Annotated in this window: 90 protein-coding genes and 2 tRNA genes; 55 read left to right on the top strand and 37 right to left on the bottom strand. The window is 71.9% G+C overall.

The features are described from left to right. Window positions 1-33: 33 nt before the first annotated feature. From ACFQUZ_RS21135 to ACFQUZ_RS21125, 3 genes are all read right to left on the bottom strand, one after another. A complete protein-coding gene (locus tag ACFQUZ_RS21135; protein ID WP_377444901.1) occupies window positions 34-468 on the bottom strand; it encodes a globin in 435 nt (144 codons plus the stop codon). Window positions 469-528: 60 nt separating this feature from the next. Further along, entirely contained in the window at window positions 529-1941 is a 1413-nt protein-coding gene (locus ACFQUZ_RS21130) for an MFS transporter (protein WP_377444898.1), read from the bottom strand. Between the two features lie 239 nt (window positions 1942-2180). Continuing rightward, window positions 2181-3371: a mechanosensitive ion channel family protein gene (locus ACFQUZ_RS21125; RefSeq protein ID WP_377444895.1), complete on the bottom strand. Its 1191-nt coding sequence runs from the start codon at window positions 3369-3371 to the stop codon at window positions 2181-2183. 191 nt (window positions 3372-3562) lie between these two features. On the opposite strand from ACFQUZ_RS21125, the gene ACFQUZ_RS21120 reads away from it, so the two are divergent. Further along, complete coding sequence (locus tag ACFQUZ_RS21120; RefSeq protein ID WP_377444892.1) at window positions 3563-4096, top strand: HNH endonuclease; 534 nt, start codon at window positions 3563-3565, stop codon at window positions 4094-4096. Between the two features lie 2 nt (window positions 4097-4098). On the opposite strand, the gene ACFQUZ_RS21115 is transcribed toward ACFQUZ_RS21120, so the two are convergent. From ACFQUZ_RS21115 to ACFQUZ_RS21105, 3 genes are all read right to left on the bottom strand, one after another. Next, complete coding sequence (locus ACFQUZ_RS21115) at window positions 4099-4956, bottom strand: class F sortase (protein WP_377444889.1); 858 nt, start codon at window positions 4954-4956, stop codon at window positions 4099-4101. A gap of 13 nt (window positions 4957-4969) precedes the next feature. Then, window positions 4970-5485 carry a hypothetical protein gene (locus ACFQUZ_RS21110; RefSeq protein ID WP_377444886.1) on the bottom strand — a complete coding sequence of 172 codons (516 nt, stop codon included), beginning with the start codon at window positions 5483-5485 and terminating at the stop codon, window positions 4970-4972. A 113-nt stretch (window positions 5486-5598) separates the two neighbouring features. Further along, on the bottom strand, window positions 5599-6042 hold the full coding sequence (locus ACFQUZ_RS21105) for an Lrp/AsnC family transcriptional regulator (protein ID WP_377444884.1): 444 nt from the start codon (window positions 6040-6042) through the stop codon (window positions 5599-5601). A gap of 145 nt (window positions 6043-6187) precedes the next feature. Between ACFQUZ_RS21105 and ACFQUZ_RS21100 the strand changes: the two genes are divergently transcribed. From ACFQUZ_RS21100 to ACFQUZ_RS21030, 15 genes are all read left to right on the top strand, one after another. Beyond that, window positions 6188-7087, top strand: a complete 900-nt coding sequence (locus tag ACFQUZ_RS21100) for a tryptophan 2,3-dioxygenase (protein WP_377445001.1) — start codon at window positions 6188-6190, stop codon at window positions 7085-7087. Window positions 7088-7107: 20 nt separating this feature from the next. After that, the gene (gene kynU / locus ACFQUZ_RS21095; protein ID WP_377444881.1) at window positions 7108-8412 is read left to right on the top strand and encodes a kynureninase; all 1305 of its coding nucleotides are present in this window, start codon (window positions 7108-7110) and stop codon (window positions 8410-8412) included. After that, the gene (locus ACFQUZ_RS21090; protein ID WP_377444878.1) at window positions 8409-9752 is read left to right on the top strand and encodes an FAD-dependent oxidoreductase; all 1344 of its coding nucleotides are present in this window, start codon (window positions 8409-8411) and stop codon (window positions 9750-9752) included. Before kynU ends, ACFQUZ_RS21090 begins: the two co-directional genes overlap by 4 nt. 23 nt (window positions 9753-9775) lie before the next feature. Beyond that, the gene (locus tag ACFQUZ_RS21085) at window positions 9776-11257 is read left to right on the top strand and encodes a 2-hydroxymuconic semialdehyde dehydrogenase (RefSeq protein ID WP_377444998.1); all 1482 of its coding nucleotides are present in this window, start codon (window positions 9776-9778) and stop codon (window positions 11255-11257) included. After that, a complete protein-coding gene (locus ACFQUZ_RS21080) occupies window positions 11254-12090 on the top strand; it encodes a 2-keto-4-pentenoate hydratase (protein ID WP_377444876.1) in 837 nt (278 codons plus the stop codon). Before ACFQUZ_RS21085 ends, ACFQUZ_RS21080 begins: the two co-directional genes overlap by 4 nt. Beyond that, window positions 12087-13031 (top strand): acetaldehyde dehydrogenase (acetylating), encoded by a 945-nt coding sequence (locus ACFQUZ_RS21075; protein ID WP_377444873.1) that lies wholly within the window; start codon window positions 12087-12089, stop codon window positions 13029-13031. Before ACFQUZ_RS21080 ends, ACFQUZ_RS21075 begins: the two co-directional genes overlap by 4 nt. After that, window positions 13028-14089, top strand: coding sequence for a 4-hydroxy-2-oxovalerate aldolase (gene dmpG / locus ACFQUZ_RS21070; protein WP_377444871.1), 1062 nt, complete (start codon window positions 13028-13030; stop codon window positions 14087-14089). Before ACFQUZ_RS21075 ends, dmpG begins: the two co-directional genes overlap by 4 nt. A gap of 47 nt (window positions 14090-14136) precedes the next feature. Beyond that, on the top strand, window positions 14137-14907 hold the full coding sequence (locus ACFQUZ_RS21065) for a 2-keto-4-pentenoate hydratase (RefSeq protein WP_377444995.1): 771 nt from the start codon (window positions 14137-14139) through the stop codon (window positions 14905-14907). Further along, window positions 14904-15326 carry a RidA family protein gene (locus ACFQUZ_RS21060; protein ID WP_377444869.1) on the top strand — a complete coding sequence of 141 codons (423 nt, stop codon included), beginning with the start codon at window positions 14904-14906 and terminating at the stop codon, window positions 15324-15326. The genes ACFQUZ_RS21065 and ACFQUZ_RS21060 overlap by 4 nt, the downstream gene beginning before the upstream one ends. Next, window positions 15323-15847, top strand: a complete 525-nt coding sequence (locus tag ACFQUZ_RS21055) for a 3-hydroxyanthranilate 3,4-dioxygenase (protein ID WP_377444865.1) — start codon at window positions 15323-15325, stop codon at window positions 15845-15847. Before ACFQUZ_RS21060 ends, ACFQUZ_RS21055 begins: the two co-directional genes overlap by 4 nt. Beyond that, window positions 15847-16875: an amidohydrolase family protein gene (locus ACFQUZ_RS21050; RefSeq protein WP_377444863.1), complete on the top strand. Its 1029-nt coding sequence runs from the start codon at window positions 15847-15849 to the stop codon at window positions 16873-16875. The genes ACFQUZ_RS21055 and ACFQUZ_RS21050 overlap by 1 nt, the downstream gene beginning before the upstream one ends. Before the next feature lie 29 nt (window positions 16876-16904). After that, on the top strand, window positions 16905-17123 hold the full coding sequence (locus tag ACFQUZ_RS21045) for a type II toxin-antitoxin system VapB family antitoxin (protein WP_377444861.1): 219 nt from the start codon (window positions 16905-16907) through the stop codon (window positions 17121-17123). Continuing rightward, window positions 17120-17548, top strand: coding sequence for a PIN domain-containing protein (locus ACFQUZ_RS21040; protein WP_377444859.1), 429 nt, complete (start codon window positions 17120-17122; stop codon window positions 17546-17548). The genes ACFQUZ_RS21045 and ACFQUZ_RS21040 overlap by 4 nt, the downstream gene beginning before the upstream one ends. A gap of 161 nt (window positions 17549-17709) precedes the next feature. Beyond that, on the top strand, window positions 17710-17991 hold the full coding sequence (locus tag ACFQUZ_RS21035; RefSeq protein ID WP_377444992.1) for a hypothetical protein: 282 nt from the start codon (window positions 17710-17712) through the stop codon (window positions 17989-17991). Beyond that, window positions 17978-18394, top strand: a complete 417-nt coding sequence (locus tag ACFQUZ_RS21030; protein WP_377444857.1) for a DUF5130 family protein — start codon at window positions 17978-17980, stop codon at window positions 18392-18394. Before ACFQUZ_RS21035 ends, ACFQUZ_RS21030 begins: the two co-directional genes overlap by 14 nt. A 115-nt stretch (window positions 18395-18509) precedes the next feature. On the opposite strand, the gene ACFQUZ_RS21025 is transcribed toward ACFQUZ_RS21030, so the two are convergent. The 4 genes from ACFQUZ_RS21025 to pepN form a co-directional block, all read right to left on the bottom strand. Next, window positions 18510-19076 (bottom strand): Uma2 family endonuclease, encoded by a 567-nt coding sequence (locus ACFQUZ_RS21025; RefSeq protein ID WP_377444855.1) that lies wholly within the window; start codon window positions 19074-19076, stop codon window positions 18510-18512. Window positions 19077-19126: 50 nt separating this feature from the next. Further along, window positions 19127-19696 carry a Uma2 family endonuclease gene (locus ACFQUZ_RS21020; RefSeq protein WP_377444852.1) on the bottom strand — a complete coding sequence of 190 codons (570 nt, stop codon included), beginning with the start codon at window positions 19694-19696 and terminating at the stop codon, window positions 19127-19129. Between the two features lie 2 nt (window positions 19697-19698). Further along, window positions 19699-20271: a Uma2 family endonuclease gene (locus ACFQUZ_RS21015; RefSeq protein ID WP_377444850.1), complete on the bottom strand. Its 573-nt coding sequence runs from the start codon at window positions 20269-20271 to the stop codon at window positions 19699-19701. Between the two features lie 89 nt (window positions 20272-20360). Then, entirely contained in the window at window positions 20361-22913 is a 2553-nt protein-coding gene (pepN, locus tag ACFQUZ_RS21010; RefSeq protein WP_377444990.1) for an aminopeptidase N, read from the bottom strand. 224 nt (window positions 22914-23137) lie between these two features. Between pepN and ACFQUZ_RS21005 the strand changes: the two genes are divergently transcribed. The 4 genes from ACFQUZ_RS21005 to ACFQUZ_RS20990 all read left to right on the top strand — a co-directional run bounded on the left by ACFQUZ_RS21005 (window position 23138) and on the right by ACFQUZ_RS20990 (window position 26194). Continuing rightward, window positions 23138-23761 carry a disulfide bond formation protein DsbA gene (locus tag ACFQUZ_RS21005; RefSeq protein WP_377444848.1) on the top strand — a complete coding sequence of 208 codons (624 nt, stop codon included), beginning with the start codon at window positions 23138-23140 and terminating at the stop codon, window positions 23759-23761. A gap of 158 nt (window positions 23762-23919) precedes the next feature. Further along, the gene (locus ACFQUZ_RS21000) at window positions 23920-24324 is read left to right on the top strand and encodes a hypothetical protein (RefSeq protein ID WP_377444846.1); all 405 of its coding nucleotides are present in this window, start codon (window positions 23920-23922) and stop codon (window positions 24322-24324) included. Between the two features lie 72 nt (window positions 24325-24396). Then, window positions 24397-25596: a DUF1015 family protein gene (locus tag ACFQUZ_RS20995; RefSeq protein ID WP_377444844.1), complete on the top strand. Its 1200-nt coding sequence runs from the start codon at window positions 24397-24399 to the stop codon at window positions 25594-25596. A gap of 130 nt (window positions 25597-25726) precedes the next feature. After that, complete coding sequence (locus ACFQUZ_RS20990) at window positions 25727-26194, top strand: ribose-5-phosphate isomerase (protein ID WP_377444841.1); 468 nt, start codon at window positions 25727-25729, stop codon at window positions 26192-26194. Between the two features lie 74 nt (window positions 26195-26268). On the opposite strand, the gene ACFQUZ_RS20985 is transcribed toward ACFQUZ_RS20990, so the two are convergent. Together ACFQUZ_RS20985 and ACFQUZ_RS20980 are read right to left on the bottom strand one after the other, a co-directional pair. After that, a complete protein-coding gene (locus ACFQUZ_RS20985) occupies window positions 26269-26751 on the bottom strand; it encodes a hypothetical protein (protein WP_377444839.1) in 483 nt (160 codons plus the stop codon). A 1-nt stretch (window position 26752) separates the two neighbouring features. Continuing rightward, window positions 26753-27973, bottom strand: coding sequence for a GNAT family N-acetyltransferase (locus ACFQUZ_RS20980; RefSeq protein ID WP_377444837.1), 1221 nt, complete (start codon window positions 27971-27973; stop codon window positions 26753-26755). 115 nt (window positions 27974-28088) lie between these two features. Here ACFQUZ_RS20980 and ACFQUZ_RS20975 point away from each other — a divergent pair, with 115 nt between their 5' ends. Continuing rightward, complete coding sequence (locus tag ACFQUZ_RS20975) at window positions 28089-28616, top strand: hypothetical protein (protein WP_377444835.1); 528 nt, start codon at window positions 28089-28091, stop codon at window positions 28614-28616. Window positions 28617-28647: 31 nt separating this feature from the next. Here ACFQUZ_RS20975 and ACFQUZ_RS20970 read toward each other — a convergent pair whose 3' ends face one another. Together ACFQUZ_RS20970 and ACFQUZ_RS20965 are read right to left on the bottom strand one after the other, a co-directional pair. Then, window positions 28648-29424: a polysaccharide deacetylase family protein gene (locus ACFQUZ_RS20970; RefSeq protein WP_377444833.1), complete on the bottom strand. Its 777-nt coding sequence runs from the start codon at window positions 29422-29424 to the stop codon at window positions 28648-28650. Continuing rightward, on the bottom strand, window positions 29424-30311 hold the full coding sequence (locus tag ACFQUZ_RS20965) for a universal stress protein (RefSeq protein WP_377444831.1): 888 nt from the start codon (window positions 30309-30311) through the stop codon (window positions 29424-29426). The genes ACFQUZ_RS20970 and ACFQUZ_RS20965 overlap by 1 nt, the downstream gene beginning before the upstream one ends. 277 nt (window positions 30312-30588) lie before the next feature. Between ACFQUZ_RS20965 and gndA the strand changes: the two genes are divergently transcribed. The 3 genes from gndA (at window position 30589) to ACFQUZ_RS20950 (ending at window position 32963) form a co-directional block, all read left to right on the top strand. Next, window positions 30589-32052 (top strand): NADP-dependent phosphogluconate dehydrogenase, encoded by a 1464-nt coding sequence (gndA, locus tag ACFQUZ_RS20960; protein WP_377444829.1) that lies wholly within the window; start codon window positions 30589-30591, stop codon window positions 32050-32052. A 218-nt stretch (window positions 32053-32270) separates the two neighbouring features. Continuing rightward, window positions 32271-32612 carry a WXG100 family type VII secretion target gene (locus tag ACFQUZ_RS20955; protein WP_377444827.1) on the top strand — a complete coding sequence of 114 codons (342 nt, stop codon included), beginning with the start codon at window positions 32271-32273 and terminating at the stop codon, window positions 32610-32612. A 33-nt stretch (window positions 32613-32645) separates the two neighbouring features. Beyond that, window positions 32646-32963: a WXG100 family type VII secretion target gene (locus ACFQUZ_RS20950; RefSeq protein WP_377444825.1), complete on the top strand. Its 318-nt coding sequence runs from the start codon at window positions 32646-32648 to the stop codon at window positions 32961-32963. Window positions 32964-33054: 91 nt separating this feature from the next. Here the strand turns inward: ACFQUZ_RS20950 and ACFQUZ_RS20945 are convergent, their stop codons facing one another. Next, window positions 33055-33246, bottom strand: coding sequence for a hypothetical protein (locus ACFQUZ_RS20945; RefSeq protein WP_377444824.1), 192 nt, complete (start codon window positions 33244-33246; stop codon window positions 33055-33057). 350 nt (window positions 33247-33596) lie between these two features. On the opposite strand from ACFQUZ_RS20945, the gene ACFQUZ_RS20940 reads away from it, so the two are divergent. The 4 genes from ACFQUZ_RS20940 to ACFQUZ_RS20925 all read left to right on the top strand — a co-directional run bounded on the left by ACFQUZ_RS20940 (window position 33597) and on the right by ACFQUZ_RS20925 (window position 36419). After that, entirely contained in the window at window positions 33597-34658 is a 1062-nt protein-coding gene (locus ACFQUZ_RS20940; protein WP_377444822.1) for an SMI1/KNR4 family protein, read from the top strand. Further along, a complete protein-coding gene (locus ACFQUZ_RS20935) occupies window positions 34655-35593 on the top strand; it encodes a hypothetical protein (RefSeq protein ID WP_377444821.1) in 939 nt (312 codons plus the stop codon). The genes ACFQUZ_RS20940 and ACFQUZ_RS20935 overlap by 4 nt, the downstream gene beginning before the upstream one ends. A gap of 78 nt (window positions 35594-35671) precedes the next feature. Continuing rightward, window positions 35672-36088 carry a YbaB/EbfC family nucleoid-associated protein gene (locus ACFQUZ_RS20930; protein WP_377444820.1) on the top strand — a complete coding sequence of 139 codons (417 nt, stop codon included), beginning with the start codon at window positions 35672-35674 and terminating at the stop codon, window positions 36086-36088. After that, on the top strand, window positions 36072-36419 hold the full coding sequence (locus ACFQUZ_RS20925; RefSeq protein ID WP_377444818.1) for a hypothetical protein: 348 nt from the start codon (window positions 36072-36074) through the stop codon (window positions 36417-36419). Before ACFQUZ_RS20930 ends, ACFQUZ_RS20925 begins: the two co-directional genes overlap by 17 nt. Before the next feature lie 12 nt (window positions 36420-36431). Here ACFQUZ_RS20925 and ACFQUZ_RS20920 read toward each other — a convergent pair whose 3' ends face one another. Next, window positions 36432-37334 carry an SUKH-3 domain-containing protein gene (locus ACFQUZ_RS20920; RefSeq protein WP_377444815.1) on the bottom strand — a complete coding sequence of 301 codons (903 nt, stop codon included), beginning with the start codon at window positions 37332-37334 and terminating at the stop codon, window positions 36432-36434. Window positions 37335-37616: 282 nt separating this feature from the next. Here ACFQUZ_RS20920 and ACFQUZ_RS20915 point away from each other — a divergent pair, with 282 nt between their 5' ends. From ACFQUZ_RS20915 to ACFQUZ_RS20895, 5 genes are read left to right on the top strand one after another with little or no spacing between them, the layout of a single operon-like run. Then, window positions 37617-66092: a toxin glutamine deamidase domain-containing protein gene (locus ACFQUZ_RS20915; protein ID WP_377444813.1), complete on the top strand. Its 28476-nt coding sequence runs from the start codon at window positions 37617-37619 to the stop codon at window positions 66090-66092. 24 nt (window positions 66093-66116) lie between these two features. Further along, window positions 66117-66950, top strand: a complete 834-nt coding sequence (locus ACFQUZ_RS20910) for a hypothetical protein (RefSeq protein ID WP_377444811.1) — start codon at window positions 66117-66119, stop codon at window positions 66948-66950. A gap of 1 nt (window position 66951) precedes the next feature. Continuing rightward, complete coding sequence (locus ACFQUZ_RS20905; protein WP_377444808.1) at window positions 66952-68133, top strand: hypothetical protein; 1182 nt, start codon at window positions 66952-66954, stop codon at window positions 68131-68133. A gap of 58 nt (window positions 68134-68191) precedes the next feature. After that, on the top strand, window positions 68192-68854 hold the full coding sequence (locus ACFQUZ_RS20900) for a hypothetical protein (protein WP_377444805.1): 663 nt from the start codon (window positions 68192-68194) through the stop codon (window positions 68852-68854). Between the two features lie 13 nt (window positions 68855-68867). After that, window positions 68868-69167, top strand: coding sequence for a DUF6406 domain-containing protein (locus tag ACFQUZ_RS20895; RefSeq protein WP_377444804.1), 300 nt, complete (start codon window positions 68868-68870; stop codon window positions 69165-69167). A 10-nt stretch (window positions 69168-69177) separates the two neighbouring features. Here ACFQUZ_RS20895 and ACFQUZ_RS20890 read toward each other — a convergent pair whose 3' ends face one another. From ACFQUZ_RS20890 to ACFQUZ_RS20880, 3 genes are all read right to left on the bottom strand, one after another. Next, window positions 69178-70344, bottom strand: coding sequence for an SUKH-3 domain-containing protein (locus ACFQUZ_RS20890; RefSeq protein ID WP_377444802.1), 1167 nt, complete (start codon window positions 70342-70344; stop codon window positions 69178-69180). Continuing rightward, window positions 70341-71069, bottom strand: a complete 729-nt coding sequence (locus ACFQUZ_RS20885) for a YwqJ-related putative deaminase (protein WP_377444801.1) — start codon at window positions 71067-71069, stop codon at window positions 70341-70343. Before ACFQUZ_RS20885 ends, ACFQUZ_RS20890 begins: the two co-directional genes overlap by 4 nt. 176 nt (window positions 71070-71245) lie before the next feature. After that, window positions 71246-71812 carry a hypothetical protein gene (locus ACFQUZ_RS20880; protein ID WP_377444800.1) on the bottom strand — a complete coding sequence of 189 codons (567 nt, stop codon included), beginning with the start codon at window positions 71810-71812 and terminating at the stop codon, window positions 71246-71248. Window positions 71813-71937: 125 nt separating this feature from the next. Here ACFQUZ_RS20880 and ACFQUZ_RS20875 point away from each other — a divergent pair, with 125 nt between their 5' ends. The 7 genes from ACFQUZ_RS20875 (at window position 71938) to ACFQUZ_RS20845 (ending at window position 78220) form a co-directional block, all read left to right on the top strand. Continuing rightward, window positions 71938-72486: a hypothetical protein gene (locus tag ACFQUZ_RS20875; RefSeq protein ID WP_377444797.1), complete on the top strand. Its 549-nt coding sequence runs from the start codon at window positions 71938-71940 to the stop codon at window positions 72484-72486. Between the two features lie 42 nt (window positions 72487-72528). After that, window positions 72529-73029: a DUF6301 family protein gene (locus tag ACFQUZ_RS20870; protein WP_377444795.1), complete on the top strand. Its 501-nt coding sequence runs from the start codon at window positions 72529-72531 to the stop codon at window positions 73027-73029. Continuing rightward, the gene (locus tag ACFQUZ_RS20865; RefSeq protein WP_377444794.1) at window positions 73026-74090 is read left to right on the top strand and encodes a hypothetical protein; all 1065 of its coding nucleotides are present in this window, start codon (window positions 73026-73028) and stop codon (window positions 74088-74090) included. The genes ACFQUZ_RS20870 and ACFQUZ_RS20865 overlap by 4 nt, the downstream gene beginning before the upstream one ends. A gap of 86 nt (window positions 74091-74176) precedes the next feature. Beyond that, on the top strand, window positions 74177-74401 hold the full coding sequence (locus ACFQUZ_RS20860) for a hypothetical protein (protein WP_377444791.1): 225 nt from the start codon (window positions 74177-74179) through the stop codon (window positions 74399-74401). A gap of 89 nt (window positions 74402-74490) precedes the next feature. Continuing rightward, window positions 74491-75822 (top strand): hypothetical protein, encoded by a 1332-nt coding sequence (locus tag ACFQUZ_RS20855; protein WP_377444788.1) that lies wholly within the window; start codon window positions 74491-74493, stop codon window positions 75820-75822. 4 nt (window positions 75823-75826) lie between these two features. Then, a complete protein-coding gene (locus ACFQUZ_RS20850) occupies window positions 75827-76729 on the top strand; it encodes a hypothetical protein (RefSeq protein WP_377444785.1) in 903 nt (300 codons plus the stop codon). 180 nt (window positions 76730-76909) lie between these two features. Further along, window positions 76910-78220, top strand: a complete 1311-nt coding sequence (locus tag ACFQUZ_RS20845; protein ID WP_377444782.1) for a S8 family serine peptidase — start codon at window positions 76910-76912, stop codon at window positions 78218-78220. 75 nt (window positions 78221-78295) lie between these two features. On the opposite strand, the gene eccB is transcribed toward ACFQUZ_RS20845, so the two are convergent. Both eccB and eccD read right to left on the bottom strand, forming a co-directional pair. Then, window positions 78296-79702: a type VII secretion protein EccB gene (eccB, locus tag ACFQUZ_RS20840; RefSeq protein ID WP_377444780.1), complete on the bottom strand. Its 1407-nt coding sequence runs from the start codon at window positions 79700-79702 to the stop codon at window positions 78296-78298. A 63-nt stretch (window positions 79703-79765) separates the two neighbouring features. Continuing rightward, window positions 79766-81175 carry a type VII secretion integral membrane protein EccD gene (eccD, locus tag ACFQUZ_RS20835; RefSeq protein ID WP_377444778.1) on the bottom strand — a complete coding sequence of 470 codons (1410 nt, stop codon included), beginning with the start codon at window positions 81173-81175 and terminating at the stop codon, window positions 79766-79768. A gap of 155 nt (window positions 81176-81330) precedes the next feature. Here eccD and eccCa point away from each other — a divergent pair, with 155 nt between their 5' ends. After that, the gene (gene eccCa, locus ACFQUZ_RS20830; RefSeq protein ID WP_377444776.1) at window positions 81331-85284 is read left to right on the top strand and encodes a type VII secretion protein EccCa; all 3954 of its coding nucleotides are present in this window, start codon (window positions 81331-81333) and stop codon (window positions 85282-85284) included. 51 nt (window positions 85285-85335) lie between these two features. Here eccCa and ACFQUZ_RS20825 read toward each other — a convergent pair whose 3' ends face one another. The 4 genes from ACFQUZ_RS20825 to ACFQUZ_RS20810 all read right to left on the bottom strand — a co-directional run bounded on the left by ACFQUZ_RS20825 (window position 85336) and on the right by ACFQUZ_RS20810 (window position 90467). Continuing rightward, window positions 85336-86313 (bottom strand): hypothetical protein, encoded by a 978-nt coding sequence (locus ACFQUZ_RS20825; RefSeq protein WP_377444774.1) that lies wholly within the window; start codon window positions 86311-86313, stop codon window positions 85336-85338. A 194-nt stretch (window positions 86314-86507) separates the two neighbouring features. Continuing rightward, on the bottom strand, window positions 86508-87758 hold the full coding sequence (locus tag ACFQUZ_RS20820) for a type VII secretion protein EccE (protein WP_377444771.1): 1251 nt from the start codon (window positions 87756-87758) through the stop codon (window positions 86508-86510). Between the two features lie 197 nt (window positions 87759-87955). Then, window positions 87956-89635, bottom strand: coding sequence for a right-handed parallel beta-helix repeat-containing protein (locus tag ACFQUZ_RS20815; protein ID WP_377444768.1), 1680 nt, complete (start codon window positions 89633-89635; stop codon window positions 87956-87958). A gap of 196 nt (window positions 89636-89831) precedes the next feature. Further along, window positions 89832-90467 carry a TetR/AcrR family transcriptional regulator gene (locus ACFQUZ_RS20810; protein ID WP_377444766.1) on the bottom strand — a complete coding sequence of 212 codons (636 nt, stop codon included), beginning with the start codon at window positions 90465-90467 and terminating at the stop codon, window positions 89832-89834. A 73-nt stretch (window positions 90468-90540) separates the two neighbouring features. Here ACFQUZ_RS20810 and ACFQUZ_RS20805 point away from each other — a divergent pair, with 73 nt between their 5' ends. After that, window positions 90541-91752, top strand: a complete 1212-nt coding sequence (locus ACFQUZ_RS20805) for an FAD-dependent monooxygenase (protein ID WP_377444764.1) — start codon at window positions 90541-90543, stop codon at window positions 91750-91752. Here ACFQUZ_RS20805 and ACFQUZ_RS20800 read toward each other — a convergent pair. Both ACFQUZ_RS20800 and ACFQUZ_RS20795 read right to left on the bottom strand, forming a co-directional pair. Continuing rightward, on the bottom strand, window positions 91725-93410 hold the full coding sequence (locus tag ACFQUZ_RS20800) for an MFS transporter (RefSeq protein ID WP_377444761.1): 1686 nt from the start codon (window positions 93408-93410) through the stop codon (window positions 91725-91727). The genes ACFQUZ_RS20805 and ACFQUZ_RS20800 overlap by 28 nt on opposite strands. A gap of 80 nt (window positions 93411-93490) precedes the next feature. Then, on the bottom strand, window positions 93491-94831 hold the full coding sequence (locus tag ACFQUZ_RS20795; protein WP_377444759.1) for a PLP-dependent aminotransferase family protein: 1341 nt from the start codon (window positions 94829-94831) through the stop codon (window positions 93491-93493). An 87-nt stretch (window positions 94832-94918) separates the two neighbouring features. Between ACFQUZ_RS20795 and ACFQUZ_RS20790 the strand changes: the two genes are divergently transcribed. Further along, window positions 94919-95722 carry an alpha/beta fold hydrolase gene (locus ACFQUZ_RS20790; protein WP_377444756.1) on the top strand — a complete coding sequence of 268 codons (804 nt, stop codon included), beginning with the start codon at window positions 94919-94921 and terminating at the stop codon, window positions 95720-95722. Between the two features lie 222 nt (window positions 95723-95944). Here the strand turns inward: ACFQUZ_RS20790 and ACFQUZ_RS20785 are convergent, their stop codons facing one another. The 4 genes from ACFQUZ_RS20785 to ACFQUZ_RS20770 all read right to left on the bottom strand — a co-directional run bounded on the left by ACFQUZ_RS20785 (window position 95945) and on the right by ACFQUZ_RS20770 (window position 100943). Next, entirely contained in the window at window positions 95945-97045 is a 1101-nt protein-coding gene (locus ACFQUZ_RS20785) for a calcium:proton antiporter (RefSeq protein WP_377444753.1), read from the bottom strand. A gap of 83 nt (window positions 97046-97128) precedes the next feature. Continuing rightward, window positions 97129-99942: an Hsp70 family protein gene (locus tag ACFQUZ_RS20780; protein WP_377444750.1), complete on the bottom strand. Its 2814-nt coding sequence runs from the start codon at window positions 99940-99942 to the stop codon at window positions 97129-97131. Between the two features lie 150 nt (window positions 99943-100092). Beyond that, complete coding sequence (locus ACFQUZ_RS20775; protein ID WP_377444749.1) at window positions 100093-100572, bottom strand: roadblock/LC7 domain-containing protein; 480 nt, start codon at window positions 100570-100572, stop codon at window positions 100093-100095. Window positions 100573-100574: 2 nt separating this feature from the next. Then, entirely contained in the window at window positions 100575-100943 is a 369-nt protein-coding gene (locus ACFQUZ_RS20770) for a hypothetical protein (protein WP_377444746.1), read from the bottom strand. A 300-nt stretch (window positions 100944-101243) separates the two neighbouring features. Between ACFQUZ_RS20770 and ACFQUZ_RS20765 the strand changes: the two genes are divergently transcribed. Next, entirely contained in the window at window positions 101244-101879 is a 636-nt protein-coding gene (locus tag ACFQUZ_RS20765) for a GAP family protein (RefSeq protein ID WP_377444743.1), read from the top strand. Between the two features lie 8 nt (window positions 101880-101887). On the opposite strand, the gene ACFQUZ_RS20760 is transcribed toward ACFQUZ_RS20765, so the two are convergent. The 3 genes from ACFQUZ_RS20760 to ACFQUZ_RS20750 all read right to left on the bottom strand — a co-directional run bounded on the left by ACFQUZ_RS20760 (window position 101888) and on the right by ACFQUZ_RS20750 (window position 104619). Beyond that, the gene (locus tag ACFQUZ_RS20760) at window positions 101888-103231 is read right to left on the bottom strand and encodes an amidase (protein WP_377444741.1); all 1344 of its coding nucleotides are present in this window, start codon (window positions 103229-103231) and stop codon (window positions 101888-101890) included. Window positions 103232-103245: 14 nt separating this feature from the next. Continuing rightward, a complete protein-coding gene (locus tag ACFQUZ_RS20755; RefSeq protein WP_377444739.1) occupies window positions 103246-104067 on the bottom strand; it encodes a MerR family transcriptional regulator in 822 nt (273 codons plus the stop codon). A 129-nt stretch (window positions 104068-104196) separates the two neighbouring features. Further along, window positions 104197-104619, bottom strand: coding sequence for a hypothetical protein (locus ACFQUZ_RS20750; protein WP_377444733.1), 423 nt, complete (start codon window positions 104617-104619; stop codon window positions 104197-104199). A 103-nt stretch (window positions 104620-104722) separates the two neighbouring features. Here ACFQUZ_RS20750 and ACFQUZ_RS20745 point away from each other — a divergent pair, with 103 nt between their 5' ends. Together ACFQUZ_RS20745 and ACFQUZ_RS20740 are read left to right on the top strand one after the other, a co-directional pair. Next, a complete protein-coding gene (locus tag ACFQUZ_RS20745; RefSeq protein WP_377444730.1) occupies window positions 104723-105145 on the top strand; it encodes an SgcJ/EcaC family oxidoreductase in 423 nt (140 codons plus the stop codon). Between the two features lie 7 nt (window positions 105146-105152). Then, complete coding sequence (locus tag ACFQUZ_RS20740) at window positions 105153-106142, top strand: hypothetical protein (RefSeq protein WP_377444728.1); 990 nt, start codon at window positions 105153-105155, stop codon at window positions 106140-106142. 21 nt (window positions 106143-106163) lie between these two features. Here ACFQUZ_RS20740 and ACFQUZ_RS20735 read toward each other — a convergent pair whose 3' ends face one another. Then, window positions 106164-106721, bottom strand: coding sequence for a hypothetical protein (locus tag ACFQUZ_RS20735; protein WP_377444726.1), 558 nt, complete (start codon window positions 106719-106721; stop codon window positions 106164-106166). Window positions 106722-106763: 42 nt separating this feature from the next. Here ACFQUZ_RS20735 and ACFQUZ_RS20730 point away from each other — a divergent pair, with 42 nt between their 5' ends. From ACFQUZ_RS20730 to ACFQUZ_RS20720, 3 genes are all read left to right on the top strand, one after another. Further along, window positions 106764-107468: a permease-like cell division protein FtsX gene (locus ACFQUZ_RS20730; RefSeq protein ID WP_377444725.1), complete on the top strand. Its 705-nt coding sequence runs from the start codon at window positions 106764-106766 to the stop codon at window positions 107466-107468. Window positions 107469-107629: 161 nt separating this feature from the next. Next, window positions 107630-107770 (top strand): hypothetical protein, encoded by a 141-nt coding sequence (locus tag ACFQUZ_RS20725; protein ID WP_377444723.1) that lies wholly within the window; start codon window positions 107630-107632, stop codon window positions 107768-107770. Between the two features lie 49 nt (window positions 107771-107819). Next, window positions 107820-108554, top strand: coding sequence for a VOC family protein (locus tag ACFQUZ_RS20720; RefSeq protein WP_377444721.1), 735 nt, complete (start codon window positions 107820-107822; stop codon window positions 108552-108554). Between the two features lie 88 nt (window positions 108555-108642). Here ACFQUZ_RS20720 and ACFQUZ_RS20715 read toward each other — a convergent pair. Then, window positions 108643-108716, bottom strand: a tRNA-Gly gene (locus tag ACFQUZ_RS20715). A gap of 272 nt (window positions 108717-108988) precedes the next feature. Between ACFQUZ_RS20715 and ACFQUZ_RS20710 the strand changes: the two genes are divergently transcribed. From ACFQUZ_RS20710 to ACFQUZ_RS20685, 6 genes are all read left to right on the top strand, one after another. Then, window positions 108989-109062: transfer RNA gene (locus tag ACFQUZ_RS20710), tRNA-Pro, on the top strand. A gap of 148 nt (window positions 109063-109210) precedes the next feature. Continuing rightward, on the top strand, window positions 109211-110560 hold the full coding sequence (tig, locus tag ACFQUZ_RS20705; protein ID WP_377444719.1) for a trigger factor: 1350 nt from the start codon (window positions 109211-109213) through the stop codon (window positions 110558-110560). 178 nt (window positions 110561-110738) lie between these two features. After that, window positions 110739-111380 carry an ATP-dependent Clp protease proteolytic subunit gene (locus tag ACFQUZ_RS20700; protein ID WP_377444716.1) on the top strand — a complete coding sequence of 214 codons (642 nt, stop codon included), beginning with the start codon at window positions 110739-110741 and terminating at the stop codon, window positions 111378-111380. Window positions 111381-111391: 11 nt separating this feature from the next. Further along, window positions 111392-112054, top strand: coding sequence for an ATP-dependent Clp protease proteolytic subunit (locus ACFQUZ_RS20695; RefSeq protein WP_377444713.1), 663 nt, complete (start codon window positions 111392-111394; stop codon window positions 112052-112054). Window positions 112055-112256: 202 nt separating this feature from the next. Then, on the top strand, window positions 112257-113546 hold the full coding sequence (clpX, locus tag ACFQUZ_RS20690) for an ATP-dependent Clp protease ATP-binding subunit ClpX (RefSeq protein ID WP_377444710.1): 1290 nt from the start codon (window positions 112257-112259) through the stop codon (window positions 113544-113546). Window positions 113547-113598: 52 nt separating this feature from the next. Next, window positions 113599-114393 carry a carbon-nitrogen hydrolase family protein gene (locus tag ACFQUZ_RS20685; RefSeq protein ID WP_377444707.1) on the top strand — a complete coding sequence of 265 codons (795 nt, stop codon included), beginning with the start codon at window positions 113599-113601 and terminating at the stop codon, window positions 114391-114393. Window positions 114394-114497: 104 nt separating this feature from the next. Here ACFQUZ_RS20685 and ACFQUZ_RS20680 read toward each other — a convergent pair whose 3' ends face one another. Next, window positions 114498-114716, bottom strand: a complete 219-nt coding sequence (locus ACFQUZ_RS20680; protein WP_377444704.1) for a hypothetical protein — start codon at window positions 114714-114716, stop codon at window positions 114498-114500. Between the last annotated feature and the right edge of the window lie 627 nt (window positions 114717-115343).

The raw sequence follows: 115343 nt of genomic DNA, 5'->3' as shown, positions 1-115343 counted from the left end.
GGTCGCGCGTCGGCACGGCGACGGATCCGCGCCTCAGTGGGCCATGCCCAGTTCGTCCTCGGGCCCGACGTTAACCATGAAGTACGCCGCCCGCTCCAGGTAGTCCCAGAGGGTCGCGGCCTGGTCCGCCGGTAGGTCGAGGCTGTCCACCGCCTGGCGCATGTGGTGCAGCCAGGCGTCCCGGGCGGCGGCATCGACCCGGAAGGGTGCGTGCCGCATCCGTAGCCGCGGATGGCCACGCTGGGCAGAGTAGGTGTTCGGACCACCCCAGTACTGCATCAGGAACAGCGTCAGCCGCTCCGCCGCCGGACCGAGATCGGCCTCCGGATACATCGGGCGGAGCAGCGGGTCGTGGGCCACGCCGGCGTAGAACTCGTCCACGAGCTTGCGGAAGGTCGGCTCGCCGCCCACCGCCTCGAAGAAGGTCGCGGTCTTCGGCGGCTGGGCATTCTCCCCGTACGGATTCACCGTTCCATCCTGCCAGGCGCCCGGCCCGGGCGACGGGGGCGTCGGTCCTCGCGGGACGGATCAGTGTGCCCTCGCGTCGGTCGTCGGGCCGGTCCGGGTCGCGTCCGGTCGCACCTCCCCGGCCGTACCCTGCGCCGGCAGGTGCTGGCCGTTGCTGCTCGACGGCGGGCCGTCCTGGGCGTGCGCAGGTTGGGTGGGGCGGGGCGCCCTGGCCGCCGCGATGGCCGCGTCGAACCGGGCGTCGCTGGGCCAGTACCTCGTGAGGACCACCATCAGCAGGACACCGGCGAGGCACCACCAGCCCACCACGTCGGCGATCCCGAACCAGCCGGCGAGAACGCCGGTGAGCAACACGGCGCCGCCCTGGATCACCTGCATCCCGGTGTTCATGACGCCGAAGGCCCGGGCCCGGTAGCCCTCCGGCAGGGCCTGGACAAACAGGCCGTTGGCCACCGGCAACATCCCGGCAACCGCGAACCCGCTCGCGGCGGAGAGCAACGCCACCACCACCGGGGACGGATTCAGCAGGGCCGGGACCAGCATGAGTGGGCCGAGGATGGCGAACGGCCGAACGATGGCCCGGCGCGTCGCCGGGCGCAGCAACCGGCCCACCACCAGGCTGCCGAGGATGAAGCCGACCGGGTTGCTGACCATGATGATCGCTTGAGCGGCGCCCCGGCCCGCCTCCGTGGTCGTCAGGTCATCCGCCCACGCCGCGGCCAGCCCCTCCGGCACGATCGAGAAGAGCATCGAGGCGAAGACGACCACCGCGATGGCGCGCAGCACCGGGGTGCCGAACACCATCCGGAAACCCTCGCCGGTCTCCCGGATGAGATGGCGGGGTTCACCGGTCGACACCGCCGCGCGCAGCCGCACACCGAACCGGATCAACAGCGCGGACACCGCGAAGGTCGCCGAGTTGATCAGCAGCGCCACGGCGGGATTGAAGGCGGCGATGGTGGCCCCGGCAGCGTAACCGATCACCTGGGCGACCTGCCCGCTGCTGCTGTTCACGGAGAGGGCGAGGACCAGCCGGTCGTCGGGGAAGATCTGCGGCAGGGTGGCCGACCGCGCCGCCTGGCTCGGCGGATTGGCCAGGGTGGTCAGGAAGAGCAATGCCAACATGCCCCAGACCGGCATGCCCGGAATGGCGATCAGGGCCACCAGAACCATCCGGATGATGTCGCACACGACCATCGTCGAGCGGTACGGATACCGCTCGGCCAGCGCGGAAAGCACCGGGCCGCCGACCAGCCAGGGCAGGTAGCTCACCGCGAAGGCGGCCGCGGACAGGGCCACCGATGAGGTCTGCTGGTATACCAGGATGGTGACCGCGGCCCGGGCGATGTAGTCGCCTACCCAGACGAGGGCTGATGCGGTGAAGAGGGCTCGGTACTCGGATTCGGCGAACACCTCGGTAAAGGTGGTCCGCCGCTCGGGACCGTGCTCTTCATCCGACACCGGAGCCTCCATCGTTCCCGACCGCTGACCACTCGTGCGGGAGCCGTCGAAAAACGCTGTCAGACGTACCGATCAGCGACTTATTCGTGACGCTCCGAAAGGAGCATGTCCCGGATTCTGCCCGATCGTCTGGCGAACGGCTAGTGCGAATGGGCGGTTCGTCGCATCGCCGACTGAACGAACGGACGATACCTGACCCACCGCGCAGTACGCGACCCCCTCCGTTCCGCGACGATCGAAGGATCAACGGGTCAGGTGGCGCCGCCCTGACCGGTGTCCGTGCCAGGCTCGCCGGGCGGTGTGGCCGGCCGGGGAAACATGCGGGACGCGGCGATCTGGGCGCTGATCCCCGACGTGTCCAGCGCCTCGGCGAGCCGGCGACGCAGTTCCCGGGCGACCGCGAACTGCCCGTCGGCGGTGGTCTTCACGATCGTCCGAATGGTCGCCCCGTCCACGGTTATCTGTTCGACGCCGAGCACCTCGGGCGGTTCCACGATCGACGGCGTCAATTCGGGGTCGACCGCCACCGTCGCGGCCGCGGCGGCCAGGATGCCGGTGGCCACCTCGGCCTTGGCGAAACCGATCGGCATATCGACGATGACCATGGCCCAGCCCTGGCTCTTGTTGCCGACCCGAATGATCTCCCCATTGCGGATGTACCAGAGCACACCACGGGCGTCCCGCACCGTGGTGACCCGCAGCCCGACCGACTCCACGATGCCGGTCGCCTCGCCCAGGTCGACCGTGTCACCCACCCCGTACTGGTCCTCCAGCAGCATGAACAGGCCGGCGATCAGGTCCTTGACCAGGGTCTGGGCGCCGAAGCCGATGGCCACCCCGGCGATCCCGGCACTGGCCAGCAGCGGACCCAGGTTGAAGTTCAGCTCGCTGAGGATGGTCAGCACCGCGATTGTGAAGACCACGGCCGTGATGCCGCTGCGCAGCACCGACCCGATGGCCTCCGCGCGCTGCCGCCGCCGCTCCGGCACGAACGCGCCCGGATCGTCCGCCGCCGGCTGCCGCTCGCGCAACGGACGCAGGATCGCCGGCGTCGCGGTGTGGCTGGTGGTCCGCACCAGCCGCTTGATCGAACGGTGCAGCAGGTACCGGACCAGGATCGCGCCGAGCAGGATCAGCAGGATGCGCAGCGGCTTGAGCAGGAGCCAGTAGCTGCTCTGGGCGAACCACTCCGACCCGGTCCAGTCCAGGATCTGCTGGCACCAGCTGTCGCTCCGGCAGTCGGCGCTCGGGCTCGGAAAGAGATCGCCGGACGGCGACGTCGGGGCGGGGGTCGGCACGGGACTCACCGCTTCTTCGTACCGCACGCGCCGGTCCCGGGGCCCACCGACCCGCCCGCACCGCCACCAACCTGCCGGCGGGCACCAACCGGACAGAAGCGGTGACTCCACCCGCCCGATCGGGCCGTCGAACCACCCGGTCATGAAACCTTCACCGCATCGTTGGGATTGATGGCCGGGATTAGTACGTGCAATCGCGGCACCTATCGGGGACGATGGGCGCACGGACGCCGGTGATCTGCCGGCGTCGGCCGCGGTCTGGACGGGGACCGGGCCGCGGTCGACGGGCAGCTGACGGGAGCGGACGAGGACACTGACCCGGGAGGGTGAGCGCGATGCCTGACATACGACCCATGGCGGGCTCCGGTGCGTTGGTGCTCAACGCGACCTACGAGCCGCTCTGTGTCGTGTCGGTGCGTCGAGCCGCGATCCTCGTCCTGTCCGCGAAGGCGATCTGCGTCTGCGACGGTGAGGGCATCCTGCACAGCGCGCGCAGCGCGCTGCCGGTCCCGTCGGTGGTCCGGCTGACCCGATTCGTCCGGGTGCCGTACCGCACCCACGTCGGTCTGTCCCGCCGGGCGATCTTCGCCCGGGACAGTTGGCGGTGCGCGTACTGCCGGGGACCGGCCGAGACCATCGACCACGTGTTCCCGCGCAGCCGGGGCGGGCGGCACGCCTGGGAGAACGTGGTCGCCGCGTGTGCCCGGTGCAACCACACAAAGGGCGACCGGACGCCTGCCGAGTTGGGGTGGCGGCTGCACACGGTGCCGGCGGCTCCGAAGGGGATGGCCTGGCGGGTGCTCGGTCACCGGGCGCCCGACCCACGCTGGGCGGACTGGCTGGACCTGCGGGAGCCGGAGGCGGCCTGACCTCAACGGGCGGCGACCAGGGTGGCGTAGACGACCACGTTGTCGGCGTAGCCGACCTGGCCGCCGACCCAGCGGCCGCCACAGGTGATCAGTCGCAACCCGGGCCGGTCGAAGTCGCCGAACACCTGGTCCGCCGGGAACCGCTCCTTGTCGTACCGCTTCGTGGACGTCACCTGGAAGATCGCCACCGTGCCGTCGACCCGGCCGATCTCCACCCGGTCACCCGTTCGCAGCCGGCCCAGCTGGTGGAACACCGCCGGTCCGGTCCGGGTGTCGACATGGCCGACGAGCACCGACGGGCCGTACTGACCGGGGGTCGGGCTCTGGTCGTACCAGCCGGCCACCTGGGGCTGGTCGTCCGGTGGCGCGGCGATGGTGCCGTCCGGGGCCAGGCCCACCGAGGTCAGCGGGGCGTCGAGGTCGATTGACCGGGCCGCGATCCGGGTGGGCTCGCTGGCCGCCAGCATCGGGAACCTGCGGGGCGGCTCACCCGGCTCCGGATACAGACCGGCGAGCAGCGACGTCCCGGTGACCTGCTGGTAGCCCACGATCGCCAGAACGATGCCGACAAGCACCAGCACGACGGCCATCGGGCGCCGCGGGCCGAGCCGGCGGCGCGGCCGGACCCGCCAGTTCAGCGATCCGTGCGCCACCGGCCCCCGGCCGAGCGCGAACGGGTTGGCGGGGCGCCGCCGCCCACCGACCGGTGCCGGTGGCGGGCGTACCGGCAGCGTCCCCGGCGGTACGTAGTCCGTCGGATCCTGGGTGGTGATGCTCGCCGCGCCGGACTGGAGCAGCACCTGCCGCACGGTCCGGGTCAGGACCGCGCGCCGGGGCGGTCGGGCAACCGGCGCCGTCATCCGCGCGTGGGGGTCAACCCGCGTGCGGACGGCGGCGCCGACCGAACAGCCCCAGGCCGAGCCCGAGCACGACGATGCCGAGCCCACCGGCGATCACCATCGGACCGGCCGCCCCGCCCGCCGTGCCGCCGCCGCCGGTCGCCGGACCCTGGGACGGCTTTGTCATGTTGACCACGGTGAGCGTGGTGGTCGCGGTGTTGCCGTTGGCGCAGGTGAGGTTGACCGGGTACTGACCCGGCGGCTTGTTGCCCGGAACGGTGGCCGACCCGGTCTGCACGTTGTTGTCCGGTTGCAGGAAGACCCGACCGAAGGCGTCGGACTCCACGGACGCCTGCCGGTTGTTGGCGTCGGCGCAGTTGGCCCGGATATTGACCCGGCCGCCCGGTTCGACGGCGTTGGGCGTCACATCGACCGTGGTGGTCTGTTGTGCCCGCGCCGGAGCGTTCGTCACGACGAGCAGCGCGCCGAGCAGCGCTACCGCCGCCGTCGCCGTGCGCAGCAGCCGGCACAGGAATTCGAGGCCCCGCATGATCCCCCCTCTCCGCGCCGGCCGGATGACCGGGCGGTGCGTGGGTGCCCTCATCGGCCGGCTGTGTTCCCCGTGGACCCGCCGGGACACCCGGGACGGGCTGGCAACCGGACCTATCCGGGGGCGAGGGGGGTGATCGGTCGCCAGGACAACGGCGTGGAAAGCACCACCGTGCTCGCCGGCTGACCGTACGGGGCCAACCGGTCGATGACCCCCTCGAACGCGTCCATGGTCGAGGCGGCCACCTTCAGCACGCTGCACGCGTCACCGGTGATCCGGTGGATCTCCAGGATCTCCGGCCAGCCGGCGACCTCCGGGTCGCGAAGCACGCAGCGCGGGCCGTAACAGAACATCCGGATCAGGGCGATCACGGTGCGCCCGGCCCGGGGCAGGTCGACATGCGCGTGGTAGCCGCTGATCACCCCGGACTCCTCCAGCCGGCGGACCCGCTCGGCCACGGCCGGGGGCGACAGGTGCACCCGGCGGGACAGTTCGCTGTACGACAGCCGCGCGTCGGCCTGCAACTCGCGCAGCAGCGCCCAGTCCATCTCGTCCACGCCGGCACTTTCCCTTCATTAAGCGATCCCGGCAAGCGGCCTCATGTTCAACGGTGGGGCGGCCCGAGCGCCGTTGATCCGGCATTCCATCCGCCGCTCCGACCGGGAGAACATGAACGCTACCCGGACGAGAAGGGACACGATGGTGGAGAGCACGGACCTGCGGGCGGCCGATCCGGCCCCGGTGCGACCGGCCACCGCGGCGGAACGCGAGGCCCGGGCGGCGGCGAACGGTGGCGACCCGACCCTGGAGTTCGACAACCTGGTGCCGTACGACGCGTACGTGCGGGCCAGCGACCTGCACCGGCTGCAACGGACGGTTACCTCCGACCCCGGCGAGATGTCGTTCCTCATGATCAGCCAGATCATGGAGTTGTACTTCAAGCTCACCTGCTTCGAGTTGCGGGAGACCCAGCGCCTGCTGCGGGCCGACGACGTGTGGGGCGCGCTGGCGCCGCTGCGCCGGGCCGCGCTGGATCTGGAGGGGCTGAACGCCGCCTGGCGCGGTCTGCGCTGGATGACCCCCATCGACTTCAACCGGTTTCGCGACCAGCTCGGCGAGGGTTCCGGCTTCCAGTCGGCGATGTACCGGCACCTGGAGTTCCTGCTCGGGCTGCGCAACGCGGCGCTGATCCGGCCGTTCCGGCGGACCAGCACCGAGTACGCCGAACTTGTCGACACCCTTGCGGCCCCCAGCGTGTGGGACGACGTGCTGGCGCTGCTCGCCCGGCGCGGCCACCACGTGCCGGACGAGGTGCTGCACCGGGACTACTCCCGGGAGCACGAGCCGAGTCAGGCCGTCGAACGGGCGTGGCTGGCGGTGTATGCCGACGAGGGCCCGGACAACCACCTGCGGCTGCTCGGGGAGGCGCTGGCCGAGGTGGCCGAGCAGTTCGGCGACTGGCGGTACCACCACGTCAAGGCCGTGCAGCGCACCATGGGCGCGAAGGTCGGCAGCGGCGGCTCGGCGGGACTGACCTGGTTGCAGCGCAGCATGGCCCGGGTGGTGTTCCCCGAGTTGTGGTCCGCTCGCACCGGCATGTGACCGGCGGGAGAATACGCGTCATGCCCAGCACCCCCGAGAGCGACGCCCACCGGCTGGACGAGGCCGAGGCCCGCCGGTTGGACGAGGCCGATCCCGGCCACCGGCACCTGTTCCACATCCCGCCGGCCGACGGCGGCCGGTATCCCGAGGTCGCCTACCTGGCCGGCAACTCGCTCGGCCTGCCACCCAGGGCGACCCGCGACGAACTGCTGGCCGATCTCGACGCCTGGCGGCTGCTGGGCGTGGAGGGCCACCTGGACGCGGACCGCCCCTGGATCGCGTACCACGATCTGCTCACCGAGCCGGCGGCGCGACTGGTCGGCGCCCGGCCCGCGGAGACCGTGGTGATGAATTCGCTGACGGTCAACCTGCACCTGTTGATGGTGTCGTTCTACCGGCCGGCCGGCGAACGTCACCGGATCCTGATCGAGGACACCGCGTTCCCGTCGGACAGCTACGCCGTGCGCAGCCAGGTTCGGTACCACGGCCTCGACCCGGACGAGGCGGTGGTGCGGTTGCGTCCCCGGCCGGGCGAGGAGACCCTGCGCACCGAGGACGTCTGCGACTACCTGGCCCGCGAGGGCCACCGGGTGGCGCTGGTCCTGTTCGGCGGGGTGAACTACCTGACCGGCGAGCTGATGGACATCCCGACGATCACGGCGGCGGCCCGGGCGGCCGGCGCGGTGGCCGGGTGGGACCTGGCGCACGCCGCCGGCAACGTGCCGCTGCGGCTGCACGACTGGGACGTCGACTTCGCGGCCTGGTGCTCGTATAAGTACCTCAACGCCGGCCCGGGCGCGCTGGCCGCCGCCTTCATCCACGAACGGCACCTGGACGATCCGAACCTGCCCCGGTTCGACGGTTGGTGGGGGACCGACGCGGCCACCCGATTCGAGATGGCGCCGGTGTCCCGGCCGCCGGCCACCGCCGAGGCGTGGCAGCTCTCCAACCCGCCCATCTTCGCGATGGGTCCGGTCCGGACCTCGCTGGAAGTCTTCGACACGGTAGGCATGGACGCGTTGCGGGCCCGCAGCCGCCGCCTCACCGGATTCCTGGAGCGGCTGCTCGACGAGGTCGTCCCCGCCCGGCCGCTGACGGTGGTCACCCCACGGGAACCCGAGCGGCGGGGTTGCCAACTGTCGGTGCGGCTGACCGGAGGCGGCACCGGGGAGCTGACCAGGCGGCTGCGGCACGAGCACGGCGTGATCGCCGACGCCCGGGAACCGGACATCATCCGGTTCGCTCCGGTGCCGCTCTATTCGACGTACCACGACTGCTGGCGGGTGGCCACGGCGCTCGCCGAAACGGTGGAGGGACGACTGTGACTGACACGCGACGCGACGACGAGGTCGCGATCGTCGGGGCCGGTCTGGCCGGCTGCCTGCTCGCCTGCTTCCTGGCCCGGCGGGGTTACCGGGTGGCGCTCTACGAGCGGCGGGGTGACCCGCGTACCGGTCAGGTCGAGCGGGGTCGTTCGATCAACCTGGCACTCTCCGAGCGGGGTCTGGACGCGCTGCGCCGGATCGGGCTGGCCGAGCAGGTCATGTCGGACGCGCTGCCGATGCGCGGTCGGATGATCCATCCGGTGACGGGGGAGACGACGTTCCAGCCATACAGCGCCACCGAGGATCGGGCGATCAACTCGATCAGCCGGGGGGCGCTGAACAACGCGCTGCTGGACGCCGCCGAGGCGGCGCCGGGCGTCCGGATCGCCTTCGACCACCGGCTGGTGGGCCTCGATCCGGCGACCGGCGACATGATGTTCGAGACACCGGCCGGCAAGGACCCGGCCGCCGCGGCGGTCGTCCTGGGCACCGACGGCGCCGGCTCCGCGGTGCGCGGGCAACTCCTCGGGTACGGGGCGCTTACCGAAAGCCTCGATTTCCTCGACTACGGCTACAAGGAGTTGACCATCCCCCCGATCGGCGGGGACTACGCGCTCGATCCCGAGGCGCTGCACATCTGGCCACGCGGCACCTCGATGATGATCGCCTTGCCGAATCCGGACCGGTCGTTCACCTGCACCCTGTTCTGGCCGACCCACGGCACGGCGAGCTTCGCCTCGTTGAGCAGTCCGGCGGCGATCGAGGCGCACTTCGCCGCCCACTATCCGGACCTGCCACCACTGGCCCCCAACCTGGTGGACGACTTCCAGCAGAACCCGGTCGGACTGCTCGGCACGGTGCGCTGCGGACCGTGGCAGGTTGGCGGCACGGTGGCGCTGCTCGGCGACGCGGCGCACGCCATCGTCCCGTTCTACGGCCAGGGCGCCAACTGCGCCTTCGAGGACGTGGTGGAGCTGGACCGGTGCCTGGACGACTGCGGCGACGACTGGACGGCGGCGCTGCCGCTGTTCGAGCGGCGGCGCCAGGAGAACGTGGAGGCCATCGCCCAGATGGCGCTTGACAACTTCGTCGAGATGCGGGACAAGGTCGCCTCGCCGATGTTCCAGCTCGGTCGCCGGGTGGAACACGCACTGGAACGGGCCCTGCCCGGCCGGTACGTTTCCCGGTACGAACTGGTGTCGTTCTCGACCACCCCGTACGCCGAGGTTCGGCGCCGGACCCGCCGGCAGCACCGGGCGCTCGGCGCGGTGGCCGCCGGGGCGGTCGCGCTGTTGCTGGGCGCGGCCGGCACCGCCATCAGCCGAGGGAGGCGCGGGTGACCGGGGGCTGGGATCCGCGGCTGATGACCGGCCGGGCCCCGGACGGGCCCCGGCTGCTGCGCAACTTCGTCGGTGGCGAGTTCGTCGACACCGGGCGGCGGTTCGCCAAGCACAGCCCGGTCACCGGTGAACCGGTCTTCGAGGTGGCCGAGGCGGACCCTGGGACCGTCGACGGCGCGGTGGCCGCCGCGCGGGCCGCGTTGCGTGGGCCGTGGGGCCGGAGCGGCGAACGGGACCGGGCCGATCTGCTGCGCCGGATCGCCGACGAACTCGACAGGCGCTTCGACGATCTGGTCACGGCCGAGGTAGCCGACACCGGCAAGGCCATCGCGCAGGCCCGCACGTTGGACATCCCGCGCGGGGCGGCGAACTTCCGGACTTTCGCCGAGATCGTGGCGACCGCGCCGGCCGAGTCGTTCACCACGGTGACCCCGACCGGCGGACGGGCGCTCAACTACGCCGTCCGGAAACCGGTCGGGGTGGTGGCCGTGGTGGTCCCGTGGAACCTTCCGTTGCTGCTGCTCACCTGGAAGGTGGCCCCAGCGCTGGCCTGCGGGAACGCCGTCGTGGTGAAGCCCAGCGAGGAGACGCCCGCGTCGGCCACCCTGCTCGCCGAGGTGATGGCGGCGGCCGGCGTACCGGACGGGGTGTTCAACCTGGTGCACGGCTTCGGCCCGGACTCGGCGGGGGAGTTCCTCACCCGGCATCCGGGGGTGGACGCGATCACCTTCACCGGCGAGTCGGCCACCGGCAGCGCCATCATGCGCGCCGCGGCGGACGGGGTGAAGGCGGTCTCCTTCGAGCTGGGCGGCAAGAACGCCGGATTGGTCTTCGCCGACGCCGACCTGGACGCCGCGATCGCCGGCTCGGTCCGGTCCAGCTTCACAAACGGCGGTCAGGTGTGCCTGTGCACCGAGCGGTTGTACGTGCAGCGGCCGGTCTTCGACGAGTTCGTCGAGCGGTTGGCCAAGCGTGCCGGCGAACTGTCGTACGGCTGGCCGGCCGACGAGGCCACCGCGAACATGCCGCTGATCTCGCACCAGCACCGGGACAAGGTGCTCGGCCACTACGACCTGGCCCGGGCCGAGGGAGCCGAGGTGCGAACCGGTGGCGGAACGCCCCGGTTCGGCGACGCCCGCGACGGGGGCGCGTACGTCGAGCCGACGGTGCTGACCGGACTCGGGCCGGACGCCCGGACCAACCGGGAGGAGATCTTCGGACCGGTTGTGCACGTGGCGCCGTTCGACGACGAGGAGGAGGCGTACGCCGTGGCCAACGGCACCGAGTACGGCCTGGCGGCCACGGTGTGGACCCGGGACGTGGGCCGGGCGCACCGCGCCGGCACCCGGTTGGACGCCGGCATCGTCTGGGTGAACACCTGGTTCCTGCGCGATCTGCGTACCCCGTTCGGTGGGGTGAAGGCCAGCGGCATCGGTCGCGAGGGCGGCGTGCACTCACTCGACTTCTATTCCGAACTGACGAACGTCTGCGTGGACCTGACATGAACGCGAGAAGTGCCGCGTGGATCATCAAGCACGGCGAGGTCGACATCGACGGGGCGGCGGCCGAGTTGGACACCGCCCGGGACGAGGGCAAGCCCTGCCCGCCGCTGCGGGACCGGCTGCTGCCGGCCGGTGATATCGAGTCGGCGTACCAGGTGCAGCAGCGCCAGGTGCGGCGCTGGCTGGCCGGCGGGCAGCGCCGGGTTGGTGCGAAGGTGGGGTTGACCTCCCGGGCGGTGCAGGAGAGCTTCGGCGTCTTCCAGCCCGACTTCGGGGTGCTTACCGACGCGATGGCGGTGCCGGACGGCGACGAGATCGACCTGGCCCGACTGCTCCAGCCACGGGTCGAGGCCGAGGTAGCCTTCGTGCTCGGGACCGACCTGACCGACGAGCGGGTGACCACTGTGGACGTCGTCCGGGCCGTCGACCACCTGCTGCCGGCCATCGAGGTCGTCGACTCCCGGGTGGCCGGCTGGGACATCTCCATCGTGGACACCGTTGCGGACAACGCCTCCAGCGGCCTGTTCGTCCTCGGAACGGCCCCGCGCCGGCTCGCCGACGTGGACCTGCGATTGTGCGGCATGGTGCTGGAGCACGCGGGCGAGCCGGTGTCGGTGGGCGCCGGGGCGGCCTGCCTGGGCAACCCGCTGCACGCGCTCGCCTGGCTGGCCGGCACCCTGGCCCGCGCCGGCGACCCGCTGCGCGCCGGGGAAGTGGTGCTCTCCGGGGCACTCGGCCCCATGGTGCCGGTGACGCCCGGTGCGGCGTACGAGGCGCGGATCTCGGGGCTGGGGTCGGTGCGGACCTGTTTCTCTTCGCGAGAGGTTTCATCATGACGGTCGGGGTGGCGGTGATCGGTTCCGGCAACATCGGAACCGACCTGATGATCAAGGTGCTCCGGCTCAGTGAGAGCCTGCGCATGGTGGCGATGGCCGGCATCGACCCGGCCTCCGACGGGTTGGCCCGGGCCCGCCGGCTCGGCGTGGCGACCACCGCCGAGGGCGTCGAGGGACTGGTGGCGCTGCCCGAGTTCGCCGACGTGGCGTTGGTCTTCGACGCCACCTCGGCCGGTGCGCACCGGCACACCGACGCGGTGCTTGCGGCGCACGGCCGGACTGTGGTCGACCTGACCCCGGCCGCCCTCGGCCCGTACGTGGTGCCGCCGGTCAACCTCGACGAGCACCTGCACGAGCGGAACGTCAACATGGTCACCTGCGGCGGGCAGGCCACCGTGCCGATCGTCGCCGCCGTCGGCCGGGTCAGCCCGGTGGCGTACGGCGAGATCGTCGCCTCGATCGCCTCGAAGTCCGCCGGACCGGGCACCCGGGCCAACATCGACGAGTTCACCGAGACCACGGCTCGGGCCATCGAGGTGGTGGGCGGCGCCGAGCGGGGCAAGGCGATCATCGTGCTCAACCCGGCGGATCCGCCGCTGTTGATGCGGGACACCGTCTTCTGCCTCTGCCCGGACGTCGACGCCGACCGCGCCGCGATCGCCGCGTCGGTGGCCGACATGGTGGCCACCGTCCAGGAGTACGTGCCGGGTTACCGGCTCAAGCAGGACGTGCAGTTCGACCGGGTGGACGCCTACCTGCCGAGCCTCGGCCGGCGGCTGGACGCGCTGCAGGTCTCCGTCTTCCTGGAGGTTTCCGGGGCCGGTCACTACCTGCCCGCGTACGCGGGAAACCTGGACATCATGACGTCGGCCGCGCTGCGTACCGGCGAACGGCTGGCGGCGCTGCGCGGCTCGCGACCGGTGGCGGGGGTGACCTCGTGACGGACCTCTACATCCAGGACGTGACACTGCGCGACGGGATGCACGCCGTCGCCCACCGCTACACCGTGGACCAGGTCCGTGCCATCGCGGCGGCGCTGGACGCGGCCGGGGTGGCGGCGATCGAGGTGGCGCACGGGGACGGGCTCGCCGGGTCCAGCGTCACCTACGGCCACGGCGCGGCAAGCGACGCGGAGTGGATCGCGGCGGCGGCCGAGGTGCTCACCACCGCGAAACTGACCACCCTGCTGCTGCCCGGCATCGGCACCATCGCCGACCTGCGGGCGGCCCGGGACCTCGGGGTGACAAGCGTCCGGATCGCCACCCACTGCACCGAGGCGGACATCTCCGCCCAGCACATCTCGTGGGCCCGGGAGAACGGCATGGACGTCTCGGGCTTCCTGATGATGTCCCACATGAACGACCCGGCCGGGCTGGCCGCCCAGGCCAGGCTCATGGAGTCGTACGGGGCGCACTGCGTCTACGTCACCGACTCCGGCGGCCGGCTGCTGATGTCCGACGTGGCCGAACGGGTCGACGCCTACCGGCAGGTGCTCGACCCGGCGACGCAGATCGGTATCCACGCGCACCACAACCTCTCGCTCGGGGTGGCGAACAGCGTGGTCGCGGTGGAGCACGGCCGGATCCTCGGCGCCGGTCCGGCCGACGCCGGGGCCACCCACGGGCGGACGGTCCGGGTGGACGCCTCGCTCGCCGGGCAGGGCGCCGGCGCCGGCAACGCGCCGCTGGAGGTCTTCGTGGCGGTCGCCGAGTTGCACGGCTGGCGGCACGGCTGCGACGTGTTCGCGCTCATGGACGCGGCCGACGACCTGGTGCGGCCGACCCAGGACCGGCCGGTCCGGGTGGACCGGGAGACGCTGTCGCTGGGGTACGCCGGGGTCTACTCCAGCTTCCTGCGGCACGCCGAGCGGGCGTCGGCGCGGTACGGCGTGGACGTCCGGTCGATCCTGGTGGAGTTGGGCCGGCGGCGGATGGTCGGCGGGCAGGAGGACATGATCGTGGATGTGGCGCTGGACCTGGCCGGGGAGGCGAACCGGTGACCGCGGAACCGGTGGCGTCGGCCGACCCGGCGAGCGCGGCTGACCCGGTGGCGCTCGCCGAGCGGCTGGGGGTGGCGGCCGACTCGGCGACCCCGATCGCCCAGCTCGCCGCCGAGGCCGGGCTGGACACCGACGCCGCGTACGCGGTGCAGGACGCGCTGCTGCGGCGCCGGTTGGCCCGGGGCGAACGCCTGGCGGGGCTGAAGATGGGGCTGACCAGTCGGGCCAAGATGGCCCAGGTCGGGGTCGACGAGGTGATCTGGGGGCGGCTCACCGACGCCATGCGGGTGCCCGACGGGGGGCAGGTCGACGTCTCCGCGTACATCCATCCTCGGGTCGAGCCGGAGGTCGCCTTCCTGGTGGACCGGGTGCCCGAGCCGGACGAGCCGCTGGGCTCGTTCGCTGACGCGGTGCGCGCGGTGGCCCCCGCGATCGAGCTGATCGACTCCCGGTACGCCAACTTCCGATTCTCGTTGCCCGACGTGATCGCGGACAACACCTCCGCGGCGGCGTTCGTGGTGGGACCGTGGTCGCCGGTGCCGGACGGCCTGGACAACCTGGGCGTGCTGCTGGAGATCGACGGCCGGGTGGCCCAGGTCGGCTCGACGGCTGCGATCCTCGGCGACCCGCGCCGGGCGCTGGCCGAGGGGATCCGGCTGGCCGGCCGGCACGGCGTGCGGCTGGAGTCGGGTTGGGTATTCCTCGCCGGGGCGGCGACCGCCGCGGTGCCGCTGCGGCCGGGGGCGCACGTCCGGGCCGTCGTCGAGAAGCTCGGCACCGCGTCGCTGCGGGCGGCGTCGCTGGGGGCGGCGTCGTGACCGGTGGGCGGGTCGTCGCGGGGAAGGCGGTGCCGCGCGGGGCGTTTCCGCACGTCAAAGTCGCCGGCGGGTTCGTCTTCGTCTCGGGTACGTCGAGCCGGCGGCCGGACAACACGATCGCCGGTGCCACGGCCGACGAACTCGGGACGGTGTCGCTGGACATCCGGGAGCAGACGCGGGCGGTCATCGAGAACGTCCGCGACCTGCTGCGCGCGGCCGGCGCGGAGCTGACAGACCTGGTCCAGGTGACCACGTACCTGGTCAACATGAACGACTTCGGTGGCTACAACGAGGTCTACGCCGAGTACTTCGACGCCACCGGCCCGACCCGGACCACGGTGGCCGTACACCAGTTGCCGCATCCGCACCTGCTCATCGAGATTCAGGCCGTAGCCGTACTTCCTGGAGGTGGGTCGTGACCGAGATCGCCGAGCCGTTCAGCTTCCCCGGCTGGATCGCCGAGCACCAGCACCTGCTCAAGCCGCCGGTGGGCAACAAGGAGATGTTCCCCGGCCAGAGCGACTTCATCGTGATGGTGGTCGGCGGGCCGAACCAGCGCACCGACTTCCACGTCGACCCGTACGAGGAGTTCTTCTACCAGGTCAAGGGCAATATGCACGTCAACCTGATGACGCCCGAGGGTCCCCGGACGGTGCACGTCCGGGAGGGGCAGATGTGGATGCTGCCGCGCGACATGCCGCACTCGCCGCAGCGGCCCGAGCCCGGTTCGATCGGGATGGTGGTCGAGCGGGTGCGGGAGCCGGGGACGCTGGAGAAGTTCCAGTGGTACTGCCCGGAGTGCGGTAACAAGGTGCACGAGGTGGAGCTGCAGGTCCGCGACATCGCCGCCGACCTCCCCCCGGTGTTCCAGGCGTTCTATGCCGACGAGGCGGCCCGGACCTGCGACAAGTGCGGCACCCTGCATCCGGGCAAGGGCTGATGGCGTTGCGGGACGCACCCGGTTCGCCGGTGGTGGACGTGCACACGCACGTCGTACCGAAGGGCTGGCCGGATCTCGACGCGATGTGCGGCGGGTCCGGCTGGCCCTGGCTCCGCGTCGACTCCGAGCGCGACGCCATGATCATGGTGGGCGAGACGGAGTTCCGGCCGATCGGCGCCGCCTGCTGGGATCCGGCGACCCGGGAGGCGGACATGACCGCCGACGGGGTGGACGTGCAGGTGATCTCACCTACCCCGGTCTTCTTCTCCTATGAGCGTCCGACCGGGCAGGCGGTCAAGGTCGCCCGGATCTTCAACGACAAGGTGCTGGAGCTTGCCGCAGCCGGCGGTGACCGCTTTGTGCCCTTCTGTCAGGTGCCGTTGCAGGATCCGGACGCTGCCTGCGCCGAGCTGGATCGCTGCCTTGCGGCCGGGCACGCCGGCGTCGAGATCGGCAACCACGTCGGCGACCGGGATCTGGACGACGCGGGGATCGTGACCTTCCTCCAGCACTGCGCCGCGATGGAGGCGCCGGTGTTCGTCCACCCATGGGACATGCCGGGCGGTCCGCGGCTGGACCGGTGGATGGCCCGCTGGCTGACCGGCATGCCGGCCGAGACCCACCTCTCCGCGCTCTCGATGATCCTCGGTGGCGTGTTCGACCGGGTGTCCCGATCGCTGCGGATCTGCTTCGCGCACGGCGGCGGCAGTCTCCCGTTCTGGCTGGGGCGCGCGGACAACGCTTGGCACCGCCGCGGCGACCTGGTCCGGGGGGACTCGGCCGCGCCGCCCAGTTCGTACGTGGACCGCTTCTCGGTCGATTCGGTGGTGTTCAGCCCGCCGGCACTGCGGCTGCTGGTGGACACGCTCGGGGTGGACCGGGTCATGCTGGGCAGCGACTACCCGTACCCGCTCGGGGAGCGGCCGGCCGGCGCGGTGGTCCGGCGGGCGGACTTCCTCACCGAGACCCAGCGGGACCAGATCCTGTCTGGCAACGCGCTGCGTTTCCTCGGCAAGCCCCGTATATAAAGTTAACCAAGCGGTATATAGTCTTGGTCATGAAGACTGTCATCGACCTTGACGACGAACTCCTGGAACAGGCTCGCCAAGAATTGGGGACCAAGAGTAAGAAGGACACCATCCACGCCGCGTTGCGGCTGGTGGCCGAGCGAAGTGCTCGACTGGAGGCGGTCCGGGAGCTGATGGCCATCGATCGTGACTGGACGGACATCGTCGATGACGACAAGACGCCAGCCGTCCGGCGCGACGCGGCGTGAGTAGGCCGACCGGTTTGCTCCTCATCGATACTTCCGCCTGGGCCAGGCTGCGGCAGCCGCTTGTTGCCAAGCGGCTGGAACTGATAGTCGCGGAACGGTTGGCCGCCACCTGCCTGCCCTTGGACCTGGAGGACGGGCGCAGTGCTCGCGATCCTCGGGATGCAATCGCGATCCGTGCCAAGCGGGCCCAACTCATGATCGATCTGCCGATCACTTCTGCCGTCGCGACTCGGGCTCGGGACCTAAGCATCGCCCTGGCGACCCAGGGACACCACCGGGCGGCCAGCCCTGTCGATCTGACCGTCGCCGCGGTAGCCGCCGAATACTCGGCCACCGTCCTGCACTACGACCGCGACTTCGACCTCATCGCGGCGGTGGGAGGACCACGGTCCGAGTGGGTGGCCCCGGCGGGCACACTGTCATAAGCACGCTGCCCGGCGCGGCGGATCGCCACCCCGAGGCACGGCGGTCCCTGGCCTCCGCTAACGTGAAGCACGACTGAGTCGGTAGGTCGCGACCGCGCCGACCGGCACCCGAAATTTCACATCTTCGCCTGGGGGCGTTGAGGTTGTCTGTTACCGAGACGTTGCTGATCTTCGTCGCCATCCCGGCGATCGTGCTGGCGGTGATCTCCGCGCTGTCGCTGGCCGGCCGGGATGGCCAGGCCAAGCGGCGGTACCGGCCGGGTCGGCCCTTCGACTTCACCCCGGTGTGGTTCCTTTCCGCGCCGGAGCAGCTCGCCGAGACGGCCGGGGTGGCCCTGCCCGTCGGCGCACAGGCTCCGGCGCTGACCAGCCGCGAGGTCGAGCACAAGCCGGAGCACACCGCCCGGATCGGCGCGACGGGAGGCGCAAGTGACCGCTGGTGACGTGGCGACCCGGGGCGAGCGCCCCGCGGTTCTCGACGGTCCGTTTACGACCCGCCAACTGCTGCGCATCGACGAGGCGCTGCGGCTGGCGGACCGGGCGACCGGCCTGGTCTTCTCGGTCTACGTCGGCGCCCTCGACGAGCCGACCCGGGAACACGCCGAGCGACTGCATAAGCAGCTCGCCGATCCCGACAACGCGGTGCTGATCGCCCTCTCGCCCAACCAGCGCCAGCTCGAGGTGGTGACCGGCGCCCAGGCCCGGCGCCGGATTCCCGACCGGGACGCCAAGCTCGCGGCGCTGTCCATGGTGGCCGCCTTCGGTGGTGGAGACCTCGCCGGTGGCATCGTCTCCGGGCTCGACCAGCTCGCCAGCCGCGCCGGCAAGGCCGCCGCCGACCGCTGAGCTGACCTGCCGCCGCCGACCCGCCGAGCTGACCCGCCGCCGCCGACGCCGAGCCGAGCCGCACGATGCGGCCGGACGCCGACGGATGTCCGACCGCGATGCTGTCCGACCGCCGTCAGCCCCGGGGCATCCAGGCGGCGGGGATGACGTCGACGGGGAAGGGCCGTTCGACCCGGACGCTGTCGGCCGGTCCGACCGAGGCGAACAGCTCGTAGTGGCCGGCGTCGGCGAGCTGGTAGACGTGGGCCACCGGGCCGTCGTCGGTCCGCTCGATCCGCCAGTACGACTCGATGCCGGCCTCCGCGTACAGGCCCGGCTTGGCGAAGCGGCCGGTGCCGCGGCTGCTCCGGGACTCCACCTCGACAACGAGCGCGACGGACTTCGCCTCGTGCCACTTGACGCCGCGCGGAGCGCCCGGTCGCAGCACCGTGACGTCTGGGATCGCGTTGCTCTCCACCAGGCGGATCCCGATCTCCCGGATCACCCGCCACCCGGCGGGCAGGTCGGCCCGCAGCTCGGCCCGCAGCTCGTCGGCCAACTCGTGGTGGTTGTCGTCGGCCGGAGGGGTCACGACCAGCGCTCCTTTGACGATCTCGTAGCGGTGCCCGTCGGTCGGCAGCGACTCGAGGTCGCGCTCGGCCCAGTCCTGGTCCGGCGGATGCCAGAAGGTCGGTTGCGCCATCGTCACCACCTCTCCGAACTCAGCCTACGACAGGGTGGACCGGTCACGCGTCATCGATGGGTCAGCCAATCAGCAGGGGTGACGTCGACGGGGAAGGGCCGTTCGACCCGGACGCTGTCCGCCGGTCCGACCGAGGCGAACAGCTCGTAGTGGCCGGCGTCGGCGAGCTGGTAGACGTGGGCCACCGGGCCGTCGTCGGTCCGCTCGATCCGCCAGTACGACTCGATGCCCGCCTCGGCGTACAGTCCGGGCTTGGTGATGCGGTCGTGCCGGCGGCTGCTCGGTGATTCCACCTCGACGACAAGCGCGACGTCCTTCGGGTCGGCCCACATCTCCTCGTCCGGGGCGGTATCACGGACCACGGATATGTCCGGTATGACGTTGCCGCCAGGAAGCCGAAGCCCGATCTCGCGGATGGCCAGCCACCCCGGCGGAACGGCGAGGTCCAACGTCAGGCTGGCCCGATGCGCGATCCGGTGATGACCGAGGTCCGCCGGAGGGGTCACGTGCAGGCTCCCGTCGATGATCTCGTAGCGGCTGCCATCGCCCGGTAGATCGAGAAGGTCCTGTTCCCGCCAGCCGTGCTCACGCGGACGCCATTCGTAGACAGGCTGCGCCATCGTCACCACCCCTCCGACAGCCGCCAGCGGGCGGGATGAACCTCCACCGGAAACGGCTGCGGCACCGTCGCCCGGTCGTCCGGGCCGAGCGTCCGGATCAATGCGTAACTGTCGCCCTTGACCAGCTCGTACAGGTGCAGCACCGGACCGAAATCGCCCTGCTCGATCCGCCAGTACGCCTCGATGCCGGCCTCCGCGTACAGGGCCGGCTTGGTGAACCGGTCGTGCCGCCGGCTGCTCGCCGACTCCACCTCCACCACCAGCGCGACGTGCTCGGCATCGAGCCACATGCCGCTTCGTGGCGCACCGGGCCGGAGCACCGTGACGTCCGGGATGAGGTTTCCTCCCGGAACCCGTACGCCGGCCTCCCGGATCACCCGCCATCCGGCCGGCGCGGCGGCCCGCAGCGCCATCCGCACCTCATCGGCAAGCTCGTGGTGTTCGAACCCGGCCGGTGGCGTCATGTGCAGGCCCCCGTCGATGATCTCGTAGCGGTAGCCGTCGGCCGGCAGTGCCCCAAGGTCGTGTTCGGCCCAGCCCCGCTCCGGCGGGTGCCAGAAGGTTGGTTGCGCCATCGTCACCACCTCTCCGAAGTCACCCTACGACAGCGGGGGCGGCCCGCCGGTCCGCCGGCTGCCGCCCCCGCGATCCGTGTCGCGGCCGATCAGCCGGCGGCGCTGGCGTCCCGGGCCCGGGCACGCAACGCGCGGACCACCCCGTCCCGGCCCTCGGCCACCAGCCGGCGCAGCGGCGCCGGGTGCCCGGTCGCCGCCAACCAGGTGTCGGTCGCCGCCACCGTCTCCTCGCTGACCTGGTACGCCGGGTACGCCAGCAGGGCGAACTCCGCCGCCGGTTCGCTGTCCCGCTTGGCCCACACCCGGTCGGCGTCGGCGAAGAACTTCTCCGTGTACGGCGCGATCAGCTCCACCTGGCCCGGATGCTGAAGCCCCTGCAGCAGCGCCCGATGGCGCCAGTTCGGCGGCGCCTCGTCGCCGGTCAACTCGGCCCACACCCGTGCCTTGTTCGCCGCGGTCGGCACCAGCGCCGAGCTGAGCACGGCCTCCCGCTCGCCGCTGCTCGTCCGGTCGGCGGACAACTCGGCCTCGATCTCCGCCGAGCCGGCGGCGCCGTTGGCCACCAACGCCTGCAACACCGTCCAGCGCAACTGGGTGTCCACGGTCAGGCCGTCCGGTACCTCGGTGCCGTCCAGCCAGGAACGCAGCGTCGCCAGGTCATCGTCCGAGCGGGACGCGGAAGCGAAGGCACGCGCCCAGGCCAGCTGGAAGCCGCTACCCGGGGCCGCCGTGCGCAGCGCGGTCGCTGCGGTACGCGCGAGCCCCGCCCAGCCCTGCTCGGCCCAGGCCGGATCGGCGTACATGCTGAGCGCTGCCCCGACCTGGCGCAGGGTCGAGGTCACCAGGTTGATGTCGGTCTCCCGGGGCAGCCCGGCCAGGACCAGCGCCACGTAGTCGCGGGCGGCCAGTTCGGCGTCGCGCACCATGTCCCAGGCGGCGGTCCAGCACAAGGCCCGCGACAGCGAGGAGTCGAAGCCGGCGATGTGCTCGACCACGCATGCCATCGACCGTTCGTCCAGCCGCAGCTTGGCGTACGTCAGGTCGTCGTCGTTGAGCAGCAACACGTCGGCCGCGGGCACCCCGACCAGGTCGGTCAGCTCGGTGGCCGCCCCGGTCACGTCGACCTCGATCCGCTGCCGCCTGGCCAACCGACCGTCGGCCAGGTCGTACAGGCCCACACCGATCCGGTGCGTACGCAGCGTGGGATGGTCGACGGGCGCCTCCTGGCGTACCACCACCCGCTCGTACCGCCCGTCGGCGCCGATGGTCAGCTCCGGACGCAGCGTGTTGACCTGAGCCGTCTCCAGCCACTGGGCGGCGAACTTGCGCAACTCCCGGCCGGACGCCGCCTCCAGCTCACTGAGCAGGTCGTCGAAGGTGGCGTTGCCCCAGGCGTGCTTGTCGAAGTAGGCACGCAGACCCGCGAGGAACGGCTCCGCCCCGACGTACGCGACGAGCTGCTTGAGCACGCTGGCACCCTTGGCGTACGTGATGCCGTCGAAGTTGACCTCGACGGCCTCCATGTCCGGCATCTCGCAGTACACCGGGTGGGTGGAGGAAAGCTGGTCCTGCCGGTAGCCCCAGTTCTTGCGAACGGAGAGGAAGGTCGTCCAGGCGTCGGTGAACCGGGTGGCGTTGGTGTTCGCCCAGTGGCTGGCCCACTCGGCGAACGACTCGTTCAGCCACAGGTCGTTCCACCAGCGCATGGTCACCAGGTCGCCGAACCACATGTGCGCCAGCTCGTGCAGGATGGTGTTCGCCCGCTGCTCGTACTCGTAGTCGGTGACCTGCGAGCGGAACAGGTAGTGCGCCTCGGCGTGGGTGACGCAGGCGAAGTTCTCCATCGCGCCGGCGTTGAAGTCGGGGACCCAGAGCTGGTCGTACTTCGGCAGCGGGAAGCGCACGCCGAACTGCTCGTGGAAGAAGTCGAAACCCTGCTTAGTGATCAACAGGATGTCCTCGGCGTCCAGGTGCGGCGCCATCGAGGCCCGACAGTAGACACCCAGGTCGATGCCGTCGTGGGTCTCCCGCACCTCGTGGTACGGCCCGGCGCACAGCGCCGTGACGTACGTGCTCATCCGCACCGACTCGGCGAAGTGCACCGTCTTCGTCTCGGCGTCGCGGGGCTCCTCGCGCTCCACCGGCATGTTCGAGACCACCCGCCAGTGGGCCGGCACGGTGGCGTGCCAGGTGAAAACACTCTTCAGGTCCGGCTGGTCGAAGCAGGCGAACACCCGCTGCGCGTCGACCGTCTCGAACTGGCTGTAGAGGTAGCTTTCGCCGTCCACCGGGTCGACGCTTCGGTGCAGTCCCTGCCCGCTGTCCGAGTAGCGGAAGTCGGCCTCCACCACGAGGGTGTTCTCGGCGGCCAGCGCGGGCAACGCCAGGCCGCGCTCGGCCGACCAGCCGGCCACGTCGAGCGGCTCGCCGTTCAGCGTGGCCGAGCCCACCCGCGCGGCCGCCAGCTCGATGAACGTGCTCGCGCCGGGTTCGACGCAGCGGAACCGGACCGTGGTGACCCCGCGGAACGTCCGGTCGCCGGAGGTCCGCCCTGCCGCCGACAGGTCGAGGTCGATGTCGTAGCCGAGGACGTCAAGCAGGCGGGCCCGCTCGGTCGCCTCGTCCTGGGTCAGGTTGCGCACACCCGGCACGTGAATCTCCATCCATTTCGATCATGGCGCCCGTCCCGGTCCGGCGACCGCGGACCCGTCCACGGTGACGGGCCTCGTTTGGAGTCTCGCACGGCCGGGCGGTCGCCGGGTGGGGCAGGTCACGGCCAGTTCCCCGGCGGGGACCGGTGCGCGGGGCAATGATCGATGGGATGGGCGGTGGTGGCCGTCCGGCCGACACGCGGAGGGGATTCACCGTGGCAGAGCGTACGACCGTAGATATGTGGTTCGACCCGATCTGTCCCTGGGCCTGGCTGACCTCCCGCTGGCTGCTGGAGGTGGAGCGGGTCCGGCCGGTGGAGGTGGCCTTCCACGTGATGAGCCTGTCGGTGCTCAACGAGGGTCGGGACCTGTCGGAGGACTACCGGAAACTGATGGACACCGGATGGGCGCCGGTGCGGATCTGCGTCGCCGCCGAGCAGCGGTACGGCCCGCGGGTGCTGCGCGACCTCTACACGGCGCTCGGCACCCGGATCCACCCCGCCGGCGAGGAGCGGGGGACGGCGCTGTACGCGGCGGCGCTGGCCGACGCCGGCCTGGACCCGGACCTGGTCAAGGCCGCGGTCTCCACGGAGTACGACGACGCCCTGCGGGCCTCCCACAACGCCGGGATGAAGCCGGTCGGCACCGACGTCGGCACGCCCGTCATCCACGCTCCCGGGCCGGCCGGCAAGCCGGTCGCCTTCTTCGGTCCCGTGGTGACCCCCGCTCCGCGCGGTGCGGAGGCCGGGCGGCTGTGGGACGGCGTTCTCATGGTGTCCGGCACGCCGGGCTTCTTCGAGCTGAAGCGCTCGCGGGACCTGGAGCCGACCTTCGACTGATCCGGCCCCGGCAGCCCACCCCGGATTTCCGCGAACCGCCCGAACCACCTGGCCGTAGTCGATATCGTGTCGCTGACGCATGCGGTGTGGCCAGGACGATCAGGCGTCTCGGCGGCCCGCCGCCGTGGTGTCGGGTGGCGACCCGAGGGAGGCGTTTCATGGGCAAGCACCACCGCACCGCCGAGGACCCGCCGGCCACCGTGGCCGACGCGATCTCCTGCAACCTCGGCGCCGCGTACTGGTCGGTGGACGACTGCGCGTGGTCCACGCTGCGGCCGGGGCTACCCGACGACCTGATCGACCTCCTCGCGCCGCCGATCGTGGTGGGCGCCGTCCCGGTGGCCGCGGTGACGACACCACCACCGACGGTTCCCGCGACGGCAGTGCCATTCACCGTGCCCGTGGCGCCGCCCACGGTGCCGGTCCGGACAGCACAGGTGGGAGGCGTCCCGGGGATCGCCACGCGGATCGGTGCGCCGGGGACCTCGCCGGCGGCCCGGACCCGGAACGTCGGCACCCGGCGCCCACCCGGCCGGCACCGGCGTGCCACCCCCACCGGATAGGAGTAGCGCCGCCGCTCCCGGAAGCCGGGGTATCCGCCACCCGGTCGAGCGGCGCCGGTAGCGTCTGCGGTCATGACGGTCGTGCACCCGATCACCCGGGCCTGGATCACCACCGGCGGCACCGGCGCGCAGAACTACGACGAATTCGCCGACGACGCGGAGATCACCGCGATCGTCGAGGCGAATCCGCACAGCGCGCTCGCCATCGAGATGCCGCACCGGGCGCCGGAGAGCCTCGGTCGGTCGTTCGCCGACGCGCTGCCCGCCGCGGCCGCCCGACTCGCCGAGGCGAAGGCCGACGGCAGCTACACGCCAGCGGAACAGGTGGTCGTCCTCTACCGGATCAGTTCACCGGTGGAGGAACCCGCGTACGGGCTGTGGGCGATGGTGGACACCGACCAGATCTCCACGAGCGCGGACGAGCCGGGCCTGGTCATCCGGAACGAGGACGTCTTCGTGGAGAAGGTACGGGAGCGGGTCGCCCTCGCCGAGGCCGTCGGCCACCTCCTGTCACCCGTACTGCTGCTGCAGACCGGGTCGGGCGCGCGCCTGCACGCCGCGCTCGCGACCGCGACCGAGGCGGCCGGGGCGCCCGCCGCGACCGACGTCGACCAGGTCGGGCGTACCCACGCGATCTGGCTGCTCGGCCCCGGCCCGGCGCAGGAGGAACTGCTCGCCCTGGCCGGCGGCGGTGAGCTGGTGGTCGCCGACGGCAACCATCGCAGCCTGGCCGCGCAGACCGGTGGCCTGACCCGGTTCCTCGCCGTGGTGACCACCCCGGCGTCGGTGGCCATCCAGCCCTACAACCGGTTGGTCGCCGAGCTGACGGTCGGTCCCGACGAGCTGCCGGACCGACTGCGCGCCGCCGGCGCGACGGTGGACGAGCTGGACGACCCGGTCACCGTTCCCGCGCCCGGGGAGCCGGTGCGGATCCGCACCGGCGGCCGGACCTACGCGGTGGGCCTGCCCGCCGGCCCCGGTACGGCGGTGGAGAACCTGGATCATGCCCTGGTCGAGCGGGTGCTGTTGCGCGAGGTGTTGGGGCTGGACCCCGGGGACAAGCGGATCACCTACGTCGGCGGGGACTATCCGGCGAGTTGGCTGGTCGGCGAGGTGGACGCCGGGCGGGCCGAGCTCGCCGTGCTGATCGCCCCGGTGACGGTGGACGACTTCGTCGCGGTGAACCTGGCCCGGCAGAAGATGCCCCGCAAGAGCACCTGGTTCACGCCCAAGGCCCGCGGCGGGCTGGTGCTGGCCGAGCTGCCCGGCTGACCGGTCCTCGGCTGCCGCAACCGCCGGCCGACCGGCCTAGGCGGCGGTTGCGAGTATCCGTCGTGTGACGGATCCGCACCGGGGGATGCCCGGGCGTCGGACCGGCGGTCGGGCTGACAGACTGCGCGGTATGCGCGTCTACCTGGGATCCGACCACGCCGGCTTCGAGTTGAAGGTGCACCTGGTCAACCACCTGGCCAAGCAGGGCTACGACGTCGTGGACGTCGGGCCGCACGCCTTCGACCCGGACGACGACTACCCGACGTTCTGCCTGCACACCGGCATTCGGGTGGTGGCCGATGCGGGCAGCCTCGCCGTGGTGATCGGCGGCTCCGGGAACGGTGAACAGATCGCCGCGAACAAGGTGACCGGGGTCCGGGCCGCGCTGGCCTGGAACGTCGACACGGCACGGTTGGCCCGCGAGCACAATGACGCAAACGTGGTGGCGATCGGCGCTCGGCAGCACACGCTGGACGAGGCGACAAACATCGTCGAGGCGTTCCTCACCGCGCCGTTCTCCGGTGGTGACCGGCACGCGCGGCGGATCGCGCAGGTGGCGGCGTACGAGCGGTCGGGCGAACTGCCGGCGTTGTCCTGACCGCCGGACCGGGCCGCGACTGCCGGACTGCCGACGGCGGTCGCCCGGCAGCGCGGCTCGTCGCGCCCGGATGATCAGTCTCGGCGGCCGGAGCGGGGAAGCTCGTCCCGGGGCACCCAGTTGCGCCGGACCATCGTCAGGTTCGCCTCGGCCTCGGCCAGATGCCGATCGGTGGGCCGGGCCGCGTCCCGGGCGCGCAGCGCGGCTCCGACCCCGACCTGGGACGACCCGGACCCGACCAGGCCGCGCAACCCGCGCTCGCCGTCCCGGTCGTCGGCCGGCGGGCGGCGCCGTTCGACGGACTCGGGGTCGTGCACATCCGCGGTGCTGATCGAGCCGTCGGTTCCCCGACCCGGCGCCGCGCCAGCGGCCGCCGTGCCAGCGGCCGCCGTGCCACCCGGTGCGCCGGCGCTCGCCGATGTCCGCGGGCCCACCGGTGTGCCGGGGCCCGCCGGTGCGCGGGCGCTGGCCGGCCCGGTGGCCATGTCGGTTCCGTTCGCCGCGCCGGTTCCGTGGGCGTGCCGGGACCGCCGCCGTCGCCGCTCGATGTCCGCCATCTCAGAAGACCTCCATCGCCACCGGTCCCGGGTACCAGGCGAATGCGGCCGCCGCCTCGGCGGCCGCACCCGGACGCAGCTCGCGGACCCGGCCCGCGGCGGCCAGCGCGGCCATCGACGGGCCGCCGAGGTAGACCGCCCCCAGGTCCCGGACGTCACAGCTCAGATCGGCGCTGTCCGAGCTGGGCGCACAGCGGGCGTCGTCGGCGTCGCCGGTGAGCCGCCAGCGCCCGGCGTTCTCGGGCAGCACCGGGTCCGACACCTCGATCACCAGGTCCACGGGTGCGGCGTACCGGCGGGCGGCGAGCGCGGCCGGCACGTCGACCACCCGGATCCACAGCCCGTCCAGCAACCGGGCGCCCAACCGGCTGTGCTCGTCGGTCAGGTGCAGCAGCGGCTCGTCCGCCGCCGCGAAATTGAAGCTGACGGTGCGGGTGAGGTCGATCGACAGCAGGAACCGCCAGAGGGCCGCGTACGCCGTGGGCCCCACCGCGGTGATCTCGTCGAGGAGGACGACGCCGCGCGGACCGTTCTCGTCCCAGGCGTTCCTGACGCGGTAGAGGGCGTAACCGTCCGGGCCGTCCGGACTCTCCGACACCACGGCTCGCCGCTCGGTGGCTCCCTCCCGACGACCCTCGATGTCGGCCACCACGAATCGCCACCACCGCTCGTCCCGGCTGGACCGGCCGGGCCGGTGGGGCCGGACCCGCTCGTACACCCCGGCCAGCTCGGGCCACGCGTCCGCCGGGTCGGCGAGGCGCAGCCGCCGGTCGGCCGGCGCCAGGGTGACCTCCCGGGAGTCGACGCGCATCCGCAGGCGCTGGGCCGCCAACCCGTACCCGTACCGGGGATAGATCTTTCCCTCACTGGCCCAGAGCACCGCGACCGGCTCCCGGCCGGCGTCCCGGACCTCCCGTAGCTGCCGGCGCATCAGCTGACTGAGCAGTCCCCGCCGACGGTGCGTGGGCGCCACCCCGACCTGGGTCACATGGGCGGCCGGCAGGACACCGCCGGGCACCGACAGGTGCCGGCTGAACGCGCCGGCGTGCGCGACCACCACGCCGCCCTCGCGGACCAGCAGCGTCCGGTCAGGCTCGTAGACGCCGCGCTCGACCTCCCGCTCGTCACCGTCGTACGTCTGGAGGAAAACCCCGCGCAGCAACTCGTAGATGTCGTCCCAGTCGGCGGCGGAGCCGACCACGATCGGCACTGCGTCGGTCATCCGTCCTGTCTAGCCGACGCGAGCCGGCTTCGGCGATCCTTTTCTCGGGTGGCTACCCTCGAATCTGGGTCGTCGGACCGCGGCCGGGGGCGCCGTGCGGTGATGGGGAGGAAAGATGTCGGATCAGCAACCTCCGTGGGCGGAGCGCACGGTGGAACTGCCGCCCGAGGACAACCCCTACCGCCGTGGCGTCGCATCGGTGGGACGGCCCAAGAACTCCCGTACCGAGCCATTTCCGACGGTGCCGCACGAGCCGACCGGCACCGGCTGGCCCGGCGCCGAGCAACCGGCCGCCCGACGGCCGCTCCGGCACCACCTGGAGGAGTTGCGTCGCGGCGGCGAGTGGAGCGCGGCCGGTGGACTGTTCGCCTTTGTCTGCTGGGGGATCTGGGCGATTTCCGCCCGAGGCGACCTGACCAGTCCCGTCGCGGCCTTTGTCCTCACGCTACTCATCGCGGCCGGACTGTTCGCCCTGACCCGTCTGCTGGGTCGGGTGGTGTGGGAGCGTCAGCTGGGTCGTCCCCGGCGCACCGCCCGGGGTGCCCACCTGTTGACCGGTCTCTTCCTGGCCGGCGTGGGCATCGCGTACCTGCGGCAGACCGACTGGGTGATGTCGGCCTGGCATTGGATCTTCGGCCCCTGAGCGGCGACGAGCTGTGCCCCGCCAACGCGCGTCACGGAGTGGCCCTTCCTGGGCGGCCATGCTCACCCAGCGGGCCGACCCGCCATCCCCCATCCGCGCATTCGGCCAGCAGCCGCGGCAGCGCACCCAGCGCCGCTCGCCAGGCGCCGGGTGCGGACGTGCAGTCGGAGTCGTGTAGCAGCACCGTGCCACCGCCGCCCAGCCCGCTCCGCAGGGTGGCGAGCACTGACGCCGGCGTGGCGTCCCGGGTCCAGTCCCGGCCCCAGCAGGTCCACAGCACCGGCGTAAGCCCGAGCCGCCGGGTCGCCAGCAGCGCCGGACCGGTCAGTACGCCGTACGGCGGCCGGTAGAAACGCGGCGGTTGGCCGCCCACGGAGGCGATCAGGTCGGTGGCCCGGGACAGGTCCCGATAGGTCGAAATCGGATCGCGGCGCAGCAGGTTTGTGTGCTCCCAGCCGTGCACGGCGACCTCGTGACCCGCGGCGACCAGGTCACCAGCCACCTCCGGGGCCCGCGCGACCATCGAGCCGAGGAGGAAGAACGTGGCCCGCACCCGGTGCGCGGCGAGCACCTCGACGAACCGCGGGGTGGACTCCGGGTCGGGACCGTCGTCGAAGGTCAGCGCCACCCGGTCTGCCCGGCCCACGCCGGAGAGGGTGGGGAACAGCCGGAGCCGGACCGAGCGCAGCACCGTGGCCGCCGGCAACGCGTGCGCCAGCCCGGCACCGGCCGCGGTCAGGGCGACCGCGGCCGGACGACGCGTCGGGCGGCCGGGCATTCCCGGGGCTACCCGCCGGAGCCGGATCATCACTCCGGCGCGTCGGTCTTCCGTTCCCGCACCACCGCGACCGGGCACCTGCTGTGATGCAGCAGGTGCTGGCTCACCGAGCCGAGCAGCAGTCCGGTGAACCCGCCCCGCCCGCGCGAGCCCACCACCACCAGTTGGGTGCCCGCGCTGGCCGCGACCAGCGCCGCGGCGGCGTCCTCGGCGAGCACCGTGACCTCCACGGGCACCGTCGGGTACTTCTCCCGCCAGGGCGTCAACAGTTCCTCGGTCGAGCGGCGCTCCGCCGCGTTGACCTCGGAGTAGTCGAACGCGGGCAGTTGCCAGACCGGGGCCGGCGGGGTCCATGTGCTGAGCACCCGGAGCGGGACGTCCCGCCCGGCCGCCTGCTCGAACGCGAAGCCCAGGGCCAGCAGCGCGGTCGCCGAGCCGTCCACGCCCACCAGGACGGGGTCGGACCCGGACCGCGCGGTGGCGGTCTCGCCGCGGACCACCACGACCGGGCAGTGCGCGTGCGTGGCGACCGTGCCGGTGGTCGAGCCCACGAGCAGTTCGGCGAAGCCACCATGGCCCCGGCTGCCCAGCACCAGCAGGCCGGCGTCGCGGGAGAGGTCGCGCAACACGACGCTTGACGGACCGTCGTGCACCGCGCCCCGGACAACCATGTCGGGGTGGTCGGCGGCGACTCGGGCCACCGCCCGGTTCACCAGGGCCTCGGCCGCCCGGCGGGCGCCGGCATCGGGTTGGTACGTGGGCCGGGGGGTGATCGGGCCGGGCAGGTACGCCAGCTCCAGGGCGTACACCAGGGACACCGGCGCCCCGGTGCGCCGGGACTCGTCCAGCGCCCAGCCGAGCGCGGTCTCGGCGCCGGGGGATCCGTCGTAACCGACCACGATCTGCGGGGTCGTCATGGCAGCCTCCTTGAGGTGCGGAGCGGGTGTCTCCGCTCAGCTCCAGCCTCCGTCCGGGGCCGCCGCGGGGGCAGGGACTTCCGACCCGCCCCGAGCCGCCGCAGGTCCCCTTCCGACGGTTCGGGGTGACCGACACTGATCCGGTGCCGTCCCGCTCCCGTACCGTCCGGGTAGAGGACCGACGGCCCGACCGACCGCCGCCGCGGCACCGGCAGCACGCGGCCGGCGCGGTGCGCGTCCCGGCGCGGGCGACGAGCGAGGACAGGTGGGCGAAACGATGAGTGAGCAGACGACCCCGGGCCGAGGCACGGCGCAGATCGGCGTGACCGGGCTGGCGGTCATGGGCCGCAACCTGGCCCGCAACCTGGCCCGCAACGGGTTCTCGGTGGCGGTGCACAACCGGTCACCGGAACGCACCCGCAGCCTCGTCGCCGAGCACGGCGAGGAGGGCACCTTCCTGGCCGCCGAGTCGCTAGCGGATTTCGTCGGGGCACTGGAGCGACCACGGGCCGTGATCGTCATGGTCAAGGCCGGTGCTCCCACCGACGCCGTGATCGACGAACTGGTGCCCCTGCTGGAGCCGGGTGACATCGTGGTCGACTGCGGCAACGCGCACTACGCCGACACCCGCCGGCGGGAGGCGGCGCTGCGCGAGCACGGCCTGCACTTCGTCGGCACCGGCGTGTCCGGCGGCGAGGAGGGCGCGCTGCTCGGGCCGAGCATCATGCCCGGCGGTTCCGCCGAGTCGTACGCGAAGCTGGGTCCGATCTTCGAGAAGATCGCGGCCCAGGTGGACGGCACGCCGTGCTGCGCGCACATCGGCCCGGACGGCGCGGGCCACTTCGTCAAGATGGTGCACAACGGCATCGAGTACGCCGACATGCAGCTCATCGCCGAGGCGTACGACCTGCTGCGGACCGGGCTGGGCGCGGACCCGGCGGAGATCGCTGAGATTTTCCGGAGTTGGAACTCGGGCGACCTGGAGTCGTTCCTCATCGAGATCACCGCGGAGGTGCTGGGCCACGCGGACGCGCGCACCGGCCGGCCGTTCGTCGACATCGTGCTAGACCAGGCGGAGCAGAAGGGCACCGGCCGGTGGACCGTGCAGAGCGCGCTCGACCTGGGGGTGCCGATCACCGCGATCGCCGAGGCGACCTTCGCCCGGTCGCTGTCCGGACACGCCGACCAGCGGGCCGCGGCGGTGGACGCGTTCGGGGACGCCGCCGCGACACCGGCCTGGGCGGCGGACGACCGGGAGGCGTTCGTCGAGGACGTGCGCCGGGCGCTGTACGCCTCGAAGATCGTCGCGTACGCGCAGGGCTTCGACCACATCCTGGCGGGCAGCGAGGAGTACGGCTGGCAGGTTGACCGGGGGCAACTGGCGACGATCTGGCGTGGCGGCTGCATCATCCGGGCCCGCTTCCTGGACCGGATCCGGGAGGCGTACGACGACCGGCCGGAGCTGAGCACGCTGATGGCGGCGCCATACTTCGCCAAGGGCGTCGCGGACGGGGTCCCCGGATGGCGCCGGGTGGTGCTGGACGCGGCCCGGTACGGCGTACCGACGCCGGCCTTCTCGTCGTCGTTGGCCTACTTCGACGCGCTGCGCCGGGACCGGCTGCCCGCCGCGCTGATCCAGGGCCTGCGGGACAATTTCGGCGCGCACACCTACCGCCGGGTGGATGGCGACGGCGCGTTCCACACGCGCTGGGCGGGCGACCGGTCCGAGTCGCCGGCCTGACGGGATGAACCGTCCGGCGTGAACGTACGTCCACGCCGGACGGTTCTACACAGTCTCGATGTTTAATCGATGAGCTCGTCACGCTGGGCCGAGGTAGCCAGAGTGGACGTGACACGCTACCTTCATGGCGCGACTATCGGTGCGCGCGCGCCGTGGCGCGTTCACAAGGGGAGGCCCCCCGGATCGGGGGCTGGAGACAGAAGCGGGGTGGATCCACCTTGGCACAGTTAAGGGCCACGCAGGAGCAGCTCAATCACATGGCCCAGCGCTGCCACGAGACCGGTGAGGGGCTGGCGACCGGCATGGCGCAGTTGCTCGACCGGATCCAGTCACTCGGTGGCGCGGGGATGCGCGGTTCGGCCAACAACGCCCTCCAGGGCGTCTCGGCCGAGCTCAACTCGGGTCTGACCACGATCCTCAACGCGTTGGACGAACTCGCTGGCAAGATCAGCAGTGCCTCCACCCAGTACGGGGTGCAGGACGAGGACGCGGCGAACGAGATCCGGCAGGCCGCTGAGGCCACCGGCAACAGCACCGTCATCGCGGCGCTGCGTGGTTGATCCGACAAGCACCGACGTCGAGAGGTGAGCACCATGGGGAACGGGTACTCCTACAACACGAGCACCAGCGAGATCACTTACAATTTCGGCTCCATCGCCGACGTGGCCACCGCCATCGGCACCTACCAGGGCACGATGAACGGGTCCCTGCAGGACCTCTACAACGACTTCAAGAAGCTCATTGGCGAAAACTGGTCCGGTACCGCCGCCGAGGCGTGCGACGAGGCGCGGACCAAGTGGAACCAGGGCGCCACCGAGATCGAGCAGGCGCTGGGTCGGCTCGGCGTCAAGCTCGGTGCGTCCGCCGACCGGATGCAACAGATCGACAACCAGGTCGCGTCCAGCTTCTGAGTGGCGCGCGGGCGGCATCCGGCATCGCCGGATGCCGCCCGCGTCTCTGGCCCCGTCTTGTGATCATGCACCACGATGTGTGGCCGTTCCGTCACGGATGCGGTGATCGGGGGAGCGCATGGGCGGTCCGGTCGAGGATCGCGGGTTGCCGGAGGGTCACACCGCCGGGGCTGTCCCGGGCGCTGACCAACCTCGACGCCGGGCGGCTGGCCAGGCCGACGCTCAACGCGCCCAACCTGACCGCGCCGAACAACCCGCTCGCCAACCGAACCGGCAAGAGCATGCCAGGAGTGCTCCGGACGGGTGGCGGTCCCGCTCCAACACCCCCGAGCACTCCGTCGATGCCGTGCAGGCAACCGCCGGCACAGGTACGCCCGCCGGGTACGCCGAACACGACCGCTCCGCCGGGAGTCCCGTCGTCGCCGCGTACCGGAGCGCCGGGTCAGAAGGGACCCGGTCAACCGAGCCGACCGGGTCCCTCGCTCGGTGTACGCGGCGGGCCCAAGGCACCCGGTCAACCGGGTCGCCCGCCGGTTGGCGGCTGAGTGCCGCCGCTGTGGATTACCGGGGCGGTCCACCGGAGGCGTCCGACCCGCCGCTCGCGATAATGGGCGGTAGGGGGTGCGTACGCCAATGACCGGTCCTGATCCGACGACCGTCCTGCCGGGCGGTGGGCTCGCGATGAGCGTGGTCCATCCGGGTCCGCCCGCGCTGCGGGTGCGGTACCGCGAGGGAGTGCTGATGACTCCGGCCGGACACCCGGACTGGCCGCTCTGCGCCCGGGCGGTGGTCGAGCTACCGCCGCCGCCAGCCGGGCTCAGCCGGGACGAGGTGCGGGTCGTCGACGTGCTGGCGGCCAACCTCGTGACGACCCGGGCGGCGCGGGAGCCCGACGGGGACCCGCTCTTCGCCGACACCGACCCGTTCACCACACCGGCCGGATGGTGCTGGGCACACCAGGGCGGCGCGCGGCAGGTGGCGCTGGTGCCGATCGAGCTGCATGGCGTGTTCCGGCACGCCGGCGCGGTGGCCACGCTGCCCGTCGGTGGTCGCGGCCTGCGCGGCGCCGGTGCTGGCGCGATCCGTCCCGCGGTGGGCGACCCGGTGCCCGAGGAGATTCTGGACACCCTGGAGCGGGTCCTCGGGTGGCCGTTGCCCGACCGCTACCGTGCTTTCCTGGCCGCCACCAACGGTGCCGGGCCGGCCGCACCCGGGGTGCTGCCCGGCTTCGGATTCATCGCCGACCAGCCGCTGTTCGGCATCGCCCGGGACGACCGGTTCCAGGACCTGTCCTATGTGGTGGGCCTGTTCCGGGATCGTTTCACCGTGGACTACCTGCCGGTCGGTTATGTGCAGGGCGGGTTGCTCGTGGTGAAGGTCTCCGGTGACGACCTCGACTCGGTCTGGTACTGGGACGACGACGATCCCCGGGACCGGGACGCCTACGATGCCGAGGTGATCTGCGCAGAGCTCCTGCACCGGTGCGCCGACAGCATGGACGACCTGTGGGCCAGGCTTGTCGCCGTGCCGGAGCCGCTGGCCGCGCTGGCCGACTCCTGGCTGGTCGAGGGTCTCGCCCGGGAGGTGCGTGACGAGTTCGTCGGCGCCGGCCTGCCGCCCCGGGCGGCACCGCCGTGGCAGCCGGCCGAGCGGTCGGCCGCCGATCCGCTCGTCGCGATGTTCGAGGCACGATGAGCGACGCCGACCTCCCCGCCGGGTACGACCGTGTCCAGTGGACGCCGGCGAACCATGTGGAACGGATGCTGGCTCTCGCGGTCGCACGCGAGGACATCGAGTTGTACGCCGAGATCCTCGTCAACAACCCGTTGTACCTTCCCGGCTTCACTGAGCCCGGCCGGCTGCTGTACACCGACCACGAGGGTGTTCGCCATCTGGTGGTGTTCACCTCCGTCGAGGAGTTGAACCGGGGCGCGGGCGAGGCCGTCGACGGGTGGCGCGGCACCACCCTGAACGAGCTGCGGCAGGCCTGGCCGGATCCGGCGTGGGGCTTGGCGGTCAACCCGTCCGCGTTGATTGGGGTGTATCTCTCGGCGGAGCAGGTATGGGCGCTGTCGTTGCCGGACGAGCCGCCGGTGAGCCCGCGGGACGACACCGAGCGTCTGATGTACGACGGTCTCCTCGCGGAGGACCTGGCGGCCGTGCTGCACTCCCTGGTGACCGCGCGGGTGGAGGTGGCGGTGCGCGGGGCGACGGCCGGGGCGGATCTCCAGTGGATGGTGGAGGACCTCGATGGCGTGGCCACGGTTACGGTGTTCACCGGCGGGCGGCACCCTGGCCCGTCGGTGCTGACGGAGGACCTCGTCACCGTGCTGCGACGGTGGCCACCCGAAGCGGACCAGCTGGCCGTCAATCCCCGCACCCAGCTGAGCCTGCGGTTCTCCCGGGAGCGGATCGAGGGGCTGCTGCGGGCCGCCGGGTCGGTGCGCGATCCTGGGCCACCGATCGGTCCGACATCCGATGTCTCGCCGCCAGCGGCGGCGGCTCCGAACCCGGCGCGGCCGGACCGGCCGGATGACCGACCATGGGCACCGGTGTCCGACGGACCGGAGCCGTCCACACCGGAGATCGGGGCGATTTCCGACATCCTGCGCGGGGACCGGCGCGGCTGACCGGACCGCGCGGATCGTCTAGGCTCGAAGGAGTCGATGCGGTTCGCTGTCGAGGGGCGACACCCGGGGGGAGGAATCGTGGACGAGCGTCCGCAGATGTCTGCGGTCCGCGCCATGCTCGACGAGCTGAAGGGCGCGATGGCGAACATGGGCGAGACCCAGCGCAAGATGCTTGAGGTGACCGGCACCGGGTGGTCCCCCGACCGCATGATCAAGGCGGTGGTCGGTCCGCGTGGTCAACTCGTCGAGCTGGAGATCGATCCCCGGGTCTACCGGACACCCAACTCGAAGGCGCTGGCCGCCTCGATTCTGTCGACCGTGCGGGCGGCGGTCGATGACGCGACCGAGAAGACCAAGGAGATCATGGATGCGACCCTGCCCATGGAGGGCGGAACCGCCATGATCGGAAATGCGAACCTCGTGGACGTGATGCGCAGCCACGACGCCGACCTCGGTAAGGTGCTGGAAGGGGGCGACAGTGGGAAGCTTCATTAGGATCGACGGCGACCCGAACGAGATCCGCGGAACGGGCGCCAAGCTGCGGGCCCTGGCGGAGGCGTTCAGCGGGGACGTCCAGGGCATCGCCGGCCAGATCAGAACGGCCGACAGTGCCAAGCCGTGGGGATCCGACAAGTTCGGGCAGGAGTTCGACGCCCAGTACAACAAGGTCGACAACGGTCAGGTAATCAGCGAGGCCGTGAAGGACCGGATGACGGATGCCGGCGAGCTGGGCCTGACGGCGGGCAACCGGGTGGTTCGGGCGATGGACGGCTACCAGTTGGCCGACCACGACGGCGAGCGGGACATCAACTCGGTGCAGATCTGACCGGCGTACCGGTCAGATCTCCGCTATGCCTGGCCCGCCTTCGAGGAGGCGGGCCAGGCCTTCCTCGACGGTGTCCGCGACATGGAAGTTGGCCGGACCGGCGATGTAGACGTGTCCGTGTTCGTCGACGGCGAGGGCTCCCTGACCGCGCTCCACCTCGCCGACCTGGCATAACCGGACGTCTTCCCGGTCGCCGATCTGCAGGATGCGGCCCGCCCAGGCGTCCAGGTTCTCGTCACCGGTCACCGGATAGATCGCGAAGAAGATGGTGGCCTGCGCCTTGCCCGGCACGCCACCGGAATGTCCGAGACCGCCGAACTCGTACATGAACTCGAGGGCGGTCGGCACGAGAGCGTACGGCTCCCAGTCGTCGGCGTCGTAGTCGTTGTAGATGGGACTGCGGCGGCGCAGCCAGTCGTCGACCTTTTCGCGGATGTCCCGGCCGCAGCGCCACCCCATGTCCAGCAGCATCCGGTTGACCTCGGGCGAGAACCTGGACTCGTCGCCGGTGGGCAGCAGGCCGGACTGCCGCCACCACTCGGCTTCCCGTTCGTCGCGGTCGGCGAGGTATTCCTTCAAGGCGCCCCGCGCCGCGTCGAGCAGGTCCTCCGGGACGGCGGGCGGGCGCTGGGCCGCAAGGATGTGCTGGAGCAGTTCCGGTTCCGGGGCGATCGCGTGCTGGTCAAGGTAGTAGGCCGCGGCGTGTGGCCAGATCCACCGGCCATCGGTGCGGTACTCGGCGCGGACGGCGAAGTGACGCTCGGTGGCGATCATGTCGCGGCCGTAGGTCGAACTTGTCCTGACGAGTGTCGCGCCGGTCAGGTAGTCAAGCACCCGGCGCCGGGTATCCGGATCGTCCAGACTTCCCCATGGCGCGATCACCGTGTCTGCCTTGCCCGGAGCCTCGTCGAACACTTTGGCGAATCGGAATCCCGCGACCTGCCGGGGCCCCAGGTCCGGGATGCGGCGCGGCGGCCCGGCGCCCGGTACCGAGAGCCTTTCCTCCCGCTGGTTCGCCACCGCTGACCTCTCGCCTCGTCACCGTCCTGACCCTACCGCCCATGGACGCATCCCTTCGTGCGGCCAGCGCACGACGTCGAGAGTGGATCGCGAGCCGTGGCGGTGATGCTCTAAGGTCGGGCCGTAGCCGTGCGCCCGATGGGGAGGTGGCGCGCGTCGACGCGGGGGAGGGGACCAGTGGGCGGCAGCGTCCTCGACGACAGCTGGGCCGAGACCGCCCTCGAAGAGCTGCGGCAGTTCTTCCTCGAGTGCGACAAGTACATCCCCACCAGCTTCGACGTGTTCTCGATGATGACCCAGATCCCCGAGGCACGTCAGGGGGACGTCTACGACCTCGCCGAGCTCTACCAGCAGGCCGCGGAGAAATACCACAACCATCTCGACGAGATCAACGGCTACCTGAAAGACCTGCAGGTGTGGCAGGGCGACGCCGCGGCGCAGGTCGTCCGCACCGAGTTCGACCAGTACATGAAGGAGCTGGCCAGCAACGCGGAGGTGCTGGCCGGCATGGGCGAGATGACGCACGAGGGCGCCGTCGGCTTCGAAACCATGAAGTGGATGGCGATCGTCAACCTGCTCTTCCTGGCGTACGCGCTCGTCCAGTGCATCGCGCTGATATGGACCGGTGTCGCTGCCGCGGGCATCCCCGCCGCGATCACCGCCGCCCGCTTAGGAATCATGAAGGCCGCCCAGGCGCTGTCGGCGAAGATAGCGACGCTCGGTCTGCGCAAGGGCCTGCTGGAGGCGGGCAAGATCAGCACCCGGGCGGCAGCCCAGGCCGGCGCCGCAGGTCTTCGGGCCGTTCCCGCCGGCTTGCGGGCCACCCCCGGTGCACTCCGGTCCGGGTTGCGGTCCGCGGGCACCGGATTCTCCAACGCCGGGCAACGATTCGTCGCTGGTGGCTGGAGGGGCATCGCGAGGACCGCCGGGGTGAGCGGGCTGAGGTTCGGCGCGATAAACGCCGGGATCCAGGGTGGCATCACCGGCATCATGGTCCTGGAGGGCAACGTCCCGCTCAACCAACGGACCCTCCTCCAGTTCGGGATGGGCACCATCGACGGATTCGTCACGGGGGCGCTGGGCGGCCCGCTCGCCCGGCTACGACCGGACATTGTCACGATGTCGGTGGCGTTCGGCGTCGGGCAGGTCGGCGACAACGTTTTCCAGATGGGTCGCGACAAGCTGTTCCTCCAGTTCGCGGACGAGGCGAGGCTCCGGGAACTCGGCATCTACAGCGGCATGACGAGCGACAACCTCATGAAGGATGTCGGGCCGTCCATCCTCCAGGAGATCGCCACGGAGTCCGGTGGTGCCTTCCGGCGGGGCCGCGCGGGGCTCAGCTTCGAGGGCGGATTCCGGAACCTGTTCGGCAACGACCGGGCCCCGGCGCCGGCCGTCGACCCGGCGTCGGCGCCGGACCGAACGACCGCGCCAACGCTGACTCCCTCGGCGCTGCCCGGCGTCGCACCGGGGATGGGGGCGACAGGTGCGGGACCCGCCCCCTCGACCCAGGCCGGTCCGTCGACCCAGGGTGGTCCGTCGACCCAGGGTGGTCCGTCGAGTCCGGCCACCCAGTCCGACCCTGGCGGTCGGGCCGACACGACCAGTCGGCCCGGTGATCACACCAGCTCCGGCGAGCGGGATGGGGCGGACCAGGCAACGCCGGGCACTGGCGGACAGACGCACACAAGCGAACCGGCGCGAGCCACACCGGAGCCGGTCCGGGCGTCCCCGGAGCCCACCGCGGGCGGCGATCCGCCCACGGCGACCCGCGACACCGACGCCACCCCGCCATCGACCACGTCCTCCGACGCCGGTGCCGGGTCGCAGCGTGGCCCGGACGTCACCAGGCCGGACGGGGGCGACCGATCCGGGAGCGACTCCAGTCCATCGGTCGTGGTCGGCGAATCGACGACCCCGGACGCCCGGACCAGCGGTGGGGGCACTCCGTCGGCGGACGCTGGGCCCGGTACGGCCGAGCCGACCCGGACCACGACACCGGACGGCACCAGGAGCGTCGATCCCGTGGTGGGTACCCGGACCGGCGAGACGACCCTGCCGGACGGGCCGCCGCCCGATCCCACCGCGATCAGGCCGGGGCAGCCTGACCCGACGCTGGCGGATCCCACAGCCACCCGGACGAGCGGGCCGGACCCGACGCTGGCGGATCCGACCGGCACCCGGACGAGCGGGCCGGACCCGACCCTGACGGATCCGACCGGCACCCGGACGAGCGAGCCCGATGCCACCATGGCGAGTTCCGACCGGGCCGGGACAGCGGACGGAACCCGCTCGAACCCGGCGTCCCCGCTGGCGGACCACGGGATGGCCGGACGTGACGGCGGACCGGCGCGGACGGCCGATCCGGCTCATCGGCAGCCGGACACCCCCCGGCCGGACCCCGGAAGCGGATCGCGGGACGGAGGCACCCAACGCGGCGACAGTTCCTCCGGACGTGCTGACCGGTCCTCGACCGGGATCCGGGACGGATCCGGTGGACGAGACGCTTCCCCGACGCCGGACACCACCCGGACGCCGGACAGCACCCGGACCACGGACAGCCTGGCCAGGCCGGACGATGCCACCATGCCGGACGGGACGCGTACGTCCGACGGCGCCGCACGGGCCGATGGCGACGGCTCCCGAGACGCGGACCGTGCGCCCGACGGGCCGACTCGGGCCGACGATGACCGAGCGTCCGGCCAGCCCGGGCAGCGGGATGCCGACCCTCCGCCGCCGGACGACGGAGACGGTTCGGGCCGGCCGGATGACGCCGACCCGGAGCCGAGCGCCAGGCCCGACGGCGACCGTACGGACGATGGCGACGGCTCTCGTGACGATGGCGACGGCGGCGACCCCACGCCGGACGCCGGTGACCGTGGCGGCGACCGTGCGGAGCCGCGGTTCTGGGAGTGGAAGAAGAAACTGGCACTGGCCTACCAGCACGCGGCGGCGATCGGGTTGGCGGCCCCGCAACGCCTGGGCGGAATGGGCATGCCGGCTCGGCTGAACGCCGACCTGGTCCAGCGGGCCCTCGACGCCAAGCCCACCAACTGGTACGGCCGGCGTCTGCAGGAGTTCATCAAACAGCACTACACCCGGGTGGACGAGCAGAACGTCCGGCGCCCGCTTACCGACAGCGAGATCACCGCGAGGACCCGGGAGCTGCTGGGTGTGCCGACTCCAGAGGAGACCGACACCCGGGATCCCGAGTCTGCCCGGGATCCCGAGTCTGCCCGCGATCCCGAGGCACGGCGGACCGACGATCCGGCTCCCACGCGTGGAACTCCCCCCAACGACGAATCGCCGTCCCGGCCACGGGACTCGCGGGCGACGAACCCCGACACGGGGACGCGGTCGCCGGAGCGGGACGGTGCGACGCGGTCGCCGGAGTCCGACGGCTCCCGGACCCGCGACGGCTCAGCGGACCGCTCGGCCGTCGACCCGGACGGCACGGTCACCGAACCGGATCGGGTCCGTGACGGCGACCTGGTGCACACCGCCAGCCCGATCGCGGACACCGGGTTCGTACCGGACGGTCGGCCGCCGGAGTTCCCCGACCTGACTCCCGACGAGGTGCGCCACGCCGCCTTCGGTGTCTCGCCGAGCGACTTCGGATCCAGCTTCGTCCGGGCCGTCTACGCCGATGGCCTCTTCGTCCGGGTGGACACCGTCGACGGCCGGACCCACCTGTTCCGGCCCGAGGTCGGCCATGGCCAGACCAACGTGTCGGAAACCACGGTACGCAGCGGCACACCGGACGACCCCCACGTCGTCCGGGTCAACAGCCGCGTGGCCCACGAGCAACTCGCGCGTACCTTGGTGCACGAGATCAGCGAGACGCTGCAGATGCACGCGGCGGCGACCAACCGGGTGGAACCGCAGGGCCTGGTCCGTCGGATCGCCGGCCGGCTCGGCCGACTGCTCGGACTCACCGAGACACCGGTCCGAGCGCCGGTGGCGGACACGGACCCGCACACCACAGCCCGTCTGGACGAGCGTCGCCACCTGCTCGTCGAGTACGGCCGGACGGTCGACCCGGCGGAGCGGCAGCGGCTGTACCAGGAGCTGCGTGGCCTGGACCGCGATCTGGTGGCGCTGGGCTACCAGACGTCCGGGCTGCCGGCGGTAGCTCGACCGGACGGAACTGTGGTTGACACGTCGCCGTCCGGACCGGTCATCGGCCGGTCTGTGACCCCCGACGCGCCGGAGCCGGACTCCACGGACCGCGAGTTGGCCCCCAACGACCAGTTCTGGCGAGACCCGCTCTGGGAGCGTCAGGGGCGGGAACCATCCCTGGACGAGCTGATCCCGGAAAGCAGCGCCGAGGTCGCCCGGTGGGAGCAGTCGATCCGGGACGCGTTCGTCCGGCAATTCGACGGCCGTCCGTTCGGCGACGGCTACCAGCTCCGCGTCGCGAACAGCGCGGATACGGTACGGATCCACCCGCACATGGTCTCGGTCCACATGACGGTGTGGCATCCCGACCATGGCGCGGTGGGCACCGTGGAACGGCGATTCTGCCGTGACCCCAGGGCCGGGGACCTCTTCGTCCAGCACTGGAAGCTGCACATCAACCCGGACATGCAGGGACAGGGCATCGCCCGCCAGCTCAACCTGATGATGGAGGACCTGTACACCGCCTCCGGCGTGAGCCATATCGAGTTGCGCGCCGCCATGACGGTCGGTGGCTACGCCTGGGCCAGGGACGGTTACGACTGGGCAGACGAGGGCAGCGCCCGCCGGGTGTTCGACAGGCTGGCCGCCGAGCTGCGGGCCCTCGGCGATGACCTGGCGACGCTGGAGCGGTGGGCGGTGGGTGACCGGGGTAGCCACGGTGATCCGGTCGGCGCGCGGGACGTCGAGACCATTCTTCGTCGGCACGGCGCCAGCACCGTGGACGAGCTCGTCGACGACCTGCGCCGGCAGCAGGGCGCCGGCCAGGACGTGCTCCGCCGCTCCCGGCTCGAGTTCGGCTCTCCCGGCTATCCCACTCCGAACGACGCGGCGCGGGCCGGTTGCTTCGGCCGGTCCGGTCGGGACAGCACCTGGCTGGGCAAGCGAGCCCTGTTGGGCGCGGACTGGCGGGCGGTGAAGCCCTTGGACACGACCGGTCCGGCGCATCCGCGTGACGAGTACGTCCCGCCGGACCCGGCGTCGCGGGTCCGCCCGGAGACGGAGTCCTTCCGGCGGGTGGATGACCGGGACGTGCAGTCGATGCGGGCGGAGTCCGGGCCCGGGGCGCCGGAGGCATCGGTCGGGCGGGCGGAGTCCGGGGCGCCGGAGCCAGCGGCTGCGGGAGTCGAGCCTGGGAGCGCGCTGCCGGCGGACGGACCGGCCAACCAGCCGGCGACGACGCCGCTCGGGCAGCTCGACCTTGTCCCGCACGGCCCGTCCGGCGTGCCGACCCATCGGGTCGAGTTCGTGGCCGACCAGTTCGTCGGCGGTGTTCGGGCCGCGATCGACGAGCTGGTCGCGCGCGGTTACCAGCCGGCCGAGCTGGTGCACAACTGGGCCTCGGGGGACCTGGGCGGCACGGTGACCACCTGGCGCGACCCAGGCACCGGCGATTCGTTCCAGGTCAGGATGGACACGCCGGAGAGCCGGGCCGCGTACGACGCCGTGAACGAATGGCTGACCGCGCGCCGGGCCGGTGCCGACCCGTCCCGACTCGATGCGCTGGCGGTCCGGCAGCACCTGGCCCGGAACGCGGTCGAGGCGCCGGACGGCATCGATGCGGTCCAACTGCCCACGCGCGGCGGCGGACACCAGCCCGGGGCACCGCAGCCGGCCCCGGACGGGGACCGGCCGCGGATTGATGGCGGGGACGCCGCGGGGGGTTGGCGTCCCGAACCGGGACGGGCCGACCTGCCGGTTCAATGGGACGAGGCCACCGAGTCGCCGGCGGTCACCGGTGCGGAGGCGATCCAGGCGGTCCGGGACTTCGTCGCGGAGACCCGGTCCGGGTTCGACTTCACCGGCGACCCGGTGATGCACCAGGACGCCCAGGCACTGCGGCCCGAGGCCGGCGTCGTCAAGGTCGCGCTGCGCGGCCTGCGCTCGGGCGAAATCATGGTCGGCCGGCACCGGATGAGTGCCGAGGACTTCGCCAACGGGCTCGTCGAGTTGGTGGGATCCGGTCGGATCGGCCTCGGGGACAACACCATCCGTCTTGTCTCCTGCCATTCGGGTGCCGGGGACAACCCGGTGGCCGCCACTGTGGCCCGGGTCCTTGGCCGCGAGGTCACGGGGGCGACCGACCGGGTGTGGACCTACCCGGATGGCCGGGAGGTCGTGGCGTCGCCGGACCAGCACGACGGGCGGCGGCCGACGAATCCACCGGATGGCGCCTGGCGCACGTTCGGCCCGGACGGCCAAGCGGTGACCAACCCGGAAGGCGTCGGCACGCCGGATGGGGTGACCACCAACACCGCGCCAGCGAACTCCGCGCATGGCACCCGGTCCGGTCCGGCCCTGCATCGCGGCGCCGACGGGCAGTTGCGTGCCGACGGCGACCCGTGGGACATGTACCGCGGCGAGGACGGCCGGGCGCACCGGTTCGGCGACCGTCCGGCCACCTACCGCGACCCGGACACCGGAGTCCTGCATCACGAGCGGGACGCGTCGGGCACGTACCGGACCGAGCGCGGCTTCCACCTGCACGACGCGGCGACCCGGACCCGCCTGGTCGACCCACTCGCGGACCGTTCGCAGCCGGTGCTCCGGCGAGCTGTCGAGGGCACCGCCGAACCGGCCGTCGTGTCCGACCAGGCGCGCGAGGCGTCGGACCGGGCGGACGCCGCGCGGCAGGCCCGGGACACGCACCGGGCTGACACCCTCCGCCGGCTCACCGAGGTGGGACTGCCGGACGCCGACCGGCTGAGCGTCGCCCAGCTCCGTACCGCCCTGGACGCGAGGCTGGACGCGGTCGGCGACGACCCCGCGGCGCGGGCCGAGGCCGAGCAGCTACGGGCTGCGGTGGACCAGCTCGCTCGGCACTCCACCGCGGTACGCACCGCGGCCGAGAGACTGGGGGTGTCAGCGGCCCGGGGGGTGCTCGCCGACCGGTACGGCATCACCGGTGACGACGTGCTGGCGGGGGGCCCCGACGCGGGCCGCCGGCAGCGCGGCGAGTTCGCGGTGGCCGGCTTCGACCGTGCCGGGCATCGGCTCGTGCTGCTCGAACCGACACCGGTCGCCGGCAGCCGGCACGTGCTGGCGGACGGCCGCGTCACCGAGCGGGGCACCCCGGAGTACGTGCGCGACGTCCTGGAAACCAGCCTCCGGCTGCGCGAGCACCTGCGCCGTCACCCCGAACTGCTCGACGAGCTGCATCGGGCGCTCGCGCGGGGGGACCTCACCGTCGAGTACCACCGGGTCGAGGTAGACCGCGAACGCGGGGAACAGGCGTCTGTTATCACCCGTCCGCTCGATCTCACCGGGCTTGACCTGTCCGGACTGTCCGACCGGTTGCCGCCGCCGTCGGGGGCCCCCGATCCGGCAGCCGCCCACCGGTTGGCCGACTCGACGAGGCGGATCGCCGAGGCGTTCGACGGGACGGCGGGCCGGGACGGTGTCGCCGAGGTCCGGGTGGTGGACGACCGAACGGTCGAGGTGCGGCCGGGTCGTGGCCGGACGTTCCGGCTGGAGATGGCGACCGTGCCGGGCGACGGTCCGCCGTTCGCGGTGACCCGTGAGTCGGCCGGTGCCTATCGGGTGGAGTTCTCCGCCGTACGGCTCGATTCGCTCGACGCGACGGCCATGGATCGGCTGGTGACACGCGCGGTGGGGCACACCGCGGCAGAGGTGGCGGCCACGGGTGGTCGCCTCGGTCGCTTCGTCGGCATGCGTGGCGGCCGGCTGGGCACGGAGGACGCGTTGGTGTACGACCCGGTGCCCGGCTCCCGGCTCCGGCTCAGCCACGCCGACCTTGTCCGGCTCGGCGAGTTCGACGCCCTGGCCCGTCTGTACGACAGGGCGTCCGAAGGTCAGCGGGAGGCATTCGACACGGAGCTGCGGGCGTTCGTGGAACGGCACGGGTTGCGGGACGGGCAACCGGGTGCCGACGCGCGGGTCAGGGCCGCGATGACCAGGTTGTCCGAACCGGCCCGTGCGCTGCTCGACGAGCACCGCGTGTGGTGGCGCGATGCCGACCCGGTTTTGGCCGGCACCCGCCGGATGCTGACCCACCATCCGCGCCTCGTCCCGGGGGCCACCGTCTCACCCGTACGGGTGCCGGACCGTACGGTGTACTGGGTCGAACCCGACGGGTGGCGCGGCGAGACCAGGCGCGGTTTCACCTTCGAGGTGCGGTCCGGTGAGGTGCCCGACGGCCGGGTCGCCGAGTTCCGGGTGGGTGGCCTGGCGGCGCCGCACCGCGTCCTGGTGGTGGATCGCGCGTCGTTCGGGCTCACCCGAAACGCCGATCCGGCCGCCATGATCGCGTTCCGGGTTCAGCTCCGGCGGGTCATCGACGAGATGATCGGTGTCCAGGGGGACCGGCTCGGCGAGGTGCCGCTGCGCCTGCGGGACCGGTTGGTGGCGAACGCGGGCACCATTTCCAGTGGGCTGACCTCGATGGGCCTCGCGATCGCCATCGGCCAACCGGACCTCGCCCTCAGGCGGGGTGCCGCCGCCGCGTTCGACCTGGCGAGCCAGACCTGGGTGGGCCGGCGCATCCAGATGCACAAGGTTCGACTCCAGCACGAGCGGATGGTCGCCCGGGCGCTGGACCGGTCCGACATCGAGGGCGGCGCGCTGGCCCGCCAGTTGCGGGAGGACTTCCTCGCCGCACAGCGGCTCGCGGGCGAGGCGCTGGGCGACCCCGGCCGGGTCGACCCGCCCGCGGTGCCGAGCGATGGTCCCGCCCTTCGGGTCGCGGCCGAGCCACGCGTGCCGGACGAGGTGGCCGGTCCGTTGCGGAGCCGTATCCGGCAGGAGATCGAGTCGATCCACCGGAACCTCGCCGACGACCCGATCGTGATCGGTCCCGAGGGCGGGGAACAGAACCGGGTCACCGGGTTTGCCCCGAACTACACGCCCGACCCGATGACGGGACGACCGGTCAGGACCGGGACCTTCACGCTGCGGATGTCGACCGGTCGGCCGACGATCGTGCGGGTCGAGATCGGCGCGCACACGAAACCGTTCGGGTTCGACGTCCGGATGGACCGCGACGGCATCATCCTGCGGGCGCGCCCCGAGTTGGCGGACAAGTCGGCAGATGATCTCCACAAGGACCTGCGAGGCGCGTTGGAGGCCGCCGCCGAACTGCGGCACGAGCTGCACCGGAACCGGCCCCGCCTGACCGACATCTTGCTTCGGTCGGCCCGGGTCGAAACCCTCCAGGCGCCGGCGACGTTCGGCTCGGCCCAGATCTTCAAGCCCGGCTACGGCTATGTGCTCGGGCCCACCAGCGTCGTCAAGTCCTCGACCCAGGCCATCGTGGAACACCTGATGGGGACCGAGGACGCAGCATTGAAGGAGGCGCGGGGCCGGCACGACTTCGAGCGGTCGGGCCGGCAGTTCAAGCGGAACCGTCGAAAGATCGGTGGGCAGCTCGGAGATCTCGCGGAGGCCGGTAGCGGCGTCGCCCGTGACCTGGTGAATCGCCTTGACGGTCGGATGCCGGACGCGTCCCCGACGTCGGAGGCGGGGAGCGGCGGCACCAAGGCCAACCACGACGCGGTCACCGCCGCGGCGGGGGAGGCCGTGAACCGCCTGAACGAACGACACGTCGGGGTCCTTCGGGAGGAGCGGAGGTCGTACGACTCATCCAGCCGGTTGGTCGACTCGGTCTACCGGACGCGGAACCTCCCGGCTCTTCGGGACGTGCGGATCCGGATGAGATTCCAGCCGTTGGAGAGTGGCGAGCCGGTCATCACCCGCGGCCGGCTGGTCCCGGGCCGGTTCGACGTGATCGTGAACACCGACGCGGATCCCGCCCGGGTGGGCGAGGTGCTGGAGCGGATGGGCGACGGCATCCTGCACGAACGCGAGTACCGGTTGCCGCTCCGGCGACGGCTGATCGAGGACTGGTTGCCCGCCGGCGCGGTGGCCGGGGTGGGCACCGCGCTCGGCCTGGCGACCGGAGCGCCGGGTTTCGCCGTGGCCGCTGCGGTGGGCGCGGCCGGTCACCTGGTGAACCGGGCCGCGAACCGGCTCTTCGCCATCGTGGTCAACGATGTGGAGCTGAACGACCGGCTGGACAGCGTCAAGGCGCAGAACGGCACCCCGCAGGAGATCCGTGGACGCGTCGAGGAACTACGCGGTTCTGTGCGGGACCTGGAGGCCCGGGTCCGCGAGACGGAGGAGCGCCTCGCTGCGGATGCCCGGACCGCCGATCAGATCGACCAGGTGCGCCAGCGGTACGGCGATCTGCCGGCCGCCGACGATCAGCTGTTGGTCGCGGTCGGTGATCGGGTGCTGTCGGTCGACGACCTGCCCGGGCGAGGCAACGTCGAACGGCTGCGTGAGGCGGGCGTCACCACGGTCGTGGCGCCGGACGGGACGGTGACGGAGCGGACTGTTCCGGACACCTACCGGGTGCGGTACGAGGGCGCTGCCGGCCGCCCTGACGTCCTGACATTCGAGGTCCGGCCGGGCGCGCCGGGGGACGGGCCGGTGGCATCCCCGCGCCGGGTCGACTCGGACGTCTCGCACGTCGTCCAGGTGAATCCGAACCGGTCGTCGGACGAGATCACGACGGCGATCCGGGACTGGCTGGCCGAGGAGATCCGTCGGTCGCAGCGCGAGAGCAGTGGCGTGCTCGGGCTCCGAGCACATCTCACGAAGGTGGCGCGGGATCTGGGCTCGGCGTTGACCAGTGCCGGTACCGCCATGGCCGATAACCCGGGGGACGCGGCCCGGAGGTTGCCGAGGGAGGCACGGTCGTTCGGCAACACCGCCGCCAGCGGCAGCGCCCGGGAGATCAGCGACATCCGGTTCGACGGCCGGCAGGACGTGTACAAGCAGAGCCGGGCGGAGTTGATCAGGCGTCATCTCATCACCACCTCCGAGGAGCACCTGGCCGCGTTCCGCACCGAGACGAACGGGCTGCTCACCCGGATCCAGTGGGCGCATGACCGGTTGCAGTACCTCGGACAGATCGCCGACACGCTCCCGGTCGCCGACCGTCCCGAGCCGTTGCGCAACCTGGCCCGGGCCAACGAGCCGGTCGTCTGGGACCACCCGAGCGACGGATCGAGGCCGTCGCGTCCGCAGGAGCCGGCGGAGTCCACCCCGGCGCCCGCCGGACCGCGCCCGGCCGGCGACCGCGCGGCGGCCCGCCAGGAGATCGAGGCGTATCGCCAGGACGCCGCCCGCGAAGCCGAGCGGGCGGCGCAGGCCAGAGCCGCGGAGCAGAGCCTCGTACCCGAGATCGACAGCCTTCGCGCGCAGCTCCAGACGGCGGCCGGGAAGGAAGCAGATCATCGCGAGCGCCGGGACGACGCGTGGGCCGAGGCCAGCCGGCTTACCTCGACCGCGGCACGGCACGACGAGCTGGCGCAACAGGCCACCGACGCGTACCACAACGGTCCGCAGGAGCAGCGAGGGTCGGCCCGGGAGCGGGCCGCAGGGCACGCCGCCACCGCCGCTACGGCGCGGCGCGAAGCCGGCGACTTCGCGACGTCCGCGGTTACGCACGAGGACCACCGCCGGGCCGCCCAGGCAGACCGACAGCGGCTCGCCGATCGGCTGGCCGAGGCCGAGGCGCTGCGCGAGCGGCACGTCGCGACGGCCCGCGCCGCCGAGCAGGCTGCCGCCCGGCACGAGGAGGCGGCCCGGATCCGCGCGGCGGGGTACGTCGCGGACGCGTTCCGGGAACAGCTCCGGTCGTTGGGCGACGATGGCGTCCGGGACTCGGTGATCCGCGAGCTGCGACCGGTCCGTGACGTCGAGGATGCCGACGGTCACCTCGTCGGAAGCGTGATCGAGGCGCGCCGGTGGGACGGTAGACCGCTACTGGTGACGGTGACCGCCGCCCCGAACGAGATGCCGAGCGGGTCGCGGCTCACGATGGACGCCGGTCGCCGGGAGCCGGCCCTGACCATCGAGTTGTCGACCCGAGCCGTCGACAGCGGGGACCTGATCGGCGCCGTCATCCGGCAGATCTGGGAAGCCGACGGACAGTTGCGTCGCGAGTCGTGGTGGCGCTCGCGTCGCCCGGCACCGACAGTTGATCTGCTCACGTCGACCGCCCCGGCGCCGGGCCCCCGGGCACGGCTGTCTGACGTCGACCGCGGCCACATAGGCCACCTGCAGGAACGGGTCGCCCGTCTCGCCTCCACCCGGGAGCCCGCGGAACGGCTGGCGTTGGCCCGGGACATCGGCGGGCATCTCGACCGGTTGGGCCTCACCGGGCCGGACGCCGCGGCACGGTGGCGACTTGTCGACGCCACGGTCCACGCCGACCGATTGGCGCCGGACCAGCGCCGGCTGTACCTCGGTCTGCGCGAACCCGGCTGGGACCATGCCGCCGTCCTGTTGTCGCCGGACGCGGGCACGGAGGCGCCGGTCCTCCGGGCGGGCGACGGGCTGCCCGCCCGCGGCGGGCCGTGGGATCCCGTCGCGAACCGGGACCAGGCGCTCGCGGCGGCCCGGGCGTTGGCGGCCGACCAGCCGCGACTGTCCGACACCCCGTACCGGCTGAACTTCCGGCCCGGCGACGAGCTGTTGATCGCGGAGATCGATGGCGATGGACCGGCGGTCGCCTTCCGATTCGCATCCGCGGAGGTGCCGCGGGAGGCGGCCGCGACGGCCCGGCACACCACGGACCGGACCGCCGACGGGCTTCCGATCATCGAGATCACGTTGGCGGCCACGGTCCCGGTGCCGGACCGAGCGATCGTGGCCTGGCGCATGGTTGGTCGTCTCGTCGACGAGAGCATGCGAGGCATGGTCGGCGAAGGCGGGGTGGGCCTCGGAGACCGGCTCCTGCGCAGGCGACCGGTCACCGGCCAGGAGGCGACCGGCCTGACCGAGTTGCTTGTCGAGCTGCGGCTCCGGGAGACGGCGGGGGAGGCGGGCCAGCGGGCCAGTGACCGACGCATCGGGCAACTTCTGGACTCGTTCGGCACGTCGCGGGTGGAGCGCTTCGCGAACCGACTGGCGCAGGCCGGGCATCCGACCGCCGTCGACCTCGTCCGCGCCCTCGCCCAACCGGACGCGTCGTGGCGGGCCGAGGAGGTCGGACAGCGGGAGGACGCCGCGTGGGCCGCCATGGACGGCGCGCTGTCCGAGCTGATCCGCGCCGGCCTCATCGACTCCGGGGAACTGCTACGCGACGACGGCGGCCCGGCGATGGTGCTGCGGACCAACGCGGGTGAGGCCGTCACGCTGCCGCTCGCGGAGCAGTTGGCGGCACTCGCGGAGAGCCTGGCGGTCGGCGAGCACCTGCGGATCCGCTCGGTGACGGAGCTGACCATGTATGTCGTCGCGGTGCTGGGAGACCGGATCGGCGGGCCGCTGAGCGACGATCCGGCTCTCGCGGCGGCGCGCGTGCTCGCCCGGGGGCACGAAGCGGCACCGGACACGGAGCGGGACGAGTGGCGACACGCCCTCGTGGACCTGGTGCCTACGCTCACCTCGGAGCAGCTCGCCACGCTCCGGAACGAGCCATTGCCACGCCGGGCCGGTGACGCGCTGCACACCTCGCTCGCCGAGACGGTGCTGGCGGAGACGTTCGCGCAGCTGGTCGACCCGAGTCCCACCGGCCTCGCCGCCCGGGCCGCCCCGGGCGAGGCGGGTTCCCTTCGCCTGACCGGCTACGACGGGCGGGTCCGGGAGATGCCGGCCGAGCACGTCGCGAGGCTCCAGGAGTGGCTGCGTACCCGCCTCGACGACGGCGCCGACCTGCACCGGATCCGGGCCGAGGCAGCGGCGGTGATCGGTGCCGACGCCGATCTCTACAGTGGCATCAGCCGGTCCCGTACCGAGGGTGCCCTGGCCGCGCTGGGCCGGGTGTGGGACGAACTACGCGCGCCCACCGAGATGAACGGCGGGGCCGAGGCGCGGGCCGCCGTCGAGGCACTCGCCGACGAGGTGCTCGCTGCCAATCCGGCCCGCGACTGGGACCGTGCCACCCTGCCGCCGGGCGCACGTGACCTCGTCGAACAGGTGCTGGCGGGGCGAACGGCCGGCCGCCCCGCCGACGATTCCCTCGCCATGCTGCGGACCAGCCGGCAGCAGGAGCAGGTGGAACGGATCTCCGTGCTCGCCTCGGTCCTGGACGACGCCGGCCCGGTGCCCACCGACCTGGTCGACACGGTCGTCACCCTGGTCGACACCCTGACCAACGCCGGGGCGGCACTGGACGACCTCGTCGCGGTGCGGCGGGAGGCGGCGGCGGACGCCGAACGGGTCACCGTGGAGCAACTGGCGTTGGCGGACCGGGAACGCACCGCCACGGACCGAAGTGGGAACGAGCGCGCCGAGCAGGCCGACACCGCCGCCAGGCAGGCCCGACGCGAGGCGCAATGGCACGATGGTGCCGCGAGCCGCTACGCGACGGCCGCGGAGTCGGCACGAGCGGCCCGGGACGCTTTCGCCGCCGTACGGGAGGTTCTGGACCAGCCTGCCGACGATGTTGCCCGGCAGCGCGCCGACCTGCGACAGTTGGTTCGGGATGCCACATCCGTGTTCGAGCGCTACCACGACGCGGCTGACCGGGCGCAGCCGCTGCGGTCGGCGCTGGACGCCGGGGTGCCCACCGGGCGGCTCCCCCACCTCAAGGCGCTCACCAGCACCATCAACGACATGCTCCAGACCAACGGGGTCGACACGTCCCTCCACCCCGACGAGGTCGAACGCATCCTCCAGTCGATGTGGCGCTGGGTGGCCGGCGAGGACGGCGTGGTGTTCCCGGTCGGTCTGGGCCGGGCCGAGGTGGACGTCCGCTTCCACCATCGCGACCTCGTGGAGGTCGGCCGGCCACCGACCAGGTCGGCTGAGCTGATCCTCGGACAGCTGCCGCAGTTCCCCCAGGGCAGCCGGGTGCTCGGAGCCGCCATGAATCGCAGTCTCGGCCCGGGCGCCACGTTCCCGGCCGCCGACGCCATGGCGTCGGCGATCCCCGAGGGTGCGTCCGGCACGTTGGGCCTGCTCCGGGAGGTTGTCCGGCATGCCACCGTGAACGTCGGCGGTGAGGTGCGGCGGCAGTGGTCGGTTCAGGGGTCGGGCAGCGACTTCGTGCTGACCGGCGCGGTGGCGGACAACCGCGGCGAATCCACCCTGTACGACGTCGACGGTGTCTGGGCCGTCCGGGTGCGGGCCGGCACGCACGACGCGACCTGGAGCGCTCCGGTGCACGTGGACCGGGGCATCGAGGGGGACCACAGCGGACTGCGGCTGTGGGTCCCCCACCCGTACACCGAGCCCGCGCCGGCCGACATGGTCCAGATCGAGGGGGGACAGCCGCGGGACACGCGGTTCCCAGAGCACGTCGTCACCGGATTGACCGGGCTGGAGCGGCTCAACGACACGGTGCTGGACCTGCTGCCCGCCGAATACGGCCGGTTGGGTGGCATAGCCAGGCAGCAGGTTCGCATCATGGTGCTCGAGGAACTGCCGGCCCGACTGCGGGATGCGGTCACCGATCCGTCCGGATTTCAGCGGACCATCACCGCCGACGGGCAGCGGGTGGCCCAGGTCACGATCAGGACGCGGGTGGTGCGTGAGTCGGCCGAACTGGTCGGCACCCCGAGTGACCGCTACCACCAGGAGCGGTTGCGGGTCGCCTTCTCCGGCGCCTCCGGTTCGGTGACGACGGGTGACTCGCGGAGCGCGGCGATCACCGGTGGGGTGCACAGCGCCGAGGGCGAACTACCGTTCGGTGCGGCCGCGGTGCGCGGCACGTTCTCGCCCGGATCGAGTCGCCGGGACGGGATCGGCATCGGCGACACCGCCATTCATCCGAGTGTCCAGCGATACTCGGGACACACCCAGGCGTACCGGATCCGTCTGGTGCACGAGGTCACCGTCGACACGTTCGGTCGCCATCGCCCGGACACGCAGGTGCGCTCCGTCGAGGGCAGCGGTGTGTTCCGGATGCCGGAGCCGGACGCGTACCGGTACGGGCTGCCGGTGGACGCGGCGGCCGTGCTGCGGAACCCGGACGGGACCATCCTGCGACACCCGGACGGCGGCGTCGTGCTGCGCGACGACCCGGAGCCGGGGCCACCACCGGGTCGGGCGGGTCGGCTGCCCGACTGGTTGGGGCCGGACGGGATCGCCGGTGCCGGCCCGGCGCTGATCCAGCGAGTGACCGGCATGGACATCGTCCGGCAGCGGGTGGAGTCGGCCTTGCGGGAGGACGGCCTGCTGCCCCGGTTGGACGAGAAGGGGAATCCGGTTCTCGCCCGGAACCCCATGGAACGAGCCAGCCAACTGTCCAACCTCCGCGCCATGGCCGAACTGTCGGACGTGCGGCTGGAGGGCGGCTACGACCAGGCGACACCGGGCGGGCGGCGGCAGGGCCTCGTGCTGAACCTGGTCCGTCACCAGGTCAATCACGTGCCGGAACATGTCACGCTGCTCATCCGGGTGCGGCAGCACTGGGACGCGGCGCGGTTGGTCGGGCACACCACGGCCGAAACGGTGGTCAACCTCGACATCGGCTCGGCCACGGCGGCGCGAGCCGGCGGTCGGACGTCGACCCGGTCGGCGCGCGGCGAGGGGGCCGCCGATCTCGCGGCCCTGAGTGGAGTGGTCGTGCCGGCCGGCGGCGGCCTCGGCGCCGGTCGGGCGGTGACCCACAGCGCGGGTTGGCGGATCGGCGACACGGTCAACCAGGTCACGCTGGTGGAGGGCGGGCGGACCGCGATCTTCGAGATCCCGCACACCATCGAGGTCGCCCGGTTGGCCCCCGACGGTGACAAGCCACTGGTGGAGCCGGTCGGCGGCGAGGCGCGGGTGCTGCTGCCGGCCGACCTGCTGCCCAGGGAAGGCAGCCCGCCGGTCGGTTCTCCGGTGGTGGCCGACGCACCACCGACCTCGACTCGCGCCCTCCGCTGGGCGACCATCCTGCACCTCGACGCCTCCGGCATGTGGGACGAGATCGGCCGGGTGCTTCCCAACGGGTTCCAACCGGGCTCGGCGGGCTTTGTCCACCTCACGTCGTTCGCCAGCGTGCGCAGCCTGATCGCCAACCCGGAATGGTTGTTCGTCGACCGCCGTACCGACCTCGCGGTCGACCCCCGGGGTGCGTCGCCGCTGCGGTCCAGCCTGACGATCCGTGGGCGGGCCGGGGCATCCGAGTTCCTCGGCGACACGAACCTGGTCACCGGCGACATCAACTTCACCATGGGCGCGCACTCCGTCACCTTCGGCAGCCAGACGGCCGCTGATGTCGGTGCGTCGGTCCGGGGTGACCTGGACGTCGGCAACGACGGCGACTCCGGCGACGCCGCCTCCGGACTGTCCGGTTCGCGCACCGGCTCGCACGGCGAGTCGCGGACCTCGACCCGCATCTACGGCCGGGAGCGGCTGCGGATCCACACGAGCGGCACGGAGAAGCAGTACGTCTACCGCATGCCTGTCGATTTCCGGCTCACCGGCACGGAACACCACCTCCTGCTGCGCGGTGGTTCCCGAACGGCGCAGGGCGAGGTTCCCGGACGCACCGTCGTCTACGCGATCCCCGAGCGGGTGGCCCTGGAGTTGTATGCCGCGGGCGAGCATCCGGTGCCGCTCGACATGGTCGCCGACGCGTTGCACCGGTACGCCGGCGGGCACCTGACGCTGGATCGGGCGGTCAGTGTCGGGGTGTTGGAGCGGTACCGCGCGGACCTTGGGGAGGTGACCTCCGCCCGGAACCGTGCGCCCGACCTTCCCGACGGGCTGGCGCGCGAACTCGCCGGGCGACTGGCCGAGCAGTTCCCGGACGCCAGGATTCCGGAGACGACGACCGATCCGGGGCAACGCATCGGGGAACTGATGCGGCAGGGCCGCGAGTTGCCAGCGGTGGCACCCGAGGCGAGCGCCAGGCGTCTCGTCGAGGACCTGGAGCAGGCGCTCGGCCACAGCCCGGTCGAACCGGATGTCGAGCTGGTCGACCGCGACGGCCGGAGCGTCGAGCTGTTCGACGCGGTCCTGACGCGTTTTGACGAGGTCGCGCCCGGGGCGGTGCGGCGGCTGCCGGGTCTGTGGCAGAGCGTGTACGGCAACCTCGCCGGCAAGCGGTGGATGGGCCACCTCGACAGCATGCTGGCCCGGACCGGCTTCGAGATGTCGTTCCCGATCCCGACCGGCCGGCTCTGGACGGAAAGCGTCACCGTGCGGCTGACCGCGACGCTCGGCGCGGCCACGCCGATCGGCAGCCGGCCCGATGTGCTACCGATCCTGCAGAACTACGCGTACGCCCAGCACGACAGCTCCCAGTCCATCGGCTCGGCGTTCGGTCTCGGTGGTGCGGGACAGGGCACGGCACTCGACACGCCCGAGGCGGGCGTCAACATCGGCCGCGGATACACCAGCACCGGTTCGGTGGGCGCACAGCGCACCATGGTGCAGGGTGTCATGATCACTGATGGTGTCGAGCGGATGCGCCGGCCTCTGCAGATCACGATCGAGGTGTCGCGGTCGCGGCCACACCTGGTCCGCGAGCTTCCGCTGCGGGTGGCCGACCTCGTCGTCCACCGGGGGGCGCCGGCGACTTCTATCGGGGTCGTCAGCGGTTCGCTCGTCCAGCTCGCGACCGCGGAGCAGGTGACGGACGGCACCCGGAATCTCGCCGAGCGGACTCCGGACCCGCGTCAGGTGTCCATGCCGGCCATGCCGGTGGTGGAGTCGGTAGACATCGGCCGGCTGTACGAGACGATCCGCGAGCGGCTGGCCAGCAAGGACATGCTGGGCCGGGCGGGGTTGGCCGCCCGCGACAGCGAATTGCGCAAGCAGCTCTCCGCTCTGGCACACGCCGCCGCGCTGGAGCGGATCGCGGGCCCGGGTGGCCACCCCACGGTGACGTTGGTTCACCCGGACCACCAGGATCGGCTGATCCAGGTCTGGATCCGGGGCGTCCAATCCGATCTGCGAGTGACCTCCTCCGTGGAGCAGGAAATGCAGCTCAGGGAGGTCGCCAGGTCGCAGCGCGTCGCCGGGGAGAGTGACAACCGGGTCCGACCAGCTCCGCTCAGCCGCACCATCGGCGAGGACCACTCCGAACTCGGCGGCCTCAGCGAGAGGCTGACCGGTGGCGCCGCCGCGGCCGAGCAGACGTCGATCCTCAGCGGGGATCGGGACGAGACAAGCAATTTCGAGTTGGGTGGCGCGCTCACGGTCACCAACCGCGTCGACTACCACCTGACCTACGTCACCAAGACGGTCGAGGCCGGTGGCGGGGAGCGGATCAACAGCGTGACGCACGAACCCAGCGCGGTCACCGGCCGGGCGAGTGTCACCATGTTTCGCCACGAGTTGGACGCGATCCGCAGGGACGCCGAGTGGGGCGTGGACGGCACGCCGAGCTGGCGGTTCGGCCCGCGTACCACGGGCACGCCTCGGATCTCGTTGTCCGCCGAGGCGGTGACGACCCCGGACGCCGCGGATCCGATCACGTCGGCCCTGCTGCTCGCCCGGGATCGTGGTGTCGAGGTGCTGCTCGACCTCACCGAGGACGGCACCGTCCGCCGGTACCTGGCCACCCCCGACGGCCAGCTACACGCGGCCTTCCCCGACGACGGTTACGCCCGAGCGCGGGCGACGCTCGAACCCGTCCTGGTCGATCGGGCCAACCGGCACGGCCTTGATCTTCGCGAGCTGTTCCGGCAGCACCTGCGCGAGCAGGCCGGTAACCGGACCTTCAGCGACGCGGTGCGCGCGGCCCTGCCTGAGCCGGTGTCCGGGGGACGACCACCCGACCCCGCCGGCACGTCGGAGCCGGTTCCCGACGCGGGCGGAGCGATACCGCGGAGCGACAGCTTCGACGGCCGACGTCTCCGAGTGGCGCTCGATCGCTTCGACCGGTTGTTCCCGGGGGACAACGACCAGGTCGTCGATCCGGCTACCCGCCCGGGAGCGGACCCGGCGCGGATGGACGACATCGTCCGGGCGAGATACCAGGAGAATCTCCGGAGCGCGCGGGCCGGGTTCCACGAGGCCGTCGAGAACAGCCAGCTCGTTCAGCGACTGAGCCAGCGGCTGGACACGTTCCAGTGGCGGGAGCGGCAGGCGGTGGCCGCCGCCGCCCGGGAACGGGCCAGGGCCGCGACTCTCCTGCGGGAGGCGGCGCAGCTTCGGGCCGAGGCCGAAGAGGCGCGGAGGAAGGCACCCCACCGGGGAATCCGGGGCCTGCTGCTGCGCAACCGAGCCGTTCAGCTCGACAACCTCGCGGACCGGCGGACGGAGGAGGCCAGCCAGGCGCAGGTGCGGGAGCTGCAGCATCGCCGGGAGGCGGTGGAGCCCGGCGAGCAGGCCGCGAAGCACCGTAGGGCACTGGAGTCCGCCCGCCGCCGACCGGTCGGCGGAGACCCGGTCGATCGGGTGGTGCGGACCGCGTGGCGGCTCGCCAACCTCGGCTCCAGCGACGGCTACCCGGTGGTCGACGCGGACCGTCCGGGACCGACCCGCTCGATGCTCACCGGCGACGACTCACCGAAGCCGGTGTGGCGGACCCGGCCGTACGACCGGGTGGGTGGCCTGCGGCGGGTGCTGCGGGTCGACCAGAGCCGGTTGGAGGAACTGCTCGGCGACGGTCGGGGCGGGTTCCCGCGTACCCCCGACCCGGCCGGCAGGTGGGTGCGGTTCATCAACGCGTTCGGCATCCAGGCCGATCCGACCCGCACCGTGAACTGCGTGGACGCGTTGCTGTCGTTCTTCGACACGTACGTGCACGGACGGCCCACGGTGGCCGCCCCGCGTACCCTCGACGGCCACCAGAACGGCGACCCGAACCTGCCGTTCGCCGGGGAGACCGGGGGCGCGCGCCGGGTCGAGGAGGTGACCGGCGGCCGGTGGCAGTCGTTGGTCGGGGACATCTCGGCCACGCCGGAGGCGGATCGGGCCGCCCAGGTCCAGGCCGCCTTCCTCCGGCTGCACCAGCATGTCCTCGACGGTGGGCACGGGGCCTTCGCGGCGATCGGGTCGAACTGGAGTGACGGTGGGCGGCACGTGTGGGCCGCGGTCAACCACCACGGCACTGTCCACTTCGTCGACCCGCAGCACGGCACGACGGTACGGGCCGTGCTCGACGGCGGCTCCCTCCGCTACCTGCGGCCCGACACGGGGGAGGAGGTGGCGGATCCGGTCGCGCATCCGCTGCGCCACGCCGACTCCACGGTCGGCATGGACGTGCTCGTGCTGGATGGCAAGGCACGGTCCATGCCGATGCCGGGCCTGCTGCCGGGGGAGCGGGCCAGCCTCCGCGAGCCGACCGGGCTCGGCTCCGCCGACACGTTCCGCCGGGACGCCGGGCCTGACGCCCAGGACCCGGCGCGCGGGCGGCTGTTCGACCGGATCCGGGACCGGGTCCTCGGTCTGTTCCACCGGGAGAACCCCGACCCGGAGGGGCTGCCCGGGACCACCCGGGAAGACGCGGCTGTCGGCGAAGCCCGCGAGCGGGCAAGCTACCAGCGGACGCTGCGGGCGGCGCAGCGGCACCTCGCGCAGACGATCGACGACAGCGCCGGGGTACGGCAGCTCCAGCAGGCGGTGGCCCAGCACACGGCCCGGGAGCGGCTGGCCCAGTCGGAGGCGGCCGGGGCGCGGGCGGAGGCCGCCGAGAAGCGACGGGCCGAGGCGCGCCACCGGGAGAACGCCAAGCGGGAGCGCGACCAGGCGGACCGGCTGCTTCCCTGGCGCGAGGCGATGTATCGCCATGCCGGTCAGGTCGACGCGTTCGCCGATGGTCTCGCCAGGCAGGCGCGGGAGGCCGACGAACGGGCTCTTGCGCATGACCAACTGGCGCGGGCGGCCGGTGAGAACGCCGCGACGGCCGGCGTGGAACTGGCGGCGACCAGGGCCGCGCCGGTGACCCGTACGCCGGACGACCCGATCATCCAGGGTGCCTGGCGATACGCGAACGTCGACGCCGAGGCCGGCCACCGGATGGTCGACGAGCGGAATCCGGGCCCGGTCATCTCCCGGTTGACGGGCACGGATGCCCCCCCGCCGGTGTGGCGCGGTCGGCCGTACGACCAGGTCGGCGGCTACCGCCGGGTGCTGTACGCGGACCAGTTCCGGCTGGAGCGGCTGCTGGCCGACGGCCAGGGCGGCTTCCACCGCGCGCCGGACCCCGCTGGGGACTGGCTGTACTTTGTCAACGCGTACGGTGTCGACGCCGACCCCACCCGCACCGTGAACTCCATCGACACGGTCGCCGCCCTGTACGACACCTACGTGCACGGCCGGCCGACCGTCGCCGCGCCCCGCACCTACGACGGCTACCTGCGGGGCGACCCGAGCCAGCCGGCGTTCGGCGACAGCGACGGCCCGGCGCGGATCGAGGCGCTCACCGGAGGCCGTTACCAGGCGCTCATGGGTGACCCGTTCGACGCCCGGGCGACGAGCGCCCTCGCCCGGCTTCACCAGCAACTGCTGGACGGTGGACACGGCTCGTTCAGCTCCATCATGACCACGTGGCGGGACGGTGGCTCGCACGCGTGGGCCGCCGTCAACCACAACGGAGCCGTGTACGTCGTCGACGCGCAACACGCCACGGTCGTACGGGCGTTCGTGGGAGCCGACGGCACCCTGGGCTACGTCGACGAGCGCACCGGCCGTCCGGTCTCCGGCCCGATGGCCCGCCACGACGAGATCGTCGCGATGGACGCCCTGACGGTGGACGGGCGGGGGCGCCCGATGCCGTTCGCCGACGCGCGCCCCGGCAACTGGAACGCGCTACCGCTCACCCCCGACTATCTCGCGCGCCAGGCGGCCGATGTGCAGGCGGCCGTCCGTGCCGAGCTGGCCCATGACGAGACCCGGGCGTACCGCCAGCAGGCGGCAGACCAGGCCGACGCGGCCGCCCGGGCCCGGGCGGCGGAAGGGGCGCTCGCGGCCCAGGCGGAGAGCCTGCGCCGGCAGGCCGGTGCTTCGACGGAGTTGGAAGCCACGCACCGTGCACAGCGCGATGCCGCGGTTGCCGCGGCGAACGAACGGGACGAGACGGCGGGGCGGCACGACTTCGCCGCCCGGGAGGCTCTCGGCGCGTACCACCACGGTCCCCCGGAGCAACGGGAACTGGCCCGGCAGTGGTCGGAGTGGCACACCGGGGAGGCCTACCGCCTCCATGAGCAGGCCGAGCAACTGCGGGCTGAGGCGACCGGCCTCGAGCGACAGCGCCGCGCCGCGCAAACGGCCGCGGTGCAGTTCACCGACGCGGCGACCAGGGCGGAGGCCGAGCGGGTACGCCAGGCCGAGGCGGCCCAGGCGGCCGAGCAGGCGGCGGAGCGGGATCGGCAGGCGGCCCACGAGGCCGAAGCCCGCCAGATGGAGCACGCGAAACAGGCGGCCGCCGAGCATCACCGGGTGGCGGCCGAGCACCGTCAGCGGGTGTCCGACCAGCGGCCGGAGGTGCTGCGCCGGCGCACCGACCATCCTGACCGGGCGCCCGCCGATTCCCGGCTGGAGTCGCTGCGGCGGATCTCCTCGGCTGCCCAGATCACCGGGGACAGGTATGCGGCGGTGCACGAGGCACTCGCTTCGGCGGCTCGACACGACGAGGAGTCCGCGACCCGGACGCGGCTGGCCGTTGCCTGGCGGCAGGACGCGGACAACCTCGACCGGGTGGTCGCCGAGTCGGAGCGCCTGCGGACGAACGCCGAGAACCGGGCAGCCGTACTGGAGACCCGGGCGGAGACCTACCGGCGGGCCGCTGACTCGCTGACCGAGCTTTCGCGGGAGGAGCCGCACGCGGCCGAACTCTACGGAAACCGCGCGGCGGAGGACCGGCAACGCTTCGAGGCGCTTCGGAACGAGGCGCAGGGACACCGGGACGAGGCGGCGCGGCAGGCCGAGACGGCGGCCGAGGCGAGGGCTCGTGCGGTACACGGTCGGCAGCAGGCGGACGTGGCGGAACGGGAGGCGGCGGCCGAACGCGTTAAGGCGGTGGAGCGGCGCGAGGCCGCCGCGCGCTGGCAGGCTGAGGCCAGCCGGTGGCAGCGGGAGATGTGGCGGCGGCAGACCGACGCGCCGGTCGTCGACGTGCGGCCGGTGGTCCGGGGCACGACGTGGTCGGACGCGGAACCCGCACAGCCGACGGCCGGGCCGGACGCCGTGGTCGGGTGGCCGGACCTGCCGGAGGACCCGGCGGACACGCAGGGCCGCCCGGGCCGGCGGGTCGGATACGGGGAGCCGCGGCTGCCCGACGGACGGCCGGTGCCACTCTTCGACGGACCGCCGATCCGGGACCAGGTCAAACAGGGCGCGTTGGGCGACTGTGGCGTGGTGGCGGCCATCGGCGCCCTCGCCGGGCTCCGGCCGGATCTCATCGAGCAAATGGTCCGGCAGTTGCCGGACGGTCGCTACGAGGTAACGCTGCACGAGACGAGTGGGCTGACGCCGACCGGGCGGCCACTCCGGATCGTGGTGGTGCCAGAGTTCCCGGTAAACCTCGACCGGCCGGACCGGGCGCTGTTCATGGACCAGACCAGGAACGGAACCGCTTGGGCCGCCGCTTTGGAGAAGGCGCTCGCCGGGCTGGACCAGGTCTGGTCGGCGGAGCGGGCGAACGCCGAGCAGAACGGTGGCAGGGACGCCGGTTACGCCCGCCTCGATACCGGAGCTTTTGCGTTTGCCCAGGCCGAGGTGCTCGCCCAGCTCACCGGCGAACAGGCCGCGGTACGAGCATTCGACAAGACGCCCGGTCAGGAAGCGCAGGTCGAGGCGGAACTCGCCGCACTCCTCGCGCTCGGGAAACCGGTGCTGGTAAGCGTTCTGCCCCCGACTCCCGGCGTCCGGCTGCCCAATGACCTCATCGCCTCCCACGTCTACGAGGTCACCGAAGTGGCCGAGGGTCGGGTTCGGCTGCACAATCCGTGGGGGCATCGCCATCCGACCGCGATGACCCTTCGGGAACTGCTGTCGGTCGTCTACGACGACTACGCCACGCTTGAGACATCGACCTCCGCGAGGGGATCCGACCCGGGGCCGGCGTCGACGACGTCCACCGAACACGGCACCGGCGGCGGGCCGCGGCACGCCCCCGACATCGCCGGTCGGGGTGTGGGGAACCCGGAGGCGGACGCTCCATCGTCCGCCCCGCCGGGCGAACCGTTCGACGCCACCGATCCGACCAGCGCGGCGGATGTCGATTCCCCGCCGGGGCTGCGGGACGACATCGAATCGGAGCTTGGCGGACGGACACCCGAGCCGCTCGGCGCGCCGCGGCAGACCGTCGGGCAGCTTCTCGACGATCTTCGCGCGGCGGTCGACACCCGCATCGGGGACCTTTCACCGGCGGATCCCCGGTTCGCGGAACTCGCCGCCATCCGTACGCAGGCGGACCGCCTGGGAGAGCTGACCAGTCCCGCCCGGACGGATCTCGACATCGCGCCGCTGCGGACGGCGTTGCGCGACGTGAGCCGGCTGATCGACGGGTACGGCGATGGCCTACCGGATCCGCTCGACCCGGCCCGGCTCGCGACCCGAGCGCTGAGCGTCGAACCGGTCGGGCACCGTCTCGACGTGTTGGACCAGGCCGTCATCGGCGTGCTGGTGGAGGACGCCTTCGATTCCCGCTTCGCCACCCACGTCGTCGACCATCTCGCCCGCGCCGTGCCGATGAATCCGGATCTCGCCCACGCCGCGCTGGGCGAACGTGGTCGCCGGATCGCCGAAGACATGCTTACCGAGCCGGCGACCGGGGTGTACCGGTACGCCGGCTACAGCGAACGGGTGGATGCGCTGTTCATCAGGCCCGGCATCCCGTTCATCGACGCCGCGTCGAGCGTGGTCCACGAGAGCGCGCACGCGCTGGGCCCGAGCCGAGGCGAGCAACGACGGGAGATCCTTCGCACGGTAAACGACCGGTGGGAGCGGGACGTCGCTCTCGCCCGGCTCACCGTGGACCGGGAACGAGCGGCGTACGCGCGGCAACGTGAGTTCCTGCTGAGCCTGGCCCGTAACGCCGACGGTGGCGAACCGGACCCCGACGTCGCGTCACGGCTGGCGCCGCGGTACGCGTGGCTGCTCGGGTCGGAACGGGACATCGACGCCAGCATCGCGGCGCGGTACCTCGAACCCGAACCGAACGGTGCCGAGTTGATCAGCGCCGTCTTCGGGCCGGGTGAGGTCACGGCGGAACAGTTGTACTGGCACCGGCTAAGCGAGCAGGTCGCCGAGATCGCGGCACGGCGCGGCACCACCACGGCGGAGGAACTGCGTCAGTTCGTCCTGCAGCGGGTGATGGCGCGGGTCTTCACCGCGCACCCGGACGACTGGATGATCAAGGGTGGCCAGACGCTGCTGGCCCGCTGGCCCGACGCCCGATCCACAAGCGACATCGACTTCGTCGGCTATTCCAACGGTTCCCGGGTCGAGATGGTGACCAGGTACACCGAGGCGCTGCGGATGGACCTCGGCGACCACCTGACCTTCGAGCTGACCTACGAGGGCGAACTGCAGCACGGCAGGGGCGCCCGACTGAAGCACCTGGCCTTCATTGACGGCCGCGAGGTCGCTGAGGTCAGCGTCGACCTCGCGCCGCCCCGGGACCGGCCGATGTGGGCCGAGCCGGAGCTTGTCGACTTCCCGGAGCACATCTTCAGCACCGGCGCCGCCGGGGAGAGCCCGCGACTCCGGCTGATCTCGCTCACCGACACGCTGGCACACAAGATCTCCGGGATGTACACGCAGGGAGTCAAGACGGATCAGACCAAGTGCGCCGACTGTCTGCCCCGGACCCTGGGCACCTGGTCCTGCCAGACGGGTGACCTGCCGTACCGGGTCCAGGACCTGGTCGACACGCTGATGATCGTGATGAACCGGTCGTGGGACGCCGGTCAGGTGCAGGCCATGCTGCGGGAGGAGTTCACCTGGCGGATCGAGCAGGGCGAACCGCTGCGCGTACCGAGCAAGTTCTACGTGCCGAACCCCACCTGGCGGGAGGGGTTCGAGAACTACGCGAACGGCACGCCCGGCCTGCCGGTACGTACGATCGACGAGGCGGTCCCGGTCGCCCGGGCCTTCCTCGACCCGTTGCTGGACCGGACCCGGACGGCGACCGGGGTGTGGGATCCGACGGCCGGCCAGTGGGTGCGGCAGGAGCCGCAGGCAACCATCGGTGTGGTCGCCGACCGGCCGCGGCTGCGCGCTCTCGTGGTCGCTCACGCCAGCGGCCGGGCGGCCGGGCTCGGTGGCCTTCCGGTGGCCAGTGGTGAGATCACCAAGGCGCTCGCCGGCCTGGACAACGCCCAGGTCACGCTGCTCACCATCGGCGACACCGAGCCGCACGGAAACGCGAACATCCTTTCCGTACCGGCCGTCGACGGGGTGACACCCCGGGTGCAGTTGCTGAACCTGGCGCGGGAGGGCGATCCGGCGTCGATCCCCGGACTGCCGCGGCCGAACAGCGACGCGTTCGACGTGGTGATCGGCCACTCCCGCTTCTCCAGCTACGCGGCCATGGAGATCCGCAACCGGTGGTACCCGTCGGCCGCGCTGGTCGACGTGCTGCACATGCCGATCATGCGGTACGCCGAGATCCAGGGCTGGCCGGAGCGCGGTATCCAGTACGCCCAGCGGGAAGCGATCGTGATCCGCAACTCCGACCTTGTCGTCGGCGTGGGTCCGCTGCTCACCGACGTGGCCCGGACGATGGCCGACGACTCCGTCCGGCCGCCGAGCTTCCACGAGCTGATACCCGGCCTGGACCTGCTCGGCCCGGTGGCTGATCCGCCCCGTGGCGACGGCTTCAACCTCCTGTTCACCGGTCGCGTGGATGACGCGATCAAGGGATACGCCGATCTTCTCGGCACGGTCGCTGACCTGCGTGATCAGGACTTCCCGGTGCGGCTGCGGGTCCGGGGCATCGCGGCCGACGAACTGATGTCGCAGCAACGGCGGGCCGACGAGATCGTCGGCGGACCTGGCGTCGTGGACCTGCGTTCCTACACGACCGATCGGTCCGAACTGTTGGAGGACCTGCGGTGGGCACACGCCGCGGTGATGCCGTCGCGGATCGAGGGCTACGGCCTGGTCGGCGCCGAGGCCGCCGCGCATGGAGTGCCGGTGCTGGTCAATGGGGAGAGTGGGTTCGGGGAGTTCCTCCGTGACGACACCAGGATCCCCGTGCACGTGGGTGCTTCCAGCGTCGTACCCGACCATGGTTTGGCCGAGGAGCAGGCGGCCCGGATCGCGGTGTGGCGCGAGGCGGTCATGGAACTTGAGCGTCACTACGAGCAGCGCCGGGCCCATGCCGCCGAACTCAAGGGAATCCTGGAGCGGTACACCTGGCGGCATGCGGCCACCGCCCTGGCCGACGCCGTGCTGGAGGCGACTCCGGGGGCCGACCGGAACACCCGGCAGGGTCCGGACGGAGTCCTCGTCGTCGGCAGAACCTCGGCATCGCCCGGAGCGCCCGTCCGACCCGAGGGGTTCTCGGCGCGGGACGTGGCGGATGCTCTTCGGCGCCCCGGACCCGGGGAACCGGCCGACCGCCCCGGAGACGGAGCCCGGGCGAACCCCCGGCAACGGCCGGGGGAGGGGACCTCGGCATGATGGACCGGGCGGAGGTGCACCACGATGACTGCTGACCAGATGCCACCGGAAGTGATCAGCGCCTGCGGGCGGCAGCGCGGGCTGGTGACGGCGGCTCAGCTGGACCGGCTCGGCGTGGACCGCGCCCAGCGTACGGACCTGTCCCGACGCGGGTTGTTGACCCGGCTCGACTGGGACGTGTTTGAGATCCTCGGCAGCCCGACGCCGCCCCGGTTCGCCTATCCGTACGCCGCGTGGCTGGCCCTCCGCCCGGCCAGTTTCACCTGGGAACGGCCCGGGGCGGCCGGCACGACAACGGCCGACGCCGTGCTGTCCCACGAGGGCGCGGCCAGCGTGCTCGGCCTGGGCGCACCGAGCCTCAGCCGCTTCACGTTCACCGCTCCGACGCCGCTGGCCGCTCCCCGGGCGACCCGTGTGCTCCTTGCCCCCCTGCGGCCGGACGAGGTCAGCACGCACAACGGGTTGCCCGTCACCACCGCCCACCGCACAGTTGTCGACCTTGTCCGTAGCCACGCCGATCACTTGGAACTGCGCGGAATCATCACGGACGCGGTCCGGCTCGATCTGGTCGACCTGGCTGCCCTGCATCGGGACCTGAGCCCGCTCGCTGACGAGCACCGCTTCCCCGCGGAGGGGCCGGAGTTCGCCGGTTGGTTCCTGCCCGATCTCGACGACGCCGCCCTGTCGCCACGCAACGCCCACGCGCTGGCAGCCCTGCTTCGCCCGGCCACCCCGACCGACCCGCCGACGTTTCCGGAGGCCGTGCCAGGTGCGCGGCCCGGTTCGGAGGCCGCCGTCCGCCCGGACGGCGGCGTGGATGTGACCGGCCCCGGTCGCCACTTCGGATCGGAGATCTGACATGGGTTCCGGTGGCACCGACGTCGACTTCTGGCGGGAGCGCGCCGCCGCCGTCCGGGCGGACGGCGGGCGCGGCGACGGGTCGGCCGATCTTGACCTGGAACGGCTGGCCGCCGCGCGGCGTTACGAGCGGATCTACTCGGCGGCCGCGCGGATGCTGGCCGCGCAGGCGCACAGCACCAGAGGTTCCTGGCCGAATGTTCGCCGCCAACGGTGGCGCGAGTTGGAGACGCTGCTTGCCGAGGTGCCAGCGGTCACCTCCGAACCCGGTGTCGCCGATCCCTCCTGGCAACTCGCCGGCCGGCTGGACGAGGCGGGCCGAGCGGTCGACATGGCGCAGGCGGCCAGCGCATGGAAACATCAACTCGGCATCGCGCCGACCGCCACCCAGGTCGCTTCGCCCGTCGACCAGGAACCCGCCAGCATGGCCGTGGTGCTACGCAGCTCGCTCTACCTGGTCGTCAGCCATCTGCTGGAGGAACTCGCCCAGCGACTCGCCCCGGGCCGGCCCGTCGCCGCGGTGGGCCACGGGGGTGCCGACCTGGGCGAGGTATCGCGAGAGCTGGCCCGGCAGATCTGGAGCGCGGCGACCGGCCAGCGGGTGACCGCACAACCGGCCCGGTCGCCGGTACTGGCGGCACCGCGACCGCTCAGCACCGGTCTGCCACTGCCCGGTGCCGTCGAGCGGCTCGCCACGGCGGCTCGCCTGGCGGCGGAAGCCACGCCGGCTCCGGGACGGGACGGTCGGGATGACTCCGTGCGCCCTGCCGCGGCGACGGCCGCCGCGGACCTGCTCGCCGGTCTGCGGCGGCCGGACGGTCCGAGCTGGCGGGAACGGTACGACGGCATCCGGCCCGACGTCCATATGGTTTCCTCGTACCGTTGGGAGGGGGCCGCCGGACGACCGGTCGAGCTGGCGGAGCAGGCCGCCGAGATCCGTGCAATGACACACGATCTCCCCGCGCCACGGGGAATCGACTCCGAGGACGAGATTCCCGACTCCACCGCAGAGCAGGGCTGGATGCTCCTGCCGAACGCCGCCGCTCTGATCACGGCCGAGTTGCTGGACGAGTTGGCGGTGCGGCTGCGACCGGGCCAGTGGATCGGCACCATCCGGTTCACCGCGATCGCCCTGCCGGACCTGGTACGCGGGCGCCTGCGGTCCGCCGCCATCGGAACCTGACATCCCCCAGGCCCGCCCCACTATGCTGCTGGGGCCGCCGTCGACCCATTGGACGCGAATGATCACTGTTGAGTCGCTTGTCGACCTCACCCGACGGTTCGTTCTGCGGCAGGACGAGACCATCGAATGGATGACGTCGTTTCCGGAGGGGCCCGTCCTCGACGTCGAGACCGCCGACCGGGCCTACACCGTGCGAGTGGTCCAGGGCCTGCTCCAGGTGGAGAAGGAACCTTGGCTCGAAGCGGTCGTCGTGGCGAGCCGGGAAGACCAGGACATCGACGGCCCGACGCCGCGGGAGATCTTTCTCGTGTCGCGGGCCGGCGCCGTGGTCCGCCTCGCCGATCCCGACGAGGTAGCGCGGATCGGTGAACGGCTGCCCGCAGGCGGACTGCCCCCCCTGGCGTACGCGGAAATCCTGGTGCATGGTCAATGGCCTGGCGGCTGGTCGAAGCGTGTCGTGTCGGACCCCGAGGCGTGGCGCGATGCGTACCCCGCTGAGGCCCCGCTGCCGTCGATCGGGGCGCCCCACCTCGCTGTGTCGGACGGCGGGATCCTGACCCTGTCGTTCGCGGCCTCCCGGGAGCGCGCGGAGGCGGCTGGCGGCCGGACCGTGCTGGACGTGTCGGAGTGGTCGGTACGCGCTCTGGCGAACGCGCCAGCCACCTGGCGGTGGGAACTCGTCGCCGAAGCCGTACCGGTCAAGCCACCCTGGTCGAGCTGAGATGAGGAACCGGATGGAAGAGACACTCGCGCTGCGGCACGGCATGATCTACGACGTCGGCGACGACGGCCGGGTGGCGGTCACCTTTCTCAGCAACCCCGACCTTGACGGCCAGCCGGTCTCCGTGGAGCTGGTGCTCGTCGACGGCGACGACGCGGAGCGAGGGGTCACGCTGCACGTCGGTGACCGGTTCGAGTACGGCGGGGAGTCATGGCGGCTGAGCGGCATCGACGAGGTGGGGACCTACGACTACACCGTCCACCTGGTAAAGGAGGAAGCGTCGCTGGGCGGCAGTTCCACGGTTGACAGGTGAGACGACACCCTCAGGGGGTGTCCCCGCCACCCCGCCCGGTCGTCTCGGGGCGCAGGAAGAGCCGGCCGCCGTCGATCGGCAACTCGTCCCGTTGCTCACCGGTCAGCTCGAAGCCGACCCCGTCGGCGAGATAGACCAGCGCGAAGTCCTCCTCGCGCAGGGCGGTTTCGTCGGTGGAGAGCAGCGCCGAGTCCACTTCCGCCACGAATCGCAGCAACTCGCCTCGCGGCTTCAGACACAGGTACGCCAGCCGGAGAGCCGGGGTCAGTCCGTAACATGCGTTGTGGAAGGCGCTGGCCAGCGGACCCGCTTCGACCGACACCGGCCCCATCTCGCGGAGGATCCGCTTCAACTCCTCCGGCATGTCGTCGAAACCGATGGGCGTGGCCAGCGGCTCGTCGCCCACCGCGTCCCGCTCGAAGGCGAGCACCAGCACGGTGTGCCGGGGCAGATCCAGCACGTGCACCTCGCACGGCACGCCACCCCAGGAGTCGGCGCGGAATTCGCCCGGCCGGTCTGGATCGAGGGTGATCTGGATGCCCATCCGGGTGAGCGTCGGGGACAGCCAGGTGTGGTGCGGGCTGAACGGGGTGCGGGGCAGGTGGAAGGCCGCGCAGACCGGTTGACGTAGCCGGGAGCCCGGGGTCGACCCGTCGGGGCTGTCGGCCGGCGGCGGCAGCCATCTCGGGGTCCGCAGGTCGTCCGGGCTCACCGGCCGGGGGCGACGTCCGGTGATCAGCAGGTCCAGGGCGTCATCGAGGGTGTCGCCGAGCAGCCAATCGTCGATGGGGTCGATGGCCAGCACGGTGCCCTGTTCGGTGATGGCGAGCACCGCCTCGTCCAGCCCCTCCACGCCGAGCGGGTAGAGCGCCGAGTTGACCGCCCGGCCGGCGTCGACGAGCGTCGCCATGCTGTGGGCGGCCAACGTCGGATCGATGGCGAACGGGCGGGGGCTGAGTTCCGCCCCCGGGGGGTCGCCGGCGATGACCAGCCCACCGAACTCGGCGATCGCCGAGTCGGCGACGTCGAACGAGGTCAGCCGGGCGTCGAGTGGACCCGCACCGGATTCGAAGCCCTCGCGCATACGGGCGACCTCGGCGTCCGAGATCCGCCGGCCCGGGAACCAGCCCGCGGCCCGCAACGCCGCCTCCACCGGCTCATTGAACCGTTCGCTCACCGCGTCTCCTCCCCGGTTGGCGGCTGAAGGGCGAAGCCGACGTGGCGCAGCAGTACCTGGCAGGAAACACAAGGGGCGGTGGGGTGGCCACCCGCCGGGTCCGCCGGCTCACGCACCCGGTAGGTGGTCAGGTCGGCGCCACGGAGCAGTTCGTCGCGTACCTGTTCGATGGAGAGCGGGGGTTCCCCCACGGCCGCCCGGCTGGTGTCCTCCTGGTGCAGCAGGTCGGACAGTACGGCGACCTCCGAGCACCGGTCGTTGCCGCGTTCCCGGAAGCGGACCGGCAACTCGTCGAGGAAGTCGCGTACCAGCCGGTGCAGGTGGGGGATCGCGTCGCCCTTCATGCCGCGGCCGATGCGCAGCCGGCCGTCGGCCAACCTTAGGTGGGTCATGTTCACCGGATACTGGGTACGGACCCGATCCCGGCGCGCCTGCGCCACCGGGTCCCAGGTCAGGGGCGCGACCGGCACCCGTTCACGAAAGGCGCGGTACTGCTCGACGACCATCTCTACCGGGACCGAGGACCAGTACGTCATCTCGCCGTTGCGCCGGTCGACCACCGCCCGCCCAGCACCCACCGCCCGTGGATCACCGGACGGCAACGTACGCCAGAACACCCAGCCGAGGTCGAACTCGTGCATCCCGAACTCCGGAAGCTCCACGAGGGAGCTGTCCTGACTCAACCACGGTGCCGCGATCAACTCCGCGTCCGTCCGGTCGACCACGCCATCCTCCGCCCGTCCCTCGCTGTCGCGGTCCTCAGCCTAGCCGGGCGCCCCGGCTGCCGGGAGGGCGCGGGGCCCGGCCGACGGCGCCGTCGTGGTCTACGACGGCGTCGCCCGACACCCGCCGGCACGTCCGTGCCACCGCGGTCCAGACACGGCCGGACACCGGCCGGCCGTCAGGAGGCCCGGTCGGCGAATCGGTCGGCCAACTCACGGTAGACCCGCTGGACGGCTTCCAGCCGGGCCCGGTGGAACCGACCTGGCTGCGCCGCGTAGACCGATCGTCCGCGCCTGCTCCAGAGAGCGTCCTGCGGCACGGTGTCGGCACCGGCCGGGAGGAACTTGGCCGCCTCACCGACGGCGGCGGCGGCCATCCGCAGGTCGAGGAACGCCTGCCGCCGCTGTGCGGCTGTCATTCCCGCCGTCGGCTCGGCGGGGGCGTTGTCCCCGAGGAGGTCCGCCACCCACAGCCACTCTCCGGCGTCGATGAGTTCCGAAGGCCGGTCGTCGCCGAACGTCGGTTCGTCCTCGTCCGGGCGGATGATCTCGTCCGGCATCCGGAAGACGAACTCCCGCGGCGAGCCGCAGCGCGGGCACGCGGCGGTGTACCGACCGATCAGCTCACCGTCGATGTCGACGAACGAACTCGCCGGCCGGAATGTGGTCTCCCCACAGGCGTCACAGGGAGTCAGGTCCATGTAGAGGTGTGCCTCGACGTTCGTCCGCGCGAGTCGGGGTGCCATGACGGTGACCCTACCGGGACAGGGTGACCGGCCCGCCAGCGTCCGTCGGGTTGTCCGGGCATGTCGGGGCACCCGGGAAGGGCGGCGGCGCCGTCGGTGATTGCGCACCAGCTAGGGTCGCCGACATGGCACCTCCGTTTGCCCGCAACTCCGACGAGGCACACCTCTACATGCAGCTGCACCCGTGCGTGTGCGGGTCGGCCGATGTCGACGTGTCGAGTTCGGTGGCCGAGACCCCAGCCGGCTGGATGGTCCGGTACGCGGGCGCGTGCGTGGACTGCGGCCGCGAACGGACATTCGAGTTCCGGCAGCCGGAGGAGCTGTCGATGCCGCCGGAGAATGCCTGGGCGGCAGGCGACGAGCCGTCCGAACTGCTCGACGCCGGCGAGTGGTTGTGGGTCGCCGACTCGTACGGCAGCGTGCCGGCGGAGCCGTCCGAGGAACTGTCCGAGGTGCGGCGGCGGCACCTGCGTACCGACCTGATGGCCGCGCTGGCAGCGGTGGACGAGGTGCTCAAGTTCCTGCCGGACGACGCGGCGGAGGTCCCGGACGAGGCGTTCTGGTCCGAGCGTGGCCGGCGGATGCGGGTGGCCGAACCGGGCCGGTTCCAGCGGTTCCGGTTGGCCGCCGCCCGCCAGACGTACCAGCGGGCGGTGGACGACCTCGCGCCGTGACGTGGGCCGGTCCCGTCGACAGGCCGTGGCTAGGATCTCCGCATGTCGTCAATCCAGGCCGTCACCCCGGACGGGATAGCCAGCCTCGTCGCCAAGCTGGCCGGCCTGCGCTGGTCGTGGTCTCTCGCGGAGATCGACCAGACCCTTGCGCGGTCAGGGTGGCGGCGCGCCACCGAACTCCAGGAGCACGGCGCCGTGCTGTCCGTCGGAAACGACTCCGTCAGCGGGTACGCCGACCTCCAGGTACGCGATGGTGTGGCCGTTCAGCTGCGATTCATGCTGACCCGGGGGGCTCGGGCCGCGGACGGGGACGACGTACGCCGGGACGTGTTCGCGACCGTGGCCCGGGTGGCCACCGAGGCGGTCGGACCGCCGTCGGCACGGATACCGGGTGCGAAACCCGAGGTCCGGTGGGAGGTTTCCAGTGGCGTCCTGCAGACCGTGGACAATGGGACGTTCGTCGAGGTCAGCCTCCTCGCCAGGCACTGGTTGGACTGGCTGGACGAAATGGCGGACGAGGAGAACGAGGGCGACGACTGGTGAGCGGTGAGATGGACTGGGCCGACGTCGAACAGCGGCTCGCCGACCTGACAGGACGGTTGTCGAACGGAACGGTGCTCCAGCTGCGTACCGCCGCCCGGCCGCTGGACGGCTGTGCCGTCCGGCTCGTGCAGCGGCCGGATGCGCTTGCCGCACGCCTGACCGGGGACATGTCTCCGGACGCCGGCCACGAGCGGACGTTGGACGACCTGGGCTGGCGGCCGCCGGACGCCGCGCACCAGACGTGCTGGTGGCTGGAGCTGCCCTGGCCGGCGACCGCCGCCGGGTACCGTCAGTTCGCCTCCGGAGTGGTGGGGGCCATGCGGGAGGTCGGTGGCCTACGCCGGCCCGCCGACTGCGCGTACGAACTCCAGATGGTGGACGGCACCACGCAACCACTCGACCTCGGCATGCCGGACAGCGAGATCAGTCACTTCGCCCGACTGTCCCGGGGGGACGCCAGGGACCGGCCGTCCGGCCTCCTGCGGCGGGTTCGGGTGGGACACCGGTACGACGACGAGGCGCTGGGACGCGACGGCGAGTGGCAGGCCACCGAGACGCTGGTGCTGGCCGAACTGGGGGCGTTGGACGACCGGGTGGTGCCGTTGACTGCCGAGGAGGCGGACCGGGTGCTCGCCTGGTGGGGCGACCTGACCCGGGCGGAAGCCCGGCGGCGGGATCGGGAACGGGATCCTGACCTGCCCCAGCTGGCCCGCTCGGTGGACGCGGAACTCGACTCGACCGGCCGTCCGGTGGTGCGTACGGCCCGGCTGGACGCGAGCGAGCGGGGCGCGGTCGCGGCGTACCTCCGGAACGCGCCGGTGGTGCTCGTCGCCTGGGGCTTCGATCCGGACCCGTTCGACCCACGGCGGCCGGAGGTGGTGCCGCTGGACTTCCACACGGACGGTGAGTGGGTGTGGTCGGAGTCACTTGCCTACTTCGCCGAGCGGTACGGGATCGGCCCGGAGCCGGAGCTGCTGGCCCACCTGGCCCGCCGGCGGTACCAGCTTCCCGACGTTTCGGAGGAGCGGATCGCCAAGGCCGTCGAGGTGCTCGGCGGGTGACCGGACGTGGCTCGCCGGTGGGAGGCCGAGCGGACCGGCTCTAGGATATGGGTGCGGGCGCGAAGCGGCGCCGGTGAGGAGCGACCATGGCACTGCAGATGGATCCGGAGCGTCGGCGGAAGCTGCTCGAGCTGGCCCGGTGGAACCGGGAGTGGGAGGAGCGGCACCAGATCGACGACGCGGACCATACGGTGGATGGTTCGGACGGGCCCAAGCGGCGGTCTCCCACCCCGGAGCAGGAGGCGGAGTACCACCGTCGGGCCGATGAGATCATGGGTATCGATCCGGACACCGGGTTGTACCGGGGATGACAGCGGTTTTCCGCTGGCGCGACCGGCGCGGCCAGCGCGACTGACGAGGCGTCGGACGGACGCCGCCTACCGGGGCGAGGAGTTGCCGGATGACGGGCGAGGCACGGACCCTGGCGGAGGGCTACGTCTATCTGGAGCTGACCATGCCGGACGGCGAGACGGCCCCGGACTACCGGCGTCACTCCACGCTGTCCAGTCTCGATGACCGGACCTGGTTGCTCCGGTTCGACGGCCCCTACGAGGATCTGTGGGTCACCAACGAGGTCACCGTCGACAAGGCGGCCGACCGGGAGGCGGAGCGCAGCGGCCAGCGGTACGGCGTGGGGCAGTCCACCCTGATCGACGCCGGGCAGTGGTACGCCGTCGAGGAGGTGGCCGCCACGAACGCGCGGGCCGGCATGGCACGGCTGGCCGCCGGGACGGCGGACGAGGAGACGTACTGGACGGTGCTGGACGCCCTGGCGGCGGCCGCGGCTGCCACGGAGGAGATCGAGAAGTTCATCCCAGTGGGGGCCGAGGGTGTGCCGCCCCATGGGTTCTGGACGGACGTCGGTCGGTGGCTCGGCGATCAGCGTCGGGACGCGTTGCGCCGACCACGGCTGACCGGTGACCGTGCCTTCTACCGGCGCCAGCTCGACAAGGTACGGGCCGAACACACCCCGGCCGAGGCGGGCGCGCCGACGGGGCCGACCTGGCCCGCGGACCCGCCGCGGGCGGCGCTCACCGGGGATCCGGCGGGCCCGACGGTGGCGGTCGAGCCCGCCGCGCCGCTGACGCCCGGCCCGCGAGACCCCGCGCCGGACACCCCGCTGCCGGCGCGCACCTTCGCCGAGGCGTACCTCTTCATGGATCTGTGTCCGTGTCGCTGCGGTGCGACGCAGTTCCCCCGGGTGCCGTTCGACGTGTTGACCAGCGACGCCGACGCTTACCTCGCCCGGTACGCCGGCCCGTGCGACGGATGCGACGAGCCGCGCGAGTTCGTCTTCCGGTTCCCGCAGCGTCCCGGGACGCCACCGGACTCGCCGCACCGGTTCAGCTACCCGGGTGACGGTCCGTCGCTGCTGCTGGACCCGGGCGACTGGGTGGGCGCCGCGGAGGCGTACGGCATTGTCACCGATCGGCTGCTGACGGCGTTGGCGGAGGAGCCTGACGAACCGACCGAGGATGACCGGGCGGTGCTGGTCCGGTTGTCGAGCACCGCCGCGTACGCGGTGGACGAGGCGATGCGGTTCCTACCGGCGGACGCGGAGGCGGTGCCGGCCGAGGCGTTCTGGACCGACTCCGGGCGCGAGGTCCACGACGCCGCGCCGGATCGTTTCGACCGCGCCGCGCTCACCGAGTTCCACGCCCATCGCCGGCGACTGCTGGACGAGGTCGTGGCCCACTTCGGACAGTGGCCGCCCGCGCCCGCCCCGAGTTGACGCTGTGGCTCAGCGTGCGGCGACGGTGCTCCTGACGGTGGCACTGATCGGCGGCACAATGGCCTGCGGGTCGCCCGATGGTGGCTCCGGCAACCAGGCGGACACGGCGCCGTCGGCCTCCGGAAGCACGCCCACAACCGCGCCGAGTCTGTCGGCCGCTGCCGGCCAGACCCAGGAACTCACCAGGTCGCTCTGCGACATGACCGACACCGGTCCGTTGCTGGACGTGCTCGAGGTGCGGGCCGGCGGACCGCCCCGCTGGGAGGCTGACGACAGGTGCTCCTCGGGTGACGACGGCGGTGCTCCGCCTGTTACCTTGACCCGGTCGAGCGAGGGGGAGGGCGCACAGATGGCCCAGCCGGTCGTCCGTTCCAGGGACGAGGCACACCTTTACCTGGACCTTCACCCGTGCGTGTGTGGCCGGGTGGATGTGGCCTGGGAAAACGCCCTGACCAGCGACGAAAGTGTCCCGGCGCGGCGCTACCACGGAACGTGCGGCGGATGTGACCGCGAGCGGGAGTTCGTCTTCCGACTGCCGGAGCGGCCCGCCCTGCCGGCCGAGGACGACATCGTCTTCTTCGGTGGATCCGAGCCGTCCCAGCTGTTCGACGCGGGGCAGTGGCGGTTGATCGCCGACGCCGCCCTGGACGACGCCTCGTCGCAGTCCACCGGGGACCCGGATGCCGAGCCGGGGCTGCGGCTGTCGTTCGCGGTGGCGGTGGCGGCGGTCATCGAAGTGATGAAGTTCATTCCGGAGGGGGCGGACGCGGTCCCCGACAGCGCGTTCTGGACGACCCACGGACGGGCTGCCCGCGACCAGCGTCCGGAGCAGTTCACCAGGGCCGAGTTGGAGCGGACCCGCATGGCGTACCAGGAGCGGATGGCGGACCGGTTCCGCAAGTCGTGACGGTGATGGCGCGGCGGACCAGCTCTGGATGAGGCTCCGCGAACATATGCGGTGAGGGGCGACATGGCGTTGGAGATGGATGCGGAGCGTTGGCGTGGGCTGCCGGCCGTTCCCGGTCCGGCGGGATCTGGAACGGCCCGACTGGCCGGTGACCGTGGGGGCCGATGCCGAGACCGGGTCGTGCAACGACTGCCCAACCGACCGCCGCGCCGCGCCGCGGCCGTGACGCTGGCCGCCGGCTTCCTGCTCTCCGTCGCCCCGGTGCCGGCCGCTGCCGCTCTGGCGGTGACTGCCGCTCCGGCGGCGGCCGCCGGGCCGGCGCTCCGGGTGGCCGCTCCGGATGACAACTGCGCCAAGCCGGGTGAGGTGCCGGACGACGCGGTGCCATGGGCACAGCAGTGGCTCAACCATGAGGGCGTGTGGCCGTTCTCCCGGGGTCGCGGCGTCACCGTCGCCGTTCTGGCCTCCGGTGTAGACGGTGACCGACCCCAGCTCGCCGGGAGAGTGGAGTCGGGGTTCGACGCCGTGGCCAACCGGGCCGGCGCCGACACCGACTGCCAGGGCACGGGCACGCAGGTCGCGGCTGTCCTGGCGGCCCGGCGAGCCGGCTCGGGCAGTTTCAGCGGCCTGGCCCCGGACGCCAGGATCCTGCCGGTCCGTGTCCTGCCCGACCAGATCTCGGGTGAGATCCAGGTGGAGCCGGCTGTGCTCGCTCGGGGGATCACCGCGGCGGTGGACCGGGGCGCCGACATCGTCGCCGTACCGGTGCCCAGTTATACGGACAGTCCGGCCCTGCGCTCCGCGGTGAGCCGCGCGCTCGACGGTGGTGTGCTTGTCGTCGCGGCGGTGGGTGACCGGGCCGACGAGCAAGGTGGGAACCCGCCGCCCTATCCGGCGTCCTACGACGGCGTACTGGGGGTGGGGGCCATCACCCAGACCGGCGAGCGGCTGGCCTCGTCCCAGTTCGGTGCCTATGTGGACATCGTCGCGCCCGGTGGGGAAGTGGTTACCCTGCAACGCGGCGGAGGACTGACCGTGGCCAACGACACCGGTGTGGCGTGCGGCTTGGTCGCGGCGGCGGCGGCTCTGGTACGCGCCAAGCAGGGTGACCTGTCGCCGGCCGAACTGGCCAACCGGTTGACCGCCACCGCCACGCCGCCGGCCGCGGGGATCGGGCAGGGGCGGGGCATCGTCAATCCCTACGCCGCGGCGAATGACCAGCTCTCCGACGCGAGCCCCGTGGCGCTGCCGGCGGTCACCCGCGGGGACACCGGCGAGTCACCGGAGGAGATCCGCCGGCGAAAGATCGCGATGACCGGCGCGGTGCTGGCCCTCGTGGTCGTGCTCGGTGTCGTCGCGGTCGCGATGACCGTGCCGCGTGCCCGTCGACGTCGGTGGCGTCCCGCCGTGGTCGCCCCGCCGACGCGCCGGGACGAGCCGGAGGAACCGGCGCCGCCGGTCCAGCTCTTCGACGACCGCACGCCGGTCTGACCAGCCACCGACGCTCGCGGCGGGACCGATGTCCGGAGCCGGCGCAGCGTTCGGCGCTGGGTGGGCGCCGGCCGGTCAGCGGCCAGTGGCGTTGAGCGCCGGAAGCAGCGCGGCGGCCGGGTCCAGCGCCGGGCCGCTCGGGATCCGGGACACGAGAGCGGTGGGTACGGCGACCGCCTGCCCTGGCGTGTATCCCAACAGTTGCAGGGCGTCGCCGGACGGCACGGCGTACTTGATGCCGAGATCGGTGATCACATAGTGCGGGCCGGCGGCGGCGTTCGGTCCGGTCATCACCCGGACGATGGCCACCCGGCCGGCCGGCACCAACACCCGGTCGGCGAGCGCCGTCCCGCCAGCACCGCCACCGACCGTCACCGTCGCCGCGTCCGCACCGGGCAGGGTGCCGCCGACGACGAGTTGCGGTGGCGCCGCGGCGTCGCCGGTGACCGCGCAGAGTTGCTCGTCTCCGGCGGGGCTGACAAGCGTCGGTGGGGTCGCCGGTGGTTGACCGGCCGTGTTGTCGGGGCGCAACCGGGCGCTTCGCGGGGCGTCCGTCGTCTCGCTCACCCCCACGTCGATCGGCTTGGTGTTCTGGTCCGCCTGCAGGATCAGCTGCTGGACTGCCGTGATGGGAGCGAGGCCGTCGTCGAACACCAGATAGAACTGCTTGCCGGTGCCGGTGGTGGAGACCAGAACGTCGCCGATCTTGTAGGTCGGCACCGCCTTCGACGTCTCACCCCGGCCGGGCACCGGGATGGTCCCGATGTCCAGCCCCGCGGGTACCGTGTTCAGCCAGGCGGAACCGGCCTCCGCCGGGGTGGCCGCCCCGAACAGCGTCGTCACCACGACGTTCGACTGCTGCAACAGGTGCCGTCGGCCATGCCAGAGCAGATATGTCCGCTCCTGCTTGGCATCCCGTACCAGCAGGCCCTCGTCACCCAGAACCCGCCCGCCCTCGGGTGCGACCGAGACCGCGACGAGGGTGTCGTTGGCCGGCTGGCCGGCTCCCCTCCCGCCCGGTACGGCGCAGGCGCTCCACGGCAGGCCAGCTCGCTTCTTGGCCGACGGCAACGAATCCGGGGCACCCGGGATCCCTACCGTGATGCCCCGCTTCGCCTTGCCCAGCGAGTTCGCCGCCACCCGGAAGACCGGCGGATTCGGCCGTCCGGCGGCCAGCATGGCGGAGGCGTAGTTGAGTGTCGGGTGCAGGGCGTCACCGATGTAGACGAAACTGGCGCCGGTCTCCTTTTCGATGACGACCGACCCTTCGGTCCGCCACTTGTCGGTGCCGACCTTGGTGAGGATTCCGTACACCCCGAAGCCGGCCCCGACCAGGATGGCGATCATCACTCCGCCGAAGATGGCGCCGATGCCGCGCCGGAGCGGCGACTGCGCCGGATCGGTCTCCCGCATCACGAACGCGGAGATGACCCGCTGCGTCATGAACTGGTACGACTGAAGCTGATCGCGTCGAGTCGCCATCTGAGCCTTTCCTCTCCACCGGTCGCTGCCGCGTCGCCGGCCGTGCCGCGTCGCCCGCCGGCGTCAGCCGCCGATCGAGGCGAACATCCCCCGGATGGTGTTGAAAAGCCCGAACACCGCGCAGGCGAGCGGGATGAGTGCCATGATCGCGAGCACGTCGACGATGTCGGCCGTCCGTCCCAGGTACGGCGACGGGGTCCGCCGGCTGTAGGTCAGCCCGGCCGCCAGGACGGCCGCCGCGACCAGCGCGATGACCAACACGAGCAGCAGCCGCGGGGCGCCCGTGGAGACGCTCATCGTGGCGCCGAGGAGCAGCAGGGTCGCTCCGAGACCGCCACTGGCCAACAGCGGGATCCGCTGTTGGGGCAGCGCGAAGAGCCGGGCCCGGAGCAGCAGCGCCAGCACCCCGGCCCCGGACAGCAGCCCGGCCGCGGTGCTGTAGTCGACGGTGAGCAGGAAGACGATCGCCACGGCGCTGCAGACGGCGGCGGACAGCAGCAGACCGGTGAGAATCTCGGTTGCCCGGGCCACCGCGGAGAACACGTCGGCCCGTTTGGGCACCGGACGGTCACGCAGGATCTCCTCGGGGCGGTCCGGAAGTTCGGGCACCGGCAGCCGACCCAGCCAACTGGCGATCAGGGGGTAACCGGGGAGCAGCCCGAGCACCATCGTCAGCGCGATTGCTGCCGCTCCCGAGGCGGACATGCCGGCGAGGCTGAGCAGGGCGGCCAACAGCCCGGTCAGACCGGCGGCGATCCCGGCCATGAACAGCCGTTGCACGGCGGCGACACCGGTGTAACCCGCCACGCCGACCGTCAGCAACGCCGCCGAACCGAGCAGCAGACTGGTGTCGCCGAAGTCGCCGAGCGGAGCATCGGCGGACAGCACGAGCAGGCCGCCGCCGACGAACGCGTACGGCAGCGCGCAGGCGGCCAGCACGGCACCGGCGACCGCGTCGCCAACCGCCCGGGCCAGCAGCATGCCACCGACGACGAGGGCCGCGGCCAGGGCGAGCCCCACCACCGCGACCAGCGGCCAGGGTGGGCCGGACAGCAACAGCACGGCCGCACCGAGGCCGAGCGTGACCGACGCGACGGCCAGACCGCACCGGCGGGTGGCGGCGTTGCCCCAGGACCGCCCGGCCCGGCGGGCACCACCCGCGATCACCTCGACGACGTCGTCGTACGCCAGTTCCGGCCAGTCTTCCCGGGCCGGAGCGAGGTGCAGCAACTCGCCGTCGCGGACGCCCTGGGTGGACAGATTGCGGCCGGGTTCCAGCAGCGCGCCGGTGGCTCGGCGAAGCACCCAACCGCCGTGCTTGTCGCCGATGTCCCCGAGATCGTCACCAGCGTGCCGGAGGAGATGCGGAAGCAGTTCCGCGACGATCAGGTTGTCCGGCAGCGCGACGTCCATCCGTCGTTTCGGTGCCGCCACCGTAACTCTCGCCAGACCGAGACCGCCCGGGGCCGTCACGCTGGTCACCTCCCCCGCGCCCTGCGCTTGGAACCGCCGTCTTGAGCGCGCCCAACCTAGCATGTCACGGTATCCCTACCGGGGGCGTCCAACCCTGGGTAGCCGTCTATAGGATTGGCCGCGCGCCGAGCCGTGGACGCAGGGGAGGTCATGCGGTGACATCGGTAATCGTCAAGCGTCCGCCCCGCCGCCCGGCGCCGCCACTGCCGTCCGGCGAGGTGATGCTCGAGCCACCCCCGGAGACCCCCACCGCCGCTGGCAAGGGGTGGTCGCGGATGCTCATGGTGCTGCCCATGGCGGCCGGTGCCGCGGCGATGGGCCTGATGATGGGCGCCAGCGGCCGGAGTGGACCGCTGATGTACGTGGCCGGTGGCATGTACGGCGTCTCGATCATCGGCATGATGGCCATGATGTTCATGAACCAGTCCGGGCCGGGCAAGAAGGAGATGATCGAGGCCCGGCGGCAGTACATGCGCCAGCTGTCCCAGATGCGCGCGCAGATCCGCATTACGATCCGGGAGCAGCAGGAGGCCGTCCACTACCGGCACCCCGCCCCGGAGATGCTGTGGTCGACGGTCACCGGGGGCCGGCTCTGGGAGCGCCGACGCGCCGACGCCGACTTCACCGTGGTCCGGATCGGACTCGGTGACCAGGAGGTGGCGACGCCGCTGGTCCCGCCGCAGACCCGGCCCGTGGACGAACTGGAGCCGCTGTGCGCCATGGCGCTGCGGAAGTTCGTGGCCACCTACTCCGTCGTCCCGGACCTGCCGGTCGCCATCGCCCTGCGCGACTTCTCGCATGTCTACCTGCGCGGCGCCGACGGGCGGGTCCGTCCCCTGCTGCGCGCCCTGCTCGCCCAGATCGTCACCTTCCACGCCCCGGACGACCTGCTGATCGCGGTCTGCGTCGCCGAGGACCAGCGTCGGGATTGGGACTGGGCCAAGTGGCTGCCGCAGGCGCAGCACCCCGCCAAACTCGACGCCATCGGACCGATCCGGCTCTTCGCGCCGTCGGTCGCGTCGCTGGAGGCGATGCTTGACGACGTGCTGGCCAACCGGCCGCGGTTCGAGCCGTCGGCGGGGCCGGTGGCCGGTCCGCACGTCGTCGTCGTCATCGACGGCGGCTCCACCGCCGGCTCGGACCACCTGATGACCGAGGGCGGCGTGGCCGGCGTCACCATAGTTGATCTGTCGAACCAGCCCCCCCGGCTGCTCGACGAGAGCTCCGTCGTGCTGGACATCGGCCCCGAGGGCCTGATCACCGGTACCACGATGGACGGTGCCACGGAGGTCGGCCAGGCCGACTCACTGGACCTGGACAAGGCCGAGGTCCTGGCGCGGGAGCTGGCGCCGCTGCGGTTGTCCGCCACCTCGTACTCCGATGCCGGGGGTGGCGTCACCGTCGACCTCGGCCTCTCCGAACTGCTGAACCTCGGCTCGCCGTACGACTTCGATCTGGACCGGGCCTGGGCCAACCGTCCCAACCGGGACCGGCTCCGGGTGCCGATCGGGGTGGGGCCCGACGGGCGGCCCATCGAACTCGACCTCAAGGAGTCCGCGCAGGACGGCATGGGCCCACACGGCCTTCTGGTCGGCGCCACCGGTTCCGGCAAGAGCGAGCTGCTGCGAACGCTGGTGCTCGCCCTCGCTGTCACGCACAGTTCGGAGATCCTCAACTTCGTGCTCGTCGACTTCAAGGGCGGTGCGACGTTCAACTCGCTCGACCGGCTGCCGCACACCAGCGCCGTCATCACCAACCTGAAGGACCAGCTGCCGCTGCTCGACCGGATGCTCGGCGCCATCCAGGGCGAGCTGACCCGGCGGCAGGAACTGCTGCGGGACGCGGGCAACTACGCCTCCCAGCGGGACTACGAGCGGGCCCGGTCCGCCGGTGTGCCCCTCGACCCGCTGCCCAGCCTGCTGCTCATCGTGGACGAGTTCAGCGAACTGCTCAGCGACCGGCCGGACTTCGTCGACATGTTCGTGCAGATCGGTCGGGTGGGCCGGTCGCTCGGCATCCACCTGCTGCTCGCCTCGCAGAAGCTGGAGGAGGGCCGGCTGCGCGGGCTGGAGGCTCACCTGTCGTACCGGGTCGGGTTGCGGACCTTCTCCTCGATGGACAGCCGGGCGGTGCTCGGCGTTCCCGACGCGTACGAGTTGCCGCGGTCGCCGGGGCACGGCTACCTGCGGACCGGCACCGAAGGGCTGATCCGGTTCCGCGCCGCGTACGTCTCCGGGGTGATCAGGCAGGACGGCAGCCAGCCGACCGTGGGCGGTCGCCCGGTCGATCCGGTACGCGACTTCACCACCTACTATGTCGCCCCGCCACGCGACGACGCCCCCACCGAGACCGGCGAGTCCGAGGAGACAGCCGTCGGCGAGACCCTGATGGACGTGCTGGTGAGCCGGATGGAGGGTCAGGGCATGGCGGCGCACCAGGTGTGGCTGCCGCCACTGGAGGATCCGCCGACCCTGGGCCAGCTCATGGCTCCGATCGTGCACTCGCCCGAGCGTGGCCTCACCACGCAGAACCTCGACCCGCAGACCGCGCTGCATGGGATGGTCGGCATCATCGACAAGCCGTTCGAGCAGGCCCGCGAGCCGATGTGGCTCAACCTGTCCGGTGGTGGCGGCAACGTCGTGGTGGTCGGGGGCCTGCAGAGCGGCAAGACCACGTTCCTGCGTACGCTTGTCGGCAGCCTGGCGATCCGGCACACCCCGCGTGAGGTGCAGTTCTACGGGCTCGACTTCGGCGGCGGTGGTCTCATCGCGATGGCCGGCCTGCCGCACATCGGCGGGGTGGCCAGCCGGCGGAACGTCGACGCGGTCCGCCGGACGGTGGCCGAGCTGTACGGACTGATGCAGACCCGGGAGGCGCAGTTCGGCACCGACGGGATCGAGGGCATCGCGGCCTACCGGCGGGCCAAGCAGCAGGGGCGTTACACCGAGGACCAGTTCGGTGACGTCTTCTTTGTGGTGGACGGCTGGGAGACCCTCTGGAACGACTTCGAGGACCTGCGGCCGATGGTGAGCGAGCTGGCCAGCCGCGGCCTCGGTTTCGGCATCCACGTCCTCGGGTCGGCGAACCGGTGGATGGAGATCCGGCCCGCGGTCCGCGACTCGTTCGGCACGAAGATCGAGCTGCGGCTGGGCGAGCCGAGCGACTCGGTGATCAACCGCCGGGCGGCGGTGAACGTGCCGGAGGGGACCCCCGGCCGAGGGCTCACCCCGGACGGGTTCCACTTCCTCACCGGCATCCCCCGGCTGGACGGGGTGCAGCGGGTGGACGACCTGTCCGACGCGGTCTCCGAGTTCGTCAAGTACGCGCAGGCGTACTGGAACGGTCCGCCGGCGCCGGCGGTCCGGTTGCTGCCGGCCGAGTTGCCGTACGCCGCCCTGCCCGCGCCCCGGCGTGGCCGGCTGCCGATCGGTATCGCCGAGACCGATCTGGGCCCGGTGTATCTCGACTTCGACGCCGAGCCGCACGTGCTGCTGTTCGGCGACATCGAGAGCGGCAAGAGCGGGTTCCTGCGCAGCCTGGCCACTTCGATCATCACCAGTTACCAGCCCAGCGAGGCGCGGCTGATCCTGGTGGACCAGCGGCGCAGCATGCTGGGGTCGGTCGAGACCGAGCATCTCATCGGCTACGGCACCTCGCAGCAGACCACCGCCGACCTGGTCAAGCAGGTGGCCACGGTGATGCAGGAGCGGTTGCCCGGCCCGGAGGTGACGCAGGAGCAGTTGCGCAACCGGAGCTGGTGGTCGGGGCCGGAGCTGTACCTGCTGGTAGACGACTACGACCTGGTGGCCAGCGCCTCGGTGAACCCGCTCGCCCCGCTCCTGGAGTTCCTGCCCCAGGCCCGGGACATCGGCCTGCACGTGGTGATCACTCGCCGGATCGGCGGCGCCAGCCGGGCGATGTTCGACCCGGTGATCGCTCGGATCCGGGAACTCGCTTCGCCGGGTCTGATGCTCTCCGGTCCCAAGGAGGAGGGGCCGCTGTTCGGCAACATCAAGCCGCAGCTGCTGCCGCCGGGCCGCGGTTGGCTGATCACCCGCCGGGACGGCGCCCGGCTCGTGCAGCTCGCCTGGATGCCGCCGGCCGGCTGAGTGCGCGGAATGCCCCTCGCTCCACGCTGAGCGTCAGCGAGGGGCCCGCATTCAGCGGCGCGGCGTACCGATCTGCTGCCGTTCCGCCTCGGTCTGCGCGCACCACAGGTATCGCTCCGTGCCGCCGCTGGCGGTGGCCAGCATGTCCTCGTTCATCATCTGCAGGTAATGGTTCGTCGGACCGGTCAGCCGCAACGCGCTCACCGCCAGCGAAGCCTCCGCGGCGTCGAGCCGTTGCATGATCGCCAGATCGGCCGCCTGCACGGTCGGCAACCCGCGGCGGTCCAGCCGGCGCAACACGGTGAGGTGGGTCTGCCAGGCGCCTAGCGGTTGCGGGGCGGAGGCGCCGGTGACGCCGAGGTCGTGGACGACGAGAACCGGCTGGTGCGCGGTCGCGTTGAAGGCGAGGTGCTGCTCGGCGGCGAAGATGGTCACCCGGTCCTGCCGCCCGGTCGCGCGTTCGCCGAACCCCTGCCAGAGGAACGGCTCGGCCGTGATCACGGCGACCCGGGCGCCCAGGGCGAGCGCTCGGAACGCGATGAGCTTGCCGGCCCACACCCCGCCGATGACCGCGACCCGGGTCGGTTCGTACCGGAAGAACGGGACCGCGACCGCCGCCTTCTGCTGGTCGACTCCGAGGATCAGCCCGTTGGCGGAGGCCGGTGTCCGGAACCGGGCGAGCGCCGGGACGGACACCAGGTGGGATTGGATGTGTAGCCGGGAGAGCCGGCCCGGCGCGCCCGCGTCCTCGGGCGCGGACGGGTCGGGCGTGGGGGGCCGGTTCTCCTGGCCGGCTTCGGTGGCCGACCGTGGCTGCGCCAGAGGGGTGGCGCCGGAAACCGCTCGGGTCGAGCGTGCGGCGACCGCCTGGGCGGCGGCCTGTGCGGTGGCCACCGGAGCGGCGGCCTGCTGCTGTGCCGGTGCCGGAACGGGCGGCGCGGGGATGGCGGCCTCCCGGCCGACCACGGTGCCCGAGTGCGCAGCCTGCTGGGGGACGGCTGTCTGGTGCGGCGGGGGCGCGGCGGCCATCGCCGCGGATTGGACGCCGGCCCGCCCGACCCCTGGAGGGTTCGGTACGGCCGGACCCGCCGGGCTGCCGGGACCACCCGGCGCCGCGTCGGCGCCCTGGTCCGGCCGGACGGAGGCGCGACCGACGGACGGCCGGACCGGGTTCGGTGGCGCCGGGTACCGGTCGTCACCGCGGTGGTGGTCGGGTCCCTGGCTCATCGTGGTCCGCCCCCCGTCGGGGCGGAGGCGTACACCGCCGGCCCCTGTTCGCCGTCGACCGGGAACAAGTCGGCCCCCGCCTGCCGGGCGCCGGTGCCCACCAGGTGGGCGACCTGGCCCAGTTCGGCGGCGGGTGCGGCGATCCGGACCAACCCGCGCAGGTCCAGCAGACCGGAGCGCGGCTCCGGCATGAGGGTCAGCGCGATGGTGCTCATGGCGGCCGGCACCCCGGTCATCGCGCGCAGCACGGTGCCCACCTGGTCCACCTCCGGCCAGGTCCGCACCCAGAAGGTGCGGTGCGTCAGCCGGGCCGAGTGCCACTGGGTCCAGTCTTCCCTGGGCCGCACCGGCTCGGTTATCTCGGCGAGCGGCTCCAGATCGCAGGATCGCGCCAGGGCGTGCACCAGCGCCTCGGCGTCGAGCAGGCGATGCCCTAGCCGATGACGGGTGAGCGACCGGGCCACCCGGCGGGCCAGCGCCGCGGTCAACGCCGGCGCCTCGTCCAGGGCGCTGCCGTCCTGACCCATCGCCTCGGCGAGCGATCGGGCGTCCAGCCGTACCGTGAGCCAGGTGGTCTGGTCAGCCGGGATCTGCTCGCCGCCGAAGTTGGCGATCAGATGCCGGTACGAATATCCGGCCGGCACCGACGGGTGGGTGTCCACGCTGGGCGCGGGAACGGTCTGCACGACCACCTGGAGTACGGCGCCGGGCTGGTCGACGTCCATCAGCGCCTCGGCCAGCGTGTCGACGGGCACCTCCGTGGGGCTGTCGCCGGGAGCCCGGCTCACCTCGGCGACGGCGTACCAGCCGGCGGAGTCCCGGGCCACGCCGACGCGCGCACCGCTGGGCGTCTTCACGTCCTCGACGGACAGGCCGGGCGCCAACACCCGGAGCGCGTCCAGTCTGCGGTCACCGGTCGTCCCACCGGGATTGCGGCGCCGGCGCCGGTGGTCCCGCCGGATCAACCGCCGTTCCAGCCACCATCGGCCGCGATGCCTGGCCAGCGCCAGGGCGAGCAGCAGAACCGCCGCGACGCCCGCCCCGATCACGACAGCGATTCCGCTGGCGAGGCTGGCCAGTACCGCCACGATGGCGGCCTCCACGGCAAGCAGCTGCATCACGTGCAGCGAGCCGAGGTGGCCGGGCCGCCGCCGGGGACGCAGCACGGCCTCCGCCGTACCGGTCCGGACGACGTCGCGAGCCGGCTGTGGCGCGCTGGCGACGGTGTTGCCGTTCCGCTCGGTCATGCCGGCTCCTACCCCCTGCCTCGCCCGCTCGGGACGCCACCCGTGGCCCCCTCAGGGTGCCACCTCATCATAGAAGTCCGGCTTGGCCCGTCGGCCCGCCCCGCCGTCCACCGTCGGCGTCGGCCCCCGGGCCGCGCGCCGGGAGCCGTGCCCGTCGCCGCACCGGCCGCTCCACCGTGGCCGGTCGGCCGCTCAACTCATCGGGTGGCGGCCAGGAGGTCGTCGAGCATGAGGGTCCGCAGGTCGTCCCGGCTCGGCATCCGGCCGAGCGCCCGCAACCGACCGGACTGGGCCTTGCGCATACCCTCGATCAGCTTCCGGGCCTCGCGGGCGTTGCCGAAGTTGCGGTCCCGTTCGATCTGGCTGAACCACTCGTGCAGGGCCTCGTCCAATCCCTCGCCGAGCAGGTAGTCGTCGTTGCCGGCGATGCGCCGGACGATCAGGACGAGTTCGTCCGGGTCGTAGTTCTCGAACTCCAGGGTCTTCGCGAACCGGGACGCCAGGCCGGAGTTGGCGTCGAGGAAGTCCAGCATCTCGGTGGTGTAGCCGGCGACGATCACGGCCACCTTGTCCCGGTGGTCCTCCATGAGCTTCACCAGGGTGTCGATCGCCTCCTGGCCGAAGTCCGCACCCGTGCCGGCGGACCGGGACAGGGTGTACGCCTCGTCGATGAACAGGACGCCGCCCATCGCTTCCTCGAACACAGAGTTGGTCTTCTCCGCGGTGTGCCCGATGTACTGGCCGACCAGGTCCCGCCGGGAAACCTCCTTGAACTGCCCGTTCGGCAGCACGCCGAGGGCCTTGAGTAGTTGGCCGTAGACCCGGGCCACGGTGGTCTTACCGGTGCCCGGCGCACCGGTGAAAATGAGGTGGTGGCTGGCCGCACCGACGGCCAGCCCGGCGTTGCGCCGCCACTCGTTCACCTGGATCTCGTCGATGAGCGCCCGCACCTCGCTCTTCACGCTGGCCAGGCCGATCATCGAGTCGAGTTCGGCGAGCAGCTTCTCCACCTTCTCGGCGTCCTGGTGGGTCGCTCCCTCGACGGCCGCGATCCCGACCTTGGGGGCGCCGCCGGCACCGTCGAACGCCTTGATGGTGGGGGTGGCGCCCTCCTCCACCTGGATGCCGGGGGGCGCGGTGTCCTCCACCCGGGTGCCCGTGACCGATCCGGCACAGCCGGCGCCGAACAGGATCCCGACACCGCTGGTGTCGTGCACCCAGCTGTCCACAATGGTGGGGGAGCTGCCGTGGGCCACCGCGATGCCGACGTCCCCGGTGCGGAAGATGTCGCTGCGCTCGATCGTGGGCCGGCCGCCCTGGTACACGTACAGCCCGCGGTAACCGCAGTCCGCCACGGTGCTGTTGCGGATCGTCGGGTTGGCGCCGAGCCGGACGATGATCCCGTCGTCGGAGACGTCCCGCACCTCGCACTTGTCCAGCAGGCCCTCCGCGTCCTCGAACACGAAGCCGTGCTGGCCACCGGGGATCCGTACGTCGGTGGCGGTGAGGGCGGCACCGTCGGTGACGCTGACGCCCGCCCCGTACCGCGCGCTCGCCTCGCAATTCTCCACCGTCAGTCGCCCGCCGCGGGCGCTGACGGCCGGATAATCCGCCGCCTTGAGCACCAGGCCGCGCAGCGTGAGATCGGCGCCGACGGACGCGACCGCCGGGCCGCCGGCCTCCGTCGCGTCGATCGTCACCGAACCGGCCTCGCCGGCGGCGGTCAACGTCACCGCCGCCCGGCTGACCCGCACGGCCTCGGTGTAGGTGCCGGCGTCGATGCTGATGACGGTGCCGTCGGTGGCGATTTCGAGGGCGTCCCGGATCGTCGGGTACGCCCCGGCCTGCTGTGCCGAGACGGTAAGTGTGCGCGCCATGGCTCCACTCGGTGGGTTCGGTCGGAGGGAATCCTGTGTCGAGGCTACCGGTGCCGGAGCACCGGCGGAATCGACGACCGGGCCTGTGTCAAAGTCGCTGGCCGGCCCGGGACTGTGACATCGGGCCCCAGGTTACCCGCCGCCCGAATGACGTGATCATCGCCCGGCTCGGGCCCGCCGCCGGGTCGTCTGTGGCTCAGTTGACCGGCTCGGCCATGGCGTGCAGCAGCGTCCGGATGGCGTCCCGCAGGTCGGCCCGGTGCTCCGGGGTGCCCGGTGGCGGTGCGGTGCGGGCCCCGGCGCCGATGAGCCGGTCGAACAGCAGGCCGTCGACGAAGGAGACGAACCAGACGCCGGCCCGGTCCGGGCGTGGGTGTCCCATCCGGCCGAGTAGGGCCCGGGCCTGCGCGCGGGAGGCGTCGCCGTGCGCCAGGATTCGCCGCAACTCGGGATGGTGGTTGGCCTCCAGCAGGCAGGCGTACCGGGCCAGGGTCCGCTGCCTCCCGGTGCTGAGCCAGGCGTCCAGGGTGGCCGCGATGCCGGTGGCGAGGTGGTCGAGGTCGGCGGTGGACAGCGGGGTCGGGTCCACCGGCGGTTCCGGTCCGTCGGGGAGCTGGTTGGCCGCCAGGTCGGCCCGGTCGAGGTCGGCGACGCGCCGCACCACCGCCTCGACGAGCGCCCGGCGGGTCCGCAGGTACGCGGAGGTGGTGCCCAGCGGTACGCCGGCTCGCGCGTCGACGGCCCGGTGGGTCAGCCCGCGCATGCCGCCCTCGGCGACGATCTCGATCGCGGCGTCCGCGAGCAGCGCGATCCGGTCACCGCGTGCCGCCACGTCGCACCCCTTCCGTCGGCCGTTCTACGGATGTAGTATGCCACTTCTACATCTGTAGAAGGAGTGATGAGAGATGAGCGTGCGCAACGCCGTCGTGATCGGCGGCGGCATCGGCGGGCTCGCCGCCGCGGTCGCCCTGCACCGTGGGGGGTCGCAGGTCACGGTCCTGGAACGGGCGGCCGAGATCCGGGCGGTGGGTGCCGGCATCACGCTGCAGGCGAACGCGGTGCGCGCGCTGGAATCGCTCGGGCTCGCCGAGGCCGCGTGCGCCGCCGGGGCAACGGGGGCCACCGGCGGCGTGCGCGACCGGCGTGGCCGGTGGTTGTCCCGGGTGGACCACGCGGACATGGTCCGGGTGCTGGGCACCGACGCGATCGGCATCCACCGCGCCGACCTGCACGAGGTGCTGCGTTCGGCGCTCCCGGCGGCGGCGCTGGTGACCGGTGCCGAGGTGGTGGACGTCGATCCCGGCGACCCGAGAGATCCGGCCGCCCTCGCCACCGTCCACGTCCGCCGTGCCGACGCGCCGGAGAAGATGACCGCCGAACTGGTGGTGGCCGCCGACGGCATCTGGAGCACGGTCCGCGGCAAACTCTGGCCGGACCTGCCGGACCCGGTGTACGCGGGCACCACCGCGTGGCGAGGTGTCGTGGCGGTCGACGGGCCGATGCCGGTGGCCATCACGTGGGGACCGGGCGCCGAGTTCGGGATGGTCCCGATCGGCGGTAACCGGATCTACTGGTTCGGCGCGGTCAACTCGCCGCCCGGTGACCGCCGGCCGGACGAACTCGCCACGGTGCGGGACCGGTTCGGCTCCTGGCACGATCCGATCCCGGCGCTGCTCGCCGCCACCGAGCCGGACGCGGTGCTCCGGGACGACCTGCACCATCTCGCCACGCCGTTGCCCAGCTACGTCGCCGGCCGGGTCGCCATCCTCGGTGACGCGGCGCACGCGATGACGCCGAACCTCGGGCAGGGAGCCGCCCAGGCCCTGGAGGACGCCGTGATCCTGGCCGCCACCTGCGGAGTCCCGGCCGACGCGGGGCAGCACCACAACGCGACCGCGGGCGGCTCCGACCTGGCTGCCGCGCTCGCCTCGTACGACCGGACGCGCCGGCCCCGCTCCCAGGAGGTCGCCCGCGCCTCGGCTCGGATCGGCCGGATGGGCCAGCAACTGGCGAATCCGGTGCTGGTGGCGATGCGCGACGCGGCGATGCGGATGACCCCGCCGAGCGCCGCGCTGCGCTCGATGACCCGCTACGCGGCCTGGCGACCGCCGGGCTGAGCCGGCTCGGCCGGCGCCGGCGGCGTCGGGTCACCGGGCTGAGCCGGCTCGGCCGGCGCCGGCGGCGTCGGGTCACCGGGCTGAGCCGGCTCGGCCGGCGCCGGCGGCGTCGGGTCACTCGGCTGGTCCCGCCGCAGTCCCAGGCCGAGCGCGACGGTGAGCAGGACGACGATCGTCGCGCCGATGCCGGCGGTGACGATCAACGCCGAGGTGAACGCGGTCCGTGCGGCGTCGAGCAACTCGGCCGCCTGCTCGGCGGGTAGCCGTCCGGCGAGCACCGTGGCGGCGGCGATCGTCTCCCGGGCAGCGTCGGTGTCCGGACCGGCCAGCGGGTCGCCCGTGGGCCATGGCGTCCCGGCCATGCCGCTGCGGTAGACGGCCGCACCGACGCTGCCCAGCAACGCCATGCCGAGAGTGGAACCGAACACGTTGACGGTCTCCGACACGGACGCCGCCGAGCCGGCCCGCTCCGGTGGTGCCGATCCGACCACCATGCCGGTGCCGAGCACGAACAGCGGCCCGACCCCGAGCGCGACGACGGCGACCCCGGCCGCCACCAACGGCACCGAACCGGTGTTACCGACCGTGGTCACCGCGACGAGCCCCACGACGGCGCAGCCCAGGCCGGTGAGCATCGTCCGGGCCGGGGTGAGCCGGCGCAGCGCCAGCGGAGCCAGCAGGGTGCCGGCGGCGATGCCCAGCCCGGTGGGCGCCTGCCACAGGCCGGCCGCGCCCGGCGAGAGCGCGCCGACGCTCTGCACCCACTGGGTGCTCAGCAGGCCCAGCCCGGCGAGGGTGCCGGAGGCGACAAGCATCGCGGGCAGCACCACCCGGATCGCCGGGAGCCGCACCAGCCCCAGGTCGAGCAGCGGGTTCGTGAGGCGGAGCTGCCGCCGGACGAAAACCACGCCGACGGCCAGGCCGACGGCGATCGCCGCGGCGGGCCGGACCGGGCCGGTCCCGCCGCCCACCGCGAACTCCTTCACGCCGTACACGACGGGCAGGATCGCGCCCAGCGAGAGCAGCACGCTGAGCAGGTCGAGCCGGCCGGCGTCCGGGTTGCGGTACTCGGGCAGCAGCATCGGACCGACCACCAGCAGCACCACCATCACGGGAACGGCGAGCAGGAAGACCGAGCCCCACCAGAAGTGTTCGAGCAGGAGGCCACCGACCACCGGTCCGAGTGCGGCGCCGCCGAACTGGCAGGCGGCCCAGAGCGAGATGGCCCGGGCGCGCTGCCGACTGTCGCGGAACATGTTGCTGATCAGGGCGAGGGTGGACGGAGAGATGCTGGCTCCGGCCACGCCGAGCAGCGCCCGCGCCACGATGAGCCAACCGGCGCCTGGTGCGTAGGCGGCCAGGACCGAGGCGGCGGTGAAAGCCACCGCGCCGATCAGCAGCAGCCGGCGACGGCCGATCCGGTCACCGAGCGTCCCCATGGTGACCAGGAACCCGGCGAGCAGGAAGCCGTACGCGTCGGAGATCCAGAGCTGCTGGCTGCTGGTTACTCCGAGGTCGGCGCTCAGGTGCGGCAGCGCCAGGAACAATGCCCCGATGTCCAGCGCCACCAGCAGGGTGGGCAGGGCCAGTGCCGCCAGTCCGAGCCATTCCCGGCGACCGGCCCGGACCACCGGGTGGGTCGGTATCACCTCGTGCATCGCTTCGTCCTCTCCGTCGCGCGCCCGCTCGGGGCCCTCGTGTGGAGAGGTCGGAGTGGATCGGCGGGATCCGACACGGCTCACTCCATGCCGGCGTCCTCCGGCGTGCCCCGGGCCAGGCCGGCCAGGGTCGCCAGCGCGCCGCGCAGCGCGGTGTGGGGTGGGGAGGCGAGCGCCAGTCGTACCGCGTGGGGAGACCGGGACCGGCCGACGGCGAACGCGGCGGCCGGGGTGACGGCGATGCCGCGGCGGGCGGCCGCCGCGACGAACGTCTCCGCCCGCCACGGCTCGGGCAACCGCCACCAGCAGTGGTACGAACCGGCGCCGGCGCGTACGTCGAAGTCGGCAAGCACGTCCCGGACGATCGCCTGCCGGGCGGCGGCGTCCCGGCGCTTGCCCTGCTGCACGGTGGCCACCGTCCCGTCGGCGATCGCGGCGGTGCCGGCGGCCAGGGCGAACCCGGTCGCGGCCCAGCCGCCGGACCGGACGGCCGTGCCGACGCGTTCGACAAGGGCGCCGGGCGGCACGAGGAAGCCCAGGCTGAGTCCCGGCGCGAGGCGCTTGGACAGGCTGTCGACGAGCAGCACGAGGTCCGGCGCGAGCGCGGCCAGCGGGGACTGGTCGTCGCGGAGGAAGGCGTAGATCCCGTCCTCGATCGCGGGCAGGGCCAGGTCGCGCAGCGCGTCGGCGATCTCCGCGCGTCGCCGGGGTGGCATGGTGACGCCGACCGGGTTGTGCAGGATCGGTTGCAGGTACACAGCGTGCAGCGGGGTCGCGGCGTGCGCGGCGCGCAGGGCGTCGGGCAGCAGGCCGTCGTCGTCCATCGCGATCGGCACCAGCGACAGGCCCAGCCGGGTCGCGAGGGCCTTGACCACGGGATAGGTCAGTTCCTCCACGCCCAGCCGGCCGCCGAACGGGACCTGGGCGGCGATGGCGGCGGCGATCGCTTGCCGCCCGTTGCCGGCGAACAGCAGGTGCCGAGGGTCGGGGGACCAGCCGTCCCGGGTGAGCAGGTCGGCGACCAGGTCCCGGGCCCGTGGCGTGCCGGCCACGCCGACCGGGCGGACCGCTGCCGCCAGCACCTCCGGGGTGAGCAGTGGTCGCAGCGCCCCGGCCAGCAGGGCCGCCTGCTCGTCCACCGCCGGGAAGTTCATCTCCAGGTCGACAGCGGTGCCGGCCGGCTCGGCGAGTGCCGGTTCCGGGGCTGGTGCCCCACCCCGGACGAACGTCCCACGTCCCACCTCGCCGACCACCAGGCCGCGCCGGACCAGTTCCTGGTAGACCCGAGCCGCGGTGGACGGGGCGATTCGCCGGTCGCGGGCGAACCGGCGCTGCGGGGGAAGGCGCGCGCCGGCCCGCAGCCGGCCGGCCGCGATGTCGGCCGCCAGCGCGTCGGCGATGGTCCGGAAGTCGTCTCTCATTGCTCCGAGTGCAATTGGAAGTATTGCACTCGAATATTGCCCCTCATAGCCTCGATACGTCAACCCCGGCCAGGAGGAGGTCCGCGGATGCCTTCCGCAACGATCAACGGCATCACCATCGCGTACGAGGACACGGGCGACGGTCGTCCGCTCGTCCTCGTGCACGGGCATCCGTTCGACCGGTCCATGTGGCGGCCCCAGATCGAGCGGTTCGGCGCGGCGGGCTACCGGGTCATCGCCCCCGACCTGCGCGGCTACGGCGCCAGCGGCGTCGTGCCCGGCAAGACTCCGCTCACCACCTTCGCCACCGACCTCGCCGGACTGCTCGATCATCTCGGCGTGACCGGAATCGTCCTCGGTGGACTGTCCATGGGCGGGCAGATCGTGATGGAGTTCCAGCGGCTGTTCCCGGAGCGGGTGCGTGGGCTGCTGCTCGCGGACACGACCGACGCCGCGGACACCGAGCAGGGCCGCCAGTTGCGGGTGGAGACCGCGGACCGGGTGCTGCGCGACGGCATGGCGGCGTACGCGGACGAGTTGCTGCCCCGCATGCTCGCCGCCGACACCATCGCGAACCGGCCGGAGGTCGCCGCCCATGTGCTGGCGATGATGCGGGGGACCCCGGCGGCGGGAGCGGCGGCCGCGCTGCGGGGTCGCGCCGAACGGCCCGACTACGCCGACGTGCTCGCCGGTGTCGCGGTGCCGGCCGTCGTGGTGGGCGGCACCGAGGACGGCTACACCACGGTCGACGAGATGCGGGCGATGACCGGCCGCATTCCCGGCGCCAGCCTCACGGTGATCCACGGTGCCGGCCACATGCCGAACCTGGAACGGCCCGAGGAGTTCAACCGGGCCGTCGCCGCGCTGCTCGGGGCGGTCGGCGACCGCTGATCGGGGTACGGCCGCTCCTGACCCACTCGATCTCCTGACCCACTCGATGTCCTGACCCACTCGGTGTCTTGGCCCGCTCGGTGTGCGGTATGTCGCGGGGTTGGCGGTGCCGGAACCGCCCGACATGCCGCACACCGAGTGGATCTTGGGACCGGGGGATCCGGGTCGGCGGCTCGGGTCGGCGGCTCGGGTCGGCGGCGACCCGGCGGGCGGCTGGCTTCGTCACGGGCTGGCGGCGAGGAAGATGAACGCGGCCAGCAGCGAGAGGTGCACCCCACCCTGCAACAGGGTCGCCCGCCCGGGGACGACGGTCAGGACACCAGCGACGACGGTGAGGGCGAGCAGCGTCATCTGGGTGCCACCGAGGCCGAGTAACAGCGGTCCGTCGAGCCAGATCGACGCGATGGCGATGGCCGGGATGGTGAGTCCGATGCTCGCCATCGCGGAACCCAGCGCCAGGTTGAGGCTGATCTGCACTCGGTCGTTGCGCGCCGCCCGGGACGCGGCGAGCGTCTCCGGCAGCAGCACCAGCAGCGCGATGATCACACCGACAAAGCTGTGTGGCAGCCGCGCCGCGGCCACCCCCGACTCGATCGCCGGCGACACCGTCTTGGCGTCCCCGACAACCGCGATCAGCGCCACGACGAGCAGGGCCAGGCTGGTCAGCGCCGCGCCGTTGGACGGCGGGTCGGCGTGTTCCTCGGCCTGCACGACGGCGCCCTGCCGGTCGACCGGCAGGAAGTAGTCGCGGTGCCGTCCGGTCTGCACCAGCACGAACAGCCCGTACAGGCCGAGCGAGGCGACCGCCGCGAAGGCGAGCTGGGCAGGGGAGAACTCCGGGCCCGGCCGGCTGGTGGTGAAGTTGGGGACGACCAGGCTGAGCGTGGCGAGGGTGGCCACGGTGGCCAGCGCGCCGCCGGTGCCCTCCGGGTTGAACATCGCCACCCGGCGACGCAGGGCGCCGATCAGCAGTGCGAGTCCCAGGATGCCGTTACAAGTGATCATGACGGCGGCGAAGACGGTGTCCCGGGCGAGTGACTGGGTCTTCTCACCCCCGCTGATCATCAGTGTCACGATGAGGGCTACCTCGATCACCGTGACCGCCACCGCGAGCACCAATGACCCGTACGGTTCGCCGACCCTATGTGCGACCACCTCGGCGTGGTGCACGGCGGCCAGCACCGCGCCGGCCAGGAACAGCGCCGTTACCGCCACAACCGCCGGCGGGAGTTCCCGACCCCAGGTGAGGATCAGCACGATCAACGCCACGACGGGTACGACGAATGTCCAGTCGGTGATCCGGGCACGGAGTTGGGCGATCATGAGATCAACTTTGCCAGATCAGAGGTCGGAAGGGCAGGCTGCCGCTGTTCGGCGTTCCGCGCCACACCGGCCCGCGGGAGCGGTCAGCTCTCCGCGAACCGGTACAGCACGAAGTCCTTCCCCGAGCCGCAGACGAGCGCCTCGGCGCTCCACGAGCAGGAGGCGGTGCGGACGTCGGCCAGCAGCCCCAACTCGCGGGGCTTGCCGGTGTGCCCGCCGAGCCACGCCACGCTGTGGTCGCCCTCGCTGGTGCTCGGCGGCTGCGCGAAGGCCAGCAGGTTCCCGTTGTCGAGCTTCACGGCGACGCCCTGGCGGTCGGCACGAAGTACCGCGCCCGACTCGTCGAACAGGGTGGTCGAGGGCTGAGGGGACGGGCGTCCGGCCAGCAGCCGGGTTCCGAGCGGCACCAGGGTCCGGGCGTTCGGCGCCGGCCACGACACCGCGCCTTCACCTTCGGCGCCCGCCACCACCCGCGCGCTAGCCGCCTCGAAGTTGTTCGTCTCCAGTACGCACGCCCGGTGCTCGCCGCACGCCACCAGCGCCTCCGGCCGCCGCTGGTCGCCCTCGGCGACGTACAGCGCCGTCGGTTCCCCCAGCGACGTCAGGTCGTACGCGAGGAGCCGGTACCCGCCGTCCCTGTTCGCCACGTACAGGCGGTCACCATGCGCCGCCACCAGATCGTCGTGGTCCGCGACGTCGGTCCGGCTCCGCAGGATCCGCCCGCTCGACATGTCGATCAGACGGACCGATCGGTCGGCGCCGACCTGGACAAGCTGGCCACCGTCACCGAGCCAAGGCGCCCGGGGCGTCCCGTCGGGAAAGGCCGAGCCACCGGCGGCCTCGTCGGTGCCGACCAGGTGAACGCTGGTGGCCGCCCCGTCGTATGTGTCGCGTGGGTTGTCGTGCGTCCAGCGCGGGTCGCCGCCCTTCAGATCAAGGCCGATGAGCTGGTCCTCGTGCCGGTCGAGGAGCACCGCCACCTCGGCGCCGAAGAGAAGTTCGTCGTCACCGTGGATGGTGCGGTCCCACCGCGTCCCGCCGGTGGTGGCGTCGAGGACCTCGAGGGGCCGCGGGTCGTCGCCGGTCTCCGCACCGAGGACCGCGACTGCGCTGGGCAGCGCCACGATCCGCCCCCAGTCGTCCGCCTCGGTCCGGGTCTCCCGACGCCAGGTCTCCGCGCCGGTCCGGGCGTCCACCGCGACCACCGCCAGCCGGTCGTCGTCGATTGAGTACGCCAGGTAGGCGCGGTCGCCGAGCACCGCCGTGAACATGTCGCGGGGCCGCTCGTCGGCCGCCGGGATCCGCTCCACCTCGTTGAGGCTCTGGTAGTCCAGCTCCGGGTGGCGGTCCCGGGTCAGGTAGAGGACGGCCGCGGTGGCGACCCCGGCGAGGGCGGCCACGGCACCGAGCGTGATCCAGAGTGCTCGGCGGTGGAACACGCCGGACCGGGCCGGGGCACCGGGGAATCCGCCGGGGGTGGGAGATGCCGGCGGGCCGGAGAAGGGTTGGACGGGTGTCGGCCCGTCGAGCGGCGGCGCGGCGGGCCCGGTCCTCGGCGTCGGCACACCGTTTCGGGCGGCCGGCGGGGACGCCAGCACATCGGGTGGCGTCGGTGGTTCGGCGTGCGCGGGTGGCGTCGGCAGGCCGGCGTGTGCGGGCGCCGCTGGTGGTATCGGCGGACCGGCCGGTGCCGCCGGCCGGCCGGCCTGCGCGGGCGCCGCGGGTGGTGTCGGCGGACCCGCCGGCACCGGCACCGGTCGCCGGGTGGGCAGGTCCGTGAGGGCGCCCTCGGCCACCGGCAGTTCCGGCTGTTCTCCGACGGTCGGCGCCACCCCGAGTTCGGCGTGCAGCATCCGGGCCACCAGCGGCACCCGGGACGAGCCGCCCACCAGGAACAGTCCGGCGAGCTGGTCCGGGGTGAGCCCCGCGGCGGCCACCACCTCCCGGGTCTCCGCCACCGCCCGGCTCAGCAGCGGAGCGGCCAGCCGCTCCAGATCCTCCCGGGTCAGCCGTACCGTCTCCTCCAGTCCCGGCACGGCGACCGGCGCGACGGTGCCGCGGGACAGCATCTCCTTCGCTCCCCGGATGTTCTCCCAGAACTGGTGTCGGTCCCGCCACCCGGATGTCGTCTCGGGAGCGGTCAACCGCTGCCAGACGGCCGGATTCCCGTCGGCGATCCGCTGCCCGACGAGCAGCACCAGCGCCGCGTCGAGGTCCAGGCCGCCGAGGTCCCCGACGCCGCCGGCGGCGGCGACCGTGAAGCCCGAGTCGCCCCACGGATCGGCGCCCTCGTTGCGGACCACGGCGATGTCGAGTGTGCCGCCACCGAAGTCGAAGACCGCGATGGCCGCCCCGACCGGCACCGGTCGCAGCAACACCTCGGTGTAGTACCGGGCGGCCGCCACCGGTTCGCGTAGCAGCCGGGTGCCGATCGGGATCGGGCCGGACATCGTGTGCTCGGCGGCCGGCGGCCAACCGGCGCGGACCAGGGCATCGGCCAACACCCGACGGCGCCGCTCGTCCCACGTCGCCGGGCAGGTGATCACGGCCGGGGGAAGGAAACCCACCGCCGACACCGCGGCGTCGGCGATGGTCCGCAGGATCGCGGCGAACAGTTCCGCCGGGTCGTATTCGCGGTCACCGAGCAGTACGCCGGGCTCGTCGACGCGTCGCTTGGGGTTCGGTTCGAAGCGGATCGGATCGGCCTGCGCCAGTCGCTGCGCGTCCCGGCCGACGTGCAGCAGTCCATCCTGATCCGCGTACACCCCGGACGGCAGGATGGGCTGCCCGTCGATCAGTAGTGGCCGGGTCCGCCCGTCCGGCCGGCGAAGCACGGCCACCGTGTTGGACGTCCCGAGGTCGACGCTCAGGGCGAACCCGTCGTGCTGGTCTGCCATCTGTGGAATTCCTCCGCGCGACTTGGCACCGGCTCCGCATGGTACGCAGCGGGCCCGGTGCCTGATCAGTCGGTCAGTCGAAGGCAGGGCGTCGGGCGCGATGGTCGCCGCGGGGCGGGGTGCGGTCCGGGTCGCCGCTGCCCCCGGGGATCACGCGGATCGGGCTGGCGTGAGCATCGAAGCGAGTCGCTCGGCCACCGGCGGCGCGTGCAGGTGCAGCCGTGCCACGTTTATGGCGTCCGCTCCCACCACGGCCAGCAGGGCCAGCGTGCCCACCGCGTACACGCTCAGGTAACCGGAGTCGTTGCGGACGGTCGACTGCCGAAACGAACCCTGACCCAGCCGGTGGCCGATCTGCCGACCGAGGCCATAGCTGCTCGCGGCGAGTGCCGCCAGGTCGTCGGCGTCGTCGCCGGTCGTCAGGTTGTGCGCGATGAGCAGGCCGTCCACCCCACCGAGGACGCAGCCACCGACGCCGGGGACCTGCACGCGCAACTCGGCCAACTCGCCGGCGATCGCCGGGTACGGCAAGGAGGGGTCACCGGCCAGCGACGGTGGGTACGGCTGGGGAGCGGGCTGGTGTCCGGGCCGTCGAGCGACGCGGCGGGGCAGTGTGCCGTTGTCGCCCACCCTCACACCTCCAGGCTCGCCTCGAGGGAGCGGAGCTGGTGCCGGGCGAGCGCCAGGTTGGAACGGTTCTTGCTGAGCATCAGGTAGAGGAACAGCCCTTTGCCGTTGCGGCCGGTGAGCGGCCGGATCAGGTGGTACTGGCTGCCCAGCGTGATCAGGATGTCCTCGATCTCGTCGTTCAGCTTCAGCATCTCGATGGTGCGCATCTTGGCGCGTACCACGTCGGTGTTGCCGGCGGCGGCGATCGTCAGGTCGACGTCGCCACCCCCGGCGACGCCGAGCGTCATCCCGCTGTTGTAGTCGACGAGCGCCACGCCGATCGCGCCGTCGATGCCCATCGCGTTCTTGAGCGCGACGTCGAGGTTTCCCACGGTTGTTCTCCCAGGGTTCGGTGCTGGCACTGCCGCTCCAAGCAGGGGTGCGACTGGGGCGGAGCGACGCCGTGAAGGTGGTCTCCGATGCTGGCACACGCGAGAGCCGCACGCACCTGGTGGGCCGGTAACGACCTGAGTGGCCGGTCAGTGATCGGCCGTGAGTCCCGTCAACGGGACCGTGCCGAGGGATGTCCAAGCCCCGAACGGGGGTGATATTGCGCCAACGGGCCGCGTGGATGACCCAGGAAACCGGTGCGGAAGGCGACAAACCCGGCAGAATGCGGACGAGGGGGTGTCATGAACCTGGCGAGTGTCCTGCCGCTGGCCGTTGTGATGGTCGCCGGTCCACAGGTGATCAGCGCCATCTTCCTGGCCTCCAGTCGAGACGCGAAGCGCAGTTCGGTCGCGTTCCTCGCCGGGTCCGGGCTCGCCACGCTGACCGGCCTGAGCGTCTGGTACCTGGTATTCCACCTGATCCGCGGGGGAGGCGACGGTGACAAGGACGACGGCACCCGGCGACTGATCGACTGGATCGTGCTCGCCATCCTGCTGGTGCTCATGGTGTTGGTGTACCTCCGGCGCAAGCGGAGCGAGCCGCCGAAATGGATGGGAAAGCTGGAGGAGGCAGGCCCGAGATTCGCGTTCGTTCTCGGGATCCTGCTGTTCCTCGCGATGCCCAGCGACGAGGCCACCATGGCGGCGGTCGCCGGCAGCCTGGCCGGCCACGGCAAACCGTGGCCGCACCTGCTGCCCTTCCTGTTCGTGACCCTGCTGCTGCTGGCCCTGCCGCTGGTCGCCCTGCTGGTCTTCGGTCAGCGGGCGGTCGCCGTGCTACCGAAGATCCGGAACTGGGCGAACAACCACTCCTGGCTGGTCAGCGAGGCGGTCATCCTGATCTTCGTGGCGATCGTCGCGAGCGACCTGACCAGGTAGGCGGACAGTCAGTAGCCGGGAGGTGGCCGGAAGCCGGGCAGGACGCCCGCCTCCTCCAAGGCCGCCGCGATCTCCAGCAGCCGCACCTCGGACCAGCGCGCCCCGACGATCTGGAGACCGACAGGAAGTCCGGCGTCGTCGAGCCCGGCCGGCACCGTCAGCGCGGGCAGGCCGGCCAGGTTCGCGAAGACCATCTGGTGCCCCTGGTCGCCGTACGAGGTCGCGTCGTGGCCGAACGCCACGGTCGTCGCCGGCGGAAGGAGCAGCGCGTCGCAGCCCTCGAAGAACCGGTCCCAGGCACCGACGAACCGATCCCGGCGATCCAGCGCGGCCAGATACCAGCCGAGGCTGGCGTGCTCGGCGTCAAGCTGGACGCCCGGATCGAACACTCCGGTGACGGCACCCAGCAGGTCGCCGAAGAGCCGCAGGTCATCCCAGTCCACGTCGGGCAGCTCGGAGGAGATCACCGCCCCCGCGTCGGCCGCCACCGCCGCCACCCGCTCGACGGCGTCCCGCAGGCTCTGCTCGACGTCGGCGCCGGGCACCGCTGCCGCGACCGCCAGCCGGAGCCCCTGGAGTTCCCGGCGACCACGGGATGCCAGCGGCACCGGCGGGATCTCGACGTCACGGCCGTCCGGACCAGCGATGACCCGCAGGACCAGATCGAGGTCGGCCACATCCCGGGCCATGGGCCCGATCGCGCCGAGCAGCCGCACCGACCGTGGTACGCCGGGCAGGGGCCGGAAGAAGCCGGTCGACGGCACCCGGTTCTCGGTCGTCTTCAGCCCGTACACCCCGCAGAAATGCGGCGGCAGCCGCAGCGAGCCCGCGAGATCCGAACCCACCTCGACCGGCGACAGGCCCGCGGCCAGCGCCGCTGCCGCCCCACCACTGGACCCGCCCGGCGTCCGGTCGGGGCTCCAGGGGTTGTTCGTCCGGCCGAAGATCGGGTTCTCCGACTTGTAGTCGGCGAGGAACGGGGGCACGTTGCTGTGCCCGACGATGACCGCCCCGGCCGCCCGCAGCCGGGCGGCCACCGTGCCGTCCTTGACCGGCACCCGGTCGAAGATCTCGCTGCCGACCGTGGTCCGCAGCGCGGCCGCGTCGTGACCGTCCTTCAGTGTCATCGGTACGCCACCCAGCGGCCCGGCTTCACCCCGCGCCAGGGCCCGGTCCGCAGCCGCGGCGGCGGACCGGGCCCGGTCGACGTCAATCGATACGACGGCGTTTATCGACGGATTGTGCTCGTCGATCCGCGACAGGAAGACGTCCAGCAACTCGGTCGCCGACATATCCCGCCGACGCAGCCGCTCGGCCAGCGCACCGGCCGACTCGTACCACAGCTCAGCCATCTCGTTTCCCCCGATCAGCCCGCGACGACCGGCTGCTGCAACTCGGTGACCCGAGCCTCGCACCCGTCGGGACCGACCTCGAGATAGACCTCGCGGGCGGCGCCGTCCACCCGACAGCCGTTGCCGTCGAGCCACCGCGCCAGCGCGTGATAGCTCGGCAACACGTCGTCCATCGGCCCCTCGTGGACGAGCGTCGCGGCGCGGTCGACCGGTGGCAGGTCCACGATCGTGACGTCCCCCTGGCAGCCTGGCTCGGCACCGACAGGCAACCCGGCGTGCACCGCCACGCCACCGTCCGGCGCGTCGGTGTAACGCGCCACCGCCGGCCCGACGACCGGTACGCCGGCCCGCGCCAACCGGGCGCCCAACTCCTGGTAGAGGGGCCCGATCAACGGCCCGATCTCGGATGGTTCGTAACTGGCGGCGGTGGCGGACAACTCGGCCAGGCGGATCCCTGGCAACGACTTGACCTGGATGTCGGCGTGAGGCATGCGACCATCGCTTTCGACTGCTCGGAGCCTCGCCTCGACCTGGCGCAACCTGGCCCTGTCGGCGTCGATCCGCGCCGCCAACTCGGCCTGCCGCAGCCGCAACATACCGCGCAACTCGTCGCCGTCGATCCGATCCCGCAGGATCGACCGGACCTGTTCCAACGTGAAGCCCAGATCCTTGAGTGCCACGATCCGGTTGAGCAGGGCGAGCTGGTCGGCGCGGTAGGACCGGTAGCCCGTCGCGGCGTCCACCCGCGCGGGCCGTAGCAGGCCGATCGCGTCGTAGTGCCGCAGCATGCGTACCGACACCTGACCGTGTCGGGCGAAGTCTCCGATACTGAACATGACCCATCCATGTCTACGGCCTGACACGGTGTCAGAGTCAACGCCGGTAAGCTGGCCTTTTCCGCAGCTTAGAGGGCCCGCGCGTCGGGCGCTGACGGTGCCGCGGCCCGCCCGTCACCTGGGGCCGTCTCAACCGGGGGTCCCGGTGACGAGCGCGTGGTAGTAGAACCGGATGTTGTCCTCGTCGCCGTTCACGACCCGTTTGAACACCTTGTCGATGGGGCTCACGCAGGTGCCGCCGGACAGCTCGACGAGGAACGGGAACCCGGTCAACAGTCCGTCGGTCTCGGCGGTTGGCGTTCGCCACCGCCCGCCCGCCTGGCGGACCATCACCTCACCGACGTAGCAGCCGAACCCGAAAAGCGTCTCGGCGACCTGCTCGGGGCGTACGGCGTCCCGGTGCATCTCGCCCAGGATACCGTCGACGGCATCGAGGCTGTTCGGCGTGTAGTCGAGCCGCGCGCCGGAGATCTCGGCTGCCGCCGCGACGATGTCGGCCGCGAACAGGTGTGCGTTGTCGGGCAGGGGTTCGTACCTCAGGCCGAGTTTCACGCCGGGCACTCTAACGGGATCTCTCCGGCCCGGTTGACCCGTCGTCACCCGCGGCGGTCGACCGCTTGACCTCAACGCGGGTTGAGGTTCGACGATCGAGGACATGAACGCGACGGTTGACGTCAGCACCGAGATCTCCGCGATTACGCGGGTGGTCGCCAAACTCGAACAGGCGCAGCGCGACGAACTCGTCGACGAGTTCGTCGCGCTGTTCCGCCCGGACGCCATCTGGACCACGGGCGGCGGCAAGCTACTGATCGGCCGGGACGCCATCGCGGCCTTCACCGCACAGGTCCTGCCCGGCGCGATGAAGGACCTCGTTCCGTCGTACGAGGTCGTGCACGTCCTCTTCATCCGGCCCGACGTCGCGGCGGTCAAGGTCCGCCAGCGCTACTTCTCGCCGGACGGGGAGCCGGTCACCTCGCTGGGCGAGGGCAGCCCCATGTACGTGATGGCCAAGGAGGACGGGCAGTGGCGGCTCACCGCCAACCAGAACACGGTCGTGGTGGCCGGGCCTGAGGCATGATCGATTCGTGGGTGCGGTGACGTGGCGGGCGGTTGGGCACGCCTTTCCCGGTCCGGTCGGCCTGGCCGGCTGGATCGCGGCGACCGTACCGGCGCCGCTGGTCTTCTTCGAAGCAACCCACCGGTGGGAGGAGGATCAGCCCGCGTCGACATCGTTCTGGTGGACGCTCGGGGCGCTACCGGTGCTCACCGCCGTGGCGGCGGCCCGGTGGACCGGCAACGCCGGCCGGCAACGCCGCCTCTCCGGCCTCGCGGCAGCCGTCGTCGTGGCCAGCCTGGTCGGTACGGTGTTCGTGCTGGCGTCCGTGGCCGTCCATCGATTCGTCATCCCGCTGGACGGCGCCATCGAGTGGCGCCTCGTCCGCTCCGGCGTTCCGCCGCTGGCGGTCGCCGGCGCTGTGGTGGGTTGGCTGCTCGCGCTGCGCGACCGGGACGGGTCGCGGGCGCGGATGGCGGCACGGCACGGCCTGGCCATCGGGGCGGCGGCGGCCGTCCTGGGTGCCGTGCTGGCGCCGGCGACGGTACGACTGGGCGCCGAGGACAGCACCGGGCAATACGACATGACCGAGTACGGCGGTGTCGGCCCGTACGCCGCCGGGGGCCGTGAGCCGGGGGAATTGTCGCTCCCGGCGGCGGACCGATACGCGATCATGGCGATGGGGTTCGCGCCGCAGAACCCGGAGTGCCGGGTGGCTGGCGGCGCGGGGCAGCCCGAGCGGCCAGCGGACCGTGTCGCGATCCCACCCGCGGACTACGGCGGCGACTTCGCCACGTACGCGTGGGTCGCCACGTTTACCGTTCCCGATCCCGGAACCTACTCGTTGACCTGCCGGTCCAGCGATCACCAGGCGTCGTATGTCGTCACCCGGATCCCGCCGATCCGCGGGGCGGTGGGTGAGATGATCCACTGGCCCGAGGCCGTGATTTCGGCGTTGGGCACCGTGCCCGGGCTGCTCATCATCGCGGACGCCGTCAGACGTCGCGCCCGGCGGCGATGATCCACCGCACCGCGGACGACGTCACCGACCGCGCACCAGATCCTCGACCTCGGTGAGGCTGGCGACGCGATCACATTCGTCGTCGCTCAGTTGGTTGATCAATGCCTTGGCCGCCTGGGCCTGCCTCGTGGTGGGTAGGGCGCCGGCGACGAGGTCCGGCAACGTCAGTTCGTAGCCCACCCGGGCGCGAGGGGAATACCGATCACGGGTACGAGCCACCGCACTCGCCACCCGCAGCGCGTGCTCGTTGCCCGGTGGAACGTGCCGGCGGTCCACCTCGCGGGCCCCGAAGCGCATCCGGTGGTGGAACTCGCACGTCTCGCACGCGGTGGGGCCGTGGGCCAGCCGTGACCCGCACGCCGGACAGGTGAGTTGGTCGAATGCCCCGTCGACGACCCGCCACTCGTGCTCCGACGGGTCGTCCACCACCAACCAGGCCACCTCGATCGCCTCGGGCGACCCGGGAGTGACGTCGAGATCCCGGAGTAGACGCTCCCACGCCTCCTGAATCTCGGTCTCGATCTGGTCGATGACGCGAGCGAGAAGGGGACTTCGCCAGGTTGGGAGGGGTTTGGCCACGATGAAATTATGACAGCGGCACCTCCTTTACGATTTTGCTCCATGCGTCGTGCCGCGCCGATACTGGCGGTCCTGCTCCTGGCCATCCTCACCGCCTGCACCTCCGGGCCGGAGGATGAGGATGCCGGGCACACGATGCTGACCGTCATGGTGGGCAACGACGCGACGGCGGCGCAGAAGGGTGTGGTGGAGCAGCGGCTGCGCGCGATGCCGAGCGTGGAGGGCGTCAGTTTCGAGGACCGCAAGCAGGCGTACGAGAACCTGCGGAAGGATTCGCCGGACCTGGTGGCGGAGGTGGATCCCGAACACATGCCGGAGTCCTTCCGGGCGACCGTCACGGACCCGTCGGTGGCCGAGGCGATCGACCTGATCATGGGTACGGTCGACGGCGTCGATTCGGTCGCGCTGATCGCCGCCGATGTTGATCCCCGGCCGTCGCGGATCGGTCTGATCGTCCGGCTGGCGCCGACCGTGACGGACGAGCAGCGGGCCGCCGTGGAGACGGCCGTGCGGGCGCTGCCCGACGTGGAATCGGTCGAGTTCGAGGACCGCGACGCCGCCCACGAGCGCCTGCGCGAGCAGTGCCGAGGCAAGGGTGATCTTGCCGCCCTGCTCGACCGACAGGTGGTCCGCGCGTCGCTGCGGCTCCAACTCCCATTGACCGGCGGGAGCGGGCTCGACCTGCCCGAGTTGCGCGGCCTTGCTGGCGTCGAGGCGGTGCGACTCGTCCCGACGGCGATGATCTGAGTTGTGCTCCCGGCGTTGCCTGGCCGGGGTCGGCACCGGCTGTTCTTACCGTCGTCGACGTGCGTACGGGACCACGAAGCCGGCTGACCGCATCGCCGGTCCATTGGGGTGGCACTGGCACGGGACGATGACTCCGTAGCGGCTGGCCTACGCTGCCGACCATGTCGATCGACAACGTGCCCCAACTGATCTTCAGCCTCGCGCTCTGGGCCGCCGGGCTGTTCGTGCTGTACATCCTGATTCGGCTGGCCGTCCTGCACGGCATCGAGGACGCTGACCGCCGCAGAGCTTCCAAACGCTGATCGTGTACCCGCCGCGGGACCGCAGCGAACAAGCCCTAGCATCATCGGGATGGCGACGCGGCTTGTGCAGATCAACATGAAGGCTCGAGACGACTCCGCGCTGGGTGGCTTCTGGGCGGAGGTGCTCGGCTGGGAAGTCTCCAGCGAGGAACCCGGCGTAACCAACCTCGAACCCGAGGGCATCGCGTACCCCGACCCTGTGGCGGTCTGCATCGACCTCGTCGTCTCCGCGGAACCCAAGACGGTGAAGAACCGCGTGCACGTCGACCTCGCCACCACCTCGGCGGACCACCATGCGCAGGTTGTCGCGCGCCTGAAGGAACTCGGCGCAACACCCGCCGACGTGGGTCAGGGCGACGTCCCATGGACGGTCATGGCAGACCCGGAGGGCAACGAGTTCTGCGTGCTGGACCCCCGTCCGCTCCACCGCGACACGGGACCGATCGCCGCGGTAGTGGTCGACTGCGCGGATCCGCGAGCCTTGGCCGGCTTCTGGACAAACGCCATGGACTGGACCCCGCACGAGGTGACCGACCACGAGGTGGTCCTGCGGTCCGCCAAGGGCGTCGGCCCATATCTGCGGTTCGTTCGCACGCCTGACGTGAAGACCGGGTGGAACCGCGTCCATCTCGATGTCCGCCCATATCCGGGTGACGACATGGAGGCCGAGGCGGCCAGACTGCGGGCGCTCGGCGCCACCGCGATCGACGTGGACAAGGACGTCCCCTGGACGGTCCTCGCCGATCCGGAAGGCAACGAGTTCTGCCTCCTCACCCCACGCTGACCCGAGACCCCCTCCGCCGCGCGGTTGACCGCCACAACGAGAACGGCCCAGGCTTGGCGAGAACGCCGCTGACCTGGGCCGGAGGGTGTGGAGCGGGCGACGGGAATCGAACCCGCACCGTCAGTTTGGAAGACTGAAGCTCTGCCATTGAGCTACGCCCGCGTACGCCGTGATCATGCTCGGCGCGCTCTCAGCGTACCGAATCGGGAGCCGGCTCCCCAACCGGGGCCCGCCGGGGGCCGACGTGCGGGAGGCCCGCGGCCGGCCGGGAGGGAGGGCGTGGATGCCTCCGGTGCCTCGGCGACCCCGGCGACCCCGCGACTCCGACGGCACCCACCCCGCTGCGCTGCCGGGGAGGAAAGGGGCCGGGAGCGGCACGCGGGTGGACCGGGCACCGCGTCTGTCAGCCGGACCGCTTACACTTCTGATCGCCACGGGGTGTGGCGCAGCTTGGTAGCGCACTCGCTTTGGGAGCGAGGGGCCGTGGGTTCAAATCCCGCCACCCCGACTGTCGCGATCGGCCCTGGGGTCGCACGCCCTGGGGCCGCCCGGGAGTGCGGCGGTGGGCGCCGCCGGGCCGTCCGCGCGGTCCGACTACACTCGATGGGCTGAATCATGCCCTGTCAAGACCGAGATCCGTTTCAAGGAGTACGCCTGTGAAGAGCACCGTCGAGACTCTGAGCCCGACCCGGGTGCGGCTCGCCATCGAGGTGCCGTTCGTCGAGCTCGAGCCGAGCCTCCGGAAGGCGTACCGGGAGATCGCCCAGCAGGTGACCGTGCCCGGCTTCCGGCGCGGGAAGGTCCCGGCCCATGTGATCGACCAGCGGGTCGGCCGGGGCGCCGTGCTCAACGAGGCGGTGCAGGAGGCCATTCCGGAGAACATTCTGGCGGCCGTGCGGGAGCACGAGCTGAAGACGCTCGGCCGGCCAGAGGTCGAGATCACCGAACTCGCGGACCGGGAGTCGCTGAAGTTCACCGCCGAGGTCGACGTCCGGCCGGAGATCACCCTCCCGGACCTGTCGACGATCGAGGTCACCGTCGACGAGGTGCAGATCGATGACAGCGAGGTCGACGAGCAGATCACGTCGCTGCGGGACCGGTTCGCCACCCTGAAGACGGTGGAGCGGGCGGCCGCCGAGGGCGATTTCGTGCAGATCGACCTGTCGGCCACGGTCGACGGTGAAGAGGTGCCGGGCGGCTCCGCCAGCAACATCTCCCACGAGGTGGGCAGCAAGCAGCTGCTTCCCGGCCTGGACGAGGCGCTGGTGGGCCTGTCCGCCGGCGATTCGACGACCTTCACCACCCAGCTTGTGGGCGGCGACTTCGCCGGCCGGGACGCCGACGTCGCGGTGACCGTGCGGACCGTCAAGGAGAAGGAACTGCCCGAGCTGGACGACGACTTCGCCGGGCTGGCCAGCGAGTTCGACACCCTGGACGAGCTGCGAACCGACCTGCGCGAGCGGGTGTCCAAGGGCAAGAAGGTGGAGCAGATCTACGCCGCCCGGGACAAGGCCCTGGAGCAGTTGGTGGCCGCCGCGGAGGTGCCGGCCCCGGAGGGCGTGGTGCGCGAGGAGGTCGAGCACCGCAAGCAGGCCATGGCCGACCAGCTGGAGCGCATCGGCGCCTCGATGGAGGAATACCTCGCCGCCGAGGAGAAGACCGAGGAGCAGATCGACGCGGAGCTGACCGAGTCGGCAACCGAGGGTGTGAAGATCCAGCTATTGCTGGACACCCTGGCCGACGCCGAGGAGGTGCAGGTCTCCGATGACGAGTTCGGCCACGAGATCGTGCACCGGGCGCAGCGTGCCGGGATGGCTCCGCAGCAGTACTACGACCAGCTGGTCCGCTCGGGCGCCGCGGCCGCCATCTTCGGCGACGTGCGGCGTGGCAAGGCGCTGACCACCGTGCTGGAGAAAATCAAGATCGTGGACTCGGCGGGCAACCAGGTCAACCTGGACGAGCTGCGCGCGGAGGCCGGCGTGGCCGATCACGACCACGAGCACTGAGGTTCGAACGACGGTCGGCCGCCGGGCGCCGGATGCGGCGCACGGCGGCCGAAACCGCTCTCCGGGTACGGCCCGGCGCAGCTGCGCTGATAGCGAACAGGGCCCCGACCGGGGCGCTGGGACGGTGGCGAGCGGTTAGTGTCGGGCCTTAAGACGGTACGGAGAGCGAAGGGCTGCCATGACCGAAATGCACGTCCCAGCGATGCCCCTCCGGGCGGCCGACGCCCGTGGCGGAGATTCCTTTGGCAACCTCGACGACTCGATTTACAACCGCCTGCTCAAGGAGCGGATCGTCTTCCTGGGCAGTGAGGTGACCGACCAGGTCGCCAACCGCATCTGCGCGCAGCTGCTGCTGCTCGCCGCGGAAGATCCCACCCGCGACATCAACCTGTGGATCAACTCGCCGGGCGGCTCGGTCTACTCCGGCATGGCGATCTACGACACGATGCAGTTCATCGACAACGACGTCTCCACCGTCGCGATGGGCATGGCCGCGTCGATGGGTCAGCTCCTGCTCTGCGCCGGCACCAAGGGTAAGCGGTACGCTCTGCCGCACGCCCGGATCATGATGCACCAGCCGTCCGGCGGCATGGGCGGCACCGCTGCGGACATCGCCATCCAGGCGGAACAGATGCTGTACACCAAGCGGATGTTCCAGGATCGGGTGGCGCACCACACCGGCCAGACCCAGCAGCAGATCGAGGCCGACTCGGACCGTGACCGGTGGTTCACGGCGCAGGAGGCGCTCGACTACGGCTTCATCGACAAGGTGATCACGGGGGCCGCCCAGGTTCCCGAGGGCGCCGGGACCCTGAGCTGAGGAGCTGACGGATGACCGACATGACGCGACCGCCGCACTTCGCGCCGGTGACCAACCGATACATCCTCCCGTCGTTCGTCGAGCGGACCTCGTACGGCGTCAAGGAGTCCAACCCGTACAACAAGATGTTCGAGGACCGGATCATCTTCCTCGGCGTCCAGGTCGATGACGCGTCGGCCAACGACATCATGGCCCAGCTGTTGACGCTGGAGAGCACCGATCCGGACCGCGACATCACGATGTACATCAACTCGCCGGGTGGCTCGTTCACGGCGATGACGGCGATCTACGACACCATGCAGTACGTCCGCCCGGACATCGTCACCGTGTGCCTCGGCCAGGCGGCGAGCGCGGCGGCGGTCCTGCTGGCCGCCGGTTCGCCGGGCAAGCGGATGGCGCTGCCGAACTCGCGGATCATCATCCACCAGCCGGCTACAGAGGGCGGGTACGGGCAGGGTTCGGACATCGAGATCCAGGCCCGGGAGATCCTGCGGATGCGCACCCAGATGGAGGAGATCATCTCCCGGCACTCCGGCCGTCCGCCGGAGACCGTCCGTAGGGACATCGACCGAGACAAGATCATGACCGCGGAGGAGTCCCGCGAGTACGGGATCATCGACACGGTCCTCTCCACGCGCAAGAAGGGGCTACTCGCGGCCAACGCGCGCGGTTGACGACACGGTCCGGGGCCGGGTGGCCGACGCCACCCGGCCCCGGACACGCCCACTTTTGGGGGTCGGAGAAACCCCCGTCAGGGAGTAACGTCGGGTCTGCACCGCTTCGCCGGCACGCGTCGGGGAGCGACCAGACGGACGAAGCAGGGCAGACCTCAAGCCAGAGCCGGCGCGCCGGCCGATGAGCGCAGGGAGAACGTAGGTGGCACGGATCGGTGACGGTGGCGACCTACTGAAATGCTCCTTCTGCGGCAAGTCGCAGAAGCAGGTGAAGAAACTCATCGCGGGTCCGGGCGTCTACATCTGCGACGAGTGCATCGACCTGTGTAACGAGATCATCGAAGAGGAGCTCGCCGAGACCGGCGAGGTCAAGTGGGAAGAGCTGCCCAAACCGATCGAGATCTGCCAGTTCCTCGACACCTACGTGGTGGGCCAGGACCACGCGAAGAAGGCGCTGGCCGTCGCGGTCTACAACCACTACAAGCGGATCCAGGCGGACGGCGCGAGCGGCCCCAGCTCCGGGGATCACGTCGAGCTGGCGAAGTCCAACATCATGCTGATCGGCCCCACCGGATGCGGCAAGACGCACCTCGCGCAGACCCTGGCCCGGATGCTCAACGTGCCGTTCGCGATCGCGGACGCCACGGCGCTCACCGAGGCGGGCTACGTGGGTGAGGATGTGGAAAACATCCTGCTCAAGCTGATCCAGGCGGCGGACTACGACATCAAGCGGGCCGAGACGGGCATCATCTACATCGACGAGGTCGACAAGATCGCCCGCAAGTCGGAGAACCCCTCGATCACCCGCGACGTCTCCGGCGAGGGTGTCCAGCAGGCCCTCCTCAAGATTCTCGAAGGCACCGTGGCGAACGTCCCCCCCCAGGGCGGCCGCAAGCATCCGCACCAGGAGTTCATCCAGATCGACACCACGAATGTGCTGTTCATCTGCGGCGGCGCCTTCGCCGGCCTGGACCGGATCATCGAGTCCCGCACCGGACAGGGCGGCCTCGGCTTCGGAGCCCACCTGCGTGCCGTGTCGGAGCGGTCGATGGACGACATCTTCGCCCAGGTGATGCCCGAGGACATGCTGAAGTTCGGACTGATCCCGGAGTTCATCGGACGGCTTCCGGTGATCACCAACGTGCGCAGCCTGGACCGGACCGCCCTGGTCCAGATCCTCACCGAGCCGCGCAACGCCCTGGTCCGGCAGTACCAGCGGCTGTTCGAGCTGGATGGAGTGGAACTGGAGTTCGAGCCGGGGGCCCTGGAGGCGATCGCCGACCAGGCGATGCTGCGGGGCACCGGCGCCCGAGGGCTGCGCGCCATCATGGAGGAGGTCCTCCAGTCGGTCATGTACGAGGTGCCGAGCAACCCGGACGTGGCCCGCGTGTTAATCACCCGTGGCGTGGTGCTGGAGAACGTCAATCCCACGATCGTTCCCCGCGAGTTCACCGGCCGGCGCCGGCGCGACCGCGAGGAGAAGTCGGCCTGACCCGGGGTCGCGACGCTGGCGGCCCTCGGGCACCGGCCGTACGCTTCGGATCATGCGCGTTGCCGTCTGCCAGCTCAACTCCCGGGATGACCGGAGAGCCAACCTGAGGGTCGCGGCCGACCTGTTGGCCGCCGCCGCGGACGCCGGCGCCGACCTCGCGGTCCTGCCCGAGTACGTCGACCACCTCGGTCCGGCCGCCACAGCGCCGGCGCCGGAGCCGGTGGACGGCGAGTTCGCCGCCTTCGCCGCGGCAGCGGCACGCCGCCACGGCATGTGGGTGCACGCCGGTTCGTTCCACGAGGAAGGTCCCGACGCCGAGCACACGTACAACACCTCGCTGGTGTTCGACCGCAACGGCACGCTGGCCGGTCGATACCGCAAGATCCACCTGTACGACGTGGAGATCCCCGGTCGCGTGTCGTACCTGGAATCGGCGTCGGTCGCCCCGGGGGACGAACCTGTGGTGGTGCCGGTCGACGGCGTGCCGGTCGGCCTGTCGATCTGCTACGACCTGCGTTTCCCGGAGCTGTACCGCCTGCTCGTCGACGCCGGCGCCCGGGTGCTCGTGGTGCCCGCGGCGTTCATGCTGCACACCGGTCGGGACCACTGGGAGGTGCTGCTGCGCGCCCGCGCGATCGAGAACCAGAGTTTCGTCGTGGCCGCCGCCCAGATCGGGGACCACGAACCGGGCCGCACGTGCTTCGGTCGCAGCATGGTGATCGACCCGTGGGGGACGGTCCTGGCACAGGCCGCTGACACGACGGGAGTCGTCGTCGCAGATCTGGATCTCGATCGGCTGGACCGGATCCGGTCCGAACTGCCTAGCCTTGCCAACCGACGGCTCTGATGGTCCGTTGATGGGAGAGTGCGGGCCGTGGCACTCGCCGCACGATGGTGTGGGCGTGCCGCGGCCGGTCTCACGGAGGGGCTGTGCCGTCCCCTGAGGAGACCTCAGGTGCCTTGTAGCAGGATTCCGACCACGGCGAGACCGATAATCGCGCCGCCGGTCACCAGGAGGGCCGTGAGCATCCGTGACCGGCCCCGGCGGGCGAGTCGGTGCAGCGCCACGATCAGCACGAGCAGGACCGCCGTTCCAATGACCACTTGCCAGAACGGCAGCAACAGGCCGAGCAGGGCATCGTCCGACCGCAGGTCACGCGCGACAGCCATGCCTGCCACTCTGGCACGAGGTTCTCGTCGCCGCCCGCCGATGCCGACGGCCACGCGCAGCCTTCTGGGCTGCGGTGGCGAGGTGATCTCTACAGCGGCACCTTCCCCTTCGCGCCGCGCCAACCGAGTCCACTGATGATCGTTGATTTGCGTTCGGAAGATCGTCCGCGTAACTTTCTCTCTGCACGCGGGACACCGGACAAAACGGCCGGGAGATGCGGGCACGGAGGTGGGTCGCCGCAGGTGACTCGAATCCGGAGCGGGTGGTGCGTCTCAATCAGAAGTCGGGGTTGAGATTGCGGAACCGGCCGTGTAGAGTGGCAAAGCCGGCAGGAGCCGGGCGGGTCCTTCCCTCAGGGGAGACGATCGGCCGGTCTGCTGGTTTCCTCCGACGACAACCCTCCGGTGACGGTGGGCGTCAGCGCGGAGACGATCGGGCGGTGCGGTTCGGGTCCTTGAGGGGTTCCGGGTCCGCGATGCTGACCGGCGAAACGGACGACCTCATCGGGGCTGCTGCTTGTGTGGTGGTTTTGGTGGTGTGTGGTTGTTCTTTGAGAACTCAACAGGGTGCTTTGTGATGCCAGTGCCAATTATGGTTTTATGCCCCGTTCCTGGCTGGTCTTGATG

Source organism: Plantactinospora sp. GCM10030261, assembly GCF_042666615.1.
In the GTDB taxonomy this organism is placed as follows: domain Bacteria; phylum Actinomycetota; class Actinomycetes; order Mycobacteriales; family Micromonosporaceae; genus KBS50.
The sequence above is the reverse complement of the archived record's forward strand: the minus strand, read 5'-3'. Positions and strand labels throughout refer to the sequence as shown.

Bases quoted from the DNA above. Each gene is read 5' to 3' on its own strand.
- ACFQUZ_RS21085 (WP_377444998.1), top strand. From the start codon at position 9,776: ATGACCGGCCGGGCCCCGGACGGGCCCCGGCTGCTGCGCAACTTCGTC.
- ACFQUZ_RS20870 (WP_377444795.1), top strand. From the start codon at position 72,529: ATGTCGTCAATCCAGGCCGTCACCCCGGACGGGATAGCCAGCCTCGTC.
- ACFQUZ_RS20685 (WP_377444707.1), top strand. From the start codon at position 113,599: ATGCGCGTTGCCGTCTGCCAGCTCAACTCCCGGGATGACCGGAGAGCC.
- ACFQUZ_RS21110 (WP_377444886.1), bottom strand. From the start codon at position 5,485: ATGCGGGGCCTCGAATTCCTGTGCCGGCTGCTGCGCACGGCGACGGCG.
- ACFQUZ_RS20755 (WP_377444739.1), bottom strand. From the start codon at position 104,067: ATGTTCAGTATCGGAGACTTCGCCCGACACGGTCAGGTGTCGGTACGC.
- ACFQUZ_RS20985 (WP_377444839.1), bottom strand. From the start codon at position 26,751: ATGGCGGACATCGAGCGGCGACGGCGGCGGTCCCGGCACGCCCACGGA.
- ACFQUZ_RS21050 (WP_377444863.1), top strand. From the start codon at position 15,847: ATGGCGTTGCGGGACGCACCCGGTTCGCCGGTGGTGGACGTGCACACG.
- ACFQUZ_RS20790 (WP_377444756.1), top strand. From the start codon at position 94,919: ATGCCTTCCGCAACGATCAACGGCATCACCATCGCGTACGAGGACACG.
- ACFQUZ_RS20950 (WP_377444825.1), top strand. From the start codon at position 32,646: ATGGGGAACGGGTACTCCTACAACACGAGCACCAGCGAGATCACTTAC.
- ACFQUZ_RS20730 (WP_377444725.1), top strand. From the start codon at position 106,764: ATGCGTCGTGCCGCGCCGATACTGGCGGTCCTGCTCCTGGCCATCCTC.
- ACFQUZ_RS20855 (WP_377444788.1), top strand. From the start codon at position 74,491: ATGACGGGCGAGGCACGGACCCTGGCGGAGGGCTACGTCTATCTGGAG.
- ACFQUZ_RS21080 (WP_377444876.1), top strand. From the start codon at position 11,254: ATGAACGCGAGAAGTGCCGCGTGGATCATCAAGCACGGCGAGGTCGAC.
- ACFQUZ_RS20905 (WP_377444808.1), top strand. From the start codon at position 66,952: ATGGGTTCCGGTGGCACCGACGTCGACTTCTGGCGGGAGCGCGCCGCC.
- ACFQUZ_RS20875 (WP_377444797.1), top strand. From the start codon at position 71,938: ATGGCACCTCCGTTTGCCCGCAACTCCGACGAGGCACACCTCTACATG.
- ACFQUZ_RS20760 (WP_377444741.1), bottom strand. From the start codon at position 103,231: ATGGCTGAGCTGTGGTACGAGTCGGCCGGTGCGCTGGCCGAGCGGCTG.
- ACFQUZ_RS21125 (WP_377444895.1), bottom strand. From the start codon at position 3,371: ATGACCGGGTGGTTCGACGGCCCGATCGGGCGGGTGGAGTCACCGCTT.
- ACFQUZ_RS20995 (WP_377444844.1), top strand. From the start codon at position 24,397: ATGACGGTCGTGCACCCGATCACCCGGGCCTGGATCACCACCGGCGGC.
- ACFQUZ_RS21120 (WP_377444892.1), top strand. From the start codon at position 3,563: ATGCCTGACATACGACCCATGGCGGGCTCCGGTGCGTTGGTGCTCAAC.
- ACFQUZ_RS21025 (WP_377444855.1), bottom strand. From the start codon at position 19,076: ATGGCGCAACCGACCTTCTGGCATCCGCCGGACCAGGACTGGGCCGAG.
- ACFQUZ_RS20880 (WP_377444800.1), bottom strand. From the start codon at position 71,812: ATGGCACCCCGACTCGCGCGGACGAACGTCGAGGCACACCTCTACATG.
- ACFQUZ_RS20815 (WP_377444768.1), bottom strand. From the start codon at position 89,635: ATGGCGCGCACACTTACCGTCTCGGCACAGCAGGCCGGGGCGTACCCG.
- ACFQUZ_RS20765 (WP_377444743.1), top strand. From the start codon at position 101,244: ATGAACCTGGCGAGTGTCCTGCCGCTGGCCGTTGTGATGGTCGCCGGT.
- ACFQUZ_RS20695 (WP_377444713.1), top strand. From the start codon at position 111,392: ATGACCGACATGACGCGACCGCCGCACTTCGCGCCGGTGACCAACCGA.
- ACFQUZ_RS20800 (WP_377444761.1), bottom strand. From the start codon at position 93,410: ATGCACGAGGTGATACCGACCCACCCGGTGGTCCGGGCCGGTCGCCGG.
- ACFQUZ_RS20980 (WP_377444837.1), bottom strand. From the start codon at position 27,973: ATGACCGACGCAGTGCCGATCGTGGTCGGCTCCGCCGCCGACTGGGAC.
- ACFQUZ_RS20945 (WP_377444824.1), bottom strand. From the start codon at position 33,246: ATGCTCTTGCCGGTTCGGTTGGCGAGCGGGTTGTTCGGCGCGGTCAGG.
- ACFQUZ_RS20795 (WP_377444759.1), bottom strand. From the start codon at position 94,831: ATGAGAGACGACTTCCGGACCATCGCCGACGCGCTGGCGGCCGACATC.
- ACFQUZ_RS20785 (WP_377444753.1), bottom strand. From the start codon at position 97,045: ATGATCGCCCAACTCCGTGCCCGGATCACCGACTGGACATTCGTCGTA.
- ACFQUZ_RS20745 (WP_377444730.1), top strand. From the start codon at position 104,723: ATGAACGCGACGGTTGACGTCAGCACCGAGATCTCCGCGATTACGCGG.
- ACFQUZ_RS20820 (WP_377444771.1), bottom strand. From the start codon at position 87,758: ATGACCGAGCGGAACGGCAACACCGTCGCCAGCGCGCCACAGCCGGCT.
- ACFQUZ_RS21115 (WP_377444889.1), bottom strand. From the start codon at position 4,956: ATGACGGCGCCGGTTGCCCGACCGCCCCGGCGCGCGGTCCTGACCCGG.
- ACFQUZ_RS21020 (WP_377444852.1), bottom strand. From the start codon at position 19,696: ATGGCGCAGCCTGTCTACGAATGGCGTCCGCGTGAGCACGGCTGGCGG.
- ACFQUZ_RS21130 (WP_377444898.1), bottom strand. From the start codon at position 1,941: ATGGAGGCTCCGGTGTCGGATGAAGAGCACGGTCCCGAGCGGCGGACC.
- kynU (WP_377444881.1), top strand. From the start codon at position 7,108: ATGCCCAGCACCCCCGAGAGCGACGCCCACCGGCTGGACGAGGCCGAG.
- ACFQUZ_RS20940 (WP_377444822.1), top strand. From the start codon at position 33,597: ATGACCGGTCCTGATCCGACGACCGTCCTGCCGGGCGGTGGGCTCGCG.
- ACFQUZ_RS20895 (WP_377444804.1), top strand. From the start codon at position 68,868: ATGGAAGAGACACTCGCGCTGCGGCACGGCATGATCTACGACGTCGGC.
- ACFQUZ_RS20700 (WP_377444716.1), top strand. From the start codon at position 110,739: ATGACCGAAATGCACGTCCCAGCGATGCCCCTCCGGGCGGCCGACGCC.
- ACFQUZ_RS21045 (WP_377444861.1), top strand. From the start codon at position 16,905: ATGAAGACTGTCATCGACCTTGACGACGAACTCCTGGAACAGGCTCGC.
- gndA (WP_377444829.1), top strand. From the start codon at position 30,589: ATGAGTGAGCAGACGACCCCGGGCCGAGGCACGGCGCAGATCGGCGTG.
- ACFQUZ_RS20910 (WP_377444811.1), top strand. From the start codon at position 66,117: ATGACTGCTGACCAGATGCCACCGGAAGTGATCAGCGCCTGCGGGCGG.
- ACFQUZ_RS20970 (WP_377444833.1), bottom strand. From the start codon at position 29,424: ATGATCCGGCTCCGGCGGGTAGCCCCGGGAATGCCCGGCCGCCCGACG.
- eccB (WP_377444780.1), bottom strand. From the start codon at position 79,702: ATGGCGACTCGACGCGATCAGCTTCAGTCGTACCAGTTCATGACGCAG.
- ACFQUZ_RS20935 (WP_377444821.1), top strand. From the start codon at position 34,655: ATGAGCGACGCCGACCTCCCCGCCGGGTACGACCGTGTCCAGTGGACG.
- ACFQUZ_RS20860 (WP_377444791.1), top strand. From the start codon at position 74,177: ATGGCACTGCAGATGGATCCGGAGCGTCGGCGGAAGCTGCTCGAGCTG.
- ACFQUZ_RS20900 (WP_377444805.1), top strand. From the start codon at position 68,192: ATGATCACTGTTGAGTCGCTTGTCGACCTCACCCGACGGTTCGTTCTG.
- ACFQUZ_RS20965 (WP_377444831.1), bottom strand. From the start codon at position 30,311: ATGACGACCCCGCAGATCGTGGTCGGTTACGACGGATCCCCCGGCGCC.
- ACFQUZ_RS20975 (WP_377444835.1), top strand. From the start codon at position 28,089: ATGTCGGATCAGCAACCTCCGTGGGCGGAGCGCACGGTGGAACTGCCG.
- ACFQUZ_RS20720 (WP_377444721.1), top strand. From the start codon at position 107,820: ATGGCGACGCGGCTTGTGCAGATCAACATGAAGGCTCGAGACGACTCC.
- ACFQUZ_RS20990 (WP_377444841.1), top strand. From the start codon at position 25,727: ATGCGCGTCTACCTGGGATCCGACCACGCCGGCTTCGAGTTGAAGGTG.
- ACFQUZ_RS20825 (WP_377444774.1), bottom strand. From the start codon at position 86,313: ATGGCCGCCGCGCCCCCGCCGCACCAGACAGCCGTCCCCCAGCAGGCT.
- ACFQUZ_RS20680 (WP_377444704.1), bottom strand. From the start codon at position 114,716: ATGGCTGTCGCGCGTGACCTGCGGTCGGACGATGCCCTGCTCGGCCTG.
- ACFQUZ_RS20725 (WP_377444723.1), top strand. From the start codon at position 107,630: ATGTCGATCGACAACGTGCCCCAACTGATCTTCAGCCTCGCGCTCTGG.
- ACFQUZ_RS21000 (WP_377444846.1), top strand. From the start codon at position 23,920: ATGGGCAAGCACCACCGCACCGCCGAGGACCCGCCGGCCACCGTGGCC.
- ACFQUZ_RS21075 (WP_377444873.1), top strand. From the start codon at position 12,087: ATGACGGTCGGGGTGGCGGTGATCGGTTCCGGCAACATCGGAACCGAC.
- ACFQUZ_RS20780 (WP_377444750.1), bottom strand. From the start codon at position 99,942: ATGGCAGACCAGCACGACGGGTTCGCCCTGAGCGTCGACCTCGGGACG.
- ACFQUZ_RS21015 (WP_377444850.1), bottom strand. From the start codon at position 20,271: ATGGCGCAACCAACCTTCTGGCACCCGCCGGAGCGGGGCTGGGCCGAA.
- ACFQUZ_RS20805 (WP_377444764.1), top strand. From the start codon at position 90,541: ATGAGCGTGCGCAACGCCGTCGTGATCGGCGGCGGCATCGGCGGGCTC.